The sequence below is a fragment of the Streptomyces sp. NPDC008137 genome, from assembly GCF_042957035.1.
Classification (GTDB): domain Bacteria; phylum Actinomycetota; class Actinomycetes; order Streptomycetales; family Streptomycetaceae; genus Streptomyces.
In genome coordinates this window covers 1-115,343 of record NZ_JBIBHN010000011.1, presented here as the reverse complement: position 1 = coordinate 115,343, position 115,343 = coordinate 1, and the positions used below count along the sequence as shown (strand labels likewise).

At 71.8% G+C, this 115,343-nt stretch carries 100 protein-coding genes and 1 riboswitch (1 of these 101 running past the window's edge); of the genes, 37 read left to right on the top strand and 63 right to left on the bottom strand.

The genetic code is table 11. The features are described from left to right. Together ACFZBT_RS19965 and ACFZBT_RS19960 are read left to right on the top strand one after the other, a co-directional pair. A protein-coding gene (locus ACFZBT_RS19965) for an acyl-CoA dehydrogenase family protein (protein WP_391105148.1) crosses the window boundary here: on the top strand, positions 1-404 show its 3' portion. Its footprint begins 736 nt before the window's first position; the window shows 404 of its 1,140 coding nt (coding positions 737-1,140); its start codon lies beyond the left edge, outside the window; it ends in the stop codon at positions 402-404. 119 nt (positions 405-523) lie between these two features. Next, entirely contained in the window at positions 524-1,621 is a 1,098-nt protein-coding gene (locus tag ACFZBT_RS19960; RefSeq protein WP_391105146.1) for an acyl-CoA dehydrogenase family protein, read from the top strand. Here ACFZBT_RS19960 and ACFZBT_RS19955 read toward each other — a convergent pair. The 3 genes from ACFZBT_RS19955 to ACFZBT_RS19945 form a co-directional block, all read right to left on the bottom strand. Then, complete coding sequence (locus ACFZBT_RS19955) at positions 1,593-3,251, bottom strand: cytochrome b N-terminal domain-containing protein (protein WP_391105144.1); 1,659 nt, start codon at positions 3,249-3,251, stop codon at positions 1,593-1,595. The two genes, ACFZBT_RS19960 and ACFZBT_RS19955, sit on opposite strands and share 29 nt — an antisense overlap. Before the next feature lie 312 nt (positions 3,252-3,563). Then, complete coding sequence (locus tag ACFZBT_RS19950) at positions 3,564-4,307, bottom strand: VWA domain-containing protein (RefSeq protein WP_391105142.1); 744 nt, start codon at positions 4,305-4,307, stop codon at positions 3,564-3,566. 12 nt (positions 4,308-4,319) lie between these two features. Beyond that, a complete protein-coding gene (locus tag ACFZBT_RS19945) occupies positions 4,320-5,051 on the bottom strand; it encodes an ATP-binding cassette domain-containing protein (protein ID WP_391105139.1) in 732 nt (243 codons plus the stop codon). Between the two features lie 138 nt (positions 5,052-5,189). On the opposite strand from ACFZBT_RS19945, the gene ACFZBT_RS19940 reads away from it, so the two are divergent. From ACFZBT_RS19940 to ACFZBT_RS19930, 3 genes are read left to right on the top strand one after another with little or no spacing between them, the layout of a single operon-like run. Further along, positions 5,190-8,522: an FtsX-like permease family protein gene (locus tag ACFZBT_RS19940; protein ID WP_391105137.1), complete on the top strand. Its 3,333-nt coding sequence runs from the start codon at positions 5,190-5,192 to the stop codon at positions 8,520-8,522. A 1-nt stretch (position 8,523) separates the two neighbouring features. Beyond that, a complete protein-coding gene (locus ACFZBT_RS19935) occupies positions 8,524-11,259 on the top strand; it encodes an ABC transporter permease (RefSeq protein WP_391105135.1) in 2,736 nt (911 codons plus the stop codon). Continuing rightward, complete coding sequence (locus tag ACFZBT_RS19930) at positions 11,256-12,212, top strand: ATP-binding cassette domain-containing protein (protein WP_391105133.1); 957 nt, start codon at positions 11,256-11,258, stop codon at positions 12,210-12,212. The genes ACFZBT_RS19935 and ACFZBT_RS19930 overlap by 4 nt, the downstream gene beginning before the upstream one ends. 111 nt (positions 12,213-12,323) lie before the next feature. Here ACFZBT_RS19930 and ACFZBT_RS19925 read toward each other — a convergent pair whose 3' ends face one another. The 3 genes from ACFZBT_RS19925 to ACFZBT_RS19915 all read right to left on the bottom strand — a co-directional run bounded on the left by ACFZBT_RS19925 (position 12,324) and on the right by ACFZBT_RS19915 (position 19,494). Continuing rightward, complete coding sequence (locus ACFZBT_RS19925; protein WP_391105131.1) at positions 12,324-13,787, bottom strand: glutamate synthase small subunit; 1,464 nt, start codon at positions 13,785-13,787, stop codon at positions 12,324-12,326. After that, entirely contained in the window at positions 13,780-18,378 is a 4,599-nt protein-coding gene (gltB, locus tag ACFZBT_RS19920; protein ID WP_391105327.1) for a glutamate synthase large subunit, read from the bottom strand. Before gltB ends, ACFZBT_RS19925 begins: the two co-directional genes overlap by 8 nt. Before the next feature lie 384 nt (positions 18,379-18,762). Further along, positions 18,763-19,494, bottom strand: coding sequence for a VIT1/CCC1 transporter family protein (locus ACFZBT_RS19915; RefSeq protein WP_391105129.1), 732 nt, complete (start codon positions 19,492-19,494; stop codon positions 18,763-18,765). A 227-nt stretch (positions 19,495-19,721) separates the two neighbouring features. Here ACFZBT_RS19915 and ACFZBT_RS19910 point away from each other — a divergent pair, with 227 nt between their 5' ends. From ACFZBT_RS19910 to ACFZBT_RS19885, 6 genes are read left to right on the top strand one after another with little or no spacing between them, the layout of a single operon-like run. Further along, positions 19,722-20,738 (top strand): ADP-ribosylglycohydrolase family protein, encoded by a 1,017-nt coding sequence (locus ACFZBT_RS19910; RefSeq protein ID WP_391105127.1) that lies wholly within the window; start codon positions 19,722-19,724, stop codon positions 20,736-20,738. Continuing rightward, positions 20,735-21,985 carry an ADP-ribosylglycohydrolase family protein gene (locus ACFZBT_RS19905; protein ID WP_391105125.1) on the top strand — a complete coding sequence of 417 codons (1,251 nt, stop codon included), beginning with the start codon at positions 20,735-20,737 and terminating at the stop codon, positions 21,983-21,985. Before ACFZBT_RS19910 ends, ACFZBT_RS19905 begins: the two co-directional genes overlap by 4 nt. A 7-nt stretch (positions 21,986-21,992) precedes the next feature. Further along, complete coding sequence (locus tag ACFZBT_RS19900; RefSeq protein WP_391105123.1) at positions 21,993-23,162, top strand: ADP-ribosylglycohydrolase family protein; 1,170 nt, start codon at positions 21,993-21,995, stop codon at positions 23,160-23,162. Beyond that, positions 23,150-24,583, top strand: coding sequence for an ADP-ribosylglycohydrolase family protein (locus ACFZBT_RS19895; RefSeq protein WP_391105121.1), 1,434 nt, complete (start codon positions 23,150-23,152; stop codon positions 24,581-24,583). The genes ACFZBT_RS19900 and ACFZBT_RS19895 overlap by 13 nt, the downstream gene beginning before the upstream one ends. After that, positions 24,580-25,797: a CoA transferase gene (locus ACFZBT_RS19890; protein WP_391105119.1), complete on the top strand. Its 1,218-nt coding sequence runs from the start codon at positions 24,580-24,582 to the stop codon at positions 25,795-25,797. The genes ACFZBT_RS19895 and ACFZBT_RS19890 overlap by 4 nt, the downstream gene beginning before the upstream one ends. After that, a complete protein-coding gene (locus ACFZBT_RS19885) occupies positions 25,794-26,618 on the top strand; it encodes an aldolase/citrate lyase family protein (protein ID WP_391105117.1) in 825 nt (274 codons plus the stop codon). The genes ACFZBT_RS19890 and ACFZBT_RS19885 overlap by 4 nt, the downstream gene beginning before the upstream one ends. Positions 26,619-26,685: 67 nt before the next feature. Here ACFZBT_RS19885 and lgt read toward each other — a convergent pair whose 3' ends face one another. From lgt to hisI, 11 genes are all read right to left on the bottom strand, one after another. Further along, positions 26,686-27,618, bottom strand: a complete 933-nt coding sequence (gene lgt / locus ACFZBT_RS19880; RefSeq protein WP_391105115.1) for a prolipoprotein diacylglyceryl transferase — start codon at positions 27,616-27,618, stop codon at positions 26,686-26,688. 84 nt (positions 27,619-27,702) lie between these two features. Then, the gene (locus tag ACFZBT_RS19875) at positions 27,703-28,479 is read right to left on the bottom strand and encodes a thioredoxin domain-containing protein (RefSeq protein ID WP_391105113.1); all 777 of its coding nucleotides are present in this window, start codon (positions 28,477-28,479) and stop codon (positions 27,703-27,705) included. A gap of 86 nt (positions 28,480-28,565) precedes the next feature. Further along, positions 28,566-29,384, bottom strand: a complete 819-nt coding sequence (gene trpA / locus ACFZBT_RS19870) for a tryptophan synthase subunit alpha (RefSeq protein ID WP_391105111.1) — start codon at positions 29,382-29,384, stop codon at positions 28,566-28,568. Continuing rightward, positions 29,381-30,667 (bottom strand): tryptophan synthase subunit beta, encoded by a 1,287-nt coding sequence (trpB, locus tag ACFZBT_RS19865; protein WP_391105109.1) that lies wholly within the window; start codon positions 30,665-30,667, stop codon positions 29,381-29,383. The genes trpA and trpB overlap by 4 nt, the downstream gene beginning before the upstream one ends. A gap of 58 nt (positions 30,668-30,725) precedes the next feature. After that, on the bottom strand, positions 30,726-30,947 hold the full coding sequence (trpM, locus tag ACFZBT_RS19860) for a tryptophan biosynthesis modulator TrpM (protein WP_391105107.1): 222 nt from the start codon (positions 30,945-30,947) through the stop codon (positions 30,726-30,728). 21 nt (positions 30,948-30,968) lie between these two features. After that, positions 30,969-31,778: an indole-3-glycerol phosphate synthase TrpC gene (trpC, locus tag ACFZBT_RS19855; RefSeq protein WP_391105105.1), complete on the bottom strand. Its 810-nt coding sequence runs from the start codon at positions 31,776-31,778 to the stop codon at positions 30,969-30,971. A 139-nt stretch (positions 31,779-31,917) separates the two neighbouring features. Continuing rightward, the gene (locus ACFZBT_RS19850; protein WP_391105103.1) at positions 31,918-32,352 is read right to left on the bottom strand and encodes a DUF2752 domain-containing protein; all 435 of its coding nucleotides are present in this window, start codon (positions 32,350-32,352) and stop codon (positions 31,918-31,920) included. An 82-nt stretch (positions 32,353-32,434) separates the two neighbouring features. Then, on the bottom strand, positions 32,435-32,686 hold the full coding sequence (locus tag ACFZBT_RS19845) for an HGxxPAAW family protein (RefSeq protein WP_391105101.1): 252 nt from the start codon (positions 32,684-32,686) through the stop codon (positions 32,435-32,437). Between the two features lie 122 nt (positions 32,687-32,808). Next, complete coding sequence (locus ACFZBT_RS19840) at positions 32,809-33,450, bottom strand: TIGR02234 family membrane protein (RefSeq protein ID WP_391105099.1); 642 nt, start codon at positions 33,448-33,450, stop codon at positions 32,809-32,811. 41 nt (positions 33,451-33,491) lie between these two features. Continuing rightward, the gene (locus ACFZBT_RS19835; protein WP_391105097.1) at positions 33,492-34,973 is read right to left on the bottom strand and encodes an anthranilate synthase component I; all 1,482 of its coding nucleotides are present in this window, start codon (positions 34,971-34,973) and stop codon (positions 33,492-33,494) included. A gap of 11 nt (positions 34,974-34,984) precedes the next feature. Continuing rightward, complete coding sequence (gene hisI, locus ACFZBT_RS19830) at positions 34,985-35,428, bottom strand: phosphoribosyl-AMP cyclohydrolase (RefSeq protein ID WP_391105095.1); 444 nt, start codon at positions 35,426-35,428, stop codon at positions 34,985-34,987. 84 nt (positions 35,429-35,512) lie between these two features. Here hisI and ACFZBT_RS19825 point away from each other — a divergent pair, with 84 nt between their 5' ends. Further along, positions 35,513-36,148, top strand: a complete 636-nt coding sequence (locus ACFZBT_RS19825) for a TIGR03085 family metal-binding protein (protein WP_391105093.1) — start codon at positions 35,513-35,515, stop codon at positions 36,146-36,148. A 37-nt stretch (positions 36,149-36,185) separates the two neighbouring features. Here the strand turns inward: ACFZBT_RS19825 and hisF are convergent, their stop codons facing one another. Genes hisF through hisD form a run of 8 tightly spaced genes read right to left on the bottom strand, consistent with a single transcriptional unit; the run spans position 36,186 to position 41,890 of the window. Further along, on the bottom strand, positions 36,186-36,941 hold the full coding sequence (gene hisF, locus ACFZBT_RS19820) for an imidazole glycerol phosphate synthase subunit HisF (protein ID WP_391105091.1): 756 nt from the start codon (positions 36,939-36,941) through the stop codon (positions 36,186-36,188). Then, positions 36,938-37,333, bottom strand: coding sequence for a Rid family hydrolase (locus ACFZBT_RS19815; RefSeq protein ID WP_391105089.1), 396 nt, complete (start codon positions 37,331-37,333; stop codon positions 36,938-36,940). Before ACFZBT_RS19815 ends, hisF begins: the two co-directional genes overlap by 4 nt. Then, positions 37,330-38,070: a bifunctional 1-(5-phosphoribosyl)-5-((5-phosphoribosylamino)methylideneamino)imidazole-4-carboxamide isomerase/phosphoribosylanthranilate isomerase PriA gene (gene priA / locus ACFZBT_RS19810; protein WP_391105087.1), complete on the bottom strand. Its 741-nt coding sequence runs from the start codon at positions 38,068-38,070 to the stop codon at positions 37,330-37,332. The genes ACFZBT_RS19815 and priA overlap by 4 nt, the downstream gene beginning before the upstream one ends. Then, positions 38,070-38,720 carry an imidazole glycerol phosphate synthase subunit HisH gene (gene hisH, locus ACFZBT_RS19805; protein WP_391105085.1) on the bottom strand — a complete coding sequence of 217 codons (651 nt, stop codon included), beginning with the start codon at positions 38,718-38,720 and terminating at the stop codon, positions 38,070-38,072. Before hisH ends, priA begins: the two co-directional genes overlap by 1 nt. After that, positions 38,711-38,875: a hypothetical protein gene (locus ACFZBT_RS19800; RefSeq protein WP_355826654.1), complete on the bottom strand. Its 165-nt coding sequence runs from the start codon at positions 38,873-38,875 to the stop codon at positions 38,711-38,713. The genes hisH and ACFZBT_RS19800 overlap by 10 nt, the downstream gene beginning before the upstream one ends. Beyond that, positions 38,872-39,465: an imidazoleglycerol-phosphate dehydratase HisB gene (gene hisB, locus ACFZBT_RS19795; protein WP_030248649.1), complete on the bottom strand. Its 594-nt coding sequence runs from the start codon at positions 39,463-39,465 to the stop codon at positions 38,872-38,874. Before hisB ends, ACFZBT_RS19800 begins: the two co-directional genes overlap by 4 nt. Further along, the gene (locus ACFZBT_RS19790; RefSeq protein ID WP_391105082.1) at positions 39,462-40,568 is read right to left on the bottom strand and encodes a histidinol-phosphate transaminase; all 1,107 of its coding nucleotides are present in this window, start codon (positions 40,566-40,568) and stop codon (positions 39,462-39,464) included. Before ACFZBT_RS19790 ends, hisB begins: the two co-directional genes overlap by 4 nt. After that, on the bottom strand, positions 40,565-41,890 hold the full coding sequence (gene hisD, locus ACFZBT_RS19785) for a histidinol dehydrogenase (protein ID WP_391105080.1): 1,326 nt from the start codon (positions 41,888-41,890) through the stop codon (positions 40,565-40,567). The genes ACFZBT_RS19790 and hisD overlap by 4 nt, the downstream gene beginning before the upstream one ends. A 179-nt stretch (positions 41,891-42,069) precedes the next feature. Between hisD and ACFZBT_RS19780 the strand changes: the two genes are divergently transcribed. From ACFZBT_RS19780 to ybaK, 4 genes are all read left to right on the top strand, one after another. Next, positions 42,070-43,647, top strand: coding sequence for an oxidoreductase (locus tag ACFZBT_RS19780; RefSeq protein WP_391105078.1), 1,578 nt, complete (start codon positions 42,070-42,072; stop codon positions 43,645-43,647). A 121-nt stretch (positions 43,648-43,768) separates the two neighbouring features. Further along, the gene (locus ACFZBT_RS19775; RefSeq protein WP_391105076.1) at positions 43,769-44,800 is read left to right on the top strand and encodes a hypothetical protein; all 1,032 of its coding nucleotides are present in this window, start codon (positions 43,769-43,771) and stop codon (positions 44,798-44,800) included. Between the two features lie 11 nt (positions 44,801-44,811). Next, positions 44,812-45,552 carry an LON peptidase substrate-binding domain-containing protein gene (locus ACFZBT_RS19770; RefSeq protein ID WP_391105074.1) on the top strand — a complete coding sequence of 247 codons (741 nt, stop codon included), beginning with the start codon at positions 44,812-44,814 and terminating at the stop codon, positions 45,550-45,552. Between the two features lie 11 nt (positions 45,553-45,563). Next, on the top strand, positions 45,564-46,067 hold the full coding sequence (ybaK, locus tag ACFZBT_RS19765) for a Cys-tRNA(Pro) deacylase (RefSeq protein ID WP_391105072.1): 504 nt from the start codon (positions 45,564-45,566) through the stop codon (positions 46,065-46,067). Positions 46,068-46,306: 239 nt separating this feature from the next. Here the strand turns inward: ybaK and ACFZBT_RS19760 are convergent, their stop codons facing one another. The 4 genes from ACFZBT_RS19760 to ACFZBT_RS19745 form a co-directional block, all read right to left on the bottom strand. Further along, entirely contained in the window at positions 46,307-46,993 is a 687-nt protein-coding gene (locus ACFZBT_RS19760; RefSeq protein ID WP_391105070.1) for an AAA family ATPase, read from the bottom strand. A 56-nt stretch (positions 46,994-47,049) separates the two neighbouring features. After that, on the bottom strand, positions 47,050-47,871 hold the full coding sequence (locus tag ACFZBT_RS19755; RefSeq protein ID WP_391105068.1) for an ABC transporter permease: 822 nt from the start codon (positions 47,869-47,871) through the stop codon (positions 47,050-47,052). 107 nt (positions 47,872-47,978) lie between these two features. Beyond that, positions 47,979-48,953, bottom strand: a complete 975-nt coding sequence (locus ACFZBT_RS19750; RefSeq protein WP_391105066.1) for an ATP-binding cassette domain-containing protein — start codon at positions 48,951-48,953, stop codon at positions 47,979-47,981. Between the two features lie 122 nt (positions 48,954-49,075). Beyond that, complete coding sequence (locus ACFZBT_RS19745; protein WP_391105064.1) at positions 49,076-50,284, bottom strand: NYN domain-containing protein; 1,209 nt, start codon at positions 50,282-50,284, stop codon at positions 49,076-49,078. Between the two features lie 222 nt (positions 50,285-50,506). Here ACFZBT_RS19745 and ACFZBT_RS19740 point away from each other — a divergent pair, with 222 nt between their 5' ends. Then, complete coding sequence (locus ACFZBT_RS19740; RefSeq protein ID WP_251057969.1) at positions 50,507-50,674, top strand: hypothetical protein; 168 nt, start codon at positions 50,507-50,509, stop codon at positions 50,672-50,674. 96 nt (positions 50,675-50,770) lie between these two features. Here ACFZBT_RS19740 and dnaE read toward each other — a convergent pair whose 3' ends face one another. Beyond that, positions 50,771-54,310, bottom strand: coding sequence for a DNA polymerase III subunit alpha (gene dnaE, locus ACFZBT_RS19735; RefSeq protein ID WP_391105061.1), 3,540 nt, complete (start codon positions 54,308-54,310; stop codon positions 50,771-50,773). 215 nt (positions 54,311-54,525) lie between these two features. Here dnaE and ACFZBT_RS19730 point away from each other — a divergent pair, with 215 nt between their 5' ends. The 4 genes from ACFZBT_RS19730 (at position 54,526) to ACFZBT_RS19715 (ending at position 59,314) form a co-directional block, all read left to right on the top strand. Continuing rightward, positions 54,526-55,851 (top strand): DUF2252 family protein, encoded by a 1,326-nt coding sequence (locus tag ACFZBT_RS19730; RefSeq protein WP_391105059.1) that lies wholly within the window; start codon positions 54,526-54,528, stop codon positions 55,849-55,851. Positions 55,852-55,932: 81 nt separating this feature from the next. Continuing rightward, entirely contained in the window at positions 55,933-56,628 is a 696-nt protein-coding gene (locus ACFZBT_RS19725; protein ID WP_391105057.1) for a hypothetical protein, read from the top strand. Positions 56,629-56,732: 104 nt separating this feature from the next. Beyond that, complete coding sequence (locus ACFZBT_RS19720; protein ID WP_391105055.1) at positions 56,733-57,551, top strand: thioredoxin domain-containing protein; 819 nt, start codon at positions 56,733-56,735, stop codon at positions 57,549-57,551. A 92-nt stretch (positions 57,552-57,643) separates the two neighbouring features. Next, positions 57,644-59,314, top strand: a complete 1,671-nt coding sequence (locus ACFZBT_RS19715) for an alkaline phosphatase D family protein (RefSeq protein WP_391105053.1) — start codon at positions 57,644-57,646, stop codon at positions 59,312-59,314. On the opposite strand, the gene ACFZBT_RS19710 is transcribed toward ACFZBT_RS19715, so the two are convergent. Further along, entirely contained in the window at positions 59,299-59,910 is a 612-nt protein-coding gene (locus ACFZBT_RS19710; RefSeq protein WP_391105325.1) for a dienelactone hydrolase family protein, read from the bottom strand. The two genes, ACFZBT_RS19715 and ACFZBT_RS19710, sit on opposite strands and share 16 nt — an antisense overlap. Before the next feature lie 77 nt (positions 59,911-59,987). On the opposite strand from ACFZBT_RS19710, the gene ACFZBT_RS19705 reads away from it, so the two are divergent. Next, entirely contained in the window at positions 59,988-61,118 is a 1,131-nt protein-coding gene (locus ACFZBT_RS19705; protein ID WP_391105051.1) for a mechanosensitive ion channel domain-containing protein, read from the top strand. 62 nt (positions 61,119-61,180) lie between these two features. On the opposite strand, the gene ACFZBT_RS19700 is transcribed toward ACFZBT_RS19705, so the two are convergent. From ACFZBT_RS19700 to ACFZBT_RS19675, 6 genes are all read right to left on the bottom strand, one after another. Next, positions 61,181-61,921 (bottom strand): SDR family oxidoreductase, encoded by a 741-nt coding sequence (locus tag ACFZBT_RS19700; RefSeq protein ID WP_391105048.1) that lies wholly within the window; start codon positions 61,919-61,921, stop codon positions 61,181-61,183. 62 nt (positions 61,922-61,983) lie between these two features. After that, complete coding sequence (locus ACFZBT_RS19695; RefSeq protein ID WP_391105046.1) at positions 61,984-63,570, bottom strand: Na+/H+ antiporter; 1,587 nt, start codon at positions 63,568-63,570, stop codon at positions 61,984-61,986. Positions 63,571-63,596: 26 nt separating this feature from the next. Further along, complete coding sequence (locus tag ACFZBT_RS19690; RefSeq protein WP_391105044.1) at positions 63,597-64,136, bottom strand: GNAT family N-acetyltransferase; 540 nt, start codon at positions 64,134-64,136, stop codon at positions 63,597-63,599. Further along, complete coding sequence (locus tag ACFZBT_RS19685; RefSeq protein ID WP_391105042.1) at positions 64,133-65,077, bottom strand: RluA family pseudouridine synthase; 945 nt, start codon at positions 65,075-65,077, stop codon at positions 64,133-64,135. Before ACFZBT_RS19685 ends, ACFZBT_RS19690 begins: the two co-directional genes overlap by 4 nt. A 45-nt stretch (positions 65,078-65,122) precedes the next feature. After that, positions 65,123-65,779: a signal peptidase II gene (lspA, locus tag ACFZBT_RS19680; RefSeq protein ID WP_391105039.1), complete on the bottom strand. Its 657-nt coding sequence runs from the start codon at positions 65,777-65,779 to the stop codon at positions 65,123-65,125. A gap of 89 nt (positions 65,780-65,868) precedes the next feature. After that, on the bottom strand, positions 65,869-67,311 hold the full coding sequence (locus ACFZBT_RS19675; protein WP_391105037.1) for a TraR/DksA C4-type zinc finger protein: 1,443 nt from the start codon (positions 67,309-67,311) through the stop codon (positions 65,869-65,871). Positions 67,312-67,926: 615 nt separating this feature from the next. Between ACFZBT_RS19675 and ileS the strand changes: the two genes are divergently transcribed. After that, the gene (gene ileS / locus ACFZBT_RS19670) at positions 67,927-71,070 is read left to right on the top strand and encodes an isoleucine--tRNA ligase (protein ID WP_391105035.1); all 3,144 of its coding nucleotides are present in this window, start codon (positions 67,927-67,929) and stop codon (positions 71,068-71,070) included. Positions 71,071-71,259: 189 nt separating this feature from the next. Here the strand turns inward: ileS and ACFZBT_RS19665 are convergent, their stop codons facing one another. The 16 genes from ACFZBT_RS19665 to rsmH all read right to left on the bottom strand — a co-directional run bounded on the left by ACFZBT_RS19665 (position 71,260) and on the right by rsmH (position 89,459). Further along, complete coding sequence (locus ACFZBT_RS19665) at positions 71,260-72,384, bottom strand: DivIVA domain-containing protein (RefSeq protein ID WP_391105033.1); 1,125 nt, start codon at positions 72,382-72,384, stop codon at positions 71,260-71,262. 56 nt (positions 72,385-72,440) lie between these two features. Next, positions 72,441-72,725 (bottom strand): YggT family protein, encoded by a 285-nt coding sequence (locus ACFZBT_RS19660; RefSeq protein ID WP_115908676.1) that lies wholly within the window; start codon positions 72,723-72,725, stop codon positions 72,441-72,443. Positions 72,726-72,784: 59 nt separating this feature from the next. Then, positions 72,785-73,426 carry a cell division protein SepF gene (locus ACFZBT_RS19655; protein WP_184596554.1) on the bottom strand — a complete coding sequence of 214 codons (642 nt, stop codon included), beginning with the start codon at positions 73,424-73,426 and terminating at the stop codon, positions 72,785-72,787. Between the two features lie 129 nt (positions 73,427-73,555). Further along, complete coding sequence (locus ACFZBT_RS19650) at positions 73,556-74,275, bottom strand: YggS family pyridoxal phosphate-dependent enzyme (RefSeq protein ID WP_391105030.1); 720 nt, start codon at positions 74,273-74,275, stop codon at positions 73,556-73,558. A 6-nt stretch (positions 74,276-74,281) separates the two neighbouring features. Then, positions 74,282-75,013, bottom strand: a complete 732-nt coding sequence (pgeF, locus tag ACFZBT_RS19645) for a peptidoglycan editing factor PgeF (protein WP_391105028.1) — start codon at positions 75,011-75,013, stop codon at positions 74,282-74,284. Between the two features lie 10 nt (positions 75,014-75,023). Further along, on the bottom strand, positions 75,024-76,217 hold the full coding sequence (gene ftsZ / locus ACFZBT_RS19640; protein WP_189729071.1) for a cell division protein FtsZ: 1,194 nt from the start codon (positions 76,215-76,217) through the stop codon (positions 75,024-75,026). A gap of 289 nt (positions 76,218-76,506) precedes the next feature. Beyond that, positions 76,507-77,301, bottom strand: coding sequence for an FtsQ-type POTRA domain-containing protein (locus ACFZBT_RS19635; protein ID WP_391105025.1), 795 nt, complete (start codon positions 77,299-77,301; stop codon positions 76,507-76,509). Positions 77,302-77,326: 25 nt separating this feature from the next. Then, positions 77,327-78,424, bottom strand: a complete 1,098-nt coding sequence (gene murG / locus ACFZBT_RS19630) for an undecaprenyldiphospho-muramoylpentapeptide beta-N-acetylglucosaminyltransferase (protein WP_189729075.1) — start codon at positions 78,422-78,424, stop codon at positions 77,327-77,329. 6 nt (positions 78,425-78,430) lie between these two features. After that, positions 78,431-79,795: a putative lipid II flippase FtsW gene (ftsW, locus tag ACFZBT_RS19625; protein WP_391105022.1), complete on the bottom strand. Its 1,365-nt coding sequence runs from the start codon at positions 79,793-79,795 to the stop codon at positions 78,431-78,433. A 145-nt stretch (positions 79,796-79,940) separates the two neighbouring features. Then, entirely contained in the window at positions 79,941-81,380 is a 1,440-nt protein-coding gene (murD, locus tag ACFZBT_RS19620; RefSeq protein WP_391105020.1) for a UDP-N-acetylmuramoyl-L-alanine--D-glutamate ligase, read from the bottom strand. After that, positions 81,362-82,453, bottom strand: a complete 1,092-nt coding sequence (mraY, locus tag ACFZBT_RS19615; protein WP_215124499.1) for a phospho-N-acetylmuramoyl-pentapeptide-transferase — start codon at positions 82,451-82,453, stop codon at positions 81,362-81,364. The genes murD and mraY overlap by 19 nt, the downstream gene beginning before the upstream one ends. Beyond that, a complete protein-coding gene (murF, locus tag ACFZBT_RS19610) occupies positions 82,453-83,859 on the bottom strand; it encodes a UDP-N-acetylmuramoyl-tripeptide--D-alanyl-D-alanine ligase (protein ID WP_391105018.1) in 1,407 nt (468 codons plus the stop codon). Before murF ends, mraY begins: the two co-directional genes overlap by 1 nt. 28 nt (positions 83,860-83,887) lie before the next feature. Continuing rightward, positions 83,888-85,465, bottom strand: a complete 1,578-nt coding sequence (locus tag ACFZBT_RS19605) for a UDP-N-acetylmuramoyl-L-alanyl-D-glutamate--2,6-diaminopimelate ligase (protein ID WP_391105016.1) — start codon at positions 85,463-85,465, stop codon at positions 83,888-83,890. A gap of 177 nt (positions 85,466-85,642) precedes the next feature. Beyond that, positions 85,643-87,598, bottom strand: coding sequence for a penicillin-binding transpeptidase domain-containing protein (locus ACFZBT_RS19600; RefSeq protein ID WP_391105014.1), 1,956 nt, complete (start codon positions 87,596-87,598; stop codon positions 85,643-85,645). 409 nt (positions 87,599-88,007) lie between these two features. Then, positions 88,008-88,457 (bottom strand): septum formation initiator family protein, encoded by a 450-nt coding sequence (locus tag ACFZBT_RS19595; protein WP_391105012.1) that lies wholly within the window; start codon positions 88,455-88,457, stop codon positions 88,008-88,010. 45 nt (positions 88,458-88,502) lie between these two features. Further along, positions 88,503-89,459 carry a 16S rRNA (cytosine(1402)-N(4))-methyltransferase RsmH gene (gene rsmH, locus ACFZBT_RS19590; RefSeq protein WP_391105010.1) on the bottom strand — a complete coding sequence of 319 codons (957 nt, stop codon included), beginning with the start codon at positions 89,457-89,459 and terminating at the stop codon, positions 88,503-88,505. A gap of 313 nt (positions 89,460-89,772) precedes the next feature. On the opposite strand from rsmH, the gene ACFZBT_RS19585 reads away from it, so the two are divergent. The 4 genes from ACFZBT_RS19585 (at position 89,773) to ACFZBT_RS19570 (ending at position 95,477) form a co-directional block, all read left to right on the top strand. Then, positions 89,773-90,387 (top strand): carbonic anhydrase, encoded by a 615-nt coding sequence (locus tag ACFZBT_RS19585; protein ID WP_391105008.1) that lies wholly within the window; start codon positions 89,773-89,775, stop codon positions 90,385-90,387. Between the two features lie 292 nt (positions 90,388-90,679). Beyond that, positions 90,680-91,723 carry an AAA family ATPase gene (locus tag ACFZBT_RS19580; RefSeq protein WP_391105006.1) on the top strand — a complete coding sequence of 348 codons (1,044 nt, stop codon included), beginning with the start codon at positions 90,680-90,682 and terminating at the stop codon, positions 91,721-91,723. After that, entirely contained in the window at positions 91,723-93,084 is a 1,362-nt protein-coding gene (locus ACFZBT_RS19575) for a DUF58 domain-containing protein (RefSeq protein WP_391105004.1), read from the top strand. The genes ACFZBT_RS19580 and ACFZBT_RS19575 overlap by 1 nt, the downstream gene beginning before the upstream one ends. Then, a complete protein-coding gene (locus ACFZBT_RS19570) occupies positions 93,084-95,477 on the top strand; it encodes a transglutaminaseTgpA domain-containing protein (RefSeq protein ID WP_391105002.1) in 2,394 nt (797 codons plus the stop codon). The genes ACFZBT_RS19575 and ACFZBT_RS19570 overlap by 1 nt, the downstream gene beginning before the upstream one ends. 136 nt (positions 95,478-95,613) lie before the next feature. Here the strand turns inward: ACFZBT_RS19570 and ACFZBT_RS19565 are convergent, their stop codons facing one another. The 3 genes from ACFZBT_RS19565 to ACFZBT_RS19555 form a co-directional block, all read right to left on the bottom strand. After that, positions 95,614-96,015, bottom strand: a complete 402-nt coding sequence (locus ACFZBT_RS19565; protein WP_391105000.1) for a DUF3040 domain-containing protein — start codon at positions 96,013-96,015, stop codon at positions 95,614-95,616. 280 nt (positions 96,016-96,295) lie between these two features. Beyond that, positions 96,296-97,168, bottom strand: a complete 873-nt coding sequence (locus ACFZBT_RS19560; RefSeq protein WP_391104998.1) for a methyltransferase — start codon at positions 97,166-97,168, stop codon at positions 96,296-96,298. Between the two features lie 197 nt (positions 97,169-97,365). Further along, positions 97,366-97,929: an SAV_6107 family HEPN domain-containing protein gene (locus ACFZBT_RS19555; RefSeq protein WP_391104996.1), complete on the bottom strand. Its 564-nt coding sequence runs from the start codon at positions 97,927-97,929 to the stop codon at positions 97,366-97,368. A gap of 156 nt (positions 97,930-98,085) precedes the next feature. Between ACFZBT_RS19555 and ACFZBT_RS19550 the strand changes: the two genes are divergently transcribed. From ACFZBT_RS19550 to ACFZBT_RS19535, 4 genes are all read left to right on the top strand, one after another. Next, positions 98,086-98,889 (top strand): ATP-binding cassette domain-containing protein, encoded by an 804-nt coding sequence (locus ACFZBT_RS19550; protein ID WP_391104994.1) that lies wholly within the window; start codon positions 98,086-98,088, stop codon positions 98,887-98,889. Next, the gene (locus ACFZBT_RS19545; protein WP_391104992.1) at positions 98,861-100,945 is read left to right on the top strand and encodes a YhgE/Pip family protein; all 2,085 of its coding nucleotides are present in this window, start codon (positions 98,861-98,863) and stop codon (positions 100,943-100,945) included. Before ACFZBT_RS19550 ends, ACFZBT_RS19545 begins: the two co-directional genes overlap by 29 nt. Before the next feature lie 47 nt (positions 100,946-100,992). Continuing rightward, on the top strand, positions 100,993-101,622 hold the full coding sequence (locus ACFZBT_RS19540; protein WP_391104990.1) for a TetR family transcriptional regulator: 630 nt from the start codon (positions 100,993-100,995) through the stop codon (positions 101,620-101,622). Positions 101,623-102,013: 391 nt separating this feature from the next. Continuing rightward, on the top strand, positions 102,014-103,516 hold the full coding sequence (locus ACFZBT_RS19535; RefSeq protein ID WP_391104988.1) for an FAD-dependent oxidoreductase: 1,503 nt from the start codon (positions 102,014-102,016) through the stop codon (positions 103,514-103,516). A gap of 27 nt (positions 103,517-103,543) precedes the next feature. On the opposite strand, the gene ACFZBT_RS19530 is transcribed toward ACFZBT_RS19535, so the two are convergent. The 6 genes from ACFZBT_RS19530 to ACFZBT_RS19505 form a co-directional block, all read right to left on the bottom strand. Beyond that, positions 103,544-104,494: a hypothetical protein gene (locus ACFZBT_RS19530; protein WP_391104986.1), complete on the bottom strand. Its 951-nt coding sequence runs from the start codon at positions 104,492-104,494 to the stop codon at positions 103,544-103,546. A 56-nt stretch (positions 104,495-104,550) separates the two neighbouring features. Next, the gene (gene metF, locus ACFZBT_RS19525) at positions 104,551-105,474 is read right to left on the bottom strand and encodes a methylenetetrahydrofolate reductase [NAD(P)H] (protein WP_391104984.1); all 924 of its coding nucleotides are present in this window, start codon (positions 105,472-105,474) and stop codon (positions 104,551-104,553) included. A gap of 104 nt (positions 105,475-105,578) precedes the next feature. After that, positions 105,579-106,238: a thiamine phosphate synthase gene (gene thiE, locus ACFZBT_RS19520; RefSeq protein ID WP_391104982.1), complete on the bottom strand. Its 660-nt coding sequence runs from the start codon at positions 106,236-106,238 to the stop codon at positions 105,579-105,581. A gap of 235 nt (positions 106,239-106,473) precedes the next feature. After that, complete coding sequence (locus ACFZBT_RS19515) at positions 106,474-106,839, bottom strand: Rv2175c family DNA-binding protein (protein ID WP_031131943.1); 366 nt, start codon at positions 106,837-106,839, stop codon at positions 106,474-106,476. Positions 106,840-106,916: 77 nt separating this feature from the next. After that, positions 106,917-108,158: an FAD-dependent oxidoreductase gene (locus ACFZBT_RS19510; RefSeq protein ID WP_391104980.1), complete on the bottom strand. Its 1,242-nt coding sequence runs from the start codon at positions 108,156-108,158 to the stop codon at positions 106,917-106,919. Positions 108,159-108,190: 32 nt separating this feature from the next. Next, positions 108,191-108,541: a hypothetical protein gene (locus tag ACFZBT_RS19505; RefSeq protein WP_391104978.1), complete on the bottom strand. Its 351-nt coding sequence runs from the start codon at positions 108,539-108,541 to the stop codon at positions 108,191-108,193. 52 nt (positions 108,542-108,593) lie between these two features. After that, positions 108,594-108,705, top strand: a riboswitch (TPP riboswitch). Between ACFZBT_RS19505 and thiO the strand changes: the two genes are divergently transcribed. The 5 genes from thiO to ACFZBT_RS19480 all read left to right on the top strand — a co-directional run bounded on the left by thiO (position 108,703) and on the right by ACFZBT_RS19480 (position 113,929). Beyond that, positions 108,703-109,872: a glycine oxidase ThiO gene (gene thiO / locus ACFZBT_RS19500; protein ID WP_391104976.1), complete on the top strand. Its 1,170-nt coding sequence runs from the start codon at positions 108,703-108,705 to the stop codon at positions 109,870-109,872. It overlaps the preceding riboswitch by 3 nt. Beyond that, positions 109,869-110,069, top strand: coding sequence for a sulfur carrier protein ThiS (thiS, locus tag ACFZBT_RS19495; RefSeq protein WP_391104974.1), 201 nt, complete (start codon positions 109,869-109,871; stop codon positions 110,067-110,069). Before thiO ends, thiS begins: the two co-directional genes overlap by 4 nt. Positions 110,070-110,071: 2 nt before the next feature. Next, positions 110,072-110,869 carry a thiazole synthase gene (locus tag ACFZBT_RS19490; RefSeq protein ID WP_391104972.1) on the top strand — a complete coding sequence of 266 codons (798 nt, stop codon included), beginning with the start codon at positions 110,072-110,074 and terminating at the stop codon, positions 110,867-110,869. Between the two features lie 190 nt (positions 110,870-111,059). Beyond that, entirely contained in the window at positions 111,060-112,991 is a 1,932-nt protein-coding gene (pknB, locus tag ACFZBT_RS19485) for a Stk1 family PASTA domain-containing Ser/Thr kinase (protein ID WP_391104970.1), read from the top strand. A gap of 59 nt (positions 112,992-113,050) precedes the next feature. Then, the gene (locus ACFZBT_RS19480) at positions 113,051-113,929 is read left to right on the top strand and encodes a deoxyribonuclease IV (protein WP_391104968.1); all 879 of its coding nucleotides are present in this window, start codon (positions 113,051-113,053) and stop codon (positions 113,927-113,929) included. Positions 113,930-113,941: 12 nt separating this feature from the next. Here ACFZBT_RS19480 and ACFZBT_RS19475 read toward each other — a convergent pair whose 3' ends face one another. Further along, on the bottom strand, positions 113,942-114,592 hold the full coding sequence (locus ACFZBT_RS19475; protein WP_391104966.1) for a molybdopterin-dependent oxidoreductase: 651 nt from the start codon (positions 114,590-114,592) through the stop codon (positions 113,942-113,944). Between the two features lie 175 nt (positions 114,593-114,767). Here ACFZBT_RS19475 and bfr point away from each other — a divergent pair, with 175 nt between their 5' ends. Beyond that, positions 114,768-115,244, top strand: coding sequence for a bacterioferritin (gene bfr / locus ACFZBT_RS19470; protein ID WP_031107638.1), 477 nt, complete (start codon positions 114,768-114,770; stop codon positions 115,242-115,244). The last annotated feature ends 99 nt before the right edge of the window (positions 115,245-115,343 follow it).

Below are 115,343 nucleotides of genomic sequence, written 5' to 3'. Positions count from 1 at the left end.
GGCTGATGCTCCGCTCCCCCGGCCGCTTCCTCGCCGCCGCGCGGCGGCTGGAGGGGCTGTGGCGGGAGCGGGGTGCTCCGGTGTCCGCTCGGGACCGGGTGGCCGACGCCCTGATCGGCGCGCGGGCCTACCAGCTCTTCACGTACGCGGCGGCCTCCCGTTTCCTGGCGGGCCAGGCGGTCGGCCCGGAGTCGAGTCTCAACAAGGTCTTCTGGTCCGAGCTGGACATCGGGCTGCACGAGACGGCCCTCGATCTCCTCGGCCCGGAGGGCGAGCTTGCGGACACCGACTGGGCGGAGCGGTACGTCTTCGCGCTCGCGGGGCCGATCTACGCGGGCACGAACGAGATCCAGCGCGACATCATCGCCGAGCGCCTGCTCGGCCTGCCGAAGGGGCGCCGCTGATGCCGGGGGCTCCGCCGACGCCGAGGCCACCAAAGGGGCCGCGAGCCCTGCCGGAGCGGCCGACCGACCCGACCGACCCTGCCGACCCGACCGACCCGGCTGACACAGAAGGGTCACCTGTGCGCTTCCTCCTCGATCCCGGGCAACGCGCCTTCGCCGCGTCGCTGGACGCCCTGCTCACTCACGCCGACACACCCGCGGTCGTACGGGCCTGGAGCCGGGGCGACCATGCGAGCGGGCGGGCGCTGTGGTCGCGGGTCGCGGAGACGGGGGTGTTCGCGCTGGCGGTCCCGGAGGCGTACGAGGGGCTGGGCCCGCGCCCGGTCGAACTGGTCGTCGCGTTCGTGGAGCTGGGCCGCCACGCGGTACCGGGACCGCTGGTCGAGACGATCACGGCGGCGGTACTTCTCACCGGTGCCGACCCGGGCTTCGCCGAGCGGCTGCTGCCGGCACTGGCGTCCGGCGGGACGATGGCGACGGTGGCCCCGCCCGGTCCGGGCGCGCCGCGGGGGCGGCCCCGCGAGCCCGGACCGCATGGGGCTCACGGCCCCCGGCCGCAGCGCGGGCATGGGCCGCGCGCGATGCGTGAACCTCACCGGACGCCCCGGCCACAGCCGCCGCAGGGCCCGTACGCCCTGGACGGCGACGCGGCCGCCCTCCGGCTCGCCTGGACGCCCGAAGGCATCCGCCTCTCCCCCGGCCACGGCCCCGTCCGCCCCTCCCTCGACCCGGCCCGCCGCCTCACCCCCCTCGCCCCCGGCGGCGAAGTCCTCGACACCACCACGGACCGGGCCGCCCTCGCCTGGGCCCGGCTCGCCACCGCCGCCCAGGCCCTCGGCGTGGGCCTCGCGCTGCTCGACAGAACCGTCGCGTACGTCAAGCAGCGCAGCCAGTTCGGGGTGCCCGTCGGCTCGTTCCAGGCGGTCGGGCACCGGCTGGCCGACGCGAAGATCGCCCTGGAGTTCGCCCGGCCGCTGGTCTTCGGCGCCGCGCTGACCATGGAGCCGACCGATGTCGCCGCCGCCAAGGCCGCCGCCTGCGAGGCGGCGTACGGCACCGCGCGTACCGCGCTGCAGCTGCACGGCGCGATCGGCTACACGGCGGAGTGCGACCTGTCGCTGTGGCTGACCAAGGCCCGGGCCCTGCGCACCGCTTGGGGCGACCCCGGGGAGTGCCGGGCCCTGGTCGTCAGTGCGGCTGGTGATCGCCGCTGGTGATCTCCCGGTACTCCTCCGCCGTCGGCTTCTCGATCCGCGCGTCGGGCCCGAACATGGCCTTGGCGAGCCGGGCCCGCAGCCGCTCGGACCGTCTGACCTTGCGGCGGACCCCGCCCGCGTCGGTCTCGGCCCCGATCTCGTACGGCGGGCGCTGCTCGTGCTGGGTGAGGGTGAACAGCTCGCTCTGCGCGAGGGGCTCGTGCAGCTCGATGTACTCGCCGTTCGTCAGCCGCTTGATCGTGCCCGTCTCCCTGCCGTGCAGCACCTTGTCGCGGTCGCGGCGCTGGAGGCCCATGCAGATCTTCTTCGTGACGATGAAGGCGACGACCGGCAGCACGAACACGCCGATCCGCACGAACCAGGTGATCACGTTGATGGACAGATGCAGATGCGTGGCCACGATGTCGTTGCCGCCGCCGATCAGCAGCACCGCGTACAGGGTCAGCCAGGCCACGCCCAGGCCGGTGCGCACGGGCGCGTTGCGCGGCCGGTCCAGGATGTGGTGCTCGCGCTTGTCGCCGGTGATCCACGCCTCGATGAAGGGATAGAGGCCGAGGGCGAGCAGGATCAGCGGGAAGAGCGAGAAGGGGATGAACACTCCGAGGACGAGCGTGTGCCCCCAGAGGTTGATCTCCCATCCCGGCATCACCCGGATCAGGCCCTCGGAGAACCCGAGGTACCAGTCGGGCTGGGCGCCCGTGGTGACCAGGTCGGGTCTGTAAGGGCCGAAGGCCCACACGGGGTTGATCTGGGCGAGCGCGCCCATCACCGTCAGGACGCCGAAGACGAGGAAGAAGAAGCCGCCCGCCTTGGCCATGTAGACCGGCAGGAAGGGCATCCCGACGACCGACCGCTCCTTGCGTCCGGGGCCCGGGAACTGGGTGTGCTTGTGGTAGAAGACCAGGATCAGATGGGCGGTGACCAGGCCCAGCATGATCCCGGGCAGCAGCAGGATGTGGACCGGGTACAGCCTGGAGATGATGTCCTCGCCCGGGAACTCCCCGCCGAAGAGGAAGAACGACAGATACGTTCCGACGATCGGAATCGACAGGATCGCGCCCTGCGCGAAGCGGATGCCGGTGCCGGAGAGCAGGTCGTCGGGGAGCGAGTAGCCGGTCAGGCCGGTGATGATGCCGAGCATCAGCAGGGTCCAGCCGAAGAGCCAGTTGAGCTCGCGCGGCTTGCGGAAGGCACCCGTGAAGAACACCCGCATCATGTGCACCAGCATGCCGGTGATGAAGACCAGCGCCGCCCAGTGGTGGATCTGCCGGATCAGCAGCCCGCCGCGCACGTCGAAGCTGATGTCCAGCGTGGACTCGAAGGCCCTGGACATGAGCACGCCGTTGAGCTCCGTGTAGGAGCCGTTGTAGACGACCTCCTGCATGCTCGGCTCGAAGAACAGGGTGAGGTAGACGCCCGTCAGGATGAGCACGATGAAGCTGTAGAGGGTGACCTCGCCCAGCATGAAGGACCAGTGGTCGGGGAAGACCTTGCGCATGTTGGCCCTGGCCAGCCCGAAGAGCCCGAGCCGCCCGTCCGCCCAGTCGGCGAGCTGCTCGCCCTTGCCGGCGGGTGGTCTCCTGCGAGCGGAGGCCGTCCCGTACACCCGTCGTGCGCCGTCGTCGCCCATACGTCGTCGCCTCCCCGTCGGATCCTTCCCAGCGTGGCACGGCATCGCGACGGCGCAAATGGGGCGTAAGGCGGGATAGGCCAAGGGGACGAGGGGGTGACCGCGCCGGGCTCAGGGGTCCTTTCACTATGAGCGTCCGATCAGGGCGCGTGGTCTGGTGCCGTGCATCGCAAGGCGCCGGGAAGCTCTCGATGGGGGTGCCCCCGCTCGAGCGGAGCCGAGAGTGGGGGAGGAGCTACTAGGGCTTTTCGGCAACGCGGCCAGGTGCGGTGCCAGGCCGCGTGACCCGGACGGGCATAGTGAAAGGACCCCTCAGACCGGCGGCACGATGCCCCGGGCCCGCACGATGCCCTCAGCCCGCGCGGCCACCAGCCACTTCGGGAACTCGCCCACCAGCCGGTCGTACAGCTCGGCGTCCGGAACCCCGCGTGGGTCCGCACCCGCGTGGAAGAACCCGGCGTTGTCGACGATCCGCTTGCCCGGCACGGCCAGCTCGTCCAGCCTGCGCAGGAAGTCGAACTGCTTGCTGTCCGGATCGCCGAAGCCGATGAACTGCCAGAAGAGGGGAAGCCTCGCCGCCTTGCACAGATACCGCTCGGCGGCGAGCTTGCTGACGGGGCCGCCGTCGGTCTGGAAGATCACGAGGGCGGGCTGCGTCGCGCCGCTGTCGAGGTAGTGGTCGATGACGGCGTCCATGGCCAGGTGGTAGCTGGTCTTGCCCATGTGCCCGAGCCCGGCCACGATCCGTTCGATCCGCCCCTGGTGGTCGGCCAGGGCGATCGTGGTCTCGGCGTCGACGTCGGTGGAGAAGAACACGACCGGCACGGTGCCGTCGTCGTCCAGGTGCGCCGAGAGTCCCAGCACCCGGTCGGCGAGCGCCTGCACGCTGCCGTCCTTGTAGTACGGCCGCATCGAGCCGGAGTGGTCGACCACGAGGTAGACCGCGGCCCGCAGCCCGTCGAGGCCGTGCTTCGTGAGGGACACTCCGGCGCTCTTGTAGAGGTTCACCAGCGCGGGAGCGGTCTCCTGGACCTTGCTCAGACTGATCGCGACCATGGCCCCACCTTCTCACTCCTCGGCGACCACTCCGTCGCTCAGTTCCAGCACCCGGTCGGCCAGGCCGAGGAGTTGGGGGTCGTGGGTGGCGACCAGGGCCGTGACTCCCTCGCCGCGGACCACGGCCCGCAGCAGTTCCATCACCGACAGGCCGGTCGCGGCGTCGAGCTGGCCGGTCGGCTCGTCGGCGAGCAGCAGGGCCGGGCGGTTGGCGAGGGCCCTGGCGATGGCGACCCGCTGCTGCTGCCCGCCGGAGAGTTCGGCGGGCCGCTGGGTCTCGTGGCCGGCGAGGCCGACCAGGGCCAGCAGCAGCGCGACCCGCTCCTCGCGTTCGCGCGGCTCGGCCCGGCGCAGCCGCAGCGGCACGCCCACGTTCTCGGCGGCGGTGAGGATGGGGATCAGCCCGAAGGACTGGAATACGAAACCGATCCGGTCGCGGCGCAGTTCCAGCAGCTCGCTCCCGCTCAGCGCCGACAGGTCGGTGCCGTCCACGACGACACGGCCGCTCCGCGGGGAGTCGAGGCCGCCGATCATATGGAGCAGGGTCGTCTTGCCGGAGCCCGAGCGGCCTTTGAGGGCGACCAGTTCCCCCCGCCGGACGGCGAAGGAGGCCCCACGCAGCGCGTGCACGGTCGCGGCACCCGTGCCGTAGGAGTGGCGCAGGTCCTCCACCCGCAGCATCGGCTCGTCGGACGCGTCGTCGGCGAGGGCGGCACCGGACCCCGGGCTGGTGTTCTCGGTCATCACCGCATCCCATACGGAACCGGTCGGGATGGTCAAGAGCGGAACCACCCGCGTTCGAACTCATGTGCCTGGCTGGTAACTCCGTGATATGCATGCCGGGTTGGGGGACGAGCGGCTCGGCCGACGGGGTGGGGAAGAGTGACGGGCTTACTGCTGCTGCGCCTGCGCGCGCATCGGCTGCTCCTCGTGGCCGCCCTGCTCGCCGTCCTGCTGACCACCTCGGTGCTCGCCGCCCTCGCCGCCTTCTCCGGCTCCGTCGGGGACGCGGCGCTGCGTGGCGCCCTGGGCGGACGGGCCGCGGCCTCCGCTTCCCTGGTCGTCGAGGCGGACGTGCCCCGGGGGCGGGCGGAGGCGGCGCGGCGAGCGGTGGAGCAGGGGGCGCGGGAGGCGTTCGGCGGGCTGCCGGTGACCGTGCGGACGCTGGAGCGCTCCGGGCCGTACGCGCTGCCCCGTTCCCTCCAGGACGCCGATGCCCGCGCCCGGGAGCCCGACCTCACGCACCTGGCCGCCCTCGACCGGTCGCGGATCAGGGTGGTCTCGGGCAGCCTGCCGGGCCCCGCGCCGGCGGTGCGCGATGCGGCCGTGCCCGTGGCGCTGCCCGAGGCGGCGGCCGACCGGCTGAGGCTGCGGCCCGGAGCGCGCGTCACGCTGACCGACCGGCTGGGCGGCGAGCCGCTGCGGATACGGGTGACCGGCGTGTACCGGGCGGCCGACGGCTCCGATCCCTACTGGCAGGCGGACACCCTCGGCGGGCAGGGCGTGCGGACCGTCGCCTTCACCACGTACGGGCCGCTGCTGGCCGACGCGTCGGTGCTCGCCTCCGGACGTGTCTCCGCGGACGGCACCGGCTGGGTGGCGACGGCCGACTACCGGACCGTCACCACCGACGGCATCGGCGCGCTCCGCGCGGCGGCCGTGCGCGCGGCCGGGGCGCTGCGCGAGGACCCCGCGCTCGGGGGCGAGGCGGACGTGCGCACCGAGCTGCCCGAGGTGCTCGACCGGACCGGACGGGCCCTGCTGGTGGCCCGCTCCACACTGATGATCGTCTCCGTGCAGCTGGTGCTGCTCGCCGGGTACGCGCTGCTGCTGGTGGCCCGGCTGCTGGACGGCGAACGGGCGGGTGAGACCGAGCTGCTGCGGGCCAGGGGCGGATCACGCGGCCGGATCGCGGGACTCGCCGCGCTGGAGGCGCTGCTCCTCGCGGTACCGGCCGCCGTCTGTGCCGCGCTGCTGTCCGGCCCGCTGGCCCGGCTGCTGGCCCGGTGGTCCTCGCTCGACCGGATCGGGCTGCGGCTCGACGCCGTCCCGGCGGGCCGGGTCTGGCTGGTCGCCGGCGGGGTGGCGGCGGCGTGCGCGGTGGCGGTCGTGGCACCCGCGCTGGCGACGACGGCGGGCACGCCCGTACGGCTGCGGCGCGTCCGTGCCGCGACGTCGGCCGCGCCCGTGCGCGCCGGCGCCGATGTCGCGCTGCTGCTGGTCGCGGGCGTGGCGTACTGGCAGCTCGGCCGGCGGACCGACGCGACCAGCGGGGTGCTGAGCCGGGACCGGGCCGGGGAGCTGGGCATCGATCCGCTGCTGGTCGTGGCGCCCGCGCTGGCGCTGCTGGCGGGCACGGTCCTGACGCTGCGTCTGCTGCCGCTCGCGGCGGGGCTCGCGGAGCGGCGGTCCGCGAGCGGGCGCGGGCTGCCCGCGGCGCTGGCGGGGTGGCAGTTCAGCCGGCGTCCGCTGCGCGGGGCGGGTCCGGTGCTGCTGCTGGTCATCGCCGTGGCGACCGGGATGCTGGCGATCGGGCACGGCGCGTCCTGGGACCGGTCGCAGGACGACCAGGCCGACTTCAGGACGGGCGCCGCCGTCCGGGTCCTCGACCACCGGCCGGGCAGCCCCGGGCAGACCGGCCTCTACGCCGCGCTGCCCGGGGCCCGGGACGCCGCCCCCGCGCACCGCGCCACCCTGGCCCTCTCCCGCGGCCGTGAGGCGACGGTGCTCGCCCTGGACACGGCCCACGCCGGGGACGGGAGGCTGATGCGCGGCGATCTCGCCGACGAGCCCCCGGCGAGGCTGCTGCGGGCCCTGGCACCGCCCGCACCGGACACCCACCGGGCGGTACGGCTCCCCGACGGCACCCGGCGGCTCGCCCTGGACGTGCGGATCGCCGACGCGGGGGCCCGGACGGGTCGCTCCCCCTCGGGCCGGGCGCCCCAGCTCACGGTGGTGGTCGAGGACCGGTACGGCATCGGCTACCGGCTGGGCGCCGGGACCGTCCCGGTGGACGGCCGGGTCCACCGGATCGCCCTCGACCTGGACGTGACGGCGACGGGCCGCCGCGCCGCCCCGGCCGGACCGCTGCGGCTGACCGGACTTCAGCTCGACGACACCTCTCCCGTCGGCCGCTCCGAGAAGCACCGCTTCACCGTGGAACGGCTGCTCGCCGCCGGCCGAGACGGCTCCGCCCGCCCCGTCCGGGTGCCCGCCGGAACGCGCTGGCGGGGCGAGGAGACCGTGACGGAGAACGGCGAGGTCGTCACCCGTGAGGCGGCGAAGCCGGCCGTATCGGGGGACGCGCCGCTGACCGTGTCGTACGGCACCGGCGCAGGCAGCGAGGAGAGTTTCGTCGCCCCGTCGATCTACACGGTCGGCGTCGCCACCGCCGGGGCGAAGGCACCGGAGAACCTCGCCGCCGTCGCCACCCGGGACTTCCTGCGGGCGGCGGGAGCCGAGCCCGGCGACACCATCGATGTGCCGCTGTCCGGGGAACAGCTGCGGGTGCGGATCGTCCGGGCGGCCGAGGAGCTGCCGACCGCCGCCACCGGCTCGGCAGGAGAGGCGGTGGACGGCGGGGCGCTGCTGCTCGATCTGCGGGCCGTCGACGCCGTGCTGGCCGAGCGGGCCAGTGCGCCGCTCTCCCCCACCGAGTGGTGGGTGAGCGCCGCCCCGGGCAAGGCGGCCGAGGTCGCCGCCGCGCTGCGGGCACGTCCCGACCTCGGGCCGAACCAGGTGCTGGTGCGGGACGAGACCGCGGCCGAGCTGCTGCGGGACCCGCTCGGCGCCGGGCCGCGCTCGGCGCTGACGGCCGTGGCGGTGGCCGCCGTCCTCCTCGCCGCCGGGGGTTTCGCGGTGAGTGCCGCCGGTGCGCGGCGGGAGCGGTCCGCGGAGTTCGCCGTGCTGCGCGCCCTGGGCGCGCCCCGCCGGGATCTCGCCCGGCTGGTCGCCACGGAGCAGAGCCTGCTCATCGGTGCCGGTCTGCTCGCCGGGCTGGGTCTGGGTGCCGTCCTGACCCGGGCCGTCGTCCCGCTGATCGTGCTGACGTCCGACGGCGGGCGGCCGGTCCCGCCTGTCCTCGTCGAACTGCCGCTGTCCCGGGTGGTGCTGCTCCTCGCGGGGGTGGCCGCCCCGCTGCTGCTGATCACCGTCGCGTCGGCGCTGCGCCGTGCCGAGCCGGCGGTGGCGCTCCGCCATCAGGGGGAGGACTGAGATGCCGCGGAAGGATCAGGGCGCGCCCTGGGTGCGGACCCGGCTGCGGCCGGCGCCGGTGTCCGCCGTCGCCTTCGGTCTGCTGGTGCTGGTCACGGCGTTCCTCGCCGCCGTCCTGCCCCGGGCCGTCGAGGCGTACGAGACGGACGGGCTGCGCGAGGCCCTCGCCGGCGCCCCTCCCGAGTCCACCGTGCTGGAGTTGAAGGCGCCGCAGCCCGGTTTCGAAGAGCCGGAGGAGGCCCGTGCGGACGCGGTGCGGCCGGAGGCGCTCGCGGCGGTCGACGGCTCGGCACGGGCGCTGCTGCCCGAGCCGCTGCGGGCGGACCCGGCCGAGTCGGCTTACGGGGTGCGCACGGCGAAGAGCCTGGAGGCGCTGGACGCGTCGTTGCCCCGGCCCGACGGACTGCCGCCCCGGTTCACCCTGCTCGCGCAGTCGGGAGCGGCCGGCCACGCCACCGTCCGGGAGGGCCGGCTGCCCACCGCCGGCACGCCGGTGAACGTGGACACCAGGCTGGTCGAGGGAGCCGTGACCGCCGAGACCGCGCGCACGCTGCGGCTGCGGCCCGGATCCACGCTCACCCTGGCCGGCTTTCTCGACGGGCCGCTGACCGTACGGATCACGGGCGTCCTCGAACCGCTGCGTCCGCAGCGGAGTTACTGGTCGGCGGAACCGGTCCTGCGCACACCGGCCCTGGCGAGCAACAGCGCACGCCCGCCGCAGTTCTACTGGGAGGCCGGCGTCCTGCTGCCGCCCGGGGCCGCGCCGGCGTTGCTCGGCGGCCCGGGAGAGCCGGAGAAGTACTGGCGGTTCGCGCCCGCGACCGGGGAGCTCACCTCGGCGGACGTCCCGGCGCTCGTCGAAGGGATCGCCTCCCTGGAGAACGGGCCCGGGCTGGTGCGGATGCGCGGGGCCGCCGGTCCGACGGCACAGCTCTCCACCGGCCTGGAGCAGGTCGTCGACTCCTACACGGCGACCCGTGAGGCGATCACGCCCGTGGTGGCCGTCGCGGCCTTCGGGATCGCCGCGGTCGCCGTCGTCGTCCTGGTGATGAGCGCCGGTGTGGCCGCCGCCCGCCGCGACACCGAACTCGCCCTGCTGCGGGCCCGGGGCGGTTCCCTGCGCGGTATCGCCGGGCGGCTGCTGGCCGAGACGGCGGTGCCGGCGGTGCCCGCCGCGGCCTGCGGTCTGCTGCTCGCCGTGCTCGCCGTGGAGGAGGCCCGGACGCTGCCCGCCGTGCTCGGGGCGGGCGCCGTGGCCCTGCTCGCCTGTGCCGGGCTGCCGGTGCGCGCGGCCGTGGCACATCGCAGGCCGAGGGCGCACCGGGAGCGCGACGACCTCGCCCACGCCAGGCCCGGCGGGCGCCGGACCGTCGCCGAACTGACCTTGCTGGTGCTGGCCGTGGGCTCGGTGGCGGCGTTGCGCCGCCGCGGTACGGCTGGGTCGGGCGATCTGCTGGTGAGCGCCGCCCCGGTGCTCGTCGGCCTGGTCGCCGCGCTGGTCCTCGTACGGCTGTATCCGCTGCCCCTGCGGTGGGCCGCCGGCCCTGCCGGGCGGCTGCGCGGCCTGGTCGGGTTCCTGTCGCTGGCCCGCGCCGGCCGCTCACCGGCCGCGGTCGCCGCGCTGCCGCTGCTCGCCCTGCTGACGGCCCTGACGACGGCCGCGTTCGGGGGGTCCGTGCTGGCGGGCGTGGCGGACGCCCGGGACCGGGCCGCGCTGCTGGAGACCGGCGCGGACGTACGGGTCTCCACGACCGACGGCACCCCGCTCCCGGCGGGACTCGCGCGGGCGGTGGGGGACGTGGCGGGCGTACGGCAGGTCACGGCCGTGGGAATCGAGTACGCCGCGGAGCGCGCGTCCGACGAGGCGGAGTCGCTGCCGGTGCTCGGGGTCGAGCCGGGCACCTACGCGGAGCTGGCCCACCGGACGGGCCTCGGCGGCTTCGCGGCCGGCCGGCTGGGGGCCCGGGACGGGGTGCTGGACGCCGTCGCCTCCCCCGAGGTCGCCGAGCGGATCGGGCGGTCTCCGCACCGGATCGTGCTGCCGGGCGGAGCCGTCACCGTACGGATCACCGCTGTGCGCCCCCGCACCCCGGCCCTGCCCGAGGGCGATTTCGTGCTGGTCGACGCGGCGGCGCTGAAGGGCTTCGGCGCCCCTTCGGTCCTGCTGGCGACCGGGGCCGGGATCGACGCGAAGGCGCTGCGGGCGGCCGTGAGCGGCGCCGGTCCGGACCTCTCCGTGACACTGCGCGGCGAGGAGCGCGCGGCGCTGTCCGACTCGCCGTTGCAGACGGGCGCCGAGCGGATCTACGTCTGGGCCGTCGTGGCGGGCGCCGGGTACGCCCTGCTCGCCCTGGTGCTCGGCCTGCTGCGGTCCGCTCCGGAACGGGCCGCGCTGCTGGCCCGGCTGCGCACCCTGGGGCTGACGGCCCGCCAGGGGCGGCGGCTGCTCGGCCTGGAGGCCCTGCCCCTCGCTCTGCTCGCGGCCGGCGGGGGCATGGCCGTCGGCTGGGCCACGGTGGGACTGCTCGCCCCCGGCATCGACCTGGACCGGCTGGCTCTGCCCGACGCGCCCGGCGTCACGGCGCCGGGGGGTGCCGCGCTGCGGGCCGACCTGTGGTCGCTGGCCCTGCCCGCCGCCGGAGCGGTGCTGCTGGCGGGGGCGGTGGCCGTGGCACAGGCCTGGTGGGCGGGCCGCCGGACACCGATCACTCACCTCAGGGCGGGAGACATGCGATGAGCGGTACGACGGAGTCGCTCGAGGAGCTGGAGCGGCGGGCGGCGCGCCATCGCGACCGGCCCGCCTACGGGCACGACGCCGTGATCGCCTGCGACCGGCTGGTGCGCGTCTTCGCCAAGCGCGGGGGCGGGGACGCCATGGAGGTGCAGGCGCTGCAGGGGCTCGATCTCCTCGTCCAGGAGGGCGAGTTGATGGCCCTGGTCGGGGCGTCCGGCAGCGGCAAGTCGACGCTGATGAACATCCTCGCGGGCCTGGACGTCCCGACCGCGGGCGCCGCGAAGGTCGCGGGCCGCGATCTGCTGGCCCTGGACGCCAAGGCGCGGTTGCGCTACCGGCGTGAGGTGGTCGGCTTCGTCTGGCAGCAGACGGCCCGCAATCTGCTGCCGTATCTGACGGCGGCGCAGAACGTCGCCCTGCCCATGCAACTGGCGGGCGCGTCGCGCGGGAAGCGGGCCGGACGGGCGGACGACCTGCTGGCCATGCTCGGTGTCGCCGACTGCCGGGACCGGCGGCCGGGACAACTGTCCGGCGGCCAGCAGCAGCGCGTCGCCATCGCCGTCGGCCTGGCCAACGCCCCCGCCGTACTGCTCGCCGACGAGCCGACCGGCGAACTGGACTCGGCGACGGGGCAGCAGGTCTTCGCTGCGTTCCGCCGGGCCAACGAGGAACTGGGCACGACGATCGTCATCGTCACGCACGACCAGGCGGTCGCCGGCGAGGTCCGCCGCACGGTCGCGATCCGCGACGGCCGCACCTCGACGGAGGTACTCCGCCGCACGGAGGTCGACGAGGCGGGCCAGGAGTCCGTGGTGGCCCGTGAGTACGCGATGCTCGACCGCGCGGGCCGCCTTCAGCTGCCGGACGAGTACACGACGGCGCTGGGCATGGCGGACCGGGTGCTGCTGGAGCTGGAGGAGGACCACATCCAGGTGTGGCCGGACGAGAACGGCTGACCGGCCGGGGACATGCGACGGCGCCTGCCCGGTCGTCCGGTCGGGGACTGTGGGGCAGGCACCATCTGTGTTCCGCACGCCTTTGTGCGGGACGTACTTGGGTCGCGCGCGTCAGACCATCAGCGCACGGTCCGTCGGGCGGATCGGAGCGGGCAGCTCGCTGGCGCCCGTGAGGTGGCGGTCCACCCCGCGCGCGGCCGAGCGGCCCTCCGCGATCGCCCAGACGATGAGCGACTGGCCGCGGCCCGCGTCACCGGCGACGAACACGCCCGGCACGTTGGTCTGGTAGTCGCCGTCGCGGGCGATGTTGCCGCGCTCGTCGAGGTCCAGGCCGAACTGGTCCACGAGGCCGTTGTCCCGGTCGGTGCCGGTGAAGCCCATGGCGAGGGTGACCAGCTGGGCGGGGATCTTGCGCTCGGAGCCCGGCTTCGGGGTCAGCTTGCCGTCGATGAACTCCACCTCGGTGAGGTGCAGCCACTGGACGTTGCCGTCCTCGTCGCCCTCGAAGTGGGTCGTCGACACCGAGTAGACGCGGTCGCCGCCCTCCTCGTGGGCCGAGGTGACCTTGTACAGCATGGGGAAGGTCGGCCACGGCTGCGTGGCCGCGTTCCGCTCCTCGCCCGGGCGGGGCATGATCTCCAGCTGCGTGACGGAGGCCGCGCCCTGGCGGTGGGCGGTGCCCACGCAGTCAGCGCCGGTGTCGCCGCCGCCGATGACCACGACGTGCTTGCCCTCGGCCGTGATGGGGGGCGCCACGAAGTCGCCCTCCTGGACCTTGTTGGACAGGGGCAGGTACTCCATGGCCTGGTGGATGCCCTTGAGCTCGCGGCCGGGCACCGGCAGATCACGGGCCGTGGTCGCGCCGACGGCCAGGACGACCGCGTCGTAGCGCTTCTTCAAGTCCGTCGCCTTCAGATCGCGGCCGATCTCGATGCCCGTGCGGAAGCGGGTGCCCTCCGCGCGCATCTGCTCCATACGGCGGTTGATGTGCCGCTTCTCCATCTTGAACTCGGGGATGCCGTAGCGGAGGAGGCCTCCGATGCGGTCCGCGCGCTCGTAGACGGCGACGGTGTGGCCGGCCCGGGTCAGCTGCTGCGCGGCGGCCAGACCGGCCGGGCCCGAGCCGATGACCGCGACCGTCTTGCCCGAGAGGCGCTCGGGCGCCTGCGGGGCGACGTCACCGGTCTCCCACGCCTTGTCGATGATCGAGACCTCGACGTTCTTGATGGTGACGGCCGGCTGGTTGATGCCGAGCACACACGCCGACTCACAGGGAGCGGGGCACAGCCGGCCCGTGAACTCCGGGAAGTTGTTCGTCGCGTGCAGCCGCTCCGAGGCGGCGGCCCAGTCCTCGCGGTAGGCGTAGTCGTTCCACTCGGGGATGAGGTTCCCCAGCGGACAGCCGTTGTGGCAGAACGGGATGCCGCAGTCCATGCAGCGGCTGGCCTGCTTGCTGATGATGGGCAGCAGGGAGCCGGGGACGTAGACCTCGTTCCAGTCCTTGAGGCGCTCCTCGACCGGGCGGGACTTGGCGACCTCGCGGCCGTGGTTCAGAAAGCCCTTCGGGTCAGCCATTGATCGCCGCCTCCATCATCTTCTCGTGGGTCTCGGTCTCGGAGAGACCGGCTCGCTCGGCGGCGTCCTTGGCGGCGAGCACTGCCTTGTACGTGCTGGGGATGATCCTGCTGAAGCGCTCGACGGCGGTGTCCCACTCGGCCAGGAGCTTCTCGGCGACGGTCGAGCCCGTCTCCTCCTGGTGGCGGCGGACCACGTCGTGCAGCCACTGCTTGTCGGTGTCGTCCAGCGGCTCCACGGCGTCCACGTTGCCGGCGTTGACGTTGTCGCGGTCCAGGTCGATGACGTACGCGATGCCGCCGGACATGCCGGCCGCGAAGTTGCGTCCCGTCTCGCCGAGGACCACCGCGTGACCGCCGGTCATGTACTCGCAGCCGTGGTCGCCCACGCCCTCGGAGACGACCGTCGCGCCGGAGTTGCGGACGCAGAACCGCTCGCCGGTGCGACCGCGCAGGAACAGCTCGCCGCCGGTCGCGCCGTAGGCGATGGTGTTGCCCGCGATCGTCGAGTACTCGGCGAGGTGGTCGGCGCCCCGGTCCGGGCGGACGATCACCCGGCCGCCGGAGAGGCCCTTGCCGACGTAGTCGTTGGCGTCGCCCTCCAGGCGCAGCGTGACACCGCGCGGCACGAACGCGCCGAAGGACTGGCCGGCGGAACCGGTGAAGGTGATGTCGACGGTGTCCTCGGGCAGGCCCGCGCCGCCGAACTTCTTCGTCACCTCGTGGCCGAGCATGGTGCCGACCGTGCGGTTGATGTTGCGGATCTGCACCTGGGCGCGGACCGGCTGGGCCTCGGTGGCGTCCGAGGCGGACAGGGCATCGGCGGCCAGCTTGATCAGCTGGTTGTCGAGCGCCTTCTCCAGACCGTGGTCCTGGGCGATGAGCTGGTGGCGGACCGCGCCCTCGGGCAGCTCGGGCACGTGGAACAGCGGCTCCAGGTCCAGGCCCTGCGCCTTCCAGTGGTCGACGGCGCGGGTGACGTCGAGGGCCTCGGCGTGGCCGACGGCCTCCTCGATGGAGCGGAAGCCCAGCTCGGCGAGGATCTCGCGGACCTCTTCGGCGATGTACTTGAAGAAGTTCACGACGTACTCGGCCTTGCCGGTGTACCGCTCGCGCAGCGTCGGGTTCTGCGTGGCGATGCCGACCGGGCAGGTGTCCAGGTGGCAGACGCGCATCATGACGCAGCCGGAGACGACGAGCGGCGCGGTCGCGAAACCGAACTCCTCGGCGCCGAGCAGCGCGGCGATCACCACGTCGCGGCCGGTCTTGAGCTGGCCGTCGGTCTGCACGACGATGCGGTCGCGCAGGCCGTTGAGCAGCAGCGTCTGCTGGGTCTCGGCGAGGCCGAGCTCCCAGGGACCGCCGGCGTGCTTGAGCGACGTCAGCGGCGAGGCACCCGTACCACCGTCGTGGCCGGAGATCAGGACGACGTCCGCGTGTGCCTTGGAGACACCCGCGGCGACCGTGCCGACGCCGACCTCCGAGACCAGCTTGACGTGAATCCGCGCCTGCGGGTTCGCGTTCTTCAGGTCGTGGATCAGCTGGGCCAGGTCCTCGATGGAGTAGATGTCGTGGTGCGGGGGCGGCGAGATGAGGCCGACGCCCGGCGTCGAGTGCCGCGTCTTGGCGACCCACGGGTAGACCTTGTGGCCGGGCAGCTGGCCGCCCTCGCCGGGCTTGGCGCCCTGGGCCATCTTGATCTGGATGTCGTCCGCGTTGACCAGGTACTCGGAGGTCACACCGAAGCGGCCGGAGGCGACCTGCTTGATGGACGACCGGCGGGCCGGGTCGTACAGCCGCTCCGGGTCCTCGCCGCCCTCACCGGTGTTGGACTTGCCGCCCAGCTGGTTCATGGCGATGGCGAGGGTCTCGTGCGCCTCCTGGGAGATGGAGCCGTACGACATGGCGCCCGTGGAGAACCGCTTGACGATCTCGGAGACCGGCTCGACCTCGTCGATGGAGATCGGCTCGCGGCCCGACTTGAAGCCGAACAGGCCGCGCAGCGTCATCAGCCGCTCGGACTGCTCGTTCACGCGCTCGGTGTACTTCTTGAAGATGTCGTAGCGGCCGGCGCGCGTGGAGTGCTGGAGGCGGAAGACCGTGTCCGGGTCGAACAGGTGCGGCTCGCCCTCGCGGCGCCACTGGTACTCGCCGCCTATCTCCAGCGCGCGGTGCGCCGGGGCGATGCCGGAGGCCGGGTAGGCCTTGGCGTGGCGGGCGGCGACCTCCTTGGCGACGACGTCGATGCCGACGCCGCCGATCTTGGTGGCGGTGCCGTTGAAGTACTTCTCGACGAAGGTCTCGTCCAGGCCGACGGCCTCGAAGACCTGAGCGCCGCGGTAGGAGGCGACGGTCGAGATGCCCATCTTGGACATGACCTTCAGCACGCCCTTGCCGAGGGCGTAGATGAGGTTGCGGATGGCCTTCTCGGCCTCGATGCCGGGCAGGAAGGTGCCGGCGCGGACCAGGTCCTCGACGGACTCCATCGCCAGGTAGGGGTTGACGGCGGCGGCGCCGTAGCCGATGAGCAGGGCGACGTGGTGGACCTCGCGGACGTCACCGGCCTCGACCAGCAGGCCCACCTGGGTGCGCTGCTTGGTGCGGATGAGGTGGTGGTGGACGGCCGCGGTGAGCAGCAGCGACGGGATCGGCGCGTGCTCGGCGTCCGAGTGGCGGTCCGACAGGACGATGAGGCGGGCGCCGTTCTCTATGGCGGCGTCGGCCTCGGCGCAGATCTCCTCGATGCGCGCGGCCAGCGCGTCACCGCCGCCGTGCACCCGGTACAGGCCGGACAGCGTCGCGGCCTTGAAGCCGGGCATGTCGCCGTCGGCGTTGATGTGGATGAGCTTGGCCAGCTCGTCGTTGTCGATCACCGGGAAGGGCAGCACGACGCTGCGGCAGGAGGCCGCGTTCGGGTCGAGCAGGTTGCCCTGCGGGCCCAGCGCGGAGCGCAGCGAGGTGACGAGCTCCTCACGGATCGCGTCCAGCGGCGGGTTGGTGACCTGCGCGAACAGCTGGGTGAAGTAGTCGAAGAGCAGCCGCGGGCGGTCCGAGAGCGCCGCGATCGGCGAGTCGGTGCCCATCGAGCCGATCGGCTCGGCGCCGGCCTTGGCCATCGGCGCGAGGAGGACGCGCAGTTCCTCCTCGGTGTAGCCGAAGGTCTGCTGGCGGCGGGTGACCGAGGCGTGGGTGTGGACGATGTGCTCGCGCTCGGGCAGGTCGCCCAGCTCGATCTCGCCGGCCTCCAGCCACTCCGCGTACGGGTTCTCGGCGGCGAGCTCGGCCTTGATCTCGTCGTCCTCGATGATGCGGTGCTCGGCGGTGTCGACGAGGAACATGCGGCCGGGCTGGAGGCGGCCCTTGCGGACGACCTTGGCCGGGTCGATGTCCAGGACGCCGACCTCGGAGCCGAGGACGACGAGGCCGTCGTCGGTGACCCAGTAGCGGCCGGGGCGCAGGCCGTTGCGGTCGAGGACCGCGCCGACCTGGGTGCCGTCGGTGAAGGTGACACAGGCCGGGCCGTCCCAGGGCTCCATCATCGTGGAGTGGTACTGGTAGAAGGCGCGCCGGGCCGGGTCCATGGAGTCGTGGTTCTCCCACGCCTCCGGGATCATCATCAGCACGGAGTGCGGCAGGGAACGGCCGCCCAGGTGCAGGAGTTCGAGGACCTCGTCGAAGGAGGCGGAGTCGGAGGCGTCCGGCGTACAGACCGGGAAGATCCGCTCGAGGGCCTTGTCGTCGGACCCGAACAGGTCGGAGACCAGCTGCGACTCGCGGGCGACCATCCAGTTGCGGTTGCCCTTGACGGTGTTGATCTCACCGTTGTGCGCGACGAAGCGGTACGGGTGGGCCAGCGGCCACGACGGGAACGTGTTCGTCGAGAACCGGGAGTGCACGAGCGCGACCGCGGAGGCGAACCGGCGGTCGGACAGGTCCGGGAAGAAGGGCTCCAGCTGGCCGGTGGTCAGCATGCCCTTGTAGACGATGGTCCGCGCGGACAGCGACGGGAAGTACACGCCGGCCTCGCGCTCGGCGCGCTTGCGCAGCACGAACGCCTTGCGGTCCAGGGCGATGTCCGTCGAGGAACCGTCCGAGACGAAGATCTGGCGGAAGACCGGCATGGTCGACCGGGCGGTGGCGCCCAGCAGCTGGGGAGCGACCGGCACCTCGCGCCAGCCGAGCACGGTGAGGCCCTCTTCGGACGCGATCGTCTCGATCTTCGAGACGGCGTCGGCGGTGGAGTCCTCCGGCAGGAAGGCGATACCGACGGCGTATCCGCCGGCCTCGGGCAGCTCGAATCCGGCCACGTCACGGAAGAAGGCGTCCGGAACCTGCGACAGGATGCCGGCGCCGTCGCCGGAGTCGGGCTCGGAGCCGGTGGCACCGCGGTGTTCGAGGTTGCGCAGGACGGTCAGAGCCTGCTCGACCAGCGTGTGGGACGCCTCGCCTGTGAGGGTGGCGACGAAGCCGACGCCGCAGGCGTCGTGCTCGTTGCGGGGGTCGTACATACCCTGCGCAGCAGGGCGAGCATCCATGAACGACCAGTTCTGGCCATTCGCGGAGTGCTGGGACGGCTGGCGCGGCGTACGCATCGGCTCTCCCGTCGTCGTCATGTGGCATATGCAAAGTGCCGAGGGACGACGTTGGCCCTCTGCGTGATCGCAAAATTTCGTGCAGGTTACATGATGGAGCGGTTCTCGGGAAGCGGGATAATCCGTTCCAACATGCGGACACCGCGGGTGCGCGGCAGGGGTTCCGCGCCGACGGTGGAAGCTATGGGGGCCAGTACGGAACGACCGGGTGAGATCGATGCCCGTCGGGCCCGACGGCGGGAACAGGCGCCTTCGCCCATCCCGCTGGGGGTGCGCGGCGAGCGTCATTGCCCGCAGCGCTTACGGCTCATGCCCCGTGGTTGCACATCCGAAACCAGCGAGTAACGGCTACTTATACGGTCCCATGCATAAGTCCGAGCCGAACTATCCTACGGCCGTTCCGAACAGAGCGCCCAGGGCGTACGTCACACCGGCCGCCGCGCCTCCCAGGAGCAGCTGCCGCAGCCCGCTGTACCACCAGGTGCGGGCCGTCACCTTGGCCACCACCGCGCCGCACAGGAAAAGCCCCAGCAGCGCCAGGAGCACGGCGGGCCACAGGGTGCTCGCACCCAGCAGATACGGCAGTACGGGGACCAGCGCGCCCAGCGCGAAGGAGCCGAAGCTCGACACCGCGGCGACGGTGGGCGAGGGCAGATCGCCGGGGTCGATGCCCAGCTCCTCCCGGGCGTGGATCTCCAGCGCCTGCTCGGGATCCTTCGACAGCTGCCGGGCGACCTCCCGGGCCAGCTCCGGCTCGACTCCCCTCCCCTCGTAGAGCGAGGCGAGCTCGGCCTCCTCGTCCTTCGGGTGCTTGCGCAGCTCGCGCCGCTCCACGTCCAGCTCGGCCTCGACGAGCTCGCGCTGCGAGGCGACGGAGGTGTACTCGCCGGCGGCCATGGAGAAGGCGCCGGCGGCCAGACCCGCGAGTCCGGTGAGGACCACGGTCTGCTGACTCACGGACCCGCCCGCGACGCCGGTCATCAGGGCCAGGTTGGAGACGAGGCCGTCCATCGCGCCGAACACCGCGGGACGCAGCCAGCCGCCGTTCACGTCCCGGTGCGTGTGGTTGTCCCGGTGCGCCTCGTGCAGCGTCGCCTCGGTCTCGATGATGGCCATGAAAGATCCCCGATTTCCTTGCTTCAACGGCGTCTTTGGACGAGTTCCAGATTTTTACAACAAACAAAATACGCCGTGAATTCCGGCGCCGCCAGCAAGGAAAGGCTGGGCTAACCTGCGGTTTTACCCTTTTCCGCTCACTTGATCACGGCTCTGCGCAGATGTCGACCGGGTGATGCTGCGGCTCCCGAGGCTCGGGGCGGTCGCCGGAGTGGGACACATGCCGTATGGCATCGATCGCCTGCATCCCCTCCGTCCCGGCGCCCGGGGACGCCGCCGAACTCCGCGCACGGGCACGAGGCGCGCTGCTGGGCCTGGCCGTCGGTGACGCCCTCGGAGCCCCGGCCGAGAACATGAAGCCGTCCGAGATCCGCGCCCGGTGGGGCCGCATCACCGGCTACGTCACTGATAACCCGTCCGGCACGGACGACACCGAGTACGCGATCTTCTCGGGCCTCCTCCTGGCCCGGCACGGCTCCGCGCTCACCCCGGCACATGTGGAGGCGGCCTGGCACGAATGGATCGCCGACCGCGACGAGGGACCCTTCCGGGGCGCCGGCTTCAGCGAACGCGGCACGCTTGAGAACCTCCGGCGAGGACTTGCCGCCCCGATCTCCGCCCAGCACCGGCACGCCTGGAGCGACGGCCTTGCCATGCGCGCGGCCCCCTTCGGGGTGTTCGCGGCGGGCCGCCCGGCGGAAGCGGCCCGCCTGGTGGCGATCGACGGCTCGGTGAGCCACGACGGCGAGGGCATCTACGGCGGCCAGGCGGTGGCGGCGGGGGTGGCGGCGGCGATGGCGGGCGCTCCGGCGATCGCGGTGGTGGCCGCCGCCCTCGCGGTCGTGCCCGACGACTCGTGGACGGCCCGCTGTCTGCGCCGCGCGGTGGCGGTGGCCCACCGCGGCGAACGGGCGGTCCGCTCCGCCGTCGTCATCGGCGGCTATCCCTGGACCGATCTGGCCCCCGAGGCGGTCGCCCTCGCCTTCGGCGCGTACGCGGCGGCCGACGGCGACTTCGAACAGTCCGTCCTGACCGCGGTGAACATGGGCCGCGACGCGGACACGACGGCGGCGGTGGCGGGCGCCCTGGCGGGTGCGACGCGGGGCGTCTCGTCCATCCCAGAAGCCTGGGCCACCCCCATCGGCCCGGTCCGCGGCCGGTGCCTCCCGGCGATGGCGGGCTACCACGTACGGGACGTGGCGGACCTCCTGACAGCGGACAGCGAGACGGAGGTACTGACATGACCCCACTGGCACCGTCAGCCGCCGACGGCGAGAAGCACCCGCAGGGGCCACCGCTCGTGGCCGCCGACGGCGACTGCGCCCCACGGGAGACCAGGACCCCTCGGGTGACAGTTACGGGCGGTGCGCGGGCGGGAGACAAGAAGGCCGAAGGCCTCCTGCTGGGACTCGCCGCCGGAGACGCCGCCGGCTGGCCCGCCGCCCGCCACAGAGCCGCCCGCATGCCCGACTGGACCCGCCGCCTCACCCGCGAACTGGACACCTTCGCCGAACACAACGCCACCACCACCCTCCCCGTCCCCATCGCCCTGAACCAACCCCCCGAACCCCTCCGCCTCGGCCCCTCGGACGACGCGGAATGGGGGGCCTTCGCCGCGGAGGCCCTCCTCCGCGCAGGCGACGACACCGTCCTGAACGACCTCAGCCGCGAACGCCGCACCCGAGCCGCCATCGACCTCACCTGGAACGCCCTCGCCGCCGAGGTCGCCGCCGCGACGGACCGCGCCCCCGAGATCGAGTCCGCCGTCCTCCCCCTGCGCGCCCGCATCTCCGTCCGCGCCGGCCTCGGCAACCTCGCCACCGGCCTGCGACCACCCGCCACCGGCCACGACAACCCGCACTACTTCGACGACGCGGCCTGTGTACGCGCCTGCGTCCTGGCCATGGCCCACCCCGGCGACCCCGTACGTGCCGCCGCCCTCGCCGAGTTCGACGCCCGCTACACCCAGGACGGCGACGGTGTGCACGGCGCCCGCGCGATGGCGGCGGCCCTCGCTCTCGCCCTGGCCGGCGCGAACGTCGACGCCTGCGTCACGGCCGCCCTCACCGAACTCCCCGAGGAGACGGAGATCGGCCGCAACGCCCGCCATGCCCTCCGCCTCGCCGCCACCGCGGACAGCGCCTTCGCCCTGGTCCCGCCCCTGGAACACCAGATCGTCGACCACGTCTACAGCTACGGCATCGCCGCCGCCGAAACGGTCCCGGTCGCCCTCGCCCTGGCCACCGCAGCCCGCGGCCGCATCGCGGAGGCGGTCCCGGCGGCGGCCTGTCTGTCCCGGGTCGCGGACTCAGCCCCGGCCCTGGCGGGCGCCCTCACCGGCGCGCTGGGCGGCGGCGCCTCGATCCCGGCCTCCTGGCGGGAGACCTGCCGCACCCTCTCGGGCTGCGTCCTGCCCCGCCTCACCGGCATCGACCTCGTAGAACTCGCCGAACTCCTGGAAGCCGCCCAACCGGCCCGCCCAGGTGGATGATGCGGCCATGAAGCCCAAACCACACCAAAACGCCCCACTGGACGAGCGGATCACCGGTGCCCTGGTGGGAGCCGCCGTCGGCGACGCCCTCGGCGGCCCGGTCGAGGGCTACTCCCCCGAGCAGATCGTCGAACGCCACGGCGGCCGCGTCCACGGCGTCGTCGGCCCCTGGCACGGCGACGCCTGGCGCACGGCACGCCCGCTCGCCCCGTACCACAAGGGCGACGGCCACGTCACCGACGACACCTTGATGACCCACGCCCTGGTCCGTGTCTACGCCCGCGTCCGCGACCACCTCGACGCCTACGCGGTCGCCGACCACCTCGTCCCCGACCTGATGACCGAGCCCCGCTGGATCCCGGAACTGGAGACCGAGGCCCTCCCCCTCCAACGGATCTTCCTGGCCGAGAAATGGCTGGTGGCGAGGATCCACTACGGCCATGCCGACCCGCGCGAGGCCGGCACCGGCAACATCGTCAACTGCGGGGCGGCGATGTACATGGCCCCGGTCGGCCTGGTCAACGCGGCCGACCCCCGTGCCGCCTACGCCGAGGCCCTCGACATCGCGGGCGCGCACCAGTCGTCGTACGGCCGTGAGGCGGCCGGCGTCCTGGCCGCGGCGGTCGCGGCGTCGTGCACGCCCGGGGCGACCCCGGACTCGGTCGTCACGACATGCCTCTCCCTCGCGAAGGACGGCACCCGCACCGCCATCGAACGGGTCTGCGAGGAGGCCTCCCGGCACACGGACTTCGAGTCGGCGCTGCGCCCCCTGCGCGAGGCGGTGGCCCCCTACGACACGGTGGGCCCCGACTACCGGTCCCCCTCCCTCGGCGCCCGCCGCCCCTCCCGTCTGCACGCGATCGAGGAACTCCCCGTAGCCCTGGGCATGTTGCTCGTGGCCCAGGGCGACTACCGCCACGCGGTCCTCGGCTCGGTGAACTACGGCCGTGACTGCGACTCCATCGCCACGATGGCGGGGGCCATGGCCGGCGCGCTCGGCTCGCCGATCCCCGAGGACTGGTCCAAGACGGTCGCGGAGGCCAGCCGCCTGGACCTCTGGGAACCGGCCACGACCCTCACGGCCGTCACCCGCGAGATCTTCGCCCGGGACGTGTCCCGCCGCCGCACCCACGAACAGGCCTTCGCCTCCCTCGGAGGCCCGGAATGCTCCGACTGACCTGGGTCCAGCCGGAGGACCTGATCGGCCACGAACTCCGCCAGGCATCGCAGGACGGCCGCGAACCGAAGGCGATCGCGGCCCGCTGGAAAGCGGCAGGCGGCCCGGAGGCGCCACTCACAGCAGGCGCGTCCCCGACCCCGGCATCCCGCTACCTCCGCCAGTTGGCGAAAGACCTCCTGGACGAACTGGCGGACCTGCCGAGCACCCTGACGGACGACGAGCCAACGGACCTGGAGGAGATCAGGTCGGCCTGCGCCAACTGGCCTGAGCCTGCGGGCAGTCGTGCCGCTGGGGCGGCACGGGTGGGCGCAGGCGGCACCCCGCCAGCGCGGGCGAGCGACCCAACCCCCACCCCCACTACCACGCCGCAGCACCTCGAAGCCGCCTGGCTGGGCCGAGCCGCCGGCTGCCTCCTGGGCAAACCAGTCGAGAAACTCCCCCTGGAAGCCATCCGCCAGTTGGCCCGCTCAACAGGCAACTGGCCCCTCACCACCTACTTCACAGCCAAGGGCGTCCCCGCAGACCTCCTCAAGCAGCACCCCTGGAACCGCCGCTCGGCGACAACCTCCCTCGCCGAGAACATCGACGGCATGCCCGAGGACGACGACCTCAACTACCCCCTCCTCAACCTCCTCGTCCTCCAACGCCACGGCAGCAGCTTCACCACCACGGACGTGGCCCGCACCTGGCTCGACGAACTCCCCGCCGGCCGCACCTTCACCGCCGAGCGCGTCGCCTACCGCAACCTCCTCTCCGGCCTGGAACCCCCGCACACCGCCCGCCACCGCAACCCGTTCCGCGAATGGATCGGCGCCCTGATCCGCGCCGACGTGCACGGCTGGACCAACCCCGGCGACCCGGCCGCCGCCGCCGAACGGGCCCACCGCGACGCCACCCTCACCCACACCGCCAACGGCGTCTACGCGGCGATGTTCACGGCGGCCGCCATCGCGACGGCGGCGACAGGCGAACACGACATCCACACCTGCCTCCGCACCGGCCTGGCCGTCGTCCCGCCACGCTCCCGCCTGGCCCAGGCCGTCCGCCGCGCCATCCAACTGGCCCACGAGCAAGCGGACTTCGACACGGTCGTCGACGAACTCCACGCCGCCCACTCCCCCACGTACCACTGGGTCCACGCCGTCCCCAACACGGCCCTCATCGCCGCCGCCCTCACCCACGCGAACGGCGACTTCCCCGGCTCCGTCTGCCGTGCCGTGAGCGGCGGTTGGGACACCGACTCCAACGGCGCGACGGCCGGCAGCGTCGCCGGCCTGCTGGCCGGACACCCGGCGGCCCTCCCCGACCGCTGGACGGCCCCGTTGAAGAACCGTCTCGCCACATCCATCGGCGACTTCGACGGCATCGGCTTCGACGCACTCGCCCACCTCACGCACCGGGAGACCCACCACCCATGACCGCTGCCACGACCACGACCGCGCCCATGCCCGCCCCGCTCACCGGCCTCCGCGTCCTCGACCTCGCCACCCTCTTCGCCGGCCCGCTCGCCGCCACCCTGCTCGGCGATTTCGGCGCCGAGGTCGTCAAGGTCGAGCACCCGTCGAAACCGGACCCCTCCCGCGGCCACGGCCCGTCGAAGGACGGCTTCGGCCTGTGGTGGAAGACGCTCGGCCGCAACAAGCGCACCATCACCCTGGACCTGTCGAAGCCCGGTGGCCGCGCCACCCTCCTGCGCCTCGCCGCCACCGCCGACGTGGTCGTCGAGAACTTCCGCCCCGGCACTCTGGAGAAATGGGATCTGGGCTGGCCGGAGCTGTCGGCCGTCAACCCGCGTCTGGTCCTGGCCCGGGTCACCGCGTTCGGCCAGTTCGGCCCCTACGCGCACCGCCCCGGCTTCGGCACCCTCGCCGAGGCGATGAGCGGCTTCGCCGCGATCACCGGCGAACCGGACGCGCCCCCGACCCTGCCGCCGTTCGGCCTGGCCGACTCCATCGCGGGCCTGACGACGGCGTACGCGGTGATGACGGCGCTGGCGGCACGCGAGCGCACCGGCGAGGGCCAGGTCGTCGACCTGGCCCTGATCGAACCGATCCTGGCCGCCCTGGGCCCCCAGCCCCTCTGGTACGACCAGCTCGGCCACGTCCAGCCCCGCACCGGCAACCGCTCCCCCAACAACGCCCCGCGCGGCGTCTACCGCACCGCGGACGGCGCCTGGGTCGCCGTCTCGGCGTCGGCCCAGTCGGTCGCGGAACGCGTGATGCACCTGGTGGGCAGACCGGAACTGATCGACGAGCCGTGGTTCGCCACGGGCGCCGACCGCGCCCGCCACGCAGACGTCCTGGACGAGGCGGTCGGCTCCTGGATCGCGGCGCGCACCCGCACGGACGTCCTGGCGGCCTTCGAGAAGGCGGAGGCGGCGGTGGCGCCGGTCCAGGACATCCGGGACGTGATGGCGGACCCGCAGTACCAGGCCCTGAACACCATCACCACCGTCGACGACCCGGAACTCGGCCCCCTGCGCATGCAGAACGTCCTCTTCCGCCTCTCCGCCACGCCCGGCGCGATCCGCTGGGCCGGCCGCCCGCACGGCGCCGACACGGACGAGGTCCTGACCGAGCTGGGCCTCACCCCGGCCGACCTCAGGGCGCTGCGCGCGGAGGGCGCCCTGTGACGGCGGCGTATCCGCTCACCTGGCTGTACGCCTCGGGAGACCGCCCGCACGTGGTGGCGAAGGCCCTCGCCTCCGGCGCCGACATCGTCGTCGTCGACCTGGAGGACGCGGTCGCCCCGGACCGCAAGGCCTACGCCCGCGCCGCCACCGCCGAGCTGCTCGGCGACCTGCCGCCGATCCCGGTCCACGTCCGCGTCAACGCCCTGGACACCCCTTGGGCCGCCGCGGACATGGCGGCCGTGGCCCGCGCGCCCGGTCTCTGCGCCCTGCGGCTCCCCAAGATCACCTCACCCGCCGAGGTGGTCCGGATCGCCGAGCGCGCGGTCCCCCCGGGGCTGCCCCTGTACGCCCTCCTGGAGACGGCCCTCGGTGTGGAACAGGCATACGCCGTCGCCGCCGCCCATCCGTCCCTGCGGGGCATCGCGCTCGGGGAGGCGGACCTGCGGGCCGACCTGGGCGTACGGGACGACGCGGGGCTCGACTGGTCCCGCTCCCGGGTGATCGTGGCCGCCCGGGCGGCAGGCCTGCCCCCGCCGGCGCAGTCGGTCCACCCGGACGTCCGCGACCTGGCCGGCCTGGCCGCCTCCTGCGCCCACGGCCGCGCCCTGGGCTTCCTGGGCCGCGCCGCGATCCACCCCCGTCAGCTGCCGGTCATCGAGCGTGCGTATCTGCCCACCGAGGCGGAGATCGAACACGCGGAGACGATCCTCAAGGCGGCGGCGGCACAGCAGGGCGCCCAGGCCCTCCCGGACGGCTGCTTCGTCGACGCGGCGGTGGTGACGGCGGCCCAGCGCACCCTGTCCCTGGCCCGCCGCCGCTGAGACACACCGAGGGCGCCCGGACATATCTCCGGGCGCCCTCGGTCACACATACACGTACGGCGGACGGTCAGGTCTTCTTCGCCGACCCGGCCCCGTCCTTGGCCTCGTCGTCCTTGGCCTCGCCGTCCTCGTCGGCGCCGTCACCGGCCTTCTCCCCCTTGGCGGCCTCACCGCCGGAGGCCTCCGCACCGGGCTCCACGACCTCTTCCCGGCCAGGGCTCTTCTTCGCCGAGATCACCAGGTAGGCGACCGCGAGCAGGAACACCAGGATCGCGGTCCACACGTTCAGCCGGAGGCCGAGGATGTGGTGGGCGTCGTCGACGCGCATGTACTCGATCCACCCGCGCCCCGCGCAGTACGCGGCGACGTACAGCGCGAACGCCCGCCCGTGTCCGAGCCGGAAGCGGCGGTCGGCCCAGATGACGAGGACCGCGACGCCGATGCACCACAGCGACTCGTACAGGAACGTCGGGTGGTAGGTGCCCGGCACCCGCCCGTCCGCCGAGGACGTGATCTCCAGGGCCCACGGCAGATCGGTCGGCTTGCCGTACAGCTCCTGGTTGAACCAGTTGCCCCAGCGGCCGATGGCCTGCGCGAGGGCGATGCCCGGGGCGACGGCGTCGGCGTAGGCCGGCATCGGGATGCCCCGGCGGCGGCAGCCGATCCACGCGCCCAGCGCGCCCAGCGCGATCGCGCCCCAGATGCCGAGACCGCCCTCCCAGATCTTGAAGGCGTCCACCCAGTCACGGCCCTCGCTGAAGTACAGCTCGTAGTCCGTGATCACGTGGTAGAGCCGGCCGCCGACCAAGCCGAAGGGCACGGCCCAGACCGCGATGTCGGCCACCGTGCCGGACCGCCCGCCCCGGGCGACCCAGCGCTTGTTGCCGAGCCAGACGGCAACGAAGACGCCGATGATGATGCAGAACGCGTAGCCGCGCAGCGGGACGGGGCCGAGGTACAGCACCCCGCGCGACGGGCTGGGAATGAAGGCAAGTTCCATGGCAAGGTCGACGCTACCCTGCCGCACCGGGCCCACGGCAGGCAGCCCGGCTACGGGTCCATAACGGGGGCGTGAGAAAAGCCTTTACCCCTTGTTCGCCTCCAGCACCATCTGCTTCAGCTTCGCCGGGGTCATCGCCCGGTCCTGGTAGACGTTCTCGCCCTTGAACAGCACGGTCGGCGTGCCCGAGAAGCCGCCCTTGTTGAAGGCCTGGTGGGACTTGGCGACCCAGCCCTTGTGCGTGCCGTCCTGCACGCACGTGCGGAAGGCGGGGGTGTCCAGGCCGTCGACCTTGCCGGCCAGTTCGATCAGCTTGTCGTTGTCGGCGTAGGTGTCCTCGACCTCGGGGGGCTGGTTGTCGAAGAGCACGTCGTGGTACGCGGGGTACTTCCCGGCGTCCTGGGCGCAGGCCGCGGCGTTGGCCGCGTTGCGGGAGCCGGTGCCGCCCATGTTGCCGTCGATGAGGGTGACCAGGTGGTAGTCCACCTTCAGCTCGCCGGCCTTCGTCAGCTCGTGGATCACCGGCCGGTACGTCGTCTCGAAGGACTTGCAGGCCGGGCAGCGGAAGTCCTCCCACACCGTGAGCGTGGACTTGGCGCTGTCCTTGCCGACCGGGATGGCGAGACCGTCCTTGCCCTGCGCTCCCGAGGGAGCCACGACCGGGCCCGACGCCTCGCTCTCGTCCTCCTTGCCGGCGTTGGCGGCGACAACGCCGATCACCGCCGCGAGACCCAGGACGGCGACGACGGCCCCGCCCACGATCAGCGCGCGCCGGCGCTTGTCCGCGGACTTCTGCTTCTCGCGCTCGACCGCCAGCTTCTCCCGGGCGGTGCGCTTTCCCTCACGGTTCTTCTCGCTCACACCCCGGAAACGAACCGGGGAGGCGCACCGCGCCTCCCCGGCCCCAGGACCACCCGTACGAGGGACCGGTATGACTTCCCGGTTTCTTACGCCTGTCGGCGCACACCCTTCGCGAGGTCGCCGGCGAGCGCGCGGACGGCCTCGACACCGGCCGCGTCGTCCGGCGCGTCCAGCATGGCCTTGACGAACGCCGAGCCGACGATCACGCCGTCGGCGAAGCGGGCGACCTCGGCCGCCTGGGTGGCGTTGGAGACGCCGAGCCCCACGCAGACCGGCAGGCCGGTGCCGGTGGCGCGGGTGCGTTCCACCAGGTTCTCGGCCTGCGAGCTGACGGTCGCGCGGGTGCCGGTGACGCCCATGAGGGAGGCGGCGTAGACGAAGCCGCTGCCCGCGGCGGTGATGTCCGCGAGCCGCTCGTCCTTGCTGCTGGGCGCGACGACGAAGACCGTGGCGAGCCCGTGCTTCTGAGCGTGCTCCCTCCACAGCGCCGACTCCTGCACGGGCAGGTCGGGCAGGATGCACCCGGCGCCGCCCGCCTCGGCGAGCTCGGCGGTGAAGCGCTCGACGCCGTAGCGGTCGATGGGGTTCCAGTACGTCATGACCAGGATGGGCTTGCCGGTGGCCCGGTGGGCCTCGCGGACGGTGCGCATCACGTCGGCGATCTTGACGCCGCCGCGCAGGGCGATGTCGTCGGCGGTCTGGATGACGGGGCCGTCGAGGACGGGGTCGCTGTGCGGCAGGCCCACCTCGACGACGTCGGCGCCGCCGTCGATGACCGCCTTGATGGCCTCGATACCGCCGTCCACGGTCGGGAACCCGGCCGGGAGGTAGGCGATGAGGGCGGAACGCCCTTCGGACTTCGCCGTGGCGAGCGTGTCCGTCAACAGCTGGATGTTGCCGCTCACTTGGCGTCCCCCTCGATCTCGGCGGTGTCGGTGTCCGCGTCGGCGGCGACCTCGGCGTCGGTGTCGTAGAGGCCGAAGTAGCGGGCGGCGGTGTCCATGTCCTTGTCGCCGCGGCCGGACAGGTTGACCACGATCAGCCCGTCCTTGCCCAGCTCCTTGCCGACCTCCAGGGCACCGGCCAGCGCGTGGGCGCTCTCGATGGCCGGGATGATGCCCTCGGTGCGGGACAGCAGACGCAGGGCCTGCATGGCCGCGTCGTCCGTGACCGCGCGGTACTCGCCGCGGCCGGAGTCCTTGAGGTAGGAGTGCTCGGGGCCGATGCCCGGGTAGTCCAGACCGGCCGAGATCGAGTACGGCTCGGTGATCTGGCCCTCCTCGTCCTGGAGGACGTACGAGCGCGAGCCGTGCAGGATGCCGGGCTCGCCGGCGGTGAGGGTGGCCGCGTGCTCACCGGTCTCGACGCCGTGGCCCGCCGGTTCGCAGCCGATGAGGCGTACGTCCGCGTCCGGGATGAACGCGTGGAAGAGGCCGATGGCGTTGGAGCCGCCGCCGACGCAGGCGACGGCCGCGTCGGGGAGGCGCCCGGCGCGCTCCAGGAGCTGGCGGCGGGTCTCGACGCCGATGACGCGGTGGAAGTCGCGGACCATGGCCGGGAAGGGGTGCGGGCCGGCGACCGTACCGAAGAGGTAGTGCGTGTGGTCGACGTTGGCGACCCAGTCGCGGAAGGCCTCGTTGATGGCGTCCTTCAGCGTGCGGCTGCCGGACTTCACGGCGATGACCTCGGCGCCGAGCATGCGCATGCGGGCGACGTTGAGGGCCTGGCGCTGGGTGTCGATCTCGCCCATGTAGATCGTGCAGTCGAGGCCGAAGAGCGCGCAGGCGGTGGCCGTGGCGACGCCGTGCTGGCCGGCGCCGGTCTCGGCGATGACGCGGGTCTTGCCCATGCGCTTGGTGAGCAGAGCCTGGCCGAGCACGTTGTTGATCTTGTGGGAGCCGGTGTGGTTGAGGTCTTCCCGCTTCAGGAAGATCCGGGCGCCGCCGGCGTGCTCGGCGAACCGGGGCACCTCCGTGAGCGCCGAGGGGCGGCCGGTGTAGTTGACCAGGAGGTCGTCGAGTTCCTTGGCGAACTCGGGGTCGTGCTTGGCCTTGTCGTACTCGACGGCCACTTCGTCGACTGCGGCGACGAGGGCCTCGGGGATGAACTTGCCGCCGAACGCCCCGAAGTAGCCTTCGGGGCTGGGGGTTTGACCCTCGGGGTCGGGGATGAAGAACTGGCTGGGCATGCGGAAACCTTCACGGTGAGTGTGTGGGTGTGCACTATTCGCCGTGGGGGCAAGGGTCTCAGTCGGCTGCGGGCCCGCTGTGGCCGTTCGCGCAGTTCCCCGCGCCCCCAGAAACAGGGCGCTGCTGCCATCGCATGCCATTCACCTGGCCCGGCTCGTCACCGATGACGTAGCGCACGCGGCGGCCGTGGACCCGGCGGGCCGGGGCGCGGCAGCCGCGGGGGCGGCAGCCGCGCGCGAGGCGGGCGTACCGGTCCACGGTCGTCAGGGTGGGAGTCATCGGGGCAAGCCTAGCGGGTGATCAGCTCCGGCCGTGCCGGAGTGCCGGGTGTTCGCCCGCCGCCACCAGGTCGGAGACCGCCGTCTTGGGGTCCTTGCCGGTGACGAGGGACTCGCCGACCAGGACCGCGTCGGCGCCGGCGTTGGCGTAGGCGATGAGGTCGTGCGGGCCGCGGACGCCGGACTCGGCGATCTTGATGATGTGGTCGGGGATCTCGGGGGCCACGCGCTCGAAGGTGCCGCGGTCGACCTCGAGGGTCTTGAGGTTGCGCGCGTTGACGCCGATCACGCGGGCACCCGCGTCGACCGCCCGCTCGACCTCGTCCTCGTCGTGCACCTCGACGAGGGGGGTGAGCCCGATGGACTCGGCACGCTCGATGAGGGACTCCAGGGCGGGCTGGTCGAGGGCCGCGACGATCAGCAGGACGACGTCGGCACCGTAGGCCCGGGCCTCCCAGAGCTGGTACGACGTGACGACGAAGTCCTTGCGCAGGACCGGGATGTCGACACGGGCGCGGACCGCCTCGAGGTCGGCGAGCGAGCCGCCGAAGCGCCGCTGTTCCGTGAGGACCGAGATGACGGCCGCGCCGCCCGCCTCGTAGTCCGCGGCGAGCCCGGCCGGGTCGGCGATCGCGGCCAGCGCGCCCTTGGACGGGCTGGAGCGCTTGACCTCGCAGATGACCTTGACGCCGTCGCCGCGCAGCGCCGCCGCGCCGTCCTTGGCCGCTGGAGCCTTCGCCGCGCGCTCCTTGAGCTCGTCGAGGCTGACGCGCGCCTGCCGCTCCGCGAGGTCGGCACGGACTCCGTCGATGATCTCGTCGAGCACACTCACGCGAGCGGCCCCCTTCCAGACGGTTGACAGTTCCAGCGACCAGTCGAAAACCGATGGTCACTGCGATGGTATCCGCAGCGGGGCGTAGCCCCCGCATCCGGTTGACGCCGGTCCCACTACCTGGACGTCAACCCATGGATCAAGGGTGGAGCCAGCCACCGAAGGGCAGGTTCCGGACAACGCTGAAGACCAGCAGCAACGCGCCGAGGCTCCACACCTGTGCCGGCCGGGGTTCGATCCGCAGGGGGCGCCCGCGGACCGCGTGGACCACCCATACGGTCCACAGTACGGCGAAGCCCAGATAGCCGAGGACGGCGAGCGCGTTGTCCTGGAGCGCCGCAGCGAGGTCGCCGTGGACGAAGGCGTGCGCGCTGCGCAGTCCGCCGCAGCCGGGGCAGTACAGGCCGGTGTGGCGCAGCAGCGGGCAGACGGGGTAGTGGCCGGGTTCGTTGGGGTCCACGGTGCCCACGTAGGCGAAGGCGGCGGCGACGGCCGCGAGCACCCCGGCGGGGGCGGCCAGGCGGCCCGGGACGCCGGGCGTCACCCTTCGGCTGTCGGTGTTCACGTTACGCATTGTGCCCCGCACGCGCGTGAGGGGCGGTCCCGGCATCCGAGTGCCGGCCGCCCCGCACGCGACAACGCGGTGTTTCCGGGATTCAGCTCCCGGCGCTCGCCGGCTCGCGGTCGCCCGTCATGGCGTGCGGCTGGTGCAGTTCCTTGGGCTGGCCCATGCCCATCGCCCGCATGGCCATGCCGACGACACCGCCGAGCAGCACGACGACCATGCCCGCCCAGAAGCCCAGCGGCTGGTCCAACACCATGAACGCGCCCGCGACGCAGAAACCGATGAAGGCGATCGTGACACCGGTCCAGGCGGCCGGGGTGTGACCGTGGCTGCTGCCCGCCATTGCTTGCTCCTCGTTGCTGTGTACGTGTCTGAGCAGGACGCTCGCGCCCATTGTCCCGCACGGGCGCGCGTCCGGTGAGCGGGGGTGCTCCCTCCGCTTCCACGTGCCCGCCCCGTGCGGTGCTACGCCCCGGTCGGGTCCTCGCCCCGGTCGAGTGCCTTCCACAGGTCCTCGGGCCGGTCGGGGTCGACGGCGGGGGCCTTGCGGCGCGGCCGGGGCGTGCCGTCCCGCTCGTAGCGGCCGGACATCGCGGGCCACAGCCGGCCGTAGCGCAGGGCGAGGAGTCCGGCCAGCAGGAGCAGGACACCCCCGACGGCCGCGACGTAGGGCCAGGCGGTGTGGCTGAGGGCCGCGACGGAGGCGGAGGTGTCGCCGGAGACCTCGGCGGCCTTCTCGTCGAGTGCGGAGCTGTCGGAGGCGCCGAGCAGGGCGGCGGCGACGGTGCCCGCGCCGGAGAGCGCCAGCAGGGCGGCCACGACGACGCGGCCGCTCCGGCGGACGGCGAAGACGGCGACGAGCGCGGCGAGGCCCACTACGGCGAGAGCCGCGGGGACGCCGGTGACGTCGCTGCCGGTGGCGGTCAGGGGGAAGGCGCCACCGGCCACCGTCGTGGTGCCCTCCGACCAGTTCTGCCGGGTGGCGAGCAGCGCCACGGCCGCGCCGAGCGCGCCGCACAGCAGGGCGACGGCGAGGCTCAGGCGGCCGGCCCGGGCGGATCCGGAGGCTTGGGAACGTGGGTGCGGTACGGCAGTCACGTACCCCACTATCGCCTGAACCCCGGGCGAACCGTCACCCGGGGTTCATCTCAGGCCTTTCCCAGCCGGTTCGCCGTGTGGACGGCCCGCAGGACCGCCGCCGCCTTGTTGCGGCACTCGGTGTCCTCGGCGACCGGGTCGGAGTCGGCGACGATGCCCGCGCCCGCCTGGACGTAGGCGGTGCCGTCGCGGAGAAGGGCCGTGCGGATGGCGATGGCGGTGTCGGAGTCGCCCGCGAAGTCGAGATAGCCGACGCAGCCGCCGTACAGCCCGCGCCGGGAGGGTTCGAGTTCGTCGATGATCTGCATGGCGCGGGGCTTCGGGGCGCCGGAGAGGGTGCCGGCCGGGAAGCAGGCGGTGAGGACGTCGAAGGCGGTGCGACCCGGGGCGACGCGGCCCGTCACCGTCGAGACGATGTGCATGACGTGCGAGTACCGCTCGACGGACATGAAGTCGACGACCTCGACCGAGCCGGGCTCGCAGACCCGCCCCAGGTCGTTGCGGCCCAGGTCGACGAGCATGAGGTGCTCGGCGCGCTCCTTGGGGTCGGCGAGGAGTTCGTCGGCGAGGGCCTGGTCCTCCTGCGGGGTGGCGCCGCGCCAGCGGGTTCCGGCGATGGGGTGGACCATGGCCCGCCCGTCCTCGACCTTGACCAGGGCCTCGGGGGACGAGCCGACGACGTCGAACCCGTCGAAGCGGAAGAGGTACATGTAGGGCGACGGGTTGGTGGTCCGCAGGACCCGGTAGACGTCCAGCGCGCTCGCGGTGCACGGCGTCTCGAAGCGCTGGGAGGGGACGACCTGGAAGGCCTCGCCGGCCCGGATGCGCTCCTTGATGTCCTCGACGGCCCCCTGGAAGTCGGGGCCGCCCCAGAGCGCCGAGTACTCGGGGGTCTCGGAGGGCGGCAGGACGGCGGGGGGCTGGGCCACCGCGCGCGAGAGGTCCGCCTCCATGGCGTCGAGGCGGGCGATCGCGTCCGCGTACGCCTCGTCGACGCCGGTGTCGAGGTCGTTGTGGTTGATCGCGTTGGCGATCAGCAGGACCGAGCCCTCCCAGTGGTCCATGACGGCGAGGTCGCTGGTGAGGAGCATGGTCAGCTCGGGCAGCTTCAGGTCGTCGCGCTCGCCGGGGCCGATCTTCTCCAGGCGGCGGACGATGTCGTAGCCGAGGTAGCCGACCATGCCGCCGGTGAAGGGCGGCATGCCCTCCTGGTGCGGGGTGTGCAGGACCTCGATGGTGGCGCGCAGGGCGGCGAGCGGGTCGCCGTCGGTGGGGACGCCGACCGGCGGGGTGCCGAGCCAGTGCGCCTGCCCGTCACGCGTGGTGAGGGCGCCGGCGCTGCGGACGCCGACGAAGGAGTACCGGGACCAGGAGCGGCCGTTCTCGGCGGACTCCAGCAGGAAGGTACCGGGGCGCTCGGCGGCGAGCTTGCGGTAGAGCGCGACCGGGGTGTCGCCATCGGCGAGGAGCTTGCGGGTGACCGGGATGACCCGCCGGTCGGTGGCGAGCTTGCGGAACGTCTCGAGGTCCATGGCGGCTGACCTTACTGATCCGCGGCGGCGGCGTCCGAACCGCCGTCCTTCAGCAGTACGTCCTCGTCGAAGCAGGTGCGGGCTCCGGTGTGGCAGGCGGCGCCGACCTGGTCGACCTTGACGAGCACGGTGTCGGCGTCGCAGTCCAGGGCGACGGACCTGACCCACTGGAAGTGGCCGGAGGTGTCGCCCTTGACCCAGTACTCCTGGCGGCTGCGGGACCAGTAGGTGCAGCGGCCGGTGGTCAGGGTGCGATGCAGTGCCTCGTCGTCCATCCAGCCGAGCATCAGCACCTCTCCGGTGTCGTACTGCTGGGCGATGGCGGGCAGGAGGCCGTCGGCGCTGCGCTTGAGGCGCGCGGCGATCTCCGGGTCGAGGCGGCTGGATGGAGCACTGTGGCGCGAAGCGCCTCCTTGAGGGGCGGTGGCCGGGCGACGGGCGGGCGAGCTGGTCATGTGGTCCATTGTGCCGGGCGCCACTGACAGGCCCGGTGGAGTGTCCACTGGGCGGACCGTCGGGGCGGTCGTAGGCTGGGCCGCATGTCGACCCATGCCAAGCGTGAACGACTTCTCCTCGCCGATCTGTTGGAGACCGCGGGCCCGGACGCGCCCACCCTGTGCGAGGGCTGGACGACCCGGGACCTCGCCGCGCACGTGGTGGTGCGCGAGCGCCGTCCCGACGCCGCCGGCGGGATACTGATCAAGCAGCTCGCGTCGCGCCTGGACCGGGTGATGGCCGAGTACACCGGCAAGCCGTACGAGGAGCTGATCCAGCTGATCCGTACGGGCCCGCCGCGCTTCTCGCCCTTCTCCCTCAAGCCGGTCGACGAGATGTCGAACATCATCGAGTTCTACGTCCACGCGGAGGACGTCCGGCGTGCCCAGCCCGACTGGTCGACGCGCGAGCTCGACGCGGTCTTCCAGGACGCCCTGTGGTCCCGTCTGGAGCGCACCGCCCGGCTGATGGGCCGCGGTGTCCCGACGGGCCTGGTCCTGCGCCGCCCCGACGGCCAGACGACGGTCGCCCAGCGCGGCACCCCGGTGGTCACGGTGACCGGCGAGCCGTCCGAGCTGGTCCTGTTCTCCTACGGCCGGCAGAGCGCGGCCAAGGTCGATCTGGACGGCGACGAGGACGCGATCGCGAGGCTGCACGAGACGAAGCAGCTGGGGATCTGAGGCACGGACTCCCGGCGAAGGGGCCAGGGCGAGGGGGTCACCGCACCGGGTGACCCGCCTCCCGCAGTGTCTCCTTGACCTCGCCGATGCGCAGGTCCCCGAAGTGGAAGACCGACGCGGCCAGCACCGCGTCCGCGCCCGCCCCGACGGCTGGCGGGAAGTCGGTCAGCTTCCCGGCGCCGCCCGAGGCGATCACGGGGACGGTGACGTGCTTGCGTACGGCCCGGATCATCTCCAGGTCGTAGCCGTCCTTCGTGCCGTCCGCGTCCATCGAGTTGAGCAGGATCTCGCCCGCGCCCAGCTCGGCGGCCCGGTGCGCCCACTCGACGGCGTCGATTCCGGTGCCCTTGCGGCCGCCGTGGGTGGTCACCTCGAAGGAGCCCGACTCGGTGCGGCGGGCGTCCACCGAGAGGACCAGCACCTGGCGGCCGAAGCGCTCGGCGATCTCGCGGATCAGCTCGGGGCGGGCGATCGCCGCCGTGTTGACGCCGACCTTGTCCGCGCCCGCCCGCAGCAGCTTGTCCACGTCCTCGGCCGCGCGGACGCCGCCGCCGACGGTGAGCGGGATGAAGACCTGCTCGGCGGTACGGCGCACCACGTCGTACGTCGTCTCGCGGTTGCCCGACGAGGCGGTGATGTCCAGGAACGTCAGCTCGTCGGCGCCCTCGGCGTCGTACACCTTGGCCATCTCGACGGGGTCGCCCGCGTCGCGCAGGTTCTGGAAGTTGACGCCCTTGACGACCCGGCCGTTGTCCACGTCCAGGCAGGGGATGACTCGGACCGCCAGGGTCATGAATCCACGGCTCCTCTATACGCTTCCACTTCGACCGACACCAGGACCCGGGAGTCGATGAAGCCCTCCACGACCAGCAGGGTCGTGACCGGCCGCACGGTGTCGAACAGTTCCTTGTGAGCCCGGCCCACCGCGTCGACGTCCCGCGCGTGGGCCAGATACACCCGGGTGCGGATCACGGAATCGGCGGTGAGTCCGAACTCGGCGATCGCCTCCAGGGCGGTGGTGAAGGCCACCTTGGCCTGCTCGTACGGGTCGCCCTCGCCGTAGAGCACATCGCCCTTGAAGGCGGTCGTGCCCGCGACCAGCACCCGGTCGCCCGCCTCGACGGCGCGTGCAAAACCGAAGGACTCTTCCCAGGGACTTCCGCTCCGCACGCGCCGGGGGGTCATGACGACACAGCCTCCAAGGCCTCTTCCAGGGTGAACGCCTTCGCGTACAGCGCCTTCCCTACGATCGCGCCCTCGACACCGAGGGGGACGAGTTCGGCGATCGCCCGCAGGTCGTCCAGCGACGACACGCCACCGGAGGCCACGACCGGGCGGTCGGTGGCGGCGCAGACATTGCGCAGCAGCTCCAGGTTGGGGCCCTGGAGCGTGCCGTCCTTGGCGATGTCCGTGACGACGTACCGGGCGCAGCCCTCCTTGTCGAGACGGGCCAGCGTCTCGTAGAGGTCGCCGCCGTCGCGGGTCCAGCCCCGGCCGCGCAGGGTCGTGCCGCGTACGTCGAGGCCGACGGCGATCTGGTCGCCGTGCTCGGCGATGACCTTGGCGACCCACTCGGGGGTCTCCAGGGCGGCCGTGCCGAGGTTCACGCGCTTGCAGCCGGTGGCCAGGGCGGCGGCGAGGGTGTCGTCGTCGCGGATCCCGCCGGACAGCTCCACCTTGATGTCCATGGCCTGCGCGACCTCGGCGATCAGCTCGCGGTTGTTCCCGGTGCCGAACGCGGCGTCCAGGTCGACCAGGTGCAGCCACTCGGCGCCGGAGCGCTGCCAGGCGAGGGCGGCCTCCAGGGGGGAGCCGTAGGAGGTCTCCGAACCGGACTCGCCGTGCACCAGGCGGACCGCCTGGCCGTCCCGGACGTCGACGGCGGGGAGGAGTTCGAGCTTCACGGAGGACTTCGGGGACATCAGAGGGTTCCGATCCAGTTGTTCAGCAGCTGCGCTCCGGCGTCGCCGGACTTCTCGGGGTGGAACTGCGTGGCCCACAGGGCGCCGTTCTCGACGGCCGCGACGAACGGCTTGCCGTGGGTGGACCAGGTGACCTTGGGGGGCTCGATGGTCGGGTTGTGCGTCTCCAGCGACCAGTCGTGGACGGCGTAGGAGTGCACGAAGTAGAAGCGGGCGTCCGCCTCCAGGCCGGCGAACAGCCGCGAGCCGGCCGCGGCCTCCACGGTGTTCCAGCCCATGTGGGGCACGACGTCGGCCTGGAGCGGCTCGACCGAGCCGGGCCACTCGTCGAGGCCGTCGGTCTCCACGCCGTGCTCGATGCCGCGCGCGAAGAGGATCTGCATGCCGACGCAGATGCCCATGACCGGGCGGCCGCCGGACAGCCTGCGGTCGACGATCCAGTCGCCGCGTGCCTCGCGCAGGCCCTTCATGCAGGAGGCGAAGGCGCCGACACCGGGGACGAGCAGCCCGTCGGCGTTCATGGCCTTGTCGTAGTCACGCGTTATCTCGACCTCGGCTCCCGCGCGCGCGAGAGCACGCTCGGCGGAGCGGACGTTGCCGAAGCCGTAGTCGAAGACGACTACCTTCTTGGCACCGCTGCTCAATTCCACACCTCCAGCCTCACGACACCGGCCACGAGGCACATCGCGGCGCCGATCGACAGCAGCACGATCAGGCCCTTGGGCATCTTCTGCTTGACGAAGGAGTAGATCCCACCGGCGAGGAACAGGCCGACGACGATCAGCAGGGTCGAGATGCCGTTCACAGGGCGCCCTTCGTGGACGGGAGGATGCCGGCCGCGCGCGGGTCACGCTCGGAGGCGTAGCGCAGGGCCCGGGCCAGCGCCTTGAACTGGCACTCCACGATGTGGTGCGCGTTGCGCCCGTAGGGCACGTGCACGTGCAGCGCGATCTGGGCCTGGGCCACGAAGGACTCCAGGATGTGCCGCGTCATCGTGGTGTCGTACTCGCCGATCATCGGCGCCATCTTCTCGGGCTCGGTGTGCACGAGGTAGGGGCGGCCGGACAGGTCGACGGTGACCTGCGCGAGGGACTCGTCCAGCGGGACCGTGCAGTTGCCGAAGCGGTAGATGCCCACCTTGTCGCCGAGGGCCTGCTTGAAGGCGGCGCCGAGCGCGAGGGCGGTGTCCTCGATGGTGTGGTGCGAGTCGATGTGCAGATCGCCCTCGGTCTTCACGGTCAGGTCGAACAGACCGTGCCGGCCGAGCTGGTCGAGCATGTGGTCGTAGAAGCCGACGCCGGTGGAGATCTCCGTCTTGCCGGTGCCGTCGAGGTCTATCTCGACGAGGACCGTGGTCTCCTTGGTCGTCCGCTCCACGCGTCCGGTGCGGCTCATGAACTCTGCTCCTTCTTCAGTGCACGTACCGCGTCGAGGAACGCGTCGTTCTCTTCGGGGGTTCCGGCGGACACCCGCAGCCACCCGGGGATGCCGTTGTCCCGGACCAGCACACCCTGGTCGAGGATCTTCCGCCAGGCCGTGTGCGCGTCCTCGAACCTGCCGAACTGGACGAAGTTCGCGTCGGACTCGACGACCTCGTAGCCGGTCGCGCGCAGTTCGTCGACGAGGCGGTCCCGTTCGGCCTTGAGCTGTTCGACGTAGCCCAGCAGGGTGGCGGTGTGCTCCAGGGCGGCCAGGGCGGTCGCCTGTGTGACGGCCGACAGGTGGTACGGCAGGCGGACCAGCTGGACGGCGTCCACGACGGCCGGGTGCGCGGCGAGGTAGCCGAGGCGCAGGCCAGCCGCGCCGAACGCCTTCGACATCGTGCGGGAGACGACGAGGTTCGGGCGGCCCTCGATCAGCGGCAGCAGCGAGTCGCCGTGGCTGAACTCGATGTAGGCCTCGTCCACCACGACCATCGACGGCTTGGCGGCCTGCGCGGCCTCGTACAGCGCGAGGACCGTCTCGGGCGGGACCGCGTTGCCCGTGGGGTTGTTGGGGGTGGTGACGAAGACGACGTCCGGCTGGTTCTCGGCGATGGCCTTCTCGGCCGCCGCCAGGTCGATCGTGAAGTCCTCATTGCGCGGGCCGGAGATCCAGCCCGTGCCCGTGCCGCGCGAGATGAGCCCGTGCATCGAGTAGGACGGCTCGAAGCCGATCGCCGTACGGCCCGGCCCGCCGAAGGTCTGCAGCAGCTGCTGGATGACCTCGTTGGAGCCGTTGGCGGCCCAGACGTTGGCCAGGCCGACCTCGTGGCCGGAGGTGTCCGTCAGGTACTCGGCGAGCCTGGTGCGCAGCTCGACCGCGTCCCGGTCCGGGTAGCGGTTGAGGTTGCGGGCCGCCTCACGGACCCGCTCGGCGATGCGCTCGACCAGCGGCTCGGGCAGCGGGTAGGGGTTCTCGTTGGTGTTCAGCCGTACGGGGACGTCCAGCTGGGGCGCGCCGTAGGGGGACTTGCCGCGCAGCTCGTCCCGTACGGGGAGATCGTCGATGTCTGTCACTTGCCTTCCGGAACCTTCCACCCGAACCTCGCCTTGATCGCCGCGCCGTGTGCCGGCAGGTCCTCCGCCTCCGCCAGCGTCACCACATGGTGCGCGACCTCGGCCAGCGCGTCCTTCGTGTAGTCGACGATGTGGATGCCGCGCAGGAAGGACTGGACGGACAGGCCCGAGGAGTGGCAGGCGCAGCCGCCGGTGGGCAGGACGTGGTTGGACCCGGCCGCGTAGTCGCCGAGGGAGACGGGGGCCCAGGGGCCGATGAAGATCGCGCCGGCGTTGCGGACCCGGTCGGCCACCGCCGCGGCGTCGGCCGTCTGGATCTCCAGGTGCTCGGCGCCGTACGCGTCGACGACCCTGAGGCCCTCGTCGACACCGTCGACCAGCACGATCGCGGACTGCTTGCCGGACAGGGCGGGGACGATCCGGTCGTCGACGTGCCGGGTGGCCGCGACCTGCGGCTCCAGTTCCTTCTCCACGGCGTCCGCCAGCCCGACGGAGTCGGTGACCAGGACGGCGGCGGCCAGCGGGTCGTGTTCGGCCTGGCTGATCAGGTCGGAGGCGACGTGCACCGGGTCGGCCGTGTCGTCGGCGAGGACCGCGATCTCGGTGGGGCCGGCCTCGGCGTCGATGCCGATCCTGCCGGTGAAGTAGCGCTTGGCGGCGGCGACCCAGATGTTGCCGGGGCCGGTGACCATGTTCGCGGGCGCGCAGGACTCGGTGCCGTAGGCGAACATCGCGACGGCGGTGGCGCCGCCGGCCGCGTACACCTCGTCGACACCGAGCAGCGCGCAGGCGGCGAGGATGGTGGGGTGCGGCAGGCCGTGGAACTCGGCCTGGGCGGGAGAGGCGAGGGCGATCGACTGGACGCCGGCCTCCTGCGCGGGCACCACGTTCATGATCACGGAGGACGGGTACACGGACCGGCCGCCGGGCGCGTAGAGCCCGACCCGGTCGACCGGCACCCACTTCTCGGTCACGGAGCCGCCGGGCACGACCTGTGTGGTGTGCGTGTCACGGCGCTGCGCGCGGTGGACGGTCCGGGCGCGGCGGATGGACTCCTCCAGGGCCGCGCGCACGGCCGGGTCGAGCTCCTCCAGCGCGCGCGTGAGCGCGGCGGCCGGAACCCGCACCTGGTCGAGCCTGACCCCGTCGAACCGCTCGGCGAAGTCGATCAGCGCCGCGTCGCCCCGATGATGCACGTCCTCGCAGATCGGACGCACCTTCTCCAGGGCGGCCGCTACGTCGAATTCGGCTCGGGGCAGCAGGTCACGCAGGGCGGTGCCCTCGGGGAGGGCGTCGCCGCGCAGATCGATTCGGGAGATCACGTGCTCAATTCTCTCAGACCCGGGTGAGGCGTCGTCCGCGCGTATCAATGGCTGATACAGAACGCCGCAGGGAACCCGGAAGATCCCCTTCACATCCTGCTTTCGGGGCGTCACCCAGCGGGCATGAACTGTTGTACGAAGCAACCAACCCGCGAGTACCCGGGGAGGAAGGGAACGACGTGACCGAGGGGGCCGGCGTGCGCGCCGGGGATGTGCCCGAGGACCTGACCGTGGTCGAGGCCGGCATGTGGCAGGCCTTCCGTGACGGCAGTGTGTACGACCTGAGCAGCGGTGACCCGCTGGTGGACGATCCGCACGGGGGCCGGCCGTGGGGCGAGGAGCGGACCGTGCGGGCCCGGGTCGTCTGCTGGCTGCTGCTCGACGGCCCGCCCGCCCTGTCCGGCCGGGTGTCGGCGCTGAAGCTGGCCGGCGTCCGGATCAGCGGCTCACTCGACCTCGCCGGCGGCACGGTGGTGCCGTACGTCGAGATGCGCCACTGCCGGTTCGAGCAGGACGTGCTGCTGCCCGAGGCCCGATTCACGACCCTGCGGATGGTGGACTGCTCGGTGCCGCGCCTGGAGGCGGCCCGGGTGCACACCGAGGGCGATCTGCATCTGCCGCGCTGCCGTTTCCACCACGGCATCCGGATCACGGACGCGCAGATCGGCACGGACCTGATGCTCAACCAGTCGATCGTGCACCGGGACCGCAGCGGCCGGTCGATCGCCGCGGACGGCCTGACCGTCGGCCAGGACTTACAGGCCGAGCTACTGGAGTCGCACGGCGAGCTGAGCCTGCGCGCCGCCACCATCGGCGTCTCCCTGAGCCTGCGCGGCGCGCGCCTGTCCAACCCCTACGCGCGGCTCGCGCTGAACGCCCCGCAGCTGACCGTCGAGCGCAGCCTGTACCTCACCCCCGCGGGGGTGGGCGCGCAGGCGATGAGCGGGATGACCCCGGCCCGCGGCACGCTGATCCAGCGGTTCGAGTGCGAGGGCGGGATACGGCTCGACGACGGGCGGTTCGGCGACGCAGTCGACTTCGAGCGGGCCCGGCTCGCCCTCACCGAGGACCAGGAGCTGTCACTGCGCCGGGTGCAGACGCCCGAGCTGCGGTTCCTCGGGGAGCATCCGGCGCGCGGGCGGGTGGTGCTGTCGGGGGCGAAGGTCATCAACCTGATGGACCGGGCGGACGCCTGGCCCGGCCCGGGGCGCCTGCACATGGGCGGCTTCGCCTACGAGAACCTCGTGCCGCGCGGCCCGTTCCCGCTGGCCGAGCGGCTGGAGTGGGTGGCGGCGGCGACCGCCGAGTACAACCCGGAGCCGTACGAGCGGCTCGCGTCCGTGCTGCGGGCCGGCGGGGAGGACGAGGACGCCCGCGAGGTACTGCTGGCCAAGCAGCGCCGGCACCGCGAGAGCCTGCCGCCGGCCGCCAAGCTGTGGGGCTATGTGCAGGACTGGACGGTCGCCTACGGGTACCGGCCGGGCCGGGCCGCCGTGTGGATGGCGGTGCTGTGGGCGGCGGGCTCGTTCGCCTTCGCGCAGGCCGGGCATCCGCCGCTGAAGCGGGGCGAGCATCCGGAGTGGAGCCCCACGCTCTTCACGCTCGATCTGCTGCTGCCGGTCATCGACCTGGGCCAGGTGGGCTTCTGGCAGTTGCGCGGGGGCTGGCAGTGGCTGGCGACGGCGATGATCCTGCTGGGCTGGATCCTGGCGACGACGGTGGCGGCGGGGGCCACGCGACTGTTGCGGCGCAACTGATGTTGCGGGTGTGACCACAGTTGTTGAACTGTCACACCTTTACCTTCTCTTGACCAGCGGGCGTACAACTTTCGGCGAGTTCACCGAACCATCTGGCGCCGCTGTGACCAGCGGTCTTTCAATGGTCGACACCATGGCTCTGCAGCTCCCGTTCATCCGCGCGAGCCGGATGACAAGGACCTCCCCCCACCTCGTCGGCGGGCCTGCCACCGATGACGAGGTGCTGCTCGACGCGCCCGACGCCCGGCTGAGTCCGGCGCTGGTCGCCGCCGCCCGCGGCGATCACGGACCGGCCGCCGGGCTGCTCCAGGCCACCCGCGCGGCGGCCGAGTGGGAACGGCGCGACCGGTACGTGACCCGGCTGGCCGCCTTCGCCCGCTCGCGCCCCGAATGGCTGGACGCCTGGCTCGCCAGCGCCCCGCACGACCCCGACGCGCTGCTGGTCGGGGCCCAGCTGGCGGTGGACCGCGCCTGGCTCTCGCCGGCCCGCACCGAGCTGCTGCGCGAGGTGAGCCCGTTGCTCACGGCCGCGGCCCGGGGCGACCAGCGGGACCCGGTGCCGTGGCGGCTCGCGCTCGACCACGCGCGGGGCGCGCGGGCCGGGCACAAGTACTTCGAGGAGCTGTGGGCGGCGGCGGTACGCCGTGCCCCGCACCACTACGGCTCCCATGTGGCCGCCCTGCGCTATCTGGCCGACTTCTGGCACGGCTCGCACCAGGAGTGCTTCGACTTCGCCGACCGGGCCGCACAGGACGCGCCCGCCGACGCCCTCGCCCAGGCGCTCCCGCTGCGGGCGGCCTTCGGCTACCTGACCGACGGCTGCGGGCCCGGGGTGCCCCGCGCGCGGCTGGACGAGGCCGCCGACCGGGCGATCGCGCTGTCCCCGCTGCTGCCGGCGGCCGACCCCTGGCCCGCCCGGATGCGGAACATGCTGATCTTCGTCCTGGTGCGTCTGGAGCGCTGGCCGGACGCCGCCGAGCAGCTGCGGATGAACGGCCCGTACGCCACCTCGTTCCCGTGGGACCAGCTGTCGGACGACCCGCTCGGACACTTCCTGCGGGTACGCGACGAGGTCCGGGCCGCGACGGCAGGCCGGCCGCCCTGGCATCCACGGAGTGAACGGGGCGGACGAGTCCGCTCCGGCGACCATTAGGCTTTTGCGTCGTGACCACCGTCCGGCTCCCCCTCTTCCCCCTGAACTCCGTCCTGTTCCCGGGGCTCGTGCTCCCGCTGAACGTCTTCGAGGAGCGGTATCGCGCCATGATGCGCGAGCTGCTGAAGACGGCGGAGGACGAGCCGCGCCGGTTCGCCGTCGTGGCGATCCGCGACGGCCACGAGGTGGCCCCGAGCGCACCCGGCATGCCCGACCCGACGGCCCTGCCCGAGAAGGGCCCGCTGGCCGGTTTCGGCGCGGACCCGGTCAAGGCGTTCCACAAGGTGGGCTGTGTGGCGGACGCGGCGACGATCCGGGAGCGGACCGACGGCTCCTTCGAAGTGCTGGCGACCGGCACCTCCCGGGTGCGGCTGCTGTCCGTCGACGCCTCCGGCCCCTTTCTGACTGCCGAGCTGGAGACGCTGCCCGAGGAGCCCGGCGACGAGGCCGCGCCGCTGGCCGAAGGGGTGCTGCGGTCCTTCCGCCAGTATCAGAAGCGGCTGGCCGGCGCGCGGGAACGCTCCCTGGCGACCGGCGCCGAACTGCCCGACGAGCCGGGCGTGGTGTCGTATCTGGTGGCGGCGGCGATGATGCTGGACACCCCGTCCAAGCAACGCCTGCTCCAGGCCCCCGACACGGCGTCCCGCCTGCGCGACGAGCTGAAACTCCTTCGCTCGGAGACGGCCATCATCCGTAGTCTGCCGTCGTTGCCGGCGTCGGAGCTGACGCGCGGCCCGATGAGCCTCAACTGAAGCGGACCGGCATGGCGAAGAAGTCGAAGAAGCAACAGCAGCCGGGGGGCACGCCCGCCACGGTCGCGCTCACGACGGCGGGCGTGGACTTCACCGTCCACTCCTACGACCACGACCCCGCCCACCCCTCCTACGGCGAGGAGGCGGCCGAGGCGATGGGCGTCTCACCGGACCGGGTGTTCAAGACGCTGGTGGCGGACGTCGACGGCGCCCTGACGGTCGCGGTGGTCCCGGTGGCGGGCCAACTGGACCTGAAGGCCCTGGCGGCAGCGGTCGGCGGCAAACGCGCCACGATGGCCGACCCGACCCTGGCCGAACGCACCACGGGTTATGTCCGCGGCGGTATCTCACCCCTGGGCCAGCGCAAGAAGCTCCCGACGGTCCTCGACGACTCGGCCTCGTCCCACCCGACGATCTGCGTCTCGGCGGGCCGGAGGGGCCTGGAGGTGGAACTCTCCCCTGAGGCCCTGGCCAAGCTGACACAAGCGGTACCGGCACCCGTGAGCCGCGCCTAGCGCCTCCCTGGCCGCGGGCCCGCGGCTGCCCCCGCTACGGGCACGCACGCCACCTGGCTGCGGACCCGAGGCCGCCCCCGCTGCGGGCACGCGCACGCCGCCTAGCCGCGGGCATGCGTGCCGCGAGGGGCGGCACGGGTGGGCGGTGGGGGTCCCCCGCTCGAGCGCAGCCGAGATGAGGGAGGCACCCCGCCACGCCGGGCTGCGAAACCCCCGCCCTCAGCCCCGACGCCGATCACCTACGCGGCAGGCGGCGCCTGATACGGCCCCTCGGAAAACTCCGGCTCCGGATCCCGAGGCCCGAACAACGCCGTGAGCCCCAGATGCAACACCAGCGCGGCCAGCGGCCAGGCCAGCAACGCCCCCTTCGCGCCCAGCTTCAGCGGCGCGGAGAACGTCACCCCCCGCCCCACATCCCTCGCCCGCGCGATGACATCCTCCGCGGGCCCGAGCCACACCCCGAGCCGCCACGCCAGCAACGACCCGAGCAGCCCTCCGACGGCCAGTCCCACCACCAGCGGCACACCCCCACGCCGCCGCAGCAGGAACACGACCAGCGCGCTGACGACCCCGAAGCCCAGCGCGAGCAGCGTGAACGTGCCGTCGACCCCCACGGCCTGCTCGCCCTCGGTGTCCTTGAGGTAGACGACCCAGTTGCCCTCCACCACGTCACCGACCAGCGGCACGTGCGGCGCGAGCCACCACCAGAGCACTCCGAGCAGCACCCCGCCGAGCGCGACGGCCAGCGAGATCACGGCGGCTTCCCGCACTTCGGTCTTCATGCCGGGGCCGTCCTGTCCGTACCATCCGTGCCCGGCGCCCTCGGCGTACTCGGCGTGCTGAGAGCCGGGAGCGGCCGGCGGCTGCCACGCGTCCTGCGCGGAACGTTCATGCGGTGGCGGTGGCGGAGTCAGTGGTGCGGTCACCCTGCCATCGTGCCAGTCCCGCCTGTGCGCCGCGTCACCGGACGACCGCTCCGCGCTCAACGGACGGCTGCCCGGCGGTACGCCCAGGTCGCCACGGCCAGCGAGACGACGCCCACCACCCCGCACACGGCGAGGTCACCGAGCACGAAGGCCCAGTCGGGATGCGGCCCGAACGTCCGAGCGAGGGCCTCGACCCCGTAGGTCGACGGCAGCAGATCCCGTGCGAAGCGCACGACCTCCGGCATCCGGTCCGCCGGCAGCACGCCCAGCAGCAGCGCCGCCGACATGCCCAGCTGCCCGAGCAGCGTGGCCAGCTCCGGCCGGGGCGCGAGCAGCCCCAGCGCCGCCCCCAGTCCGGCGAGCGCGGCGCCCGCGAGCGGGATCACGGCCATGAGGATCCACAGATGGGCCAGCGGCAGCCCGAACAGGGCGCAGCCGAACACCGCCGTCACGATCGTCCCCGGCACGGTGAACGAGGCGTACGCGCCCGCCGCGCCCAGCACCACCGCCGCCGGCGGCACCGGCAGGGTCGCGTAGTGGTCGAGTCCGCCACTGGCCCGCAGCTGCCCGAAGTACTGCGCGAGCAGGTTCAGCGCGACGAAGGCGACGACCAGGACCGACGACCCGGCGACGACCGCCTGCGCCTCCGCCCCGTCGTCCACGACCCCGCGCATCAGGATCATGATCCCGATCGACTGGAAGGTCGCCACGAACAGCAGCGGGATCCGCGCGACCCGCGCCCGGGACAGCTGTGCCCGGTACACGGCCGCCAGCGAAGGCCACAGCCGCGCCCTGGGCCCGAGCTCGGCCGCGCACGCGGCGGGCTCCTCCACGGCCAGGGCACTGCCCGGCAGGACATCGGCGGGTACGACACTCACGTCGCGCTGCTCCCCTTCACTCGGGTCCACTGCGGCAGTCGCCCTGTTCGGTACGTATGCGGCGGCCTGTGCGCTCAAGCCCCCCGCGCTCAGGGCCCCGGTACTCCTCACGCCTTCACCAGCCCCTGCTGCACGGCACCGCCCAGCGCGAGATAGACGTCCTCCAGGCTCGGCGTGGCCAGCGTGAAGTCGTCCAGGGCGGCGAAGGCGGCCCCGCCGGTGACGGTGGCGACGACCGCCCGGGCCTCCTCGGGCCCCAGCCGGAGCGTCCAGCGGCGGCCCGACTCCACGACGCGGTCCCGCAGCGCGGCCACCTCGGGGACGTGCAGCGGCGGCGCGTCCCGCCACACCAGCTCCACCCGCACCTCGCCGGCCACCTGTTCCTTGAGCCCGGCCGGGGTGTCGCAGGCGATCACCTTCCCCCGGTCGAGGACGGCCACCCGGTCCAGCACGGTCTCGGCCTCGATGACGTTGTGGGTGACGAGCAGCACCGTCGTACCCCGTTCGGCGCGCCGCCGGTCGACGGCGGACCACACGGCCCGCCGCGCCACCGGGTCCATGCCGGAGGTCGGCTCGTCCAGCACGAGCAGCGAGCGCTCCCCCACCAGCGCCGCGGCGAAGCACGCCAGCCGCCGCTGGCCCCCGGAAAGCTTCTTGAGGGGCCGCCCGGCGAGGGGTGCGAGACCCAGTTCGTCGAGTACGTCGTCCCGCTCTGCCCGTGCGGCCCGTACGTCAAGGCCGCGCAGCCGCCCGGTGGTCTCGGCGGCGAGCGACACGGTCAGCTCGTCGAGGGCGGTCGACTCCTGCCCGAGGTAGGCGAGGATGCGCGCGGCCCGTTCCGGGTGGCGGACGATGTCGTGGCCGAGGATCTCCACGCTGCCGCGGTCGGGCCGCATCAGCCCGGTGAGCTGCCGTACGAGGGTGGACTTGCCGGCGCCGTTCGGCCCGAGCAGGCCGAAGATCTCGCCGCGCCTGATGTCCAGCGTCACGTCGTCCGTGGCCCGGACCTCGGGTGTTCCGGGCGCGCCCCGCCTGCCGCGCACCGCGGGATAGGTCTTGGTCAGCCCGCGGACCGCGCACACGACGTCACCATCGTGCCGAAATGCCTGTGCCGCGCGCTTACTCACAAGGGACGAGACTACGGGGTCGGGAACCCCGGCCCGTTCTCGGGTCGCTCCGTTCCGGGAAATCCGCCCGCAAGGACTCAGTCACCGACGGGCGTGTGCTCCACGCCCGTGCGCACGCCGATCTCCCGCCAGAAACCGGCCCGGATGGCGTATCGGTCCCGCTCGTCGATCTGGTCGTCCTTGTGGGCGAGCAGACCGAAGCGGGCGGCGTAGCGCAGCAGCTCCCCGTCGACCCGGTGGGGGATGCGCGGGTACATCCCGGACAGTTTCGGCAGCTGGCCCTGGTCGCCGAGGCGCTCCACCCAGCGCCGTGCGAAGACCTGCCCCACCTCGTACGGGTCGCCGCCGACCGTGGTGATGTCCTCCTCGCGGTCGGCCCACCGCTGCTCGGCCGTGGTCAGCTGGGCGAGCGTCGGCATCGAGGCGGCTTCCGGGGGCTCGGCCGTGGGCCGGTCGACCCAGCCCTTGTCGGAGGACCAGCGGAGGGTGGCGGAGGCGGGGGGCTGGGCGGGCTGGGTTCCGGGGGCTCGCAGGGCCGCCAGGTCTTTGGGGGTGGGGACGCCTTTGGGGGCGGGGACCCGCTCCTCGGTGCCGTTCTGACCGGGGCCTGCCACCGGGTGCGGGGGCGGCGGGGCGGGCCGCTCGGCCGCGGCGAGCGAGGACTCGGGCAGCGGCGCGGAGAGGATCGCGGCGATCTCGGGCCGGGGCACGGGCTGCGGGGCGCACACGCCGGTGTACTCCTTGGCGCGGACCGCCTTGGTGATCCACGTCCGGTCCAGGACGCGCCGCTCGTCGGCCTCGGCAACCAGGTCCTCTGACTGGTTGTAGTCGCCGTCGGCGGCCTGGACGGCCCACAGGTGGACGGCGACGCCGTGCTCCTTGGCGGCCATCATGCCGGGCAGCAGGTCGCCGTCGCCGGTGACGAGGACGATGTCGGAGCAGGCGCGGTTGCGGGCCAGCTCGGTGAGCTCGGCGTGCATCGCGGCGTCCACGCCCTTCTGCGCCCAGCGGCCGTCGCTGCGGGTCAGCGCGCCGAGCCGGACGGTGACCCGGGGCATCACGCGCAGCCGGCGGTGCTCGGGCTGCGGGACGCGGTCGGGGGCGCCGTCGAACCAGTAGATGCGCAGCAGGGGCTGCTGTGTATCGGACTCGGCGCGTTCCCGCAGCCCCTGGATGAGGGCCGTGTGGTCGACGGTGATGCGAGATCGTGAGGGCTCTCCGGCGAGGAGACTCGCCGCCGCTCCCAGCAGATACCCGGCGTCCACCAGGACGATGCAGCGGTCCACACGACTCACCCTCTTCCCAGGAGGTTTGCTTCGGGCTTGCTTCGAGTCTGCCCGACGGTGCGGAGGTTAACGGCCGGAACTCGATCTTCGGCGTGGCGTTTCGGGGGTTCCCACACCGACCAGGCCTGTCACGCACGGTAATTGTCCGACATGCGATCGTTGTCGGCCTGTGTGAATCTGGTCCCGGCCCTGGCCCCTAGATCCCCCACAGGAGGCATCACCATGGCCAAGAACAAGAACCGTGACCGTAAACAGCAGCGCCCCACCGAGCGTGGCCAGCGGGCGGACCGCAGCCCCGCGGCGCAGACGGAACCCCAGCCCGAGGTCGAGGTGGCCGCCCCCGGCGACATCGCGACCCGCAAGCGGAAGCGCAGCTTCGGCCACAACTGACATCTGCGTGACGGGTCGTTGAGACCCACTCACTTGCGCATATGCGTGAGGGGCGTACCCGGTACCGGGTACGCCCCTCACGCGCATCAAGAGCCCTCAGCCGGCCAGGCAGGCCGGCCCCAGCAGCACCTTCAGATCACCGAAGAGCGCAGGGTCCGGCTTCACCCGGTGCCGGTCCAGACGCAGCACGGTGGTCTTGGTCGGCCCCTGGAGCCTGATCCGGACCTCGCTGTCGCCCTTGTGGTGGCTGAGCACCTCGCCGAGGCGGCTGACCAGCGGCGGGGTGACCCGGGTGGCCGGGATGGTGAGGATCACGGGCGCGTTGGTACCCGCGTTCGACAGGTCCGGGACCATCAGCTCCATCGCGACGAGCCGCGGGATGTCCTCGCGCTTGTCGAGGCGGCCCTTGACGAACACCACGGCGTCCTCGACGAGTTGGGTCGAGACGAGCTGGTAGGTCGCTGGGAAGAACATGCACTCGATCGAACCGGCGAGATCCTCGACGGTGGCGATGGCCCAGGCGTTGCCCTGCTTGGTCATCTTGCGCTGGAGGCCCGAGATGATGCCGCCGATGGTCACCACGGAGCCGTCGGAGTAGTCGCCTCCGGTCAGCTGGGAGATACCCGCGTCGGCCTTGTCGGACAGGATGTGCTCCAGGCCGAACAGCGGGTGGTCGGAGACGTACAGACCGAGCATCTCCCGCTCCTGGGCGAGCAGATAGGTCTTGTCCCACTCGTCGGGGGAGAACTCCACGTCGAGACCGAAGCCCGGCTCGCTGGTCTCGGCCTCGCCCATGCCGCCGAAGAGGTCGAACTGGCCCTCGGCCTCCTTGCGCTTGACCGCGACCACGTTGTCGATCATCGGCTCGTAGTGCGCGGTCAGACCCTTGCGGGTGTGGCCCATGGCGTCGAAGGCGCCGGCCTTGATCAGCGATTCGGTGGTGCGCTTGTTGCAGACCACCGCCTCCACCTTGTCGAGGTAGTCCGGGAAGGAGACGTACTTCCCCTTGGCCTTGCGGCACCTGATGATCGACTCGACGACGTTCGTGCCGACGTTGCGGACGGCGGAGAGGCCGAACAGGATCACGTCGTCGCCCTGGGCCGCGAAGTTGGACATCGACTCGTTGACGTCCGGCGGGAGCACCTTGATGCCCATGCGGCGGCACTCGTTGAGGTAGACGGCCGACTTGTCCTTGTCGTCCTTCACCGAGGTGAGCAGGGCGGCCATGTACTCGGCGGGGTGGTTCGCCTTGAGATAGGCGGTCCAGTACGAGACCAGGCCGTACGCGGCGGAGTGCGCCTTGTTGAACGCGTAGCCGGCGAAGGGGACCAGCACGTCCCACAGGGCCTGGATGGCCTCGTCGCTGTAGCCCTTCTTGCGGGCGCCCTCCTGGAAGAGGACGAAGTTCTTCGCCAGTTCCTCGGGCTTCTTCTTGCCCATCACACGGCGGAGGATGTCGGCCTCGCCGAGCGAGTAGCCGGCGATGATCTGGGCGGCCTTCTGCACCTGCTCCTGGTAGACGATCAGGCCGTGGGTGACGTCCAGGACTTCCCTGAGGGGCTCTTCGAGCTCCTTGTGGATGGGCGTGATCTCCTGCTGGCCGTTCTTTCGAAGGGCGTAGTTCGTGTGGGAGTTCATGCCCATCGGGCCCGGACGGTACAGGGCCGACACGGCGGAGATGTCTTCGAAGTTGTCCGGCTTCATCAGCCGGAGCAGGGAGCGCATCGGGCCGCCGTCGAACTGGAAGACGCCGAGGGTGTCGCCGCGCTGGAGCAGTTCGAAGGTCGTGGGGTCGTCGAGCGGGAGGCTCAGGAGGTCGATGTCGACCCCCTTGTTGGACTTCACCATCTTGACGGCGTCGTCCATGATCGTCAGGTTGCGCAGGCCGAGGAAGTCCATCTTCAGCAGGCCGAGCGACTCACAGCTCGGGTAGTCCCACTGGGTGATGGTGACCTTGTCCGTGTGCCTGACCCAGACGGGGACGTGGTCGGTGATCGTCTCGCTGGACATGATCACGCCGGCGGCATGCACACCCATCTGGCGGACCAGGCCCTCGACGCCCTTGGCGGTGTCGATGACCTTCTTCACATCCGGCTCGTTCTCGTACATCCCCCGGATCTCGCCCGCCTCCGAGTAACGGGGGTGCTCGGGGTTGGTGATGCCGTCGAGGTTGATGCCCTTGCCGAGGACGTCGGCGGGCATGGCCTTGGTGAGGCGGTCGCCCATCGCGTACGGGTAGCCCAGCACGCGCGCGGAGTCCTTGATCGCGTTCTTGGCCTTGATGGTGCCGTAGGTGCCGATCATGGCGACCTTGTCGGCGCCGTACTTCTCCGTCACGTACCGGATCACCTCGACGCGCCGGCGCTCGTCGAAGTCGATGTCGACATCGGGCATGGAGACGCGCTCGGGGTTGAGGAACCGCTCGAAGATCAGGCCGTGCGGGATCGGGTCGAGGTCGGTGATGCCCATGGCGTAGGCGACGATCGAGCCGGCCGCGGAGCCTCGGCCGGGGCCGACCGCGATGCCCTGCTTCTTGGCCCACATGATGAAGTCGGCGACCACGAGGAAGTAGCCCGGGAAGCCCATCGAGATGATGGTGTCCATCTCGTACTCGGCCTGCTTCTGGCGGTCCTCGGGGACGGCGCCCGAGAAGCGGCGCTCCATGCCGCGGCGGACCTCCTCCTTGAACCAGGTGACCTCGGTGTACCCCTCGGGGATGTCGAACTTGGGCATCAGGTCGCGCTTCTCGAACATGCCCGTGGTGTCGACCATCTCGGCGACCAGGCGGGTGTTGGCGCAGCCCTCCTGCCAGGCGTCCGAGGAGTCGATGGCGTACATCTCCTCGGTGGACTTCAGGTAGTAGCCGGTGCCGTCGAACCGGAAGCGGTCGGGGTCGGAGAGGTTCTTGCCGGTCTGGATGCACAGCAGGGCGTCGTGGGCGGACGCCTCGTGCGAGTAGGTGTAGTGCGAGTCGTTGGTGACCAGCGGGGGGATGCCGAGCTTCTTGCCGATCTCCAGCAGGCCGTCGCGGACCCGGCGCTCGATCTCGATGCCGTGGTCCATCAGCTCCAGGAAGTAGCGGTCCTTGCCGAAGATGTCCTGGTAGTCGGCGGCGGCCTTGAGGGCCTCGTCGAAGTGGCCGAGGCGCAGGCGGGTCTGGACCTCGCCGGAGGGGCAGCCGGTGGAGGCGACGATGCCCTCGGACCACTGGGAGATGGTCTCCTTGTCCATGCGGGGCCACTTCTGGAGCCAGCCCTCCGCGTACGCGTCGGAGGACAGGCGGAAGAGGTTGTGCAGGCCGGTGCTGTTCACCGCCCACATCGTCTTGTGGGTGTAACCACCGGAGCCGGAGACGTCGTCCCGCTTCTGGTGCGGCTGGCCCCACTGGATCTTGCGCTTGTTGCGGCGGGACTCGGGCGCGACATACGCCTCGATGCCGATGATCGGCGTGACCCCGGCCTTCTGCGCGCTGTGGAAGAAGTCGTACGCCCCGTGGAGGTTGCCGTGGTCGGACATGGCGATGTGCGACATGCCCATCTCGTTGCACGCGTTGAACATGTCCTTCAGCCGCGCGGCACCGTCCAGCAGCGAGTACTGGGTGTGGACGTGCAGGTGCGTGAACGGCGGCTTTGACACGGCAGCGGCCTCCAGAGAAAACGTACGTCGAATGGGGTCCGACAGGCTGCGCACAGTCTGGGGGACAGCGTCGAAGTCTATGCCTCGGCACTGACACTCCGAGGGCTGACCCGCGTACCTTCATGCGAGGGTCCGGGGCACTCCCGCGACCCGCCGCACGTTAGGCAAGGGGCGGACCTGCCGCCCTGAACATCTGCACCAGGAGGCACCCAGCGATGTCGTTCCCGCAGCTCGACGACGAGCACCGCGGTGAGGAGATCCTCGCCGTCTTCGACACCGCCTTCGGCCAGCTGCTGGCCGCCGACCCGGCCGCCTTCCGGGTGAAGTTCCGGAAGATGGCGGCCTCGGCCTTCGCCTTCTACCGGGGCACGGCGTGCCTCTTCTACAACGACCTCGAGGCGGAGAAGCGGGGCGGGCCGTACCTGGACGAGCGCACCTCGCGGGTGTGGATCCACGGCGACCTGCACGCGGAGAACTTCGGCACGTACATGGACGCGAACGGCCGGCTGATCTTCAACGTCAACGACTTCGACGAGGCCTACGTCGGCCCCTTCACCTGGGATCTGAAGCGCTTCGCCGCCTCCATCGCGCTGATCGGGTACGCGAAGGCGCTCAGCGACGAGCAGATCTCCGAGCTGGTGACGATCTACGCGGTGGCCTACCGCGAGCGGATCCACGCGCTGGCCACTGGGGCCAAGAGCGACGAGGTGCCGCCGTTCACGCTGGACACCGCGCAGGGCCCGCTGCTGGACGCGCTGCGCGACGCCCGCTCGCTGACCCGGTTCGGCCTGCTGGAGTCGATGACGGAGATCCGCGACTTCGAGCGCCGCTTCGCGCCGGGCGGCGGCTCCGTCGAGCTGGACGCGGCCACGCGCTACAAGGTGCTCGCCGCCTTCGACGGCTATCTGGAGACGCTGCCGGACAGCTCGCTGGCCCGCCCGGACTCCTACCGCGTGAAGGACGTCGTCGGCCGGCGCGGCATCGGCATCGGATCGGCGGGACTGCCGTCGTACAACATCCTCCTGGAGGGCCACAGCGACGCCCTGGAGAACGATGTCGTGATCTACATCAAGCAGGCCCAGACCCCGGCCGTCTCCCGGCACATCACGGACCAGGCGATTCGCGGCTACTTCCAGCACGAGGGGCACCGCACGGTCATCTCCCAGCGCGCCCTCCAGGCGCACGCCGACCCGTGGCTGGGCTGGACGGAGCTGGACGGCTCGGGCCAGCTGGTCGCCGAGGTCTCGCCGTACGCGGTGGATCTCGACTGGGGCGACATCGACGACCCGGAGGAGATCGCCCAGGTGGTGGCCGACCTCGGCCGGGCGACGGCCACGATGCACTCGGCGGCGGACGACCAGTCCGGGGAGTCCTTGGTGCCGTTCTCCACGGAGCGGGCCATCGACGCGGCGATCGCGGCCGACGAGGACGGCTTCCCGCCGCTGCTGGTCGACTTCGCGCACAGCTACGGCGCACGCGCGCGCGGCGACCACCAGACCTTCGTTGACCTGTTCCGCAACGGCCGGATCCCCGGCCTGTAGCCGGGGCTTTCGCCGTCCGCTCCCCCACAGGCATCCTTTAGGGGTCCCTTACCGGCCCCCATGACAGACTCTCCTTTCGCTATGGACATATCCGGGATTCAGCTCAGAGCCGTACGCGCGGCGCTGTTCACGGCAGTGGTCGTGACACTCAGCACCGCGTCGCACGTGCTGCTGTCCCAGGTCCCGCTCCCGATGGGCACGGTGGCCGCGGTCGCCGTCGCCGTGTTCGTGATCGCGTACGCCCTGGCGGGCCGCGAGCGCTCCTTCGGGCGGATCGCGGCCCTGCTGATCCCGCTGGAACTGGCCGCCGACACGGTGTTCACCACAGGTCAGCACGCCTGCTACGGCAAGGCGGGCGGCCCGGTCGCGGGTCCGTTGCGTTCGGTCGGCCTGGACGTGCTGTGCGGGGGCGGCGAGGTGGGCACCCCGCTGGCGCGGATGGCCGGGGCCACCGGCACCGACCGGCTCGCGGCCGCGGTCGCGCACGCCGAACCGGCAACCGCCTGGCTGCTGCTCGGCGCGCACATCGGCGTGGGACTGGTCGCCGCCGTCTGGCTGCGCCGCGGCGAGCGGGCCCTGGCCCAGCTGCTGCGGGCCGTGGGGGCTACGACCTTCCGGCCACTGCTGCTGGCGGTCGCCGCGGTCGCGGTGGAGCGGATTCCGGCCGGGCGATGTCTGCCGTCGCGCGCCGCGGACCGCACGCCCACCGCCCGCGACCGGATCCTCACGTACTCCCTGGGACGGCGTGGACCGCCGTGCTCGCCCGCCTTCGTCTGAGGCATCCCGGCACTTTTCGAGCTTCTCGAGCTGTCGAGCACAGACAGTCCCCCTACGCATTCCGCACACCCACGTGTGCGCGTCCCCTTACGGAGAACATCACCATGAGCAAGCGGAACACCCAGGCGGCGAAGACGGCGGCCCGCGAGCGACTGCGCGCCGAGCGCGAGCGCGAGGCCAAGCGCGCGAAGGCCAAGCGGCAGGTCGTCGTCGCCTGCTCCATCGTCGGCGTCCTGGCGATAGCCGGCGGCATCGGCTACGCGGTCGTCCAGGCCAACAAGCCCAGCTACTGGGAGGGCCAGAAGGACGCCAAGGTCGTCACCCCCGCCAACACCACGGGCGCCAAGGGCACCACGGTCGTCATCGGCAAGGACTCGGCCAAGAAGACCCTGAAGGTCTTCGAGGACCCGCGCTGCCCCGTCTGCGCCCAGTTCGAGCAGACCGTCGGTCCGACCGTGAAGAAGGACATCGACGACGGCAAGTACAAGATGCAGTTCGTCGGAGCCACGTTCATCGACAACAAGGACAACGGCGAGGGCTCCAAGAACGCCCTGAGCGCCATGGGCGCCGCGCTGAACGTGAGCGACAAGGCGTTCCTCGACTACAAGGCCGCCCTGTACTCGGCGAAGTTCCACCCGGAGGAGACGACCGACAAGTTCAAGGACGACAGCTACCTGATCAAGGTCGCGGACAGCGTCCCCGAGCTGAAGGGCAACAAGAAGTTCCAGGACGCGGTCGAGAAGGGCACCTACGACGCCTGGGCGATGGCCATGTCGAAGACCTTCGACGAGAACAAGGAGGGCGTGAAGGGCACTCCGGGCTTCGCCATGGACGGCAAGCAGCTCACCGCCGACAACCAGGGCACGCCGCTGATGACCGTGGCCGACTTCAACAGGGTGGTCGGCGAGGCCCTCAAGAAGTGACGGCGGGTCCGGTACGGGCCACCGTGTGAAGAGCGGGCGAACTTCCGGAGTTCGCCCGCTCCGGTGCATACTGATCAGTAACCTGATCGACCGTGACCAGTCGATACAGATCATCGCAGACACCCGAGGGCCTCAACTCCCTCAATCCCCGCCGCCGTACGGTCGTCAAGGCCGCGGCGGCGACCGCTGTCCTGGCCGGGCCGCTCGCCGCCTCCCTGCCCGCGCGCGCCGCCGGTCAGGCACCCGCCTTCCTGCACGGCGTCGCCTCCGGTGACCCCCTGCCGGACGGCGTCCTGCTGTGGACCCGCGTGACGCCCGTCCCGGAGGCCATACCCGGCTCCGGTCTCGGCCCGGACACCGAGGTGACCTGGGTCGTCGCCGAGGACCGGGCGTTCACCACGATCGTCGCCAAGGGCTCCGCCACCGCGACGGCCGCCTCCGACCACACGGTGAAGGCCGACATCCGCGGCCTGAGGCCCGCCACCGACTACTGGTTCCGCTTCTCCTCCGGCGGCACCGACTCCCCCGCCGCGCGCACCCGCACGGCCCCCGGGCACGACGCCGCCGTCACGGGCCTGCGCTTCGGCGTGGTCTCCTGCGCCAACTGGGAAGCCGGGTACTTCTCCTCGTACCGCCATCTCGCGGCCCGTGGCGACCTCGACGCCTGGCTGCACCTCGGCGACTACATCTACGAGTACGGCACCGGCGAGTACGGCACGCGGGGCAAGGTCGTCCGCCCGCACGCCCCGGCCCACGAGATCGTCACGCTCGCCGACTACCGGATCCGTCACGCGCGGTACAAGACCGACCCGGACCTCCAGGCCCTGCACGCCACGGCCCCCGTCGTGGCGATCTGGGACGACCACGAGTTCGCCAACGACGCCTGGTCGGGCGGCGCCGAGAACCACACGGAGGGCGCGGAAGGCGCCTGGTCCGCCCGCCAGGCCGCTGCCAGGCAGGCCTACTTCGAGTGGATGCCGGTGCGCCCGGCGATCGCGGGCACCACCTACCGCCGGCTGCGCTTCGGCAAGCTGGCCGACCTCTCGCTGCTGGACCTGCGGTCCTTCCGCTCGCAGCAGGTCAAGGTGGGCAACGGCGAGGTCGACGACCCGGACCGCACGCTCACCGGCCGCGCCCAGCTCGACTGGCTCAAGGCGGGGCTGAAGGCGTCCGACACCACCTGGCGGCTGGTCGGAAACTCGGTGATGGTCTCGCCGTTCGCCATCGGCTCGCTCTCCGCCGATCTGCTGAAGCCCCTCGCCAAGCTGCTCGGCCTGCCGCAGGAGGGCCTGGCCCTCAACACCGACCAGTGGGACGGCTACACCGACGACCGCCGCGAGATCCTCGCTCATCTGCGCGCGAACGCGATCCGCAACACCGTCTTCCTCACCGGCGACATCCACATGGCCTGGGCCAACGACGTACCGGTGAACGCCGGCACCTACCCGCTGTCCCCGTCCGCCGCCACGGAGTTCGTCGTCACCTCGGTCACCTCCGACAACCTCGACGACATCGTCAAGGTCCCGGAGGGCACGGTCTCCGCGGTCGCCTCACCCGTCATCCGCGCCGCCAACCGCCACGTCCACTGGGTCGACACCGACCGCCACGGCTACGGCGTCCTGGACATCACGGCCGAGCGCGCCCAGATGGACTACTACGTCCTCTCCGACCGCGCGAACCGCGACGCGACCGCCAAGTGGACCCGCTCCTACCGCACCCGCAGCGGCACGCAGAAACTCGAGCGGGTCTACGACCCGGTCTGAAGCGAGTCGAGGAAGCCCAGCGCCACCCGCCAGGTGGACTCGGCGGCCTCCTCGTCGTAGTCCGGCAGGTCGGGGTCGGTGTAGAGGTGGCCGGCCCCGGCGTAGCGGTACACCTCGACGTCCGCGCCGGTCCGGCCCATCTGGAGGTACCAGGCGCTGAGCCAGTCGTCCGTCTCGAAGGGGTCCGGCTCCGCCACGTGGAGCTGGACCGGCAGGTCGTCCGCCGTGGCGTCCGGCGCGATGTCCGACGTGCCGTGCAGGAGCAGCAGCCCGCGCGCCTTGTCGTCGCCGAGGGCGAGGGTCTGGGCGATCGAGGCGCCGAGCGAGAATCCCGCGTACACCAGCCCGCGCTCGGAGTAGGGCGCGGCCGCCAGCACGGCCCGCTTCAGCAGCTCGTCCTTGCCGATCTTCTCCTGGTGCTCCATGCCCTCCTCGACGGTCTCGAAGGTGCGCCCCTGGAAGAGGTCGGGCGTCCACACCTCGTGTCCGGCCGTGCGCAGCCGGTCAGCGGCCTGGAGCACCGCCGGCCTCAGCCCCTGGGTCGAGTGAAAGAGCATGATGTTCATGAGGCCATGGTGCCAGCCAGGTGTGACGATCCGAGTTCGCGGCAGTACCCACGACCGGACGGAAGTCACATGTTCATGCCCGCCGTGAGCCGGTTAGGTTCGGGGGCATGGAAAACCTGCTGCGACCGCTGATCGTGGTCGGTGGCTCGGTCGTCCTCACGCTGGTGATCGGCTGGGCGACCGACTACCTGCTGCGCAAGGCCGACGAACGACACCACGAGACTCAGCTGTGGGGTCTGCTCCGGCGCGGGCGCATTCCCTACCAGCTCGTGCTCTTCGCGGCCCTCCTGAGAGGGTCGTACGACGAGGCGCAACTGCTGGAGGACCGCCGCGAGGGCCTGGGCCAGGCGCTGACGCTGCTGCTCATCGGGTCGGCCGCCTGGCTGGTGATCCGTATCGCGGGGGCGATCGTCGAGACGTCCTACAGCCGGTACGCCAGCGCCCGGGCGCACCGCGACCCGGCCAGGGTCCGCCGGGTGCGCACCCAGGTGACGCTGATCATGCGGGTGGTGTCCGCGGTCGTCGGCGTGGTGGCCGCGGCGAGCATGCTGCTGACGTTCCCGGCGTTCCGGGCGGCAGGGGCCTCGCTGCTGGCCTCGGCCGGCATCCTCGGCATCGTCGCCGGTGTCGCCGCCCAGTCCACGCTGAGCAACATGTTCGCGGGGTTCCAGATCGCCTTCGGCGACATGGTGCGCATCGGGGACACCGTGGTGGTGGACGGCGAGTGGGGCACGGTCGAGGAGATCACCCTGACGTTCCTGACCGTCCACACCTGGGACGAACGCCGCATCACCATGCCGGTCTCGTACTTCACGTCCAAGCCGTTCGAGAACTGGTCGCGCGGCACCCCGCAGATGACCGGCATCGTCTTCTGGCACGTCGACCACACGGCCCCCGTGGAGGAGATGCGCGAGAAGCTCCGCGACATCCTGCGCGAGTGCCCGGCCTGGGACGGCCGCGCCTACAACCTGTGCGTCACGGACACCACCCCGAGCACCATGCAGGTGCGGGCCCTGGTGACCGCCAAGGACGCGGACGACATCTGGACGGTGCGGGTCACGGTGCGCGAGGAGATGGTCCGCTGGCTGACCGACGAGCACCCGTACGCCCTCCCCCGGGTCAACACGGCGGACGCGCTCCTGCCGCCGTCCTGGAACGGGAACGGCCACCGCCCGTCCTCGGACGGTGTCCCGAACCAGCAGCGCCGCTACCACGGCTCGGCGCGGCCGGAGCGCTGACCGAGAGTTGCCAAGAGGGGCCGCCCGTTCCGCGGGCGGCCCCTCTTTCGGTTTCGGGTGGCTCAGCGACCGCGTTCGGCCCCGCCGTTGACCTGGATGATCTGGGAGGTGATGTGCCCGGCACCCGAGGAGGCCAGCCAGTGCAGGGTCTCGACGACGTCACCGGGGGTCCCGGCCCGCCCGTTCGAGGTCTCCTCGATGAGCCGCGTCCGCCGCTCCTCGCTCATCGCATCCCCGAAGAACTCGGTGTCCTCGATGTAGCCGGGCGCGACCACGTTCACGGTGATGCCGCGCGGGCCCAGCTCCCGGGCGAGGTCATGGGCGTACGGATGGAGACCTGCCTTGGCCGCCGCGTACGCCCCGCTTCCGGAACCTCGGTACGCGGCGATGGAGCTGAGGAACAACAGCCGTCCGCCGGGCTCGGCGAGTCGCGGCTTCAACGCCTCGGTGAGCAGTACGGCGGTCAGGGTGTTGAGCCGGAAGTTCACGTTCCAGTTGTGCGCGACGGCCTCGAGCGGGTCGTCGTTCCCGGCTCCCGGTTCGAGCAGTCCGCTGCCCCCGGCGCTGTGCACGAGGACGTCCACAGCGCCGAACTCGCGCTCCACGAAGCCGGCCACACCCCGCACCTCCTGCGGCTCGGTGAGGTCGGCCGCGTAGGTCAGCGCGCCTGGGACCGCGGCCTTCTCCAGCACTTCGGCCCGCCGGCCGAGCAGCAGCACCCGGTCCCCACCCGCGGCGAACGCCCGGGCCGCCGCGAGCCCAATTCCAGTACCTCCACCACTGATTACAACATTGCGTGACATGGGAGCGACCCTACGACGCCCCGGCCGCTCCCCGTCAACCGCCGACCGCGTGGGCGTGCACCTCACCGCAGACTACGGACGTCGAGATGCCGCAGCACCCGGTCCACCACCTCCGGATCGGCCCCGGGCTCACTGCGCGCCGCAAGCACCTCGTGCCGCGCCGCACTCAGCATCTCCTGCTGGATACGCCGCACCCGCTTCGCCCGCCGCGCGCGCTCCCGGGTCGCCTCCCTGCGCTCGTCCTCCGCCAGTTCGGGACTGATCCGCACCCCGATGTCGAAGGCCCGCCGCAGCATCTGCTCGGACAGTTCCTCCGGGAGCTCCTCTTCCTCCTCGATCTCGCGCAGTCTCCGCTTCGCCGCCTTGGAGGCCCGGATCGCCAGTTCCTTCGCGCGTTCCTTCTCCTGGTCCGTATCGGCCTTGACGCCCAGCCGGTGCACCAGCCACGGCAGGGTCAGCCCCTGCACCACCAGCGTCGCCACGATCACCCCGAACGCGATGAAGATGAGCTCGTCCCGGTTGGGGAAGGGCGCCCCCGCGTCCGTCTCCAGCGGAATGGCCAGCACCAGCGCCACCGAGGCCACTCCGCGCATCCCCGACCACCACATGACCACGGTCTCGCGCCAGCTCACCGGGATGTCCTCGTCGTAGTCCCGCCGGGCGTGCAGCCGTTTGGTCAGCCAGGTCGCCGGAAGCAGCCACAGCAGCCGTACGAACACGACGACAGCCACCACCACGGCCGCCCACCCGAGCAGTTCGCCCCAGCGGCCGGAGGCGGTGCGGATGGCGTTGTGCAGCTCGAGGCCGACCAGGCCGAAGGCGACGCCGGTGACGAGGGTGTCGACGATGTTCCAGAAGGTGTGCCCGGCCAGCCGTGTCATGACGTCGTCGGCGTCGGACCCGTACTCCGCGAGGAACACCGCGGTGGTGAGCACGGCGAGCACTCCGGAGCCGTGCAACTCCTCGGCCATGACGTACGAGGCGTACGGCACCAGCAGGGTCAGCCCGATCTGCAGGGTCGCGTCCCCGAGCAGTTCCATCAGTTTGTTGGCGCCCCAGCCCAGCCCGATGCCCACGGCCGCCCCCACCACGGCCGACAGCACGAGGTCGAGCCCGGCCTGCCAGGGCGAGAACGTCCCGCTGACGGCGGCGGCGATCGCCACGTGGTAGAGGACGATGGCTGTCACGTCGTTGAACAGCCCCTCGCCCTCCAGGATCGACACCAGCCTGCGCGGCAGCCCGAGCTGGCCCGCGACGGCGGTGGCCGCGACCGGGTCGGGCGGCGCGACCAGCGCGCCGAGCGCGAAGGCCGCGGCCAGCGGCAGCCCCGGCACGATCGCGTCGGCCGTGGCGGCCACGCAGGCCATCGTGACGAACACCAGCGCCACGGCCAGCAGGAAGATCGGTCTCTTGTTCGCCGCGAACTGCCGCCAGGACGTGCGCCGTACGGCGGCGTACAACAGGGGCGGCAGCAGGAGCGGCAGGATGAGGTCCGGCGGGATCTCGACGTTCGGTACGAACTCGAGCAGCGCGAGGACTATGCCCAGGAGCGTCATCAGCACCGGAGCGGGCAGCCGCAGCCGGTCCCCGACCGGGACACTGATCACGGCCCCGAGCAGCAGCACGAACAACAGGGCCAACTGATCCACGGTCAGCGCTCCGGGAGGTCAGACGGTCAAACGACTGAAATCAAGCCTGCCACGCAACTCCACGGACAAACCGTTTCGGCACCCGCGGCGAGCGGCTGGAGCGGACGCCGCATCCCCTGGTGCGGGATGCCCGCCTCCACGTACTCCGGCCCGTAGGCCTCGTAGCCGAGCCGCGTGTAGAAGCCGAGCGCGTGCGTCTGGGCGTGCAGGTCCACTGCCGCGAGCCCACGCGCGCGTGCGGCGTCCTCGATGGCCCGCACCAGCGCGACCCCGACACCGAGACCACGCGCCTCGCCGGACACGGCGAGCCGCCCGAGGGAGCCGACGGACGGGCCGGCTCCGGTCTGCGCCACGGCCGCATCGCCGTGCAGCAGCCGCCCGGTCCCGAGCGGCACGCCGTCCTCCCGGACGGCCAGCACGTGCACGGCCTCCGCGTCGTAGGCGTCGTACTCGAGGTCCTCCGGCACGCCCTGCTCGCCGACGAAGACCTCCTTGCGCACCGCGAAGCACGCCGCACGGTCGGCGAGGTCCTCCGCGACGCGCACCGCAAACCTCGCGGTGCTCATGCGTACGTCTCCTCCCGGACCTGGTCCAGAGCCTTCTGCAGGTCCTCCGGGTAGTCGCAGGAGAACTCCGCCCACTGCCCGTCCCCGGGGTGCTCGAAGCCGAGGCGCACCGCGTGCAGCCACTGGCGGGTCAGGCCGAGGCGCTTGGCCAGGGTCGGGTCGGCTCCGTAGGTCAGGTCGCCGACGCAGGGGTGCCGGTGGGCGGCCATGTGGACGCGGATCTGGTGGGTGCGGCCGGTCTCCAGCTTCACGTCCAGGAGCGACGCCGCGCGGAAGGCCTCGATGAGGTCGTAGTGCGTGACGGACGGCTTGCCCTCGGCGGTGACCGCCCACTTGTAGTCGTGCTGCGGGTGGCGGCCGATCGGCGCGTCGATGGTGCCGCTGGTCGGGTCGGGGTGGCCCTGGACGAGCGTGTGGTAGCGCTTGTCGACCGTGCGCTCCTTGAACTGGCGCTTCAGCGAGGTGTACGCGCGCTCCGACTTGGCGACGACCATCAGCCCGGACGTACCGACGTCGAGGCGGTGCACGATGCCCTGGCGCTCCGCGGCGCCGGAGGTGGAGATGCGGTACCCGGCGGCGGCCAGGCCCCCGATGACGGTCGGCCCGGTCCAGCCCGGCGACGGGTGCGCGGCGACGCCCACCGGCTTGACGATCACGACCACGTCATCGTCGTCGTGCACGATCTCCATGCCCTCGACCGGCTCGGCCACCACCTGCACCGGCGCGGGCGCCTGCGGCATCTCGACCTCCAGCCAGGCGCCGCCGTGCACACGCTCCGACTTGCCGACCACCGATCCGTCGACCGTGACCTTCCCCGCGGCGGCGAGTTCGGCCGCCTTGGTCCGGGAGAAGCCGAACATGCGGGAGATGGCGGCGTCGACGCGCTCGCCCTCCAGGCCGTCGGGCACGGGCAGGGTACGGATCTCGGGAATCGTGCTCACCCGTCGAGTATGCCGGACGGGTCCGACAGCCCCGTACGGCGCCCGTCAGTCCTTGTGGACGGTGCCGTCCGGGTCGAGCCCCTTGAACGACAGCAGCACGATCAGGATGCCGCCGCACACGATCGCCGAGTCGGCCAGGTTGAAGACGGCGAAGTGCTTCGGCGCGATGAAGTCCACGACCGCGCCCTCGAAGACCCCCGGAGCCCGGAAGATCCGGTCGGTGAGGTTGCCCAGCGCACCGCCGAGCAGCAGTCCGAGCGCGAGCGCCCAGGGCAGGCTGTAGAGCTTGCGGGCGAGCCGGGCGATGACGACGATCACCGCCGCCGCGATCATGGTGAAGATCACCGTGAAGGCCTCGCCGAAGCCGAAGGCCGCGCCCGCGTTGCGGATCGCCTCGAACTTCAGCCAGTCCCCGATGATCTCGATCGGCGGGTGGTGCTCCAGCTTGGCCACCACGATCATCTTGGTGATCAGGTCGAGGGCGTACGCGAACGAGGCGACGGCGAACAGCACCGCGATACGCCGCTTGCCCCGGGGCGGCGCGGCCGCGGGCTCCGGCTCGCCCGTGCCGGACTCTCCGGCGGGCCGGGTGCCCTCGGAGTCGGCGCGCTCGCCCGCCGCCGCGTCCTCGGGCCGCTCCTGCCCGTCCCCGGCAGCGTCCGGTGTGTCCGGCGTACCGATGATGCGCTCCGCCTCTGCCACGTGAGTCCCTCAACCTAGGTTCCTGACTGAGCACGAGGGTACGACACACCCCGCACCCCCCACGTGCTCAGGCGCCATTCGGCCGCCGGTCAGTACCTGCGCTCCTGCTTCTGCTTGCACTCCACGCACAGCGTGGCCCGTGGGAAGGCCTGCATCCGGGCCTTGCCGATGGGGTTGCCGCAGTTCTCGCACAGGCCGTAGGTGCCGGAGTCGAGGCGGTCGAGGGCGCGCTCGGTCTGGATCAGCATCTCGCGCGCGTTGGCCGCCAGGGCCAGCTCGTGCTCGCGGGTGATGTTCTTGGTGCCGGTGTCCGCCTGGTCGTCGCCCGCGCCGTCCCCGGAGTCGCGCATCAGACCGGCGAGCGAGCGCTCCGACGACGTGATCTCCTCACGCAGCCGGGTCTCCTCGGAGGTCAGCTCGGCACGCGCCTCCTCGACCTCCGCCTCCGTCCAGGGGTCCTCCCCGGGGCGTACCGCGAGCTCACCGGGCTCCGCCGCGGCGACCCGTGCCTTCGGGACGGCGGTCTTGGCCGCCGTCGCCGTGCCAGGAGTCTTCTTCGCACCCACCGTGGTCGCTCCCGTCTGCGTCGCGGCCCCGGCCGCGCCCGCTTTCCTGGCCGCGCTGTGCCCGGCCTTGTCCTGTGTGACCGCGCCGGTCCGGGCAGTGCCCTTGCCGGCCGCGCTCTTCGTGGTGGTGCTCTTGCCTCCGGCGCGCACGCCCTCGGCCCCGACGCCCTTCCCAGCGGCGACGGCCTTGGCGGCCTTCGCCCTCTTGACCGCGGCCTTCTTCTCCGCGACCTCCCCGACAGCGGCCTTCCTGGCCCCTGTCTTCTTCCCCGCGCTCCCGCCGACAGCCGCCTTCTTGGCGTCAGCCTTCTTCCCCGCTGCCTCATCGGCGGCCGCCTTCATACCTGCGGCCTGCTGCCCAGCCGTCCCACCGACTGCGGACTTCCTGCCCACGGCTTTCTGCCTCGCCGCCGCACCGGCAGCAGCCTTGCCGGCCGCCGTCTTCTTGCCCGCGGCTCTCCCGGCCGCGGTCTCCTCGGCCGTCGCCTTCCCGCCCGCCGTCTTCTTGGCCGCCGTCTTCTTGGCCGCCGTCTTCTTGGCCGCCGCCTTCTTGGCCGCCGTCTTCTTGGCCGCCGCCTTCTTGGCCGCCGCCCTCTCGGCCTCGGGCTCCTCGGCCGCGGTTCTCTCAACCGCAGCCTTCCCGACCTCAGTCTCCTCAGCCCCGGACTTCTCGGCCTCGGTCTTCCACTCCGGCCCCTTTGCCGCCGCCGTCTTCGCCACGACCTTCCTGGCCACGGCCTTCCCCGCCGCGGTCTTCTTCGCCGTCACCCTCTTGACCGCCGCCTTGGTCCTGGTGACAGCCGCCTTCGTCCCCTCGGTCGCCTTGTCGGTCGCCCCCTTCGCCGCCCGCCCCGCCGAGCCTCCCTGGGTGGCCTTCTTCCCGCCCGGGTCCTTGGGCGCACCGCCGGAGGCCTCCGCGGACCTGCCGGACGCCGGCTGCTGTACGGCGGTCTTCTTCGCCACCATGGCCGCGGCCCCTTCACATATTGTGATCTTGCTCGCGAATCGTGCTGGGACGATAAATCGACTTGAGTCCCGCGGCAACGGGGCACACCGCCCGATTCGCCCGCCTCGCGCACGCCGCGCGGCGAACCTGCATCCGTTGTGCCCAGCTCCCCGCCCGGTAATCCGCCGAGCCGGACGTCCCAGGATCCGAACACCCATACCACTCCATTCAGGTCATCAAACCCAAACGGCACCCCTTGCGCCACCCCGCCCCCAGCGGCCACGAAAAGCGGTCGGCCGCTGTCCGCCCGGCGCCGTACACTGGGCGGAGCGAAAAGCGTGGATGGGGACGAGTAGCGGCGTACGCAGCCCAGAGCGACCCGGGGACGGTGGAAGCCCGGGGGCGAGCGCGACGTGAAGATCACCCCGGAGCCGCCGGAAGAAAGCCGCAGCCGAACAGCAGCGGCCGGTAGAGCCGGCATCGCGACCCCAATGAGGGGGCTCACCGGCGCACACCCCGCACCGGAGGGCCAAGGAGGGTGGTACCGCGGGAGCGCGCCGAAGGCGGCGCAGGCAATGACGTAGCTCTCGTCCCTCCGGACGGAAGGCAGCAAGTCCGCCGGAGGAAGCCCGCTGATGACATCGCCGACGTACCGCCAGGTACCCGCCCAGGTCGACCTGCCCGCCCTCGAGCACACCGTGCTCGCTTTCTGGGACGAGCAGAAGATCTTCACCAAGAGCCTGGAGCAGTCCGAGGGCCGCCCCGAGTGGGTGTACTACGAGGGCCCGCCCACCGCCAACGGCATGCCCGGCGCCCACCACATCGAGGCCCGCGTCTTCAAGGACGTCTTCCCCCGCTTCCGCACCATGCGCGGCTACCACGTGGCCCGCAAGGCCGGCTGGGACTGCCACGGCCTCCCGGTGGAGCTGGCGGTGGAGAAGGAGCTGGGCTTCTCCGGCAAGCAGGACATCGAGGCGTACGGCATCGCCGAGTTCAACGCGAAGTGCCGCGAGTCGGTGACTCGCCACACCAACGCCTTCGAAGAGCTCACGACCCGCATGGGGTTCTGGACCGACCTCAACGACCCCTACCGCACCATGGACCCCGCGTACATCGAGTCGGTCTGGTGGTCGCTGAAGGAGATCTTCAACAAGGGCCTGCTGGTCCAGGACCACCGCGTCGCCCCCTGGTGCCCCCGCTGCGGCACGGGTCTGTCCGACCACGAGCTGGCGCAGGGCTACGAGACGGTCGTCGACCCGTCCGTGTTCGTCCGCTTCCCGCTCACCTCCGGCCCGCTGGCCGGCGAGGCCGCGCTCCTGGTGTGGACGACCACGCCCTGGACGCTGGTCTCCAACACGGCCGTCGCCGCGCATCCCGAGGTCACCTACGTCGTCGCCACCGACGGCGAGGAGAAGCTCGTCGTCGCCGAACCGCTTCTCGCCAAGGCCCTCGGCGAGGGCTGGGAGACCACCGGCCAGACCTTCACGGGCGCCGAGATGGAGCGCTGGACGTACCAGCGCCCGTTCGAGCTGGTCGAGTTCCCCGAGCCCGCCCACTACGTGGTCAACGCCGACTACGTCACGACCGAGGACGGTACGGGTCTGGTCCACCAGTCCCCCGCCTTCGGTGAGGACGACCTCAAGGTCTGCCGCTCCTACGGCCTCCCGGTCGTGAACCCGGTCCGCCCGGACGGCACCTTCGAGGAGGACGTCCCCCTCGTCGGCGGCGTCTTCTTCAAGAAGGCCGACGAGAAGCTCACCGCAGACCTCGACAGCCGCGGCCTGCTCTTCCGGCACATCCCGTACGAGCACAGCTACCCGCACTGCTGGCGCTGCCACACCGCGCTGCTCTACTACGCGCAGCCCTCCTGGTACATCCGCACCACGGAGATCAAGGACCGACTCCTCGCGGAGAACGAGAACACCAACTGGTTCCCGGACACCGTCAAGCACGGCCGGTACGGCGACTGGCTGGACAACAACATCGACTGGGCGCTGTCCCGCAACCGCTACTGGGGCACGCCGCTGCCCGTCTGGCGCTGCGAGGACGACCACCTCACCTGCGTCGGCTCGCTCACCGAGCTGACCGAGCTGACCGGCACCGACCAGTCGGGGCTTGACCCGCACCGCCCCTACATCGACGCGGTCACCTTCGCCTGCCCGCAGGACGGGTGCGGCAGCACCGCCACGCGCGTGCCCGAGGTCATCGACGCCTGGTACGACTCGGGTTCGATGCCGTTCGCGCAGTGGGGCTACCCGTACAAGAACAAGGACACCTTCGAGGCCCGCTACCCGGCGCAGTTCATCTGCGAGGCCATCGACCAGACCCGCGGCTGGTTCTACACGCTGATGGCGGTCGGCACCCTGGTCTTCGACAAGTCGTCCTACGAGAACGTGGTCTGCCTCGGCCACATCCTCGCCGAGGACGGCCGCAAGATGTCCAAGCACCTGGGCAACACCCTGGAGCCCATCCCGCTCATGGACCGGCACGGCGCCGACGCGGTCCGCTGGTTCATGGCGGCCGGCGGCTCCCCCTGGGCGGCCCGCCGCGTGGGCCACGGCACCATCCAGGAGGTCGTCCGCAAGACGCTCCTCACCTACTGGAACACGGTCGCCTTCCAGGCCCTGTACGCCCGTACGTCGGGCTGGGCCCCCTCCGAGGCCGACCCGGCCCCGGCCGACCGCCCGGTCCTGGACCGCTGGCTGCTGTCAGAACTGCACGCCCTCACCGACCAGGTCACCCAGGCGCTCGACGCCTACGACACCCAGCGCGCCGGCAAGCTGCTGTCCGCGTTCGTCGACGACCTGTCGAACTGGTACGTCCGCCGCTCCCGTCGCCGCTTCTGGCAGGGCGACAAGGCGGCGCTGCGCACGCTGCACGAGGTCGTCGAGACGGTGACGCAGCTGATGGCCCCGCTGACCCCGTTCATCACCGAGCGGGTCTGGCAGGACCTGATCGTTCCGGTCACCCCGGGCGCCCCGGAGTCGGTCCATCTGTCCTCCTGGCCGCAGGCGGACCTCACGGCCATCGACCCGGAGCTGTCGAAGCAGATGGTGCTGGTGCGCCGACTCGTGGAGCTGGGCCGTGCCACGCGCGCGGAGTCGGGTGTCAAGACGCGTCAGCCGCTGTCCCGCGCCCTGATCGCCGCGTCCGGCTTCGACGCGCTGGACTCCGGGCTGCGCACCCAGATCACGGAGGAGCTGAACGTCGAGGCGCTCGCCACCCTGAGCGACGTCGGCGGCTCCCTGGTCGACACCACGGCCAAGGCCAACTTCCGCGCGCTGGGCAAGCGGTTCGGCAAGCGCGTCCAGGACGTGGCCAAGGCCGTCGCGAACGCGGACGCGGCCGCCCTGTCGCTGGCCCTGCGCGAGGGCACGGCGTCGGTGGAGGTCGACGGCGAGACCATCACGCTGGCTCCCGACGAGGTGATCATCACGGAGACGCCGCGTGAGGGCTGGTCGGTGGCGTCGGACTCGGGTGCCACGGTCGCCCTCGACCTGGAGATCACGGAGGAACTCCGCCGTGCGGGCCTGGCCCGTGACGCGATCCGGCTGATCCAGGAGGCCCGCAAGAACAGCGGCCTCGACGTGGCCGACCGCATCGCGCTGCGCTGGACCGCCACGGACGCGGCGACGGTCGCGGCCCTGACCGGCCACGCCGGCCTGATCGCCGACGAGGTTCTGGCGACGGACTTCGCCGAGGGCGAGGCGGACGGCACCTACGGCGAGCCCTTCAGCGACGAGGGTCTGTCCCTGACGTTCCGCCTGCGCAAGGCGTAACCCTCAGGCCGAACAGCCCGAAGGCCCGGTCCCGCCAAAGATCTTGGCGGGACCGGGCCTTCGGCGTTGCGTACGCACGAACACGCGTGGCAGAGACTCTCACGGCAAAGGGTGAGGCCCCGGGATCCATCCCGGGGCCTCACCCTGAACGCTGCCGATGTCTACGCCGTACTACTGGCCATCAGGCCGTCAGTTGTCATCCTCGTCGATCAGGAAGCCCCGCATGGGCGAGGGCGCCTGACCCATCGGCGAGGGGCCCTGCGGACGCACCGGCGCCATCGGCTGGGTCATCGCCGGAGACATCTGCTGCTGACCGCCGTAGGACGGACCGGACGGCGAAGGGCCGCCGCCCATCGTCTGGTTGCCACCGCCGTAGGACGGGGCGCTCGCGCCGGCCGGAGCCATGGAAGGCGCCGGGGACGGCGGGAGGGACGCGGCAGCCGGAGTGCGCGGCGGAGCCAGCGAGTCGTCGGCCTGGGTCTCCAGCTGACGCAGCTGCGACTCCAGGTACGACTTCAGGCGCGTGCGGTACTCGCGCTCGAAGCCGCGCAGGTCCTCGACCTTGCGCTCCAGCGTGGCGCGAGCGGACTCCAGGGAGCCCATCGCCACGCGGTGCTTCTCCTGCGCGTCCCGCTCCAGGGCATCGGCCTTGGCACGGGCGTCGCGCTCCAGACCCTCGGCACGCGAACGCGCTTCCCCGACGATCTTGTTGGCTTCGGAACGGGCCTCGGCGATCGCCTGGTCGGCGGTCTGCTGGGCCAGCGAGAGGACACGGGCGGCGCTGTCGCCACCGGGGCCTCCCTGACCGGGGCCGCCCATCGGAGGACCGCCCATGGGGCCGCCCATCGGGCCACCCATCTGCTGCTGCATCTGCTGCATCGGGCCCGGACCGCCCGGACCCTGGCCCATGGGGCCGGGACCCTGCGGACCACCCTGACCGCCGGGACCGGCGGGCAGCTGCGGGGCACCGCTCGGCAGCTGGGGCGGACCACCCATGGGGCCACCCATCTGCTGCTGCGGCGGGCCCGATATGCCGGCGGGTACGGGACCACCCGGACCGCGCATGCCCTGCTGCTGCTGTTGCTGCTGATCCTGCTGAGGCTCCGGAGGCTTGCGCATGTTCTGCTGGTTCTGGGCAGCAGCGCGCGTGGCCGCGGCCAGCTTGGCGCGCAGGTCCTCGTTCTCGCGGAGCAGGCGGGTCAGTTCGGCTTCGACCTCATCGAGGAAGGCATCGACCTCGTCCTCGTCATAGCCTTCTCGGAGGCGGACGGTCGTGAACTGCTTGTTCCGCACGTCCTCGGGGGTCAACGGCATCTCTTCACCTCAACGTAGTCGTCGGCATTCGGCAAGACGGTAGGTCACATCGCTCATCACAGCCGGCTCACGATCGAGATCAGGATGTAGACGATGATCATCAGTACGAAGAAGGACAGGTCTAGCGCCACGCCCCCGAGACGCAGCGGCGGAATGACCCGCCGCAGAAGCTTGAGCGGTGGATCAGTGACAGTGTAGGTGGCCTCCAGAACGACCACCATCGCCTTGCCGGGTTGCCATGAGCGGGCGAACTGGAAGACATAGTCCATGACCAACCGGAAGATGAGCACGATGAGGAAGCACATCAGCGCGATGTAGATGACATCCAGAACCACGCTCATGACCTGCGCTTCCCTCTCCCCTGTGCCCTGCTGGGTACTGCTGTTTCCGGTGGTGCGTCTCAGCTCTGGTTGAAGAACCCGCCCTCTGCGATGCGGGCCTTGTCCTCCGCCGTGACATCGACGTTAGCAGGCGACAACAGGAACACCTTCTGCGTCACCCGCTCGATACTGCCGTGAAGACCAAACACCAGACCAGCCGCAAAGTCGACAAGTCGCTTCGCATCTGTGTCATCCATCTCAGTCAGATTCATGATCACCGGAGTGCCTTCACGGAAGTGTTCCCCGATGGTACGGGCCTCGTTGTAGGTCCGTGGGTGGAGTGTGGTGATCCGGTAAGGCTCTCGTTCGGACACGACCTTGGGCATGATCACCGGTGCGTTCTTCTCCAGACTTGCGCGTTCTTGTGTGATGGATGCCACGGGCGCGATGCGCGCCGGGCGTCCGGATTCCGCGGGGAGCGAAGCGGAACGGGGGGCCGGTTCGCGAGGCACGGACGGCTGTACGACTCGTACCTCTTCATCCCTTTGGGGCTGATGTGAGACGTGCGGCTGATGGGACGGCTCGTGCCGTCGGTGGTCCCGCTCGGGCTCCGGGTCCAGTTCGGGTTCGAAGTCGTCGTCGGGGTCGAATCCTCGGCCGTCGTACCCATCGTCCTCCACGAGGCCGAGGTAGACCGCCATCTTGCGCATCGCGCCGGCCATGCTCTGAGTCCTCCGCTCTGTGGTGGATCTGCTGACGACTGCCAAGTGCCTGCGATCCACGAGGTCCTTGAGTCCGCCTATCGGCGGCAATGACCATATTTTCTGCTGTGGTCCGACTTCTTGGCGACGTTACCCGAGCCTGGGGCGGACTCCGAGTACCGCGCTGCCGACGCGCACATGTGTCGCTCCGGCCGCCACGGCCTGTTCGAGGTCCGCGCTCATCCCTGCCGAGACCATGGTGGCAGCCGGATGACTCCGGCGCAGGTCGGTCGACAAAACCATCAACCGCTCGAACGCCGCCTGTTCGCGTCCCGCATATTCGCCGGTGAGCGGCGCGACGGTCATCAGTCCGCCGAGCCGCAGCCCCGGCGCCTCGGCCACGAGGCCGGCCAACTCCTCGATCCCGCCGGGGGCCACGCCACCCCGCTCACCCCGCGCGCTCTCCCCGGCGTCGAGCGCGACCTGGATGAGGCACCCCAGTTCGCGACCGGTGCGGACAGCTTCCTTCGACAGAGCTGTGACGAGCTTGGAACGATCGACGGACTGCACGAAGTCCGCGTAACCGACCACCGACCGCACCTTGTTGGTCTGGAGTTGACCGACGAAGTGCCACGAAAGGGGCAGATCCGCACAGGCAGCGGCCTTGGGGGCCGCGTCCTGGTCGCGGTTCTCGGCGACATGCCGCACCCCGAGTTCCGCCAACACGCGCACATCGCTCGCGGGATAGGTCTTGGTGACCACGATCAGGGTCACTTCCTCGCGTCCCCGCCCGGCGGCCGCGCACGCGTCGGCGATGCGCCGTTCAACTTTCGCCAGATTTGCGGCGAGTTCGTCCTTACGGTCCGTCATGTCCCATCAGTCCAGCCACACATAGCCCGCGAGCCGACCGGTGGTGCGGTCGCGGCGGTACGAGTAGTGATCGTGCGACTCCAGCGTGCACACCGGAGACCGCGCCCGGTCGCGCACGCCGAGCCGTTCGAGCTGGGCGTGCACTCCGGCGCTCACGTCGACCGCCGGAGTGCCCCAACTGGTTTCGGCGTACGCCGCCGGCTCGACGGCGGACACCTCGGCGCGCATCGCCTCGGGCACTTCGTAGCACCGGCCGCAGACGGTGGGCCCGGTGCGGGCGACGATCCGGGAGGGCTCGGCCCCCAGTTCGGTCATCGCGCGTAGCGCGGCCGGGACGACCCCGGCGATCATGCCGGGCCGGCCCGCGTGGGCCGCCGCCGCGATCCCGGCGACCGGGTCGGCGAGCAGGACCGGCACGCAGTCCGCGGTGAGCACGGCGAGGGCGAGCCCCCGCTTCACCGTGACGATCGCGTCGACCGACGGGATCTCCGACGAAGATCCCCACGGCCGGTCCACCACCGCCACGTCGGCCCCGTGCACCTGGTTCATCCAGACCACCCGGTCCGGCTCGACACCCAGGGACTTGGCGGCCAGGTCCCGGTTGGCGCGTACGGCGTCGGGGTCGTCCCCGACCGCTCCGCCGAGATTGAGCTCCTCATACGGAGCGGCGCTCACTCCGCCCCACCGGTCGGTGAAGCCGAAGTGCGCGCCGCTCACGCTTTCGCGCTGTCCTATCACGACTGAAGGATCACTTGAGGAAGTCCGGTACGTCCAGTTCCTCGGCCGCGCTGTCCGAGTAGGTCCGCGGCGCCGGCGGAACCGGCGGGGCGACCGGGATGTCGTTGACCGGCTCCGGAGCGGGCTCCGGGTCCTCCTTCGGGGTCACGCTGCCGAGCGATCCGAAGGACGGGCGGCTCTCGGTCTGCCGCGCCGGGGCCGGCTCCTCGCGCTTGGCCGAGGAGGAGCCGAGGACGTTGTCCCGCTTGGAGGGCGGCTGGCCGCCGTCGAAGCCGGCCGCGATCACGGTGACCCGGACCTCGTCGCCGAGGGCGTCGTCGATCACCGCGCCGAAGATGATGTTGGCCTCGGGGTGGGCGGCCTCGCTGACCAGCTGGGCGGCCTCGTTGATCTCGAAGAGGCCGAGGTCGCTGCCGCCGGAGATGGAGAGGAGCACACCGCGGGCGCCGTCGATGGACGCCTCCAGCAGCGGCGAGGAGATCGCCATCTCGGCCGCGGCCACCGCGCGGTCGTCGCCGCGCGCAGAGCCGATGCCCATCAGCGCGGAGCCGGCCTCGGACATGACCGACTTGACGTCGGCGAAGTCGAGGTTGATGAGGCCGGGGGTGGTGATGAGGTCGGTGATGCCCTGGACACCGGAGAGCAGGACCTGGTCGGCCGACTTGAAGGCGTCCAGTACCGAGACCTGGCGGTCCGAGATGGACAGCAGCCGGTCGTTCGGGATGACGATGAGGGTGTCGACCTCTTCGCGGAGCTCGGCGATGCCGTCCTCGGCCTGGTTCGCGCGGCGCCGCCCCTCGAAGGTGAACGGGCGCGTGACCACACCGATGGTGAGAGCCCCGAGCGAGCGGGCGATGTTGGCCACGACGGGCGCGCCGCCGGTGCCGGTGCCGCCGCCTTCACCGGCTGTCACGAAGACCATGTCGGCCCCCTTGAGGACCTCCTCGATCTCCTCGCGGTGGTCCTCGGCGGCCTTGCGGCCCACGGCCGGGTTGGCTCCGGCGCCGAGTCCGCGGGTGAGTTCACGGCCGACGTCCAGCTTGACGTCGGCGTCGCTCATCAACAGAGCTTGCGCGTCGGTGTTGATGGCGATGAACTCGACGCCCTTGAGACCGACCTCGATCATCCGGTTGATGGCATTGACACCACCGCCGCCGACACCGATGACTTTGATGACTGCGAGGTAGTTCTGCGGTGCTGCCACGTCGAAGGCCTCTCGCCTCGAGTTACGTGTCGCCGAATCACCGTGACGCGCCTGCGCCCCGCGACCCGACGACTGATGCCGAATGGGACGGTCCGTATCGCCGACCCGAACCCTAACCCTGAAGTTTAGGGTTACCAGTGTGTCTGTTCCTTGGAGTCTTCTGAACAGGACACTAAGTCGACAAGTGGCGCACGTTCAACGAACACGCCGAACCTCCCGTTTTTCTTTTCACCCTATGTGATCAGCCGTAGCACTGCCCAACCAGGGTGCTGGCCTGCGCGGATGTGCGTCAACTCGCTGATGACGCGGGCGCGGTGGGAACACTCACGTCGAAGTAACGCGCTCCGGGCGAGGCTTTCATCAGGGCGGTGAGCGTACGGGCCTTGACCGCACCTTTCTCGCTGCTGCCCCAGGCGACCGTGCGGCCGTCTCTCAACTCCAGCGAGATGTCGTCGTAGGAACGGACCTTGACGGTCTGTGTGGCGCGCGCGACGGCGGCCGGAACGGCACGGGCGACGACGACCGCCTCGCGCACCAGCCGGGACTCGCCGAAGCGGCGCAGGCTCGCGGCGGCGGAGCTGGACCGGGACAGCGTCAATTCCAGTGCGGGGACGCCTTTCGGCGCCTCGGGGACCGTGGCGAAACGGACACCTTCATCGTCCACTTCGGCGAACTTTCCGCCCTTTTGGACAATCAGAACCGGAGTCCGCTCGACCACTTTCAGCCCGATTCCATCGGGCCAGGAACGGACCACGTCAACCGAGTCAATTCGGGGCAATTTCCGGCGCAGTCGCGTCTCGATCGCGTCGGTGTCGACGGAGATCAGCGGCTTCCCGAGGGGAACGTCGGCGGCGGCGCGGACCTGAGCCGGTGTCAGGACCCTGGTGCCGGACACGGAGACGCGCTCGGCACGCAGCCAGTCGGAGCCGTAGAACAGCCAGACCGTCGGGAAGCCGAGGAAGACCAGGGCGAGGCCCAGGATGACAATCACACGAAGCCGGGCCCGCCTCAACCGTAGACGGGGCGGCGGGCCGGACGACTTCTGCTGGCGTTCACCGCGCTCGGCGGTGGTCGATCCGGCCACGCTCCCCTGCCTTCCTCATACAGTCCTAGCGGTGTGCACGACTGGCGGCGATCGCCTCGTACACCATGCCGACGAGCAGGTCGTCGGCGTCCCGGCGGCCGAACTCGGCGGCACTGCGGGACATCTGGTACAGCCGGTGCGGGTCGGCGAGCACGGGCAGGACGTTCTGCTGGACCCACTCGGGGGTCAGCTCCGCGTCGTCGACCAGCAGGCCGCCGCCGGCCTTGACCACCGGCTGGGCGTTGAGCCGCTGTTCGCCGTTGCCGATGGGCAGCGGGACGTAGGCGGCCGGGAGCCCGACGGCGGAGAGTTCGGCGACGGTCATCGCGCCCGCGCGGCAGAGCATCATGTCCGCCGCGGCGTACGCGAGGTCCATCCGGTCCAGATAACTTACCGGGATGTAGGGGGGCATTCCCGGCATCTGGTGGACCTGCGGCAGTTCGTTCTTCGGACCGACCGCGTGCAGGATCTGGATTCCGGCCTGCTGGAGCCACGGCGCGACCTGCTGCACGACCTCGTTCAGCCGGCGGGCGCCCTGCGAGCCGCCGGTGACCAGCAGCGTGGGCAGGTTCGGGTCGAGACCGAAGGCGGCCCGGGCCTCGGGGCGTACGGCGGCCCGGTCCAGGGTGGCGATGGAGCGGCGCAGCGGGATGCCGATGTAACGGGAGTTGCGCAGCTTGCTGTCCGGGGTGGAGACGGCGACCTGGCTGGCGTAGCGCGAGCCGATCTTGTTGGCCAGGCCCGGGCGGGCGTTGGCCTCGTGGATGACGATCGGCACGCCGAGGCGCTTGGCCGCGAGGTAGCCGGGCAGGGCGACGTAGCCGCCGAAGCCGACCACGGCGTCCGCCTTGGTGCGCTCCAGGATCTGCTCGGTCGCCTTGATCGTGCCGCGCAGCCGGCCCGGGACGGTGATCAGCTCGGGGGTTGGCTTGCGCGGCAGCGGAACGGCCGGGATCAGCGCGAGTTCGTACCCACGCTCGGGTACGAGACGTGTCTCGAGGCCGCGCTCCGTTCCCAGGGCCGTGATGCCCACGCTCGGATCCTGCCTGCGCAGGGCGTCCGCGAGGGCGAGCGCGGGCTCGATGTGGCCCGCGGTTCCTCCGCCGGCGAGTACGACATGCACCGAAATTCACCGCTCTCCGGACGAGCGCGCCGCCGAGGCACGTCGTCGCATCGTGTTCCATCTCCGGGGACTCCGAATGGAACCGGTGCCCCCAGCCCCCCGCTTTCTACCAAAGCGGGGTTGCCGCATCGCAAGCGCCGCCCGCGCAGCGGGCTCGTCGCGTGCGAAGGCGATCAGCAGCCCGATGGCGAACATGGTCGGCAGCAGGGCGGACCCTCCGTAGGAGAACAGCGGGAGAGGGACGCCGGCGATCGGCAGCAGACCGAGCACCGCACCGATGTTGATCACGGCCTGGGCCGTGATCCAGGTGGTCACGCCTCCCGCGGCATACCTCACGAAGGGGTCCTCCGTGCGTCCGGCCACGCGGATACCCGCATAGCCTAGAGCCGCGAAGAGGGCGAGTACCGACAGCGTCCCCGCCAGGCCCAGTTCCTCACCGGTGACGGCGAAGATGAAGTCGGTGTGGGCTTCGGGGAGTTGGCCCCATTTCTCCACACTCGCACCCAGCCCGGAGCCGAAGATTCCGCCCGAGGCCAGGGCATAGATGCCGTGCACGGCCTGCCAGCAGTCGACGGGGCCCGACTGGGGTTCGGTGGCGCCGAGGCACTGCAGCCGGGCCATGCGGTTGGGGCTGGTCTTGATGAGGATCAGGCCGAGTACGGCGGCGATCGACAGCACACCGGCGAACAGCCGCGTGGGGGCGCCGGCCAGCCAGAGCAGGCCGAACAGGATGGCCGTGAGGATGATCGCCGTGCCCATGTCGCCGCCGATCATGATCAGCCCGAGCAGCATGAAGGCGGCCGGCACCAGCGGGACGAGCATGTGCTTCCACTGGGTCAGCAGCTTCCTGTCCTGCTTGCGGGCGAGCAGGTCGGCGCCCCACAGCACGAGGGCCAGCTTGCCGAACTCGCTGGGCTGGATCTGGAAGGAGCCGCCGACGGCGATCCAGTTCTGGTTGCCGTTGACCGACACTCCTATCCCCGGGATCTGCACCAGGATCATCAGGAAGACGGCACCCGCGAGGATGGGGTAGGCGAGAGCCCGGTGCAGCTTCACCGGCATCCGGGAGGCGGCGAACAGCAGACCGGCGCCGATCACCGCCGCGAGCAGCTGCTTGCGGAAGAAGTACGAGCCCGGCAGCGACATCTGCAGCGCGGTGATCTGGGAGGCCGAGTAGACCATCACCAGGCCCAGCACCGTGATCAGCAGGCTGCCGCCGAAGATCAGGTAGTAGGCGGTCAGCGGCCGGTCCCAGCCCCTGCGCGCCCGCAGGTACAGGCCGAGGACGCCGCTCTCGCGCGACACCCTGGCCACGGCGGGCCGGCGGACGGGCCGCTGCGCGGGCGGCTCTCCGGTACGGCTACCGGGCATGGACGGCTCCCGCGGACGCGCGTGGGAGGGGTGGGGGCGTCGGCCCCGGGTCGGCGGCGGGTGTCCGCCGGTTGGTCTCGGGCCACATCCGAGTCACGCGTCCCTCCAAGGGTCCCGAAGCACCCGTCGTGGCCGAGACCGACCGTCAGGTGCCCGCGCCGAGTTCGCGAACCGCCTCCGCGAACGCGTCACCGCGCTTGTTGTAGTTGGTGAACATGTCCATCGAGGCGCAGGCCGGGGCCAGCAGCACCGTGTCGCCGGGCTGGGCGAGCCGCCGCGCCTCCTGGACGGCCTGGAGCATCGCCCCAGTGTCGGTCCGGTCGAGGTCGACGACGGGTACTTCCGGGGCGTGTCGCGCGAGGGCTTCCCGGATGAGCGCGCGGTCCGCGCCGATCAGCACGGCCCCGCGCAGTCGCTTCGCCGACTTGGCGACCAGCTCGTCGAAGACGGCGCCCTTGGCGAGCCCGCCCGCGATCCACACGATCGGCTCGTAGGCCGCCAACGAGGCTTCCGCCGCATGCGTGTTGGTGGCCTTGGAGTCGTCGACGTACGCGACGCCGTCCACGTCGGCCACGTGCGCGATGCGGTGGGCGTCCGGAGTGAAGGCCCGCAGGCCGTCCCGTACGGCCTTGGCGGGCACGCCGTAGGCCCTGGCGAGGGCCGCCGCCGCGAGGGCGTTGGCGATGTTGTGCGGGGCCGGCGGGTTCACGTCGGCGACCTCGGCCAGCTCCTGGGCGTTCTTCTGCCGGTTCTCCACGAAGGCGCGGTCGACCAGGATGCCCTCCACGACACCGAGTTGGGAGGGCCCGGGCGTGCCGAGGGTGAAGCCGATGGCGCGGCAGCCCTCCTCGACGTCGGCCTCGCGGACGAGGTTCTCGGTCGCCTTGTCGGCCACGTTGTAGACGCAGGCGACCTGATTTCCCTCGTAGATCCGGCCCTTGTCGGCGGCGTACGCCTCCATGGAGCCGTGCCAGTCGAGGTGGTCGGGGGCGAGGTTCAGCACGGCGGCCGAGTGGGCGCGCAGCGAGGGCGCCCAGTGCAGCTGGTAGCTGGACAGTTCCACGGCGAGCACGTCGTACCGCTCCTCGCCGAGCACCGCGTCCAGGAGCGAGACGCCGATGTTGCCGACCGCGGCGGTGCGCAGGCCCGCCGCCTCCAGGATGGAGGCGAGCATCTGGACGGTCGTGGTCTTGCCGTTGGTGCCCGTGACGGCGAGCCAGGGGGCGGCGTCAGGGCCGCGCAGGCGCCAGGCCAGTTCGACATCGCCCCAGATCTCCAGGCCCGCGTCACGAGCCGCCGCGAACAGCGGCTTGTCCGGCTTCCAGCCGGGTGCGGTGACGATCAGTTCGGAGCCCTCGGGCAGGGTGTCGCCGTCGCCGAGGCGCACGGTGATGCCGAGCGCCTCCAGCTCGGCCGCCTGCGCCCGGGCGCGCTCGTCGGCGCCGTCGTTGACGACCGTGACGATCGCGCCGAGGCCGTGCAGCACCTTGGCCGCCGGGACGCCGGAGACGCCGAGCCCGGCGACGGTGATGTGCTTGCCCTGGAAGGCGAAGGGCTCCGAGGAGGTCACTTGTCCGCTGCCCATCCCGCGTAGAAGAGGCCTAGTCCGACGATCACACAAATGCCCTGAATGATCCAGAAGCGGACCACGACAAGCACTTCGGACCAGCCCTTGAGTTCGAAGTGGTGCTGGAGTGGCGCCATCCGGAAGACGCGCTTCCCGGTGAGGCGGAAGGAGCCGACCTGGATCACCACGGACATGGTGATCAGGACGAAGAGGCCGCCGAGGATGGCGATCAGCAGCTCGGTACGGGAGCAGATCGCGAGGCCGGCGAGCACACCGCCGAGCGCCAGCGAACCGGTGTCACCCATGAAGATCTTGGCCGGCGAGGTGTTCCACCACAGGAAGCCGAGGCAGGCACCCATCAGCGCCGAGGCGACCACCGCCAGGTCGAGGGGATCCCGCACCTCGTAGCACGCGCCCGGGTTGGTCAGGGTCTGCGCGTTGGCGCAGGACTCCTGGAACTGCCAGACGCCGATGAAGGTGTAGGCGCCGAAGACCAGCACCGAGGCGCCGGTGGCCAGACCGTCCAGACCGTCGGTCAGGTTCACGCCGTTCGACATCGCGAGAATCATGAACAGCGCCCAGACCACGAACAGCACGGGCCCGATCGTCCAGCCGAAGTCCGTGATGAACGAGAGCTTCGTGGAGGCGGGGGTGTTGCCGCGGTTGTCCGCGAACTGGAGCGACAGCACCGCGAACCCGATGCCGACGATCAGCTGGCCGGCCATCTTCGCCTTGGCCCGCAGACCCAGCGAACGACGCTTGACGATCTTGATGTAGTCGTCGAGGAAGCCGACCAGGCCCATGCCGACCATCAGGCCGAGCACCAGCAGACCCGAGAAGGTCGGTGCCGCGTCGGCCTCCGGGTCCAGATAGCCCGTGATCACCTTGGCCAGGAAGTACGCGGCGACCGTCGCCAGGATGAAGGCGATACCGCCCATGGTCGGCGTACCGCGCTTGCTGGCGTGCTCGCGCGGGCCGTCGTCGCGGATGTACTGGCCGTAGCCCTTGCGGGCGAGCAGCTTGATCAGCAGCGGGGTGCCGACCAGGGTCAGGAAGAGGCCAATGACTCCTGCGAACAGGATCTGCTTCATCATCGGGCGGAAACCTCACCCTCGGCACCGGACTCGACGAGCGCCTGCGCCACGCTCTCGAGGCCGACCGAACGGGACGCCTTCACGAGTACGACGTCCCCCGGGCGCAACTCGCTGCGCAACAGGTCGACCGCCGCCTGTGCGTCGGACACGTGCACCGACTCCTCACCCCACGAACCCTCGTTATATGCGCCCAGTTGCAGCCAGGCGGCTTCCCTGCCACCGACCGCGACGAGCTTGCTGACGTTGAGCCGGACGGCGAGCCGCCCGACCGCGTCGTGCTCGGCGAGAGCCTCGTCCCCCAGCTCGGCCATCTTGCCGAGCACCGCCCAGGTCCGCCGCCCCTTGCCCATCGCCGCGAGCGCGCGCAGAGCGGCTCGCATGGACTCGGGGTTCGCGTTGTAGGCGTCGTTGACGATCGTCACGCCGTCCGGGCGCTCGGTGACCTCCATCCGCCAGCGGGAGAGGGAGCCCGCCTCGGAGAGCGCCACGGCGATCTCGTCTGCGGACATGCCCAGTTCGTGGGCGACGGCGGCCGCGGCGAGCGCGTTCGACACGTGGTGCTCACCGTACAGGCGCATGGTCACGTCACTTGCACCGGAGGGTGTGTGAAGCCTGAACGAGGGCTGTCCGGTGTCCGTGAGTCGCACGTTCTCGGCGCGAACGTCCGCTTCGCCGGACTCTCCGAAAAAGATCACCTTCGCCTTCGTACGGGCGGCCATGGCCCGTACGTAGGGGTCGTCCGCGTTGAGGACGGCGGTTCCGTTCTCCGGGAGCGCCTCGACGAGTTCGCCCTTGGCCTGGGCGATCTGCTCACGGCCGCCGAACTCGCCGATGTGGGCGCTGCCGACGTTGAGGACGAGGCCGACCTTCGGGGGCGTCAGACCGGCGAGGTAGCTGATGTGCCCGATGCCCCGGGCACCCATCTCCAGGACGAGGAACCTGGTCTCCTCGGTGGCGCTGAGCGCGGTCAGCGGCAGCCCGATCTCGTTGTTGAGGGAGCCGGGCGTGAACACGGTCGGCGCCTTGCGCTGGAGCACCTGCGCGATGAGGTCCTTGGTGCTGGTCTTGCCCGCCGAGCCGGTGAGGGCGACGAGGGTGGCACCGAGGCGTCGTACGACGTGCCGGGCGAGGGCGCCGAGGGCCGTCTGGACGTCGTCCACGACGATGGCGGGCACACCGATGGGCCGGGTGCCGAGCACGGCCACCGCTCCCGCCTCGACGACCGCCGCCGCGTAGTCGTGTCCGTCCACGCGCTCGCCGGCGAAGGCGGCGAACAGGCTGCCCGGCACCGCCTCGCGGGAGTCGCGGACGACCGGGCCGGTGACCTGGACGGACGGATCCGGTATGTCGTGCGTCTGCCCGCCGACGACTTCTGCGATCTCGGCGAGGGAGAGGGCGATCACAAGTTCATCCCCTGGGTCTTCTGGATTTTCATCCCTGGGTCTTCTGGACGGCTTCGCGAAGTACCTGGCGGTCGTCGAAGGGACGGACCACCCCGGCGATGTCCTGGCCCTGCTCGTGGCCCTTGCCCGCGACCAGCACGGTGTCGCCGGGCTCGGCGCGGGCGACGGCGGCGGCGATCGCGGCGGCCCGGTCCTCGAAGACCTGCACCTCGCCGCGCTCGTGCGCGGGCACCGAGGCCGCGCCCTGGAGCATCGTGGCGAGGATCGCGAGGGGGTCCTCGCCGCGGGGGTTGTCGGAGGTCAGTACGGCGGTGTCGGCGAGCCGCGCCGCCGCCGCGCCCATGGGCTCGCGCTTGGTCTTGTCCCGGTCGCCGCCGCAGCCGAGGACGATGTGCAGCTTGCCCTCGGTGACCTTGCGGAGCGCCTTGAGGACCGATTCGACCGCGTCCGTCTTGTGGGCGTAGTCGACGACCGCGAGGTAGGGCTGACCGGCGTCCACGCGCTCCAGCCGGCCCGGCACGCCGGGTACGGCGGCGACACCGTCGGCGGCGGCCTGCGGGTCGAGGCCGGCGACGGCGAGGGCGACGATCGCGGCGAGGGTGTTGGCCACGTTGAAGGGGCCCGGCAGCGGCGACTTGGCGCTGATCCGCTCGCCCTTGGGGCCGATGACGGTGAACGTCGAGTCCAGCTGGCCGACCTCGACGTCCTCGGCGCGCCAGTCGGCGTCGGGGTGGCCCTCGGCGGAGTAGGTGACGACCGGGACGGTGGCTTCGTTCGCCAGCCTGCGGCCGTACTCGTCGTCGACGTTGACCACGCCGAGTTTGCCGCGTTCCGGCGTGAACAGCCGCGCCTTGGCCTGGAAGTAGTCCTCCATGCCGGAGTGGAACTCCATGTGCTCCGGGCTGAGGTTGGTGAAGACGCCGATGTCGAAGACGCAGCCGTCGACCCGGCCGAGGACCAGGGCGTGGCTGGAGACCTCCATGGCGACCGCGTCGACGCCGCGTTCGCGCATGACGGCGAACAGGGCCTGGAGGTCGGTGGCCTCGGGGGTGGTGCGCTCGGACTTGATGCGCTCGTCGCCGATGCGCATCTCGACCGTGCCGATCAGGCCCACCCGTCGCCCACCACCGCCCTCAACCGACGGCGCTACGCGCCGGCCCCCCTCGTCCGTGGACCTGACGGTCTTCAGGCCGCCCTCGACGAGGTAGGCGGTGGTGGTCTTGCCGGAGGTACCGGTGATGCCGATCTGGAGCAGGTCCCGGCCGGGGTGGCCGTAGATCGTCGCGGCCAGCTCGCCCATCCGCCCGCGCGGGTCGTCGACGACGAGAACCGGCAGTCCGGAGGCCGCGGCGCGCTCGGCGCCGGTCGGGTCGGTCAGCACGGCGGCGGCGCCGAGGCCCGCGGCCTGGTTGACGAAGTCGGCGCCGTGCAGCCGGGCCCCCGGCAGGGCGGCGTACAGATCGCCGGGGCGCACGGCCCGGGAGTCGTGGGTGATGCCCGTGAGCTCGGCGGCGTTCTCCGGCGTTGGAGCACCCAGCTGACGGGCGAGTTCCGCGAGGGGTGTGGCGGAGACCTGCACCGGCCTGGGCGGCCCGGGGTATGTCACGGGATGGCCCTTCTGGGTGGTTTGGGACTGATCAGCGTGTGGCACGGCGGTGAGCGTACCGGGCGTACCCGCCTCCGGGCGAAGTGAGGGGGCGGCGGAGCTCTGGTTCCCGGGGTCGGGGGTGATCGTTGTCACGGGGGCGGTCCTGGTGGCTCGATGCTGATCAGGGCTGGGGATTCAGTTGAAGGAGACGGGCAGCTTCGCGGCCTTGGCGCCGGTCGGCGGGACCTGGAGGGACTTCAGTGCGAACTCCATGACCCGCTTGTAGACGGGGCCGCAGATCTGGCCTCCGAAGTAGCTGCCCTGGGTGGCGTTCTGGATGGCGCAGTAGACGGTGACACGGGGCTTGTCGGCGGGCGCGAACCCGGCGAACGACGAGGTATAGCCGTGGTACTTGCCGGTGGCCGGATCCACGCGGTTGGCCGTGCCCGTCTTGCCCGCGACGCGGTAGCCGGGGATGCGCGCCTTGGTGCCGGTGCCCTCCTCGTCGTCCACGACGGACTCCAGCATCTGGGCGAGGGTCTTCGCCGTCCTGGCGCTGACGACCCTGGTCTTCTCGGGCTCGGGAGCCGGGGTGAAGCGGCCCTCGGGGCCCTTGGTGCCGCGGACGAGGGAGGGTTCGACGCGGACGCCGCCGTTGGCGATGGTCGAGTACACGGACGCCGCCTGCATGGCGTTGATGGAGACGCCCTGGCCGAAAGGAATCGTGTACTGCTGCGAGGTCGACCACTTGTCGGGCGGGGCGAGGATGCCCTTGGTCTCGCCCGGGAAGCCGAGGCCGGTGTAGCTGCCGAGGCCGAACTTGCGCAGGTAGTCGTAGAGGACCTTGTTCGACTGGGCCTGGGTCTTGCCGAGCTGGCCGGTGGCGAGGATGGTGCCGATGTTGCTCGACTTGGCGAGGACGCCGTTGAGCGTCAGGTACCAGGTCGGGTGGTCGATGTCGTCCTTGAAGAGCCGGTCGCCGCGGTGCAGCCGGTTGGGCACGACGACGTGGGTCATCGGGGTGGCGGCGCCCTCCTGGAGGACGGCGGCCATCGACATGACCTTGGCGGTGGAGCCGGGCTCGAAGGCGTCCTGGACGGCCGCGTTGCCGAGCGCGGCGGAGTCGGCGTCGGACAGGTCGTTGGGGTCAAAGCCGGGCGAGTTGGCCATGGCCAGGATCTGGCCGGTGCGGGTGTCCTGGACGATGACGTAGCCGCGGTCTGCCGCGGACTCCTTCACCTGGTCGGTGATGGCCTTCTGGGCGGCCCACTGGATGTCGCGGTCGATGGTGAGCTCGACGTCGCTGCCGGGCACGGCGGGAGTCTCGGTGGAACCCACGGTGGGGACGAGACGGCCGCCGGACTGGGCGTAGCGGATCTTGCCGTCCTTGCCCGCCAGCTCCTTGTCCAGCTGGAGTTCGATGCCGCCGCCGGGCTTGCCCTCGCCGTTGACCCAGCCCAGTATCCCGGCGGCGAGGTCGCCGTTGGGGTACACGCGCTTGCTGGTGCCGACGGAGAAGACGCCCGCGAGGACGTTGTGCGCCGACTTGTCCGTCTCCTCCTTCTTGGCGAGCGCGGACTTCAGATCCTTGATCTGCTTCCAGACCTGCGGGGTCTGCCGGGAGGCGAGCTTCGCGTAGCGCAGGTTCTTGTTCTTCGGCCGCAGCTTCTCGACCAGGGCTTCCTGGTCCTGGCCGAGGATCGGCGCGAGGAGCGCGGCGGCCTGCTCGGGCCCGTCAGCGATCTTCAGGTGGTCCGGGGCGAACATCGTGGGGTCGGCCGTGATGTCGTAGGCGTCCTCACTGGTCGCCAGGGCCACACCGGACCGGTCGGTGATCTCGCCCCGGTCGGCTGCCAGCACCTGCCCGACATAGCGGTTCTGCTCGGCCTTGGCCGCGTACGTACTCGCGTCGACGGCCTGTACCTGGAACAGCCGAACGACGAAGGCGATCATCACCAGCGTCAGCGCGAGCCCGACCAGCCGCAGCCGGGGCCGCGGGCTGCCCAGCCGCAACGGCCGGGGCGCCCCCGGCCGGACCTGGGCCGGCCGCCGGGCCGGACGAGCACCGGGCCCGGGCCGCCGCCGGGCATCGGGCCGAGCGGGCCTGGCGGGACCGGGCACTCGGCGGCGCGGGGGTTCCCTGTCGGACACTTCCGTCACCTGCCGGGGGTCGGGGTGGACTGGGGACTGACGGACACCGCGACGGCCGCACGGCCGATCCGGCACCGGGCCGCCGGGCCCGCGGCGCCCAGCGGCGACGGCCCGGCGGACACCCGAGCGGCGGCGGGCCCGCGAGCGGGCACGGCGACAAGGGGCCCCGCTGCCCGCCGCGGTCGAGCCGAAGGTCTCCGCGGTGCTGCTGCCCCGGCAAGGACTCCGGCTCGGCACAGCCGGGACCGCTCGGCGGACACCCGAGCCACCCGGCCCAAGCACCGATCCGCCGCGAGCCCCCGAACGGACACCGCGCCGAGGGACTGGCGAACGCCGGGATCGCGGGGGCAAGCGGGCCCGGCCGGGCCCGGTACGCGTCGGCGCGGGGGTTCCCTGTCGGACACTTCCGTCACCTGCCGGGGGTCGGGGCGGGGCCGTTGGGCATGGCCTCGGGGGCGAGCACCAGGGGGATGTGCGCGGTGGACTGCCAGGCGCCGGGGGCGGGGCTCGGGACGCCCTTGACGGTGCCGTCGCGCTCCAGGAAGGCGGGGTCGCCGCCGGGCACCATGCCGAGCTCGCGGGCGCGGCGCTGGAGGGCCTCGGGGGCGGAGTAGGCGTCGATGTCCCGCTGGAGGGCCTGTTCCTCGTCGGTGAGGCTCTTGGTCTCGCGCTGGAGGTCGTCGAGCTGGAACGCGCCTTCGCTGAGGGCCGAGTTCAGCACCAGGAGACCGATGAGACCGCCGCCCAGGAGGAGGACCACGAGGAGCACGAACGGCATGCGGGCCGCCCGCGCTTTGCCGGCCGGGAAGAGCCGCGCGAGACGGGCCGCCCTCCCCTTCAGTTCGGGTTTACTGCTCACTCACGCTCCCTCGGGTCCGGAACACCCGGCCGCCCTGCACGTGGCTCACTCGACGTCCTCCCTGATGCGCTGGGCGCCGCGCAGCCGCGCCGGTGCCGCCCGCCGGTTCTCGGCGATCTCCTCTTCCGTGGGGAGTTCGGCACCGCGCGTGAGCAGCTTGAGCCGCGGCTGGTAACGCTCGGGCACGACGGGCAGTCCGGGCGGCGCGGTGGTGGCGGCGCCCGCCGCGAACACCTGCTTGACCAGCCGGTCCTCCAGCGAGTGGTACGACAGCACGGCGATCCGCCCGCCCACGCCGAGCGCCTTCACGGCGGCCGGGATCGCCCGCTCCAGCACGGACAGCTCGCCGTTGACCTCGATGCGCAGGGCCTGGAAGGTGCGCTTGGCCGGGTTGCCGCCGGTGCGCTTGGCGGCCTGCGGCAGCGCGTCCCGGATCAGCTCGACCAGCCGCGCGCTGTTGCTGAACGGCTCCTTCTCGCGCTCGCGCACGACCGCGGCCACGATCCGCTTGGCCTGCTTCTCCTCGCCGTACGCCCGCAGGATGCGGACGAGTTCGCCCGGCGGGTACGTGTTGAGGACCTCGGCGGCACTGGCGCCGGTCGTCTGGTCCATCCGCATGTCGAGCGGGGCGTCCTGGGCGTAGGCGAAGCCGCGGTCGGCCTCGTCGAGCTGCATGGAGGAGACGCCGAGGTCGAAGAGAACGCCCTGCACGCGCGCGATGCCGAGCTTGTCCAGCACCTCGGGCAGTTCGTCGTACACCGCGTGGACGAGGGTGGCGCGCTCGCCGTAGGGCGCGAGGCGCTCACCGGACAGGCGCAGGGCCTCCTTGTCGCGGTCGAGGGCGACGAGCCGGGCCCCGGGGAACCACTCGAGCAGCGCCTCGCTGTGGCCGCCGAGGCCGAGGGTGCAGTCGACGACCACCGGGTCCGGGCCCTCCAGGGCGGGTGCCAGCAGGTCCAGGCACCGCTGGAGCATCACCGGGACGTGTCGACTCTGGCTCAAGGGGGCGGGCCTCTCAGATCCGGCGCGGGCCCACGCACCGCCGGGTCCCCTCCCGCTGCCGAAGGAGAGGCCCGCCGGCGCCGGAAGCGTCAGCCGACCGGGAGCGGGAGGAGGCCGAGCCGTACGTACGCGCCGCGCACGTGGGGAGATCGCCGGGCGTCGCCGGGTCTCCGGGGAAATCAGTCCAGCGGGGAGAGTCTCGCCTCCCGCTTCGCGTCACTTTAGTCCACCGTGTCTCCCGGTCAATCAACCGGCCTGCGCGTCGCGACCGGCAGGCACACCACCCTTGTGGGTTACCTCACTACAAGGCCCGATGGCGTTCTTTGTCCCCTCTCACAGCGGGCTCGGAACAGTCGTGACCATTACCGTCATAGATATGACGACTTCTGCATCAGTTCCCACGGGTTCGGAGAGCGCCATGGGCGCAAGCGGCACGGTCACCGACCGGATCGTCGACGCCAACACCCGGTACGCCGCCGAATTCGGCCACGCCGGGATGGCCGCCGCGCCCGCCCTGCACGTGGCGGTCGTGGCCTGCATGGACGCCCGCCTCGACCCGCTCGCCACGCTCGGTCTCGAACTCGGCGACTGCCACACCATCCGCAACGCCGGCGGCGTCGTCACCGACGACGTGATCCGCTCCCTCACCATCAGCCAGCGCAAGCTGGGGACGCGCAGCGTCGTCCTCGTCCACCACACCGGCTGCGGCATGGAGACCCTCACCGAGGACTTCCGGGGCGAACTGGAGGCCGAGGTCGGCCAGCGCCCGGCCTGGGCGGTGGAGTCCTTCCAGGACGTCGACCAGGACGTACGGCAGTCGATGCGGCGCGTGCGCACCTCGCCGTTCCTGCCGCACACCGACGACGTCCGCGGATTCGTCTACGACGTCGGAACGGGCCTGCTGCGCGAGGTCGACCCCGCGTCCTGACCTGGTCACCCGCCCCTGGTCACCACCCCGGAGCCGGCCCGCCGCAGCTGTCGGAATCCTGTCAGTCACGCGTTCGAAAGGGTCGCAAGGCCGACATATCGCGGCCAGTTGTCCACAGTCGAGTGACACGAATCGGTAACGGCAGCAAGAATGCGGGAGTGACGTCACGCTGAGCGTTTCACGCGTGGGGTCCGTGATTCGGGGTGGGCCGACGCGCGTCATGCGGCGTCGGTCCGGGAAAATGGGGTATCCCGTGCTCCCCGGGAGCACGGGAAAGGCCGAGGAGGGCCGGGTGACGACCTATGACGATCGAGCGAGCCTCACTGATCTGACCGCCGTGGTGGAGCGGGTGCGGGAGTCGGTGGAAGGCGTGATCGAGGGCAAGCCCGAGGTCGTACGGCTCTCGCTGACCGTACTGCTGGCCGAGGGACATCTGCTGATCGAGGACGTCCCCGGTGTCGGCAAGACGATGCTGGCCAAGGCACTGGCGCGGTCCATCGACTGCTCGGTTCGGCGCATCCAGTTCACGCCCGACCTGCTGCCGTCGGACATCACCGGTGTGTCCATCTGGGATCAGCAGCGCCGTGACTTCGAGTTCAAGCCGGGCGCGATCTTCGCGCAGGTCGTGATCGGCGACGAGATCAACCGCGCCTCGCCCAAGACGCAGTCCGCGCTCCTGGAGTCGATGGAGGAACGCCAGGTCACCATCGACGGCAACAGCTACGAACTGCCGAGCCCGTTCATGGTGGTGGCGACGCAGAACCCGGTCGAGATGGAGGGCACCTACCCGCTGCCGGAGGCCCAGCGCGACCGTTTCATGGCCCGGGTCTCGGTCGGCTACCCCAGCGCGGAGGCCGAGTTGCAGATGCTGGACGTGCACGGCGGCGTCTCGCCGCTGGAGGACCTCCAGCCCGTGGCCCACGCGCACGAGATCCTCAAGCTGGTCGAGGCGGTGCGCGGCGTGCATGTCGCCGAGCCGGTCCGGCGCTACGTGGTGGACCTGGTCGGCGCCACGCGCACGCACCCGGACCTCAGACTGGGCGCCTCCCCGCGCGCGACGCTGCATCTGCTGCGCGCGGCGAAGGCGTCCGCGGCGCTCAGCGGCCGGGAGTACGCGCTGCCGGACGACGTGCAGGCGCTGGCGGTCGCCGTTCTGGCCCACCGCCTGCTGCCCACCGCCCAGGCCCAGCTCAACCGCCGCACCTCCGAGCAGGTCGTCGAGGAGATCCTGCAGCGCACGCCGGTGCCGGCGGCGCCGCAACAGCAGCAGAGCGGCCTCGGCGGCCTGGGCCGCGGTGTGCCCGCTTATCCCCAGCAGCCGCCGCGGAGGCTGTGATGACCACCGCGGGTACGGGGCACGCGGAAGCCGGCCGGGACGAGAAGGGCGGCATCCGCACCGCCCTGGCCGGTCTGACCACCCGCGGACGCTCCTTCCTGGCGGCCGGAGTCGCGGCCGCCGTCTGCAGCTATGTGCTCGGGCAGAGCGACCTGCTGCGTGTGGGTCTGCTGCTGGCGGTGCTGCCACTGGTGTGCGCGACGGTCCTGTACCGCACGCGCTACCGGGTCGCGGGCAGCCGCCGGCTCTCCCCCGCGCGCGTTCCGGCGGGTAGCGAGGCCCGGGTCCACCTGCGGATGGACAACGTCTCGCGGCTGCCCACGGGCCTGCTGATGCTCCAGGACCGGGTGCCGTACGTGCTCGGCCCCCGGCCGCGCTTCGTGCTGGACCGGGTGGAGGCGGGCGGCCGTCGCGAGGTGTCCTACCGGGTGCGCTCCGACCTGCGCGGCCGCTACCCGCTGGGCCCGCTCCAGCTGCGCCTGACCGACCCGTTCGGCATGTGCGAGCTGACCCGGTCCTTCTCGACGTACGACAACCTGACGGTGATCCCGCGCGTGGAACCGCTGGCGCCGGTGCGCCTCAGCGGTGAGGCGAAGGGGTACGGCGACGGACGGCAGCGTTCGCTCGCCCTGGCCGGCGAGGACGACGTGATCCCGCGCGGGTACCGCTACGGCGACGATCTGCGCCGGGTGCACTGGCGTTCCACGGCCCGCTACGGCGAGTTGATGGTGCGCCGCGAGGAGCAGCCGCAGCGCGCCCGCTGCACGGTGCTGCTCGACACCCGGGGCATCGCCTTCCAGGGCGCGGGCCCGGACGCGGCCTTCGAGTGGGCCGTGGCGGGCGCCGCGTCCGTGCTGGTGCACATGCTGGAACGGGGCTTCTCCGTACGGCTGTTGACCGACACCGGCAACGCGGTGCCGGGCGAGGGCGGTGACGGCTTCGCGGGCGCGAGCCAGGGATCGGCGGACGCGGCCGGGCTGATGATGGACACCCTCGCGGTGATCGACCACTCCGACGGCGCGGGCCTGTCCCGGGCCTACGACGTGCTGCGCGGTGGGAACGAGGGGCTGCTGGTGGCCTTCCTCGGCGATCTGGACGAGGAGCAGGCGGCCGTGGTGGCCAGGATGCGGCAGCGCAGCGGAGGCGCGGTCGCCTTCGTGCTGGACAGCGAGACCTGGATGCGGGAACCGAGTGACGTGCCCGGTCCGTTGGATGGGAACGGGGAGCGGCTGCGCATGCTGCGCGAGGCGGGCTGGACGACTCTGGGTGTGCCGCGGGGGGCCTCCCTGGACGACCTGTGGCGCCGGGCGGACCGGGAGCGCAGGGGCGTGGCCGCGGCCGGCGGCGGGGAGGGACCGTGATGAGCGGGCGGATACGACTGACGCTCGGCGCGTGGGCGGCCACGCTGATGGCCTCGTGCGCCCTGCTGCCCCTGGTCAAGCCGGCCACATGGATCGTGCAGGCGGCCTTCCTGCTGGGCGTGCAGGCGGGCGTGGGTGCCGCGGCCCGCAGGGTGCCGCTGGCCCGGCCGCTGACGGTCGCGGCGCAAGCCGTGGTCACGGTGCTCCTGCTGACGTTCGTGTTCGTCCGTGAGCAGGCCCTCGCCGGGCTGGTCCCGGGGCCGGAGGCCCTCGACCGCTTCGCGATCCTGCTCCGGCAGGGCGGGGACGACATCGCCCGGTACGCGATCCCGGCCCCCCTGGAGTCCGACGGCATACGGCTGATGCTCATCGGCGGGGTCCTGGTCATCGGGCTGCTGGTGGACACCCTCGCGGTGACCTTCCGCAGCGCCGCCCCGGCCGGTCTGCCGCTGCTCGCGCTGTACTCGGTGGCCGCGGGGCTGTCCGACGGGGGCACGGACTGGCTGTGGTTCCTGGTCGCGGCGGCCGGCTATCTGATGCTGCTCCTGGCGGAGGGGCGGGACCGCCTCTCCCAGTGGGGGCGGGTCTTCGGCGGTGCCTCGCGCACGGCCGGAGGGGAGCAGAGCGGCGCCCTCGCCCCGGTCCGCACCGGCCGGCGCATCGGCGTGGTCGCGCTGGGCATCGCCCTGGTGGTGCCGCTCGGCCTGCCCGCGATGAACGGCGGCCTGCTGGACTCGGTGGGTGCCGGCGCCGGCTCCGGCGCGGGCGGCGGCGGCACGATCTCCGCCGTGAACCCGCTGGTGTCGCTGCGGGACAGCCTGAACGCGGACGAGGACCAGCAGGTCCTGTCCGTGAAGACCAAGATGCCGGACGTCTCGGACCTGTATCTGCGGATCGTGTCCCTGGACGACTTCGACGGCACGACCTGGAAGCCGTCCCGGCGCTCCATCACGGCCCTGCCCGACGGCACGTTCCCGACCCCGGTCGGCCTCGGCCCGGACGTCAAGCGCACGGAGTTCGACACCACGATCTCCGCGGCCGACTGGTACGCCCAGGACTGGCTGCCCATGCCGTACCCGCCGAGCGGGGTGAACATCCGGGGCAACTGGCGCTACGAGCCCCTGGGCATGACGCTGGTCGGCGACCACGGCCAGAACACCCGGGGCCTGACGTACCAGGTCAAGAGCCTGGACGTGGAGCCGACGGCGGAGCAGCTGGCTTCGGCGCCCCAGCCGCCGGCGTCCGTCGAGCGCGATTTCACCAAGCTGCCCGACTCGCTGCCGTCGGTGGTGGCGAGCACGGCCCGCAAGGTCACCGAGGGCGCGGCCAACCCGTACGACCGGGCGGTCAAGCTGCAGGACTGGTTCGCCGTGACCGGCGGCTTCGAGTACGACACCCAGGTGCAGGTCGGCAGCGGCTCGCAGGCGATCGCCCGCTTCCTGAAGGACAAGCAGGGCTTCTGCGTGCACTTCTCCTTCGCGATGGCGGCGATGGCCCGCTCCCTGGACATACCGGCCCGGGTCGCGGTGGGCTTCGCGCCCGGTTCCCCGCAGGCGGACGGCTCGGTGTCGGTGGGGCTGCGGGACGCGCACGCCTGGCCCGAGCTGTACTTCGAGGGTGTGGGCTGGACCCGCTTCGAGCCGACTCCGAACCGCGGCTCGATGCCGTCGTACACGCTGCCTGAGGACCAGGGCAGTTCGGTGCCGGACGCCGCGCGCCCGACCGAGACGTCGTCCGCCGCGCCCTCCGCGGCGCCCTCCGCCAGCGAGAGCTGCACTCCGGAGCAGAAGAAGCTGGACGGCGGGTGCGCGAGCGAGTCGCCGCAGGCGGCGCTTCCCACGGACGACGGCGGCCCGAAGTGGTACGCGCTCCTGGCCTGGGCCCTGGCCGGCCTCGCCGTTCTGGCGCTCCCGCTGGCCCCGATGCTGTGGCGTCTGCGGACGCGCACGGTCCGGCTGGGGGCGCATGGCCGCGGCGAGGCGGACGCGGCGCCGCACACGCTGGCCGTCTGGCAGGAGCTGACCGACACCGCGTGGGATTTCGGCATCACGCCGGACGAGTCTCAGACCCCGCGCAAGGCGGCCGCCCGCATCGTCGCACTGGGCGGGCTCGACGGCACGTCCGCGGCCTCGGTGCACCGGGTGGCGAACGCGGTGGAGCAGGTCCTGTACGCGCCACAGCCGCGCCCGACGGCGGGGATCGCGGACGACGTCCGCCGGGCGTCGGCGGCTCTGAGCGCCGCGGTCGGCAGGGGCACCAGGCTCCGCGCGGTCCTCGCGCCGCGCTCCACGGTGCGCGTGGTGTGGACGGCGTCGGCCTGGTGGTCGGGGGTGCGGGAACGCGTCCTGGCCATGCGGCCGACGTGGCGGAAGGCGTCGGGGCAGCAGGGCTGAACCCGCCGGCCCATGGCGTACGGCATACGTCAGGGGCGTACGGCATACGTCAGGGGGTGACCACCGAGTCGGTGGTCACCCCCTGATTCACGTCTGCGCGTGATCCCGGAGAGCTGTGCTCCGGGACCAGTGGAAACTAGTGGCCGCCCTGTTCGTCGCGGCGCTTCTGCCAGCGCTGCTCGATGCGGTCCATCATGGATCGCTTCTGCCGGCCGCCCTGGCGACGGGCTTGCTGCCCGGCGGCCCCTGCCGCCTGTTCGCCCGGCTTGGGGGCCTTGCGCCAGCCGGTCACGGCGAGCACCGCACAGCCCAGCATGACGAGGAAGCCCACGACGCTGAGCCAGACCTGCTTGGCGACCATACCGGCCATGAGGAGCGCAATACCTACGAGGAAGCCCGCGACCGCCTGGTAGACCCGTCGCCGGGTGTACGTACGCAGCCCGCTTCCCTCGAGCGCCGTCGCGAACTTGGGATCTTCGGCGTACAGCGCTCGCTCCATCTGCTCGAGCATGCGCTGCTCGTGCTCCGAGAGCGGCACGGAGTCCTCCTCATCGTGCAGTCGCCGGGGGCGACCCGGGGGGTCTCTTCAGGATAGGCAGGGAATCGCCCCCGTGAAACCCGCCCCTCTGCGCCAACTAGCCAACCGGAACCCGCCATGGACGTCCCGGCTCGCTGAGGCTTCCATTCCCCGGCGGCCGACCCGTCATGCCGGAACGGTCTCCCTCGATCATACGGCGCCAAGCCCCCATTCGGGGGGCCTGTGGCGTACTCCATGCACAGTCAAGGCGCTGATCAGGGGTGGTACCTCACGAAGCGGCTCAGGCCCCGGCTGCCCCACCGGTCTCGGCTGCCTCACCCGTCTCAGCGGCCTCACCGGTCTCAGCGGCCTCACCCAGTACATGCAGCTGCGTGGCCACCGAGTGGAAGGCCGACAGCTCGGCCGCTGCCTCCTCCAGCTTCAGCAGCGCCTCCAGGGCCCCGGGCTCGGTGTCCACGAGGACGCCGGGCACGAGGTCGGCGAAGACCCGCACGCCGTGCACGGCGCCGACCCGCAGGCCCGCGCTCTCGACGAGCCCGGTGAGCTGCTCGGCGGTGAAGCGGCGCGGCACGGGGTCACCCGTGCCCCATCGGCCGTTCGGGTCGTCGAGCGCCTGCCTGGCCTCCTTGAAGTGCCCGGCGAGGGCGCGGGCGAGCACGGCACCCCCGAGACCGGCGGCGAGCAGGCTCAGGACGCCCTCCGGACGCAGGGCGGCCACCGCGTTGCGAACGCCCTCGGCGGGGTCGTCCACGTACTCCAGGACGCCGTGGCACAGCACCACGTCGTAGCCGCCGCGCTCGGCCACGTCGAAGAGGCCGTGCGCGTCGCCCTGCACGCCCTTCACCCGGTCCGCGACACCGGCCTCGGCGGCGCGGCGCTCCAGGGCGAACAGCGCGTTGGGGCTGGGGTCGACGACGGTGACCCGGTGCCCGAGGCGGGCGGCGGGCACCGCGAAGTTGCCGCTGCCGCCTCCGGTGTCGAGGACGTCCAGCGACTCCCGGCCCGTGGCCTTGACCCGGCGTTCCAGGGCCTCCTGGAGGACCTCCCAGACCACCGCCGTGCGCAGCGAGGCGCGCGACCGGGAAGGGCCTGAGCGCGGCGACACCGGTTCGGCGTGGTGGGGGGAGACGGGTGGGCGCATCGGGTCCGACACGGCAGTTGACTCCTCGGCGCGGCACCGCCATCTTGCGCGGCGGAGCGAACGGGGCGTCTCCCCCGGTCCCGGCTGCGGGGAGGGAAGACTTCAGGCGTCTCCCACCCTATTGCCTCGGACCCGGCAGCCCGCATGAGCGGTCCCGGGCATGGCCACGAGCCGCCGCCGGCCGGACGGATCCGGATCACCCGCCCCGGTCAGCCGGCGTCCGGCATGCCCCTCCCCGCGCCGGGATCCTCCGGCCGGTCCTGGTCCGGGCGCGGCTGCGGGAGGACCGGCTGGAGGACCAGCATGCGCTCGACGAGGCGGAGGAACATCGCCACGTCCCGTATCAGGTCGTCGGCGTCACGGACGCTCGCCGCGCCCTGGATACCCGCCTCGGCGCGCGCCCGGCGCCGGGCGCCGGCGGCGAACAGCGCGCTCCACTCGGTCAGTTCGGGTGCTATCTCGGGGAGGACTTCCCAGGCACTCCGGATCTTGGTCCGGGCCCGGGTCGAGGTCTCGGGCCTCCCCCGGGCGGCGAGGACGGCGGCGGCGGTGCGGAGGGCGGCGAGATGGGCCGTCGCGTAGCGCTCGTTCGGTGTGTCCAGGGTGGTGGCCTCGTCGAGACCGGAGCGGGCCTGGGCGAGCAGGTCGAGGGCGGCGGGCGGGGCCGTGGCCCGGCGCAGCACGGGGTGCACGTCGCTCGCCGGGCCGGTCAGTGAGGGGGCAGGGCCGGTGGCGCGGTGCCGACGGGCGGCTGCCGCGTGGTAGCTGGCCATGACGAACCTCCTGTCGTCGTGTGACGGCGGCTCCTCCCACGGAGCGCCGTATGTGACCCATCGTGAGGTATGGCACTGACAATCCGTTCTGACCTGCGGCTTTGCTTCGATCGTTGGTTCGGAGTAGTTTTTGCACTGACCAGTCAGTTCAAATTCATGCACCATCAGGGGAGCCCCGTGGGGGAACAAACGGGAGGGGCGCGGGTCGCCGCCGAGAGCCTTGGGATCAAGGGGCCGCGCGGGTGGGCGACCCGCGGGATGTCCTTCGACGCCGAGCCGGGGTCACTGGTTGCGGTCGAGGGCCCGTCCGGGTCCGGCCGTACGTGCCTGCTGCTCGCGCTGACGGGCCGGATGAAGATCACGGAGGGCTCGGCGGCCATCGGCGACGTCGGCCTCCCCAAGCAGATGTCGGCGGTGCGCCGCGTCAGCGCCCTGGCCCATGTGCCCGGGGTCACCGACCTCGACCCGGCGCTCACCGTCGGCGAGCACGTGCGCGAACGGGCCCTGCTCCACAGGCGGTTCGGCGACTCCCTGCGCGGGCTGCTGCGGCCCCGCGGCGAGCGGGCGGCCGAGGCGCGGCTGCGTGTCGACACCGCGCTGACCGCGGCGGGACTGGACCTGGAGACGCTGCCCAAGGGTCCGCGTACCGCCGTACGCGATCTGGAGCGCCTGGAGGCGCTGCGGCTGTCGGTCGCCCTCGCCCTCGTGGCCCGGCCGCGGCTGCTCGGGGTCGACGACACCGACCTCAAGCTCTCGGACGGCGAGCGGGACGAGGCCTGGGCCCTGCTCAGGTCGATCGCCGAGGCCGGGACGACGGTCGTGGCGGTGTGCAGCGAGGCCCCCGAGGGCGCCGTCAAGGTGTCCACCCGGCAGAGCACCCGTCAGGAAACCCCGCAGGGCACCCATCAGAGCGAGGACAAGGAGAAGGCCGATGCGCTCGCCGAGACTGGCCGCGCTTGAGCTCCGCCGCTTCGGCAGGGGGAAGCTGCCGCGCGCCGCACTGGTCGCGCTGCTGGTGCTGCCGTTGCTGTACGGCGCGCTGTACCTGTGGTCGTTCTGGGACCCGTACGGCCGGCTGGACCGTATCCCCGTGGCGCTCGTGAACGACGACAAGGGGGCGACCGCCGACGGGAAGAAGGTCACGGCGGGCGACGACATCACGGAGAAGCTGCGCGACAGCAAGACCTTCGACTGGCGCGAGGTGAGCGCCGCCGAGGCCCGCAGGGGCGTCGAGGACGGCACCTACTATCTGTCGCTCACGATGCCCGGCGACTTCAGCGAGCGGGTCGCCTCCAGCTCCGGCAAGTCCCCGGAGACCGGCGCCCTCCAGGTGCGCACCAACGACGCGAACAACTACATCGTCGGGCAGATCTCCCGGTCGGTGTTCAGCGAGGTGCGGCAGGCCGCGTCCACCAAGACGTCGCGGTCCTTCCTGGACAAGATCTTCGTGTCGTTCTCCGACATCCACGGCGAGACCGTGAAGGCGGCGAAGGGCGCCGACAAGCTCAAGGGCGGCATCGGCAAGGCCGAGAAGGGCTCCAAGGACCTCGCCGACGGCCTGAAGGACGCCAAGGACGGCAGCGGGAAGCTGTCCGCGGGCCTGAAGAAGCTCGACAAGGGCGGGGGCGACGTGGCGTACGGCACGAAGGAGGTCGCGGAAGGCACGCAGAGGCTCGCCGACAAGGTCAACACGAACGCCGGCAAGGTCGCCCCCTTCCTGAAGGGCAACGAGAAGACCATCGGCGACACGGCCCAGTTCGTCGCCGACTCCTCCGGTGCGATCCGCAAGCACCTGGACACCCTGGCGGAGCGGGCCCCGGCCGCCGCCAAGGACGCCCGTACGGCCTCGGACACGCTGAACGGCACCTACGCCAGGCGCTGCGACGACCCCGTGCTGGCCGACGCCGCCTGCGCCGATCTGAAGAAGGCCAAGGACGCGGCCGCGGACGTGGCCGCCATCGCCGGGGACCTCGACACGCTGATCGCGGACCAGAAGGGCGATCTGGCCAAGCTCGACAAGCACCTCGCCCCCCTCCAGAAGCAGTCCCAGGCCCTCGCCGACCGCGCGCCGCACCTCTCCGAGGACCTCGCCGACGCCGTCAAGAAGATCAACAAGCTGAACGACGGGGCGGCCGAGGTCGCCGCGGGCGCGAAGAAGCTGCACAAGGGGATCGGCACGGCCAGGACCGGTGCCATCGACCTGGACAAGGGCGTCGGCGAACTGAAGACCGGCGCGGTGGACCTCAACGGCGGCATCTACAAGCTCGTCGGCGGCTCCGGGAAGCTCGCCGGCGGACTGCACGACGGGGCCGAGCAGATCCCCGACTACGACAAGCCGGACCGCGACCGGCGCACCGAGGTCATGGCCGACCCCGTGCGGCTCGCCTCCCACGACCTGCACAAGGCGCCCAACTACGGCACCGGCTTCGCCCCGTACTTCATCCCGCTGTCGCTGTGGGTGGGCGCGATGGTGGCGTACATGCTGATCGCGCCGATGAACCGGCGCGCGCTCGCCGCGGGCGCCTCCGCCTGGCGGATCGCGCTGTCCGGCTGGCTGCCGGTGGTGGCGATCGGGGTGCTCCAGACGGTTGCCCTGATGTCGGTGCTGCACTGGGCGGTCGGCCTGGAGATGGCGCGGGCGGCCGGGACGGTGGGATTCCTGTTCCTGGTGACGGCGTGCTTCGCGGCGATCGTGCAGTGGCTGAACGCGCGATTCGGGGCCGCGGGCCGGATCCTCGTCCTCGCCGTGCTGATGCTTCAGCTGACGTCGGCGGGCGGCACGTACCCCGTGCAGACCAGCCCCGGCTTCTTCAACGCGCTCCACCCCTTCCTGCCGATGAGCTACGTCGTGGATGCCCTCAGGAGGCTCATCACGGGCGGCGGCATGGAACCGGTGTGGCACGCGTGCGTGGTGCTGACGGCGTTCACCGCGGGCGCCCTCGCGCTGACCGCCGTGGCGGCCCGCCGCCGTCAGGTGTGGACGCTGGACCGGCTGCACCCGGAGCTGAGCCTGTGAGCCCTTCCGTCACGTCTCCCGGAAAGGTTCCTGTGACAATCAGGGCCATGGAAAGCAGCAGTGCAACGTCGGGCGGCAGCACGCGCCGCGAGGCCACCCGGCAGAAGCTCTACGAGGCGGCCGTCACGCTCATCGCCGAGCAGGGCTTCTCCGCCACGACCGTGGACGAGATCGCCGAGCGCGCCGGAGTCGCGAAGGGCACGGTCTACTACAACTTCGCGAGCAAGTCCGTCCTCTTCGAGGAACTGCTGCGGCACGGAGTGGGCCTCCTCACCGCCTCCCTCAAGGAGGCGGCCGAGCGGACCGCCCGGGAGGGCGGCACCAAGGTCGACGCGCTGGACGCGATGATCCGCGCGGGCCTGGTCTTCATCGACCGCTATCCGGCCTTCACCCAGCTGTACGTGGCCGAGCTGTGGCGCACCAACCGGACCTGGCAGTCCACTCTGATGGTGGTCAGACAGCAGGCCGTCGCGGTCGTGGAGGACGTCCTGCGCGAGGGCGTCGCGGGCGGCGAGTTCAGCGAGGAGATCGACGTCCCGCTGACGGCGTCCGCGCTGGTCGGCATGGTCCTGGTGGCCGCGCTCGACTGGAAGTCCTTCCAGGCGGAGCGCTCCCTGGACGATGTGCACGCGGCCCTGTCCCGGCTGCTCCAGGGGAGGGTGAGCGGCTGCCGCTGAGGAGGCACCCGGCGCGGACGTGAAGGCGCCGGTCCGCTGTGGCCGCGTCCCCCGCGGGCCACCTCGAACCGGCGCCTTCCCTGCTCCCCCGTTTCCTGCTCCCCCGTGCGTTCCCCCGCAGGACCCCCCGTTCGGTCGTCCCCCGGTTCTCCCCCGTGTCTCGCTCCCGCCGACATGGCCGGCGAAAGGAGCGGATCGCGGGCCGGCCCCGTTCCGGCGCCCCGTGTCGCCGGTGCCGGAGCCGTGCCCCTTTCCGTGTCTCCACTCTCTCGTCCCCGCCGGCCCTCCCCCATCCGCGCGCGTACTCAACTCCACGGCTAGGTACGGGTACTCAGCCCTGCGCACACGGCACCAGGAGGCTCTGTCAGTGGGGGCCGATAGAGTCCTTCGCATGGCACGGATTGCGGTGATCGGCGCCGGGATGGGCGCGCTGACGGCCGCCGCCCGGCTGGCCGTCGCGGGCCACCGGGTGGTGGTGTACGAGCGGACGGAAACGTACGGCGGAGCGCTGCGCCGCTTCGAGCGTGACGGGTTCTCCTTCGACACGGGCCCCGGCCTGCTCCCGCTGCCCGCCGTCTATCGCGATCTGTTCGTCAAGACCGGCAAGGAGCCGCTGGAGGCGTGCGTCGAGCTGGTCCAGGTCGACCCCTCGTCCCGGCACGTGTTCGCGGACGGCACCGTGGTGTCGCTGCCGAACGCCTCGCGCGCGGGCGTCGTCACCGCCCTGGACGAGGGACTCGGCCCGGGCACCGGGAGCCGCTGGGGCGACTTCCTGGTCCGGGCCCGCGAGACCTGGGACCGCACCCGCCGCCCGCTCCTGGAGGAGCCCCTGTGGCCGAACTGGCAGGTGCTGGCCGAGCGCGAGCCCTACCCGGCGGTCCCCCACAAGCGGCTGCTGCGCACCCGACGGGCCGGCACGCTCGCCGAGATCGCCGCCTGGGAACTGCGTGACCCCCGGCTAGCCGCACTCCTGGAGGGCCACGCCCTCACTCAGGGCCTGGACCCCCGGGTCACTCCGGCGAGCGCGGCCGTACTGCCGTACATGGAGCACGCCTTCGGCGTCTGGTACGTGCGCGGGGGCCTGCGCGAACTGGCCCGGGCGGTGTACGAGCGGTGCGTGGCCAGAAAGGTCGAGTTCCGTTTCGGCGCCGATGTGACCGGGGTGCCGGAGAAGGACGGGCGGGCATCAGGGGTGGAGCTCGCCGACGGGACGGTCGCCGAGGCGGACTTCGTGGTCGCCGGTGTCGCGCCCGGCACACTGGACCGGCTGACGGCGGGGACCATGGTGCGGGGCGACGGCGAGGTGATGCCCCAGCCTGCCTCGGCCAGCCGGCTCACGGTGCTGCTGGGCCTGCGCGGCGCCCGCCCCGAGGGCACGGCACACCGCACGGTGGTGCACGCGGCGGACCGGGAGGCCGAGCTGGACGCCCTGTTCGGCACGGCGGGTGCGCCCGCGCAGCCCACGGTCACGATCCTGCGGCCCGACGACCCGGCGCTGGTCCCGGACCGGGACCACGAGGCGGTCACGCTCACGACGGTGGTGCCCGCCCGGCCCGACGGACGACACGCGTCCTACGACGACCTCGCCGACACCGTGATCAGCACCGCCGAACGCGCCGTACCCGACCTGCGCGACCGTCTCCTCTGGCACGAGGTGCGAACCCCGGCCGACATCGCCGAGGCGACCGGCGCGGAGGGCGGGGCGGTGCCGGTGCAGGCACTGGCGGCGGCCCACGGGCGGCTGCTGCATCCGTCCAACAGCACGCGGGTGCCCGGACTGTTCACCGTCGGCGGCTGGGCCCACCCCGGCGGCGGACTGCCGCATGCGGGCATGTCGGGCGCGCTGGTCGCGGGACTGGTCGTGGAGGGGCCGGGGTTCCGGGGCTCCCAGTGAGCCCACCGCCCCGGCGGGGGTCAGGCTTCAGAAACGGTACTGCTCGTCGAAGCCGTTGCCCTGCGTCTGCTGCCCGTTGCCCTGATACGGGTACGGCTGCTCCGGCGGCAGCTCCTGCCCGTACTCGTCGGTGCGCTGCTGCGGGACCCACACACCACCGGGCGGGGACTCGCCGCCGTAGGTGCCGGCGTACTGGTCCTGGCCGTAGCCCTGCTGCTGGCCGTAGTACTGCTGGTCGCCGTAGCCGGTGTCGTACGAGGTCCCGCCGCCGTACGTCCCGTTGCCGACGTACGGGTCCGAGTAGGCGGCGTACTGCTGCTGGCCCGTGGCGTCGTAGCCCTGCTGCTGGCCGTAGCCCGAGTAGTCGTAGGCGTAGGACTGGTCGGTGCCCTGGGCCGTGGCGGCGTACTGGTCGTGGGGCGAGCCCTGCTGGTAGCCCGTGTCGCCGTAGACGCCGTAGGAGCCGGTGTCGTCCGGGATGGGCTGCGGCTCGTACACGGCGGTGGTCTCGGCGGCCGTCGGCTGGACCGGGCGGACGGGGGTGAAGACGTCGTCGCGGTCGTAGTCGTCGCCCTGGCCGAAGGAGTCGGCGTCGCGGCGGTAGTCGGCGCGCTCGCCGCCATCGTCGCCGTAACCGCCGCCCGCCGCCTCCAGGCCGGAGACCTCGAGGGACGGCTCCTGGCGGCCCCGCTCACCGCGGCCGCGCTTGCTGCCGCCCAGCATCGGGGCGCTCATCGCCCAGCCCGCCGCGAAGCCACTGCGGAACGACAGGGTGACGTAGGTCTGCCCGACCGCGAACGCGGCCGCGCCCAGCCCGATCACGACGACCGACGGGATCAGGACACCGACGACGACGCCGAGGAAGCCGCCGAAGGCCAGCAGCCGCCAGCGCAGCCGCGCCTTGTACTGCAACAGCACCTCGCCCAGCAGCCACAGCGCGACGACGCCGAACGCGATGTAGAGGACCGCCCAGCCCATGTACGCCCCTCTCCCAGTCGCCGCTACGCAGTGTGTCGTATACCGGTGCGAACGGTCTAGGCCTGCGGTGAGTGGTGCAGGCCCAGGTTCTCGTAGATTTCCAGGGTCGCCGTGGAGTTGTTGAGCGTGATGAAGTGCAAGCCGGGCACTCCCTCGGCGAGCAGCCGCGCACAGAACTCCGTGGCGAATTCGATCCCAATGGAGCGTACAGCGGCCGGATCGTCTTTTGCTGTGAGGATCCGCTCTTTCAGGGCGTCCGGGAAGGCGGCGTTGGTGAGGGACGGGATCCGCGCCAGCGACTTCACACTGGTGATCGGCATGATCTCGGGGATGACCGGGGTGTCGCAGCCGGCGGCCGCGACCCGGTCACGCAGCCGCAGATAGTCCTCCGGCTGGAAGAACATCTGCGTGATCGCGTAGTCCGCGCCCGCGCGGCACTTGTCCACGAAGTGGCGGACGTCGGTGTCCCAGTCGCTGGAGCGCGGGTGCATCGCGGGGAAGGCGGCGACGCCCACGCAGAAGTCGCCGGACGCCTTGATCAGCTCGACGAGCTCGGCGGCGTAGGCGAGGCCGCGGGGGTGCGGCACCCAGTCGCCCATCGGGTCGCCTGGCGGGTCGCCGCGCAGGGCGAGCATGTTGCGGATGCCGGCGTCGGCGTACTGGCCGATGATGTTGCGCAGGTCGGCGACCGAGTGGTCGACGGCCGTGAGGTGCGCGATCGGGGTCAGGGTGGTGTCGGAGGCGATCGCCTCGGTCGCCTTGACCGTGCCCGCGCGGGTGGAACCGCCCGCGCCGTAGGTCACGGAGACGAAGTCGGGCGCCACCGCCTCGACCCGGCGCAGCGCGTTCCACAGGTTCCGCTCGCCCTTCGGGGTCTTGGGCGCGTAGAACTCGAACGAGTACGTCGTCTTTCCCGTCGCGAGCATGTCGCGGACGGTGCGGGCGTGGTCCGACCTGATGGATGCGGTGCCGAGGGCCATACCGGCAGGTTAGCCAGGGGCGGTCGGTCCCCCAACCGGGCATCGATATTTGCCCGATTTATGCACTTGTTGTCCATCCCTTGGACAACCGGCCGGGCAGCGTACTACTTCTCCCGCAGCCTTTTCGCGAACTCGGCCGCCGCCGCTCCCGGGTCCTCGGCCTCGGTGATCGCCCGTACCACGACGACGCGCCGGGCGCCCGCTTCCAGGATCTGGTCGAGGTTGCCGAGGTCGATGCCGCCGATGGCGAACCAGGGGCGGTCGGTGCCGAGGGCGGCGGTGTACCGGACGAGGTCCAGGCCGGGGGCGTGACGTCCGGGCTTGGTGGGGGTGGGCCAGCACGGGCCGGTGCAGAAGTAGTCCACGCCGTCCTGTGCGGCGGCCGCGGCGGCCTCGGACTCGGCGTGCGTGGACCGGCCGATCAGGACGTCGTCGCCGAGGATCGCGCGGGCAGCCGGGACCGGGAGGTCGCCCTGGCCGAGGTGCAGCACGTCGGATCCGGCGGCGTGGGCGACGTCCGCGCGGTCGTTGACCGCGAGCAGCTTTCCGTGCCGGGCGCAGGCGTCGGCGAAGACGGCCAGCCGCTCCAGCTCCTCGCCCGCCTCCATGCCCTTGTCCCGCAACTGCACGATGTCGACCCCGCCGGCCAGCACGGCGTCGAGGAACTCCACGAGATCGCCCTGCCGCTCGCGGGCGTCGGTGCAGAGGTAGACCCGGGCGTCGGCGAGCTGGGCCCGTGCGGTGGTGGCGGCGGTGGCGGGCATCAGGGTCCCCCTGGGTGTCGGTGGCGGTGGCGTACGGGGTGCGACCAGGGCTCCGAAGCGCCCCGTGCCGGCGCCGGCGGGACGGCCAGGCCACGCTGCCGGCGACAGCCCGCACCCCGAGCGGGCGCGAGCCAACCCGGGGCCGTGACCTCCGGGGGCCACGGCCCGCTCCGGGCAGTTCTTCAGGTCCGGCCCCGCTCGCACGGCGCCGGCCGGTTGGTCGGTCGAGGCCGGGTCAGACCGCGAGCGCCTGGGCGCGGCGCTTCACCTCCGTGCCGCGATTCTCACTCAGGGCCTGCGCCGGGGTGCCGGGCAGGCTCGGGTCGGGGGTGAAGAGCCACTCCAGCATCTCCTCGTCCGTGAAGCCGTCGTCCCGCAGGAGCGTCAGGGTCCCGGACAGGCCCTTGACGACCTTGTCTCCGTCGATGAAGGCGGCGGGGACGTGCAGCGCGCGGTTCTCACCTCGGCGTACGGCGATGAGCTGGCCGTCCTTGACCAGCTGCCGCACACGCGTCACCTCGACACCGAACTGTTCGGCGATGTCGGGCAGGGTGAGCCAGGCGGGGACGAGAGCATCGATCTTTGCGTCAATCTCGGTCACGGAAACCAGCCTGCCATCCCCCACTGACAGTCGGAAGTCAGCCCGGCCCGCCCGGGCCGGTCGCGGGCCCCCGACAGCTACGCCGTCGCCGCCTTCAGCGGCCTGGCGGGGTCCTCCAGCAGCACCGGATTCATGGTGGCACCCGACTCGATCAGACGGCGCCCCTGCGCCAGGTCCCGGGGCCGGCCCACCGCCAGCAGCGCGACCAGCCGGTCACCACGGAGCCAGCACACCGTCCAGGCCGGCCCGGCCGGGTCGCCCCGCCACAGGGTCGTGTCGGCGCCGGCGTGGTGCCCGGCGTACTGCACGAACCGCCCGAACTGCTCGGACCAGAAATACGGCACCGGGTCGTACACCGCCGGGGTCTCCCCCGAGGCCCGGCCGACGATGTTCAGGGCCACGGTGCGCGGCCCCTGGAGGGCGTTGTCCCAGTGGTGCACCAGCAGGCGCTCGCCGTACCGCCCCGAGGGGAAGGAGGCGCAGTCGCCGACGGCGTACACCTCCGGCGCCGATGTCCGCAGGTGCTGGTCGGAGATGATCTCGCCCTGGGGACCGAGTTCCACTCCGGAGCCGGCCAGCCAGGCCGTGGCGGGGCGGGCGCCGATGCCGACCACGACCGCGCCCGCGGGCAGCCGCGTGCCGTCGTCGAGGAGCACCGCGCCGGGCTCGACGCGCTCCACGCGCGCGTGGGTGCGCAGGACCGCACCAGCGTCGGCGTACCAGCCGGCCATCGGGGCGGCGACCTCGGCGGGCAGTGCCCCGGCGAGCGGCCGTTCGGCGGCCTCCACGACGGTCACCGCGCAGCCCGCCTCGCGCGCGGCCGTGGCGAACTCGGCGCCGATCCAGCCCGCACCGACGACCACGATGTCGTGCTTGCGGGCCAGCACGGGCCGCAGCCGCTCGGCGTCATCCAGGGTGCGCAGCAGGTGCACGCCCGGCACGCCCTCCGCCCCGGGCAGCCGGACCGGTTCGGCGCCGGTCGCGACGACGAGGACGTCGTACGGCACGGGCCCGTCCCCGGTGTCCAGCTCATGGTCGTCCGGGCGCAGGCCCAGCACCTCGCAGCCGAGTCGCAGTTCGATGCCGAGGGCCTCGAAGTCGAGGTCGAAGGCGGAGCCCTCGGCCTTGCCCAGCAGGACGGCCTTGGACAACGGGGGCCGGTCATAGGGCTGGTGGGGCTCGGCGCCGATGAGGGTCACGGTGCCGGTGAAGCCCTGCTCCCGCAGGGCGACCGCGGTCTGCACACCGGCCATGCCCGCACCCGCCACGACCACGCGCCCGGGCGCGGACGGACCTGGTTCCTGCGTCTGCTCGCTCACCTGATCACCATAGACACCTGACGTTTTGTCAGTCAGTGCTCATGCGCAGTGACCTGCTCCACAACGCTCGTCCCGCTGCCCTGCTGCGACTCCCACTCCCAGGTCTCCTCCAGCCGCACCCGCCCGTCGGGCAGTTCCACGACCGTCGACGCGCAGTGCCCGGAGGACGTGGTTCCGTCCTGCTTGAGTTGTACGTACCGGAAGTCCAGCCGGTCACCGTCCCGGGTACCCACGAGATGGCCGCGTACGACGTCGCCGCCCGTGTACTCGGCCCAGATTTCACCGTCCTTCTCGTGGTAGGTGAACCGGGTGCGGGTCCCCACCTGGCCGGGCGCCTGGTCGGCGACCGGGGCCAGGAGAAGACCGTCGAGGGATCGGGCCATGGACGGAGGCTCCCTTACTGCGACATACGGCATCGGGCTAGGGTGGCCAACGTAGAGCACTCGCGGGAGCCCGGACGCACCGGGCTGAGAGGGAGGCTGGCGGCCTCCGACCGTACGAACCTGATCCGGGTCATGCCGGCGAAGGGAGGGGCTGGACGCCCATGCCGCGTACACGAACGTCAGACGTCCTCGTCGTAGGGGGCGGCATCATCGGCCTGGTCACCGCGTGGCGGGCCGCACAGCGCGGGCTGGCCACGGCCGTGGTGGACCCCGAGCCGGGCGGCGGGGCCGCACAGGTGGCGGCCGGCATGCTGGCCGCCGTCACGGAACTGCACTACGGCGAGCAGACCCTGCTGGGCCTGAACCTCGCCTCCGCCCGGCGCTACCCGGACTTCGCGGCCGAGCTCTCCGACCTCACGGGCCACGACCTCGGCTACCGCCGCTGCGGCACGCTCGCCGTCGCCCTGGACGCCGACGACCGGGCCCATCTGCGCGAACTGCACACCCTGCAGCAGCAGTCCGGCCTGGAGTCGCAGTGGCTGTCGGGGCGGGAGTGCCGCCGCCTGGAGCCGATGCTCGCGCCGGGCGTGCGCGGCGGGCTGCGGGTCGACGGAGACCACCAGATCGACCCGCGACGGCTGTCCGGGGCGCTGGTGACGGCGTGCGAGCGGGCGGGAGTGGTCTTCCACCGGGCGTGGGCGGAGCGCCTCACCGTCGTACGGGACCGGGCCGCGGGCGTCGTCACGGCCGACGGGACGGCGCTGGACGCCGGGCAGGTGGTACTGGCCGGGGGCAGCCTCAGCGGACGGCTCGCGGGCGTCCCCGAGGACGTGCTGCCTCCCGTGCGACCGGTGAAGGGGCAGGTCGTACGGCTGACCATGCCGGCGCGGCACGGCCCTTTCCTGAGCCGGACCGTGCGCGCGGTCGTGCGCGGCAGCCATGTCTACCTGGTGCCGCGCGAGAGCGGCGAGCTGGTCATCGGGGCGACCAGCGAGGAGACGGGCTGGGACACCACCGTGACCGCGGGCGGCGTGTACGAGCTGCTGCGTGATGCGCACGAGCTGGTCCCTGGCATCACCGAGCTGCCGTTCACGGAGACCCGGGCGGGACTGCGGCCGGGCTCCCCCGACAACGCGCCGCTGCTCGGCCCGACCGGTCTGGAGGGACTGCTGCTGGCCACCGGGCACTACCGCAACGGTGTCCTGCTGACACCGGTGACCGGCGACGCCATGGCGCACGTCCTGACGGCGGGCGAACTGCCCGAGGAGGCCCGTCCCTTCACCCCGAAGCGCTTCAGTACCGCCACCGCACTCACGGAGCAGCCCGTATGAACATCTCCGTCAACGGCGAGCCCCGGGACGTCAGGCCCGGGACGGCTCTCGACACCGTCGTGAGGTCGCTCACCACCTCGCCCTCCGGAGTGGCAGCCGCCCTCAACGAAACCGTCGTCCCACGCACGCGGTGGCCGTCCACGTCCCTCGCCGAGGGGGACCGCGTGGAAGTCCTCACCGCAGTCCAAGGAGGCTGACCATGGCCGACGATCCGTTTGTCCTCGGGGGTACGTCCTTCACGTCCCGCCTGATCATGGGTACGGGCGGGGCGCCCAGCCTGGACGTGCTGGAGCGGTCGCTCGTCGCCTCGGGCACGGAGCTGACGACCGTCGCGATGCGCCGGGTGAACCCCTCGGTGCACGGTTCCGTGCTGTCCGTCCTGGACCGGCTCGGCATCGGGGTGCTGCCCAACACGGCGGGCTGTTTCACCGCCGGAGAGGCCGTCCTCACCGCCCGTCTGGCGCGCGAGGCCCTCGGCACCGACCTGGTGAAGCTGGAGGTCATCGCCGACGAGCGGACGCTGCTGCCGGACCCGATCGAGACGCTGGAGGCGGCCGAGACGCTGGTCGACGACGGGTTCACGGTGCTGCCGTACACCAACGACGACCCGGTGCTGGCGCGGAAGCTGGAGGACGTGGGCTGCGCGGCGATCATGCCGCTGGGCTCGCCGATCGGGTCCGGGCTCGGTATCCGCAACCCGCACAACTTCCAGCTGATCGTCGAGCGGGCGGGGGTGCCGGTGATTCTGGACGCCGGGGCCGGTACGGCGTCGGACGCGGCGCTGGCGATGGAGCTGGGGTGCGCGGGTGTGATGCTCGCCTCGGCGGTGACGCGGGCGCAGGAGCCGGTGCTGATGGCTGCCGCCATGCGACACGGGGTGGAGGCCGGGCGGTTGGCGTACCGGGCCGGGCGTATTCCCCGGCGGCATTTCGCGGAGGCGTCTTCGCCGACAGAGGGTGTCGCCGTGCTCGATCCGGAGCGGCCTGCTTTCCAGTAGCTGTGCGATGTCGCTGGGGCGGGTGGGTGCGCAGCCCGGCGTGGCGGGGTGCCGCTGCGCCCACCCGTGCCGCCCCTAGCGGCACGCATGCCCGCAGCGGGGTCGGTCACACGTCACAGGTCGGCTGCAGTCCCGCCCCGGAAACGGCCGGGGCGGCGGGGTGTCGGTCGTGGCTCGTACACTCGCCTGCGTGGACACGACCCTTCAGGACCCCTTGGTCGGGCAGGTGCTCGACGGCCGGTATCGCATCGACGCGCGGATCGCCGTCGGCGGGATGGCGACGGTCTACCGGGCTGTGGACACCCGGCTGGACCGCGTTCTCGCGCTCAAGGTGATGCATCCCTCGCTCGCGGTGGACGGCTCGTTCGTCGAGCGGTTCATCCGCGAGGCGAAGTCCGTCGCCCGACTGGCCCATCCGAACGTGGTGCAGGTCTTCGACCAGGGCACCGACGGCAGTTACGTCTACCTCGCCATGGAGTACGTCGCGGGCTGCACCCTGCGGGACGTGCTGCGCGAGCGCGGGGCCCTGCAGCCGCGCGCCGCCCTGGACATCCTGGAGCCGGTGCTGGCCGCGCTGGGCGCCGCCCACCGCGCCGGGTTCGTGCACCGGGACATGAAGCCCGAGAACGTCCTGATAGGGGACGACGGCCGGGTGAAGGTCGCCGACTTCGGGCTCGTCCGTGCCGTGGACACGGTGACGAACACCACGGGGACCGTGCTCGGCACGGTCGCGTACCTCGCGCCCGAGCAGATAGAGAACGGCACCGCGGACCCCCGCGTCGACGTGTACGCGTGCGGGGTGATGCTGTACGAGATGCTGACCGGCGACAAGCCGCACGACGCGGACTCCCCGGCCGTGATCCTGTACAAGCACCTGCACGAGGACGTCCCGCCGCCGTCGGCCGCCGTGCCCGGTCTGGCCTACGAACTGGACGAGATGGTCGCCTCGGCGACCGCCCGCACTCCGGACGTCCGCCCGCACGACGCGGTGGCGCTGCTCGCGCGGGTCCGCGACGGGCGCGCCGGGCTGAGCGCGGAGCAGCTGGACATGGTGCCGCCGCAGGCGCTCTCCGCGGAGCACGACGGCGCCGACGACCGTACGAGTGTGATCCCGCGCGCGCTGACCACACTGCGCCCGCTGCCGGTCAACGAGGACGACGAGACGTCCGAGGCGGCGCTCAACCGCACCAGTCGTTTCGAGTCCCCGCCGCCGCCGTCCCGGCGCCGCCCGGGGTCCCGGCGCGGCCCGCTGGCGATCGTCGTCGCCGTGCTGCTCGTACTGGGTCTCGGCGGCGGCATCTGGTACATCAACTCGGGCCAGTTCACCGAGGTCCCCCCGCTGCTGGCGAAGACCCAGACCGAGGCCGAGAGCCGGCTGGAGGCCGCCGGGCTGGATCTCGGCAAGGTGGAGCACGCCTACAGCGACACCGTGGAGCGGGGCCAGATCATCAGCACCGACCCGAAGCCCGGGTCGCGCATCCGTGGCAACGACGCGGTGAGCATCACCGTGTCCGACGGCCCCGAGACCGTGCGGGTGCCCGCCCTGGAGGGCCAGAAGCTGGCCAGGGCGCGGGCCCAGCTGAAGGAGGACGGTCTTGAGCCGGGCATGGTCACCCGGGAGTTCAGCGAGGACGTTCCGAGGGGCTCGGTGATCTCCGCGCGGCCCGCCGACGGCACCAAGGTCCGCGCGGGCACGGCCGTCGCGCTGGTCGTCAGCAAGGGCAGCCCCATCGACATCCCCGATGTCACCGGCGCGGACGAAGCCGACGCGAAGGCGCAGCTGCAGGACGCCGGGCTCAAGGTGAAGGTCGCCACCGAGCGGGTCAACTCCTCCGAGTTCGACAAGGGCCAGGTCGTCAAGCAGACCCCGAACGCCGGCGGCCGGGCGGCCGAGGGCGACACGGTGACGCTGACGCTGTCCAAGGGCCCCGAGATGATCGAGGTCCCGGACGTGGTCGGCCAGAACGTCGACGACGCCACGCGGGCGCTGGAGGGCGCCGGGTTCCAGGTCGACGAGGACCGCGGTCTGCTCGGGCTGTTCGGTGACGAGGTCAAGGGGCAGTCCGTCGAGGGCGGCGAGACCGCGCCCAAGGGTTCGACGATCACCATCAAGATCAGGTGACGGGCGCGGGCAGGGAGCCCGTGGAAGGAGCGGGGCCGGACGCATGACACCCTGAACGGGTGAACAATCAGCTGTCCGGCCCCTCCCGCAACCCGGTGGGCGGCCACGTCCCCGTGGCCGGTGGGCTGCACTCCGTCGGTCTGTCGTACGCCCGTGATCTGAAGGCGGAGACCGTCCAGGTCTTCGTCGCCAACCCGCGCGGCTGGGCCACACCGGCCGGGAATCCCAAGCAGGACGAGGCATTCCGCGCGGCGTGCGAGGCCGAGTCGATCCCGGCGTACGTGCATGCTCCCTACCTGATCAACTTCGGCTCGCACACCGAGGCGACGGTGGAGAAGTCGGTGGAGTCGCTGCGGCACTCGCTGCGCCGCGGGCGGGAGATCGGGGCGCTGGGCGTGGTCGTGCACACCGGCAGTGCGACGGGCGGCCGGGAGCGGTCCGTGGCGCTGCGGCAGGTGCGGGAGCGTCTGCTGCCGCTGCTCGACGAGCTGACCCACGACGACGACCCGTTCCTGCTGCTGGAGTCGACAGCCGGCCAGGGCGCCTCGCTGTGCTCGCGGACCTGGGACTTCGGCCCGTACTTCGAGGCGCTGGACGCGCACCCGAAGCTCGGCGTGTGCCTGGACACCTGCCACGTCTTCGCCGCCGGGCACGACCTGACCGGCCCGAGCGGCATGCACCAGACGCTGGACCTGCTGGTGGACACGGTCGGTGAGGGCCGGCTGAAGCTGATCCACGCCAACGACTCCAAGGACGTGGTGGGCGCGCACAAGGACCGGCACGAGAACATCGGCGTCGGCCACATCGGCGAGGACCCCTTCCGGGCCCTGATGACGCACCCCGCGACCGAGGGCGTGCCGCTGATCATCGAGACACCGGGCGGCAAGGAGGGGCACGCGGCGGACGTGGAGCGGCTGAAGAAGCTGCGCGACGGCTGAGACCGGGCGGCCTCAGAGGTCGGGGCCGTCCCCGGGCTCCTCCTGGTACGAGTAGCGCTGCTCCTGCCACGGGTCGCCGATGTTGTGGTAGCCGCGCTCCTCCCAGAAGCCGCGCCGGTCGGCGGTCATGTACTCCACGCCGCGCACCCACTTGGGGCCTTTCCAGGCGTACAGGTGGGGCACGATCAGGCGCAGCGGGAAGCCGTGCTCGGCGGTGAGGAGTTCGCCGTCCTTGTGGGTGGCGAACAGGGCCTGCTCGGAGGCGAAGTCGGACAGCCGGAGGTTGGAGCTGAATCCGTACTCGGCCCAGACCATCACATGGGTGACGTCGTCCGCCGGCGGGGCGATGTCGAGGATGGTGCGCGCGGGAACCCCGCCCCACTCGGCGCCCAGCATGCTGAACTTCGTGACGCAGTGCAGGTCGGCCAGGACGGTGGTGTACGGCAGGGCCGTGAACTCCTCGTGGGTCCAGCAGTCCTTGCCACCGCCGGCGGTAGCGCCGAAGACCCTGAACTCCCAGCGCTCGGGCCGGAACTTGGGGACGGGCCCGTAGTGCGTGACCGGCCAACCGCGCTGCAATCGCTGTCCCGGCGGAAGCCCGGGCTGCGTCGCTCCCGCCGAATCGCGCCCTTCTCCCGATTCGCGTCCCACCGGCTGACCCATGTGTCCATCCTGACAGACCTCGGGTGATGCCCCTGACCCGGGCCATTCCAAAACCGGGCATACCGAACTAAGCATGCCCTTACTTACTAAGTGAAGACTTACTGGACGATCTTCTTCCGCGGTGGAATCATGCGGCGCAACCTGCCAGTTCTTACGCGTGGAAGGAGCCTCTGCGATGCAGGGCGACCCCGAGGTCCTCGAATTCCTGAACGAGCAGTTGACCGGCGAGCTGACGGCGATCAACCAGTACTGGCTGCATTACCGGATCCAGGACAACAAAGGCTGGACCAAGCTCGCCAAGTACACGCGTGAAGAGTCCATCGATGAGATGAAGCACGCGGACAAGATCACCGAGCGCATCCTCATGCTGGACGGTCTGCCCAACTACCAGCGGCTCTTCCATGTGCGGGTCGGGCAGACGGTCACCGAGATGTTCCAGGCCGACCGACAGGTCGAGGTGGAGGCGATCGACCGTCTCAAGCGGGGCATCGAGGTGATGCGCACCAAGGGCGACATCACGTCCGCGAACCTCTTCGAGTCGATCCTCGAGGACGAGGAGCACCACATCGACTATCTGGACACCCAGCTGGAACTCATCGAGAAGCTGGGCGAGGCGCTGTACATCGCGCAGCAGATCGAGCAGCCGAGCTAGAGCGCCTAGTAGTGCTTCGTTAGGTTGTGGGCTGTCTGCGGCTGCTCCGAGGGCGGGGCAGGGGGCGGCCGCAGGTGGTGCAGGTACCGGTCCAGCACC

Bases quoted from the DNA above. Each gene is read 5' to 3' on its own strand.
- ACFZBT_RS19575 (WP_391105004.1), top strand. From the start codon at position 91,723: ATGACCACCGCGGGTACGGGGCACGCGGAAGCCGGCCGGGACGAGAAG.
- ACFZBT_RS19700 (WP_391105048.1), bottom strand. From the start codon at position 61,921: ATGTCACGCAATGTTGTAATCAGTGGTGGAGGTACTGGAATTGGGCTC.
- ACFZBT_RS19475 (WP_391104966.1), bottom strand. From the start codon at position 114,592: ATGGGTCAGCCGGTGGGACGCGAATCGGGAGAAGGGCGCGATTCGGCG.
- hisF (WP_391105091.1), bottom strand. From the start codon at position 36,941: ATGACCCTGGCGGTCCGAGTCATCCCCTGCCTGGACGTGGACAACGGC.
- ACFZBT_RS19505 (WP_391104978.1), bottom strand. From the start codon at position 108,541: ATGGCCCGATCCCTCGACGGTCTTCTCCTGGCCCCGGTCGCCGACCAG.
- ACFZBT_RS19540 (WP_391104990.1), top strand. From the start codon at position 100,993: ATGGAAAGCAGCAGTGCAACGTCGGGCGGCAGCACGCGCCGCGAGGCC.
- ACFZBT_RS19915 (WP_391105129.1), bottom strand. From the start codon at position 19,494: ATGGCCATCATCGAGACCGAGGCGACGCTGCACGAGGCGCACCGGGAC.
- gltB (WP_391105327.1), bottom strand. From the start codon at position 18,378: ATGCGTACGCCGCGCCAGCCGTCCCAGCACTCCGCGAATGGCCAGAAC.
- ACFZBT_RS19815 (WP_391105089.1), bottom strand. From the start codon at position 37,333: ATGACCCCCCGGCGCGTGCGGAGCGGAAGTCCCTGGGAAGAGTCCTTC.
- trpB (WP_391105109.1), bottom strand. From the start codon at position 30,667: ATGCCCAGCCAGTTCTTCATCCCCGACCCCGAGGGTCAAACCCCCAGC.
- ACFZBT_RS19850 (WP_391105103.1), bottom strand. From the start codon at position 32,352: ATGCGTAACGTGAACACCGACAGCCGAAGGGTGACGCCCGGCGTCCCG.
- ACFZBT_RS19905 (WP_391105125.1), top strand. From the start codon at position 20,735: ATGACCCCACTGGCACCGTCAGCCGCCGACGGCGAGAAGCACCCGCAG.
- ACFZBT_RS19740 (WP_251057969.1), top strand. From the start codon at position 50,507: ATGGCCAAGAACAAGAACCGTGACCGTAAACAGCAGCGCCCCACCGAG.
- priA (WP_391105087.1), bottom strand. From the start codon at position 38,070: ATGTCCCCGAAGTCCTCCGTGAAGCTCGAACTCCTCCCCGCCGTCGAC.
- mraY (WP_215124499.1), bottom strand. From the start codon at position 82,453: ATGAAGCAGATCCTGTTCGCAGGAGTCATTGGCCTCTTCCTGACCCTG.
- thiO (WP_391104976.1), top strand. From the start codon at position 108,703: ATGCCGCGTACACGAACGTCAGACGTCCTCGTCGTAGGGGGCGGCATC.
- ACFZBT_RS19930 (WP_391105133.1), top strand. From the start codon at position 11,256: ATGAGCGGTACGACGGAGTCGCTCGAGGAGCTGGAGCGGCGGGCGGCG.
- ACFZBT_RS19945 (WP_391105139.1), bottom strand. From the start codon at position 5,051: ATGACCGAGAACACCAGCCCGGGGTCCGGTGCCGCCCTCGCCGACGAC.
- ACFZBT_RS19545 (WP_391104992.1), top strand. From the start codon at position 98,861: ATGCGCTCGCCGAGACTGGCCGCGCTTGAGCTCCGCCGCTTCGGCAGG.
- ACFZBT_RS19665 (WP_391105033.1), bottom strand. From the start codon at position 72,384: ATGCCGTTGACCCCCGAGGACGTGCGGAACAAGCAGTTCACGACCGTC.
- ACFZBT_RS19910 (WP_391105127.1), top strand. From the start codon at position 19,722: ATGGCATCGATCGCCTGCATCCCCTCCGTCCCGGCGCCCGGGGACGCC.
- ACFZBT_RS19925 (WP_391105131.1), bottom strand. From the start codon at position 13,787: ATGGCTGACCCGAAGGGCTTTCTGAACCACGGCCGCGAGGTCGCCAAG.
- ACFZBT_RS19900 (WP_391105123.1), top strand. From the start codon at position 21,993: ATGAAGCCCAAACCACACCAAAACGCCCCACTGGACGAGCGGATCACC.
- thiE (WP_391104982.1), bottom strand. From the start codon at position 106,238: ATGCCCGCCACCGCCGCCACCACCGCACGGGCCCAGCTCGCCGACGCC.
- ACFZBT_RS19895 (WP_391105121.1), top strand. From the start codon at position 23,150: ATGCTCCGACTGACCTGGGTCCAGCCGGAGGACCTGATCGGCCACGAA.
- ACFZBT_RS19675 (WP_391105037.1), bottom strand. From the start codon at position 67,311: ATGGTGGCGAAGAAGACCGCCGTACAGCAGCCGGCGTCCGGCAGGTCC.
- ACFZBT_RS19570 (WP_391105002.1), top strand. From the start codon at position 93,084: ATGAGCGGGCGGATACGACTGACGCTCGGCGCGTGGGCGGCCACGCTG.
- ACFZBT_RS19555 (WP_391104996.1), bottom strand. From the start codon at position 97,929: ATGGCCAGCTACCACGCGGCAGCCGCCCGTCGGCACCGCGCCACCGGC.
- hisB (WP_030248649.1), bottom strand. From the start codon at position 39,465: ATGAGCCGCACCGGACGCGTGGAGCGGACGACCAAGGAGACCACGGTC.
- lgt (WP_391105115.1), bottom strand. From the start codon at position 27,618: ATGGAACTTGCCTTCATTCCCAGCCCGTCGCGCGGGGTGCTGTACCTC.
- ACFZBT_RS19835 (WP_391105097.1), bottom strand. From the start codon at position 34,973: ATGGACCTCGAGACGTTCCGCAAGCTCGCCACCGACCGGCGGGTCATC.
- ACFZBT_RS19955 (WP_391105144.1), bottom strand. From the start codon at position 3,251: ATGGGCGACGACGGCGCACGACGGGTGTACGGGACGGCCTCCGCTCGC.
- ACFZBT_RS19690 (WP_391105044.1), bottom strand. From the start codon at position 64,136: ATGAGCACCGCGAGGTTTGCGGTGCGCGTCGCGGAGGACCTCGCCGAC.
- ACFZBT_RS19530 (WP_391104986.1), bottom strand. From the start codon at position 104,494: ATGGGCTGGGCGGTCCTCTACATCGCGTTCGGCGTCGTCGCGCTGTGG.
- hisI (WP_391105095.1), bottom strand. From the start codon at position 35,428: ATGACCAGCTCGCCCGCCCGTCGCCCGGCCACCGCCCCTCAAGGAGGC.
- ACFZBT_RS19845 (WP_391105101.1), bottom strand. From the start codon at position 32,686: ATGGCGGGCAGCAGCCACGGTCACACCCCGGCCGCCTGGACCGGTGTC.
- ACFZBT_RS19650 (WP_391105030.1), bottom strand. From the start codon at position 74,275: ATGACGGACCGTAAGGACGAACTCGCCGCAAATCTGGCGAAAGTTGAA.
- ACFZBT_RS19705 (WP_391105051.1), top strand. From the start codon at position 59,988: ATGGAAAACCTGCTGCGACCGCTGATCGTGGTCGGTGGCTCGGTCGTC.
- ACFZBT_RS19775 (WP_391105076.1), top strand. From the start codon at position 43,769: ATGGTCGACACCATGGCTCTGCAGCTCCCGTTCATCCGCGCGAGCCGG.
- ACFZBT_RS19535 (WP_391104988.1), top strand. From the start codon at position 102,014: ATGGCACGGATTGCGGTGATCGGCGCCGGGATGGGCGCGCTGACGGCC.
- ACFZBT_RS19725 (WP_391105057.1), top strand. From the start codon at position 55,933: ATGGACATATCCGGGATTCAGCTCAGAGCCGTACGCGCGGCGCTGTTC.
- ACFZBT_RS19660 (WP_115908676.1), bottom strand. From the start codon at position 72,725: ATGAGCGTGGTTCTGGATGTCATCTACATCGCGCTGATGTGCTTCCTC.
- bfr (WP_031107638.1), top strand. From the start codon at position 114,768: ATGCAGGGCGACCCCGAGGTCCTCGAATTCCTGAACGAGCAGTTGACC.
- ybaK (WP_391105072.1), top strand. From the start codon at position 45,564: ATGGCGAAGAAGTCGAAGAAGCAACAGCAGCCGGGGGGCACGCCCGCC.
- ftsW (WP_391105022.1), bottom strand. From the start codon at position 79,795: ATGCCCGGTAGCCGTACCGGAGAGCCGCCCGCGCAGCGGCCCGTCCGC.
- ACFZBT_RS19950 (WP_391105142.1), bottom strand. From the start codon at position 4,307: ATGGTCGCGATCAGTCTGAGCAAGGTCCAGGAGACCGCTCCCGCGCTG.
- ACFZBT_RS19655 (WP_184596554.1), bottom strand. From the start codon at position 73,426: ATGGCCGGCGCGATGCGCAAGATGGCGGTCTACCTCGGCCTCGTGGAG.
- ACFZBT_RS19720 (WP_391105055.1), top strand. From the start codon at position 56,733: ATGAGCAAGCGGAACACCCAGGCGGCGAAGACGGCGGCCCGCGAGCGA.
- metF (WP_391104984.1), bottom strand. From the start codon at position 105,474: ATGGCCCTCGGCACCGCATCCATCAGGTCGGACCACGCCCGCACCGTC.
- murD (WP_391105020.1), bottom strand. From the start codon at position 81,380: ATGGGCAGCGGACAAGTGACCTCCTCGGAGCCCTTCGCCTTCCAGGGC.
- ACFZBT_RS19490 (WP_391104972.1), top strand. From the start codon at position 110,072: ATGGCCGACGATCCGTTTGTCCTCGGGGGTACGTCCTTCACGTCCCGC.
- trpM (WP_391105107.1), bottom strand. From the start codon at position 30,947: ATGACTCCCACCCTGACGACCGTGGACCGGTACGCCCGCCTCGCGCGC.
- ACFZBT_RS19585 (WP_391105008.1), top strand. From the start codon at position 89,773: ATGGCGTTCTTTGTCCCCTCTCACAGCGGGCTCGGAACAGTCGTGACC.
- ACFZBT_RS19935 (WP_391105135.1), top strand. From the start codon at position 8,524: ATGCCGCGGAAGGATCAGGGCGCGCCCTGGGTGCGGACCCGGCTGCGG.
- ACFZBT_RS19825 (WP_391105093.1), top strand. From the start codon at position 35,513: ATGTCGACCCATGCCAAGCGTGAACGACTTCTCCTCGCCGATCTGTTG.
- ACFZBT_RS19890 (WP_391105119.1), top strand. From the start codon at position 24,580: ATGACCGCTGCCACGACCACGACCGCGCCCATGCCCGCCCCGCTCACC.
- ACFZBT_RS19550 (WP_391104994.1), top strand. From the start codon at position 98,086: ATGCACCATCAGGGGAGCCCCGTGGGGGAACAAACGGGAGGGGCGCGG.
- ileS (WP_391105035.1), top strand. From the start codon at position 67,927: ATGACATCGCCGACGTACCGCCAGGTACCCGCCCAGGTCGACCTGCCC.
- ACFZBT_RS19730 (WP_391105059.1), top strand. From the start codon at position 54,526: ATGTCGTTCCCGCAGCTCGACGACGAGCACCGCGGTGAGGAGATCCTC.
- thiS (WP_391104974.1), top strand. From the start codon at position 109,869: ATGAACATCTCCGTCAACGGCGAGCCCCGGGACGTCAGGCCCGGGACG.